Origin of the sequence: Qipengyuania algicida, assembly GCF_009828025.1 — a bacterium.
Lineage (GTDB): Bacteria > Pseudomonadota > Alphaproteobacteria > Sphingomonadales > Sphingomonadaceae > Qipengyuania > Qipengyuania algicida.
The window spans coordinates 1-115,343 of the sequence record NZ_WTYA01000007.1; the positions used below are offsets into that span (position 1 = coordinate 1).

A 115,343-nucleotide genomic window follows, 5' to 3' on the forward strand; every position below is an offset into this window, starting at 1 on the left:
CCGAGAGAGCTCAACAACAGCGAAATCGATCATGGCAAGAAGTCTTTCGAAACCGTTTGCGCGTGCGTCGCGCTTGATGGCGATGCTGGAAGGCTTTACCCCAAGCCGTAATCTGGATCAAATAAAATGATTACATAATTGCACGTAATGATAAGTGATAAACGTATTCACGGCTTTTGGATGCTCGACGCGGCCGGTGCGGCAGTATTCGCGCTTGGCGTAGCTTACGGGGTTAGCGCATTGGTTGCGGTACAGCGTCCGGAATGGCCCGCGATGGTGGCGCTGCTCCTGGGCCCCATTTTGCGTGGAGTCGGCATTTTGGGCGTCCACTGGACTGCGATCGACGAAGCTCAGCGTGTAGCTGGTGGCTGGAGAGAGCGATTGTTCCCCGGCCTGCTAGGACGGCGTACCAATAAGCCGCTTCTTGCCGGCGAAAGCGCAACGCTGGCGATCGATCATATCGCCTCCGTGGAAGCTTACATCGCTCGTTTTCGGCCCGCGCGAGTCAGCGCTATGATCGGTCCGCTGATAATCGCGGCAATCACTGCCATCGCTAGCTGGGTGTCTGCGCTCATCATGCTCGGCACGATGCTGCCCTTTGCAATCGGTATGATCCTAGCCGGCACGGCGGCGCGGCGTGCGTCGGAGCGTCAACTGAGTGCTCTCGAAAAATTGTCCGGTCTGTTCGTCGACCGCGTCCGCAATCTTCCGCTGATCCGGCATTATGGAGCGGAGGAACGGATCGGTCGACAGGTCTCCGGCGCCGCGCGCGAAGTCGCAGAGCGGACAATCGTCGTGCTGCGAGCAGCTTTCCTGTCGGGTGCGGTCCTCGAATTCTTTGCTGCCTTGGCTGTGGCGCTAATAGCGGTGTATTGCGGTTTCGCACTGCTCGGCATGTTGCCTTTCACACCGCCAGAACACTTGACGCTCGAGCGCGCGTTCTTCGCCTTGGCGATGGCACCGGAATTTTATCTCCCGATGCGCAGGCTGGCGGCAGCCTACCACGAAAAGCAGCTTGGCGAGGCAGCGTTGCAGACGCTGGAACAGGCGCTCCCCGAGGTTCCTTCTACGCTGTCGTCGGTTGCACGTTTCGACGGCTTGGTCGTGAAGGATCTCACCATTGACTGGCCGGGCGTCCGGATCAGACCGCTGACGTTTGATGTTGCACAGCATGACCTCGTGGCGCTCACCGGTCCGACCGGCAGCGGCAAGACCAGCACTCTTGCGGCGATTGCCGGGCAGGTTGGCGATATCGATGGCTGCGTCACGACGGCTGGAGGAGGCGCACTCGATGCTGCCGATATCGCATGGGCGGCGCAGCGTCCGCTGCTGCTGCCGGGCACTCTCGGCGAGAATATCGGGCTCGCCGTGCCAGACGCGAGCGAAACCGAAATCGTTATGGTCGCAGAGCGTGTGGGTTTGGGGGAAGTCATGGCGTCGCGTGGCGGCCTTGCTCTCGCCATCGATCATCGCGGATCTGGACTGTCGGGTGGCGAGCGGCGACGAATTGGGCTTGCGCGGGCGCTATTGTCGGGGCGACCGCTACTGCTCTGTGACGAACCAACGGCAGATCTGGATGCCGACAGTGCGGCCGGGATTATCGCCTTGCTGGTTGAGATTGCTCGCGAGCGGGCTGTGTTAATGGCGACACATGATCCCGCACTGGTCGCTGCGGCGCGGCTGGAGGTGGCGCTATGAGCCGCAGAAGCTTGTTCGGACAGGACATGACACCTCAGGTGCGCCGCTATATCGGTTTGGCGGCGCTCGCCGCGACTGTGGCGGCCGTTTCGTCGATCCTGCTGCTGGCGATTTCGGGCTGGTTTCTCACGGCAGCGGCGCTTGCCGGGGCTGCAGGCGCGGCCACCGCCTATGGGTTCAACTATCTAATTCCCAGTGCGATGATCCGCCTGCTCGCGATCCTGCGGACCGTCTCGCGCTATGGCGAGCGGTTGTGGTCGCACCAGGCGGCGTTGTTTGCGATGGCGGGCCTTCGCGGACGGTTGTTCGCGCGCCTCGTTGCGCAGGATAACCGTAACGCTCCAGACCTTTCGGGGGGCGATGCCAGCGCGCGGCTGATCGGCGATATTGCAGCGCTGGAGGATCTGATCGTCCGTCGTCCGACACTGCCTGCCAGCATGATCGGTGCAGCGACAGGAGTGATCATCGCCGCCTTTGCAGGATGGCAGGCGGCAGTGGTGCTGTTGGCGCTCTTGGTGATGTTGCCGACCATACTCCGCAAGCTGGGCACACGCCTTACGCGCACTCCTGCGCGAGACGCGGCTGAAGCGCTGGGCAAACTGCGCGATAGATACGTCGAATATGCGGCGGCGCGTGCCGAAATTATCGCCTATGGTCTCGCCGATCGGGTAACGCTGGAGCTGAACGGGATTGCTGCCGAACTCGATCGCGCCAATGCACAGCTGTTCCGGGGCGAGGGCGTGATTGCTGCTGTGCTTACGATCTATACCGGAGGCACGGCTGCGCTGGTGTTGATGAGCGCAACGGCCAGCGCGCCGCGTGTGGCATTGGCGCTGCTTGCTTCGGTTTCGGCGATCGAGGCGATGACTGCCTGGGCCCGCACAGCTTTGCGGCAGGCGCGTGTCGAAGAGGGGCTGCGGCGTTTGGCAAGTCTGGAAAGGCTTCCCGCTGCACCGTTCGCACCCTCAACGCGTGGCTCACAGGCGCTGGCTCTGACCATCGGAGATGAATCTGTCGCGCCCGGCACGCGAATTGCGATCACTGGCCAGTCCGGTTCGGGAAAGACGCTGTTGCTCGAGAGTCTGGCGGGCTGGAGGACTTCTGTATTTGAACTGTCGCTCGGTGACAGGCGGGTCACGGATATTCCTTCAGCCACGATCCGTGACCAGATTGCGCTATCACCACAGGATGCGCCGATGATCGCTGGGTCGATTGCCGATAATCTACGCGTTGCGCGCTCAGGTGTCGACGCGAATGCGATGTGGCAAGCGCTGCGTATCGCCTGTCTCGACCAGCGTATCCTCACTGCCCCTGAAGGCCTCGACACGATGCTGGGGGAGGGCGGCGGTATTCTGTCGGGAGGTGAGCTTAAGCGCTTGTCTCTGGCGCGCGCGTTGCTCGCCGAACGACCGTGGCTGCTGCTGGATGAGCCGACCGAGGGGCTCGATTCTAAGACAGAGGCCCTGTTGATCGAGCGACTCAGAGCATGGCTTGAGGAAAGCGGTACTGGCCTGGTATTGGTGTCGCACCGACAAGCGCCACTGACGCTTTCCGAGCGGATGCTTGCGATAGGCGTAGTGCCGCGGCGGCAATTAGTCTTCCCGGCCAACGCGATGCGTCCGCCAGCGCAGCAGGATGGCGAATCCGAGTAGTGCGGGCAAAACCATTGTCGCGGTGACGATATGGGCATCCCAGCTCAGCCATCTGGCAGCCTCGGCACCCGAGACGATCTTGTCCAGCAGTGCCACTGCGTAATAGGCTAGCGCCACCACCGATAACCCTTCGACCAAATGCTGTAGCTTGAGCTGTCGAGCGGCGCTGCGCTCCATTGATCGCAGGAGGGCGATATTCTGTGCTTCAAGCGACAGGTCTACACGCGTACGCAGCATACTCGTCGCCTGCTCGATCCCTTCGGCGGCTGCATCGATCCGCCGCTTGAACGCCGCGCAGGTTCGCCGCGCGGGTAGCAGGCGACGCTCGGTGAAATCCGCAAGCGTCTGGGCACCGCGAATAGGCCTGGGCGAGAGTGTCTTTAGCCGATCGTCGACGATCTCGCTATAGGCAGCTGTTGCAGCGAGGCGATATCCTGTCCGTGCCCTTAGGGCAGAAGTTTCGGCCGCGAGGGTGGTGAGCGCGTCGAGATTGCCGTGATCGTCATCGCCCGCGCGCATTGCATCAGTGACGGCAACAAGTCTTTCCTCGACCGCCTGGATTGCGGGGGCCTCGTCGCGTGCAAGTGCAAACCCCATCAGCGCAAGATTGCGGTAATTGCCTAGCTCTTGGAGCTGCTGAACCAAACGGCCGAGGTCATTCGGCTGCATATGGCCTGCTGATAGCACGATCCGGCCATAGCGACTGTCCTCATGCAGTTTGAAATCGGACCAGAACCGCGCCGTTCCAAGGATACCGGCGACCAGCTCGTCAACTGCAAATCCGGCCTTTTCGATCAGGTTTGTCGCTGCATCTTCGTCTTTCGCGACATCGATCTGAGTGGCACGCATGACGAGGCCGGGAAACCCTTCCAGCCACGCGATCATTCGCGATGCCTCCGCTGGTTCGACCGCATCTGGCAGGATGATCATTGCGGTGCTGGCTTCGCTATGCCGCTCCCATGCGAAAGCGATTCCGCTGTTTGTATTCCCTGAGACATGCCTCGCATTCCCATCCAGCTTGGTGGCAACCATGCTGGCGTGGACGATTTCGTCGTCCAGACTGTTGTGGTCGGTCAAACGTACGACCTGCAACATCCTGCACGGTGCAATGATCGGCGACATCGGTCGCAGGTGCATTTCGGCAATCGCACGAAGCCGGAGCGGATGGCTGGACATCGTCATGGCAGCAACCTCCTCGGGCGAGACAAGATTTGCCTCGAATATGGCGCGCCATGCGATGGCGAAGTCAGCGCGTGGCTTCGTCCATACCGGCAATGGCGCGCAATGAGTAAGCAGCGACCAGTAGGTTGCCCTGTGCAGAGATGCGGCTGCTTTCTGCATCGATCGCTTCACGCTCCGCGTCCAGCAGGGCGAGCTGCGGTTTCGCGCCGGATTGGACTTCTAGCCTAGTACTACGCAACGCGCTCTCACTTGCGGATGCTCGCGCCTCAGCGGCCTTGAACACTGCCCGTGCGGCCCGCACAGTCTCGAAACCCTGCGTCGCCTGTTGCTCGATCATATCTCGGGCTGCTTGGTAGTCGTGCTTGCTGGCTTCGAGGTTCGCTGCGGCACCACGTTCACGAGCACTGGTCTGGCCGCCGGAAAACAGCTTCCAGCGCAGCCGTACACCCGCACTGGTGCTGTCGGCCTTGTAGCCCGGAAAGAACTCGTCTCGAACCGTGGAGGCTTCGGCATAGGCCGATACACTCGGCAATCTTTCTGCGCGCGCGCCATCCAGTCCGGCCTTGGCCGATTTGATCATCGCTTCGGACTGGGCCAGCTGCGGGTTGTGAGCCATCGCTTGTGCAACCGCTTCATCGATGTTGGCGGGAACAGGCGGCGGCCCCGGCAACTCGGCGTCGGGGGTGATCGATTTGCCGGTCAACGTCTTGAGCCGGGTTAGCGCCGATTGCCTTTCACCTTCTGCGGCCGCGAGTCCGGCCTGGGCCTGTGCGAGGCGCGCTTCCGCCTGTGAAACATCGGTCGATGTGCCATTGCCGGCTGTGAACATCAGCTTTGCCTGACGTAGGGTTTCTTTCAGCGCGTCGACCATTCTTGAATAGCTAGCGATACGTTTCTGTGCACCGAGCTCATCGGCATAGGCCTTCACGGCCTGCACTCTCAGCGCAAGTCGTGCCGCTTCGACGGCGGAGTTTGCGGCAGCTTCACCGCCTTCCGCCTGACGCTTCGCAGCGCCCAAACGCCCTCCGGTAAACAATGGCAGCTCGACGTTGAGCGCAGCCGTACGCGGTGTTACATTGTCGGCGGGCAGGTTGAAAAATCCCTGCGGGTCGATCCGTCCGTAGCCAAGTTGGCCTTTTACATCGACCTGCGGCAATCGAGCCCCGCGCGCTTCGTCGACCTTGGCGGCGGCGGCGTCGGCACGGGCGCGCGCTGCGGCAAGCGTGGGCGAATGCGCCAGTGTCGCATCGATTACGCTATCGAGCGATTGTCCATGGGCCGGGGCAGCCAGAACCGAGCCCGACAGCAGGGCGACAAGAACGGAATTGCGCATCAGTCGTCTCAGCGGAAGGCGCAGCCCGAGCGGACGCCCAGCGCGCGAAACACCATTGCCGCCGGGCAAAAGCCGGTGATGCTCGCCTGAAGCATATTGAGTCCGGCAAACATGGTCAGCGCGATCCACCAAGGACTTACGGTTACTGAAAGGATGGCGCTGGCGAGGACCACTACACCGGCAAATGCCATAACCGCACGATCGAGGTTCATTGTCCATTCCTCCTAGTCGAAGCGAAGTTTCTTGATACCGAGCGCATGAAGAGCGAGCTTTTCATAGAAGGGCTCGCTCTCACCCTTGCGGATCTTGCGCAGGAAATATTTCTCAAAGCCGATCTTCGCGAGGTGCACCCATTTGCCTTCCGAGGCCCAATTGGTGTTGCGCGGCGGAATCTGCGGTTTGGCGACGAAAGCTACGCCACCATCGCCGAAATCGGCAAGGCAGATGGCGTTCCAGGTCGCTTCGTGGGTCGGTTCCCTGCCATCGAAGATTTCCTTCAGGTTTTGCGCAATCGCCGTGACCATGCTTTCGATCATGAAGCCGGTCTTGGGCACGCCGACCGGGACCGCTGTCGCGCCTGTCGGCGGAATCGCGATGCAAACGCCCAGGCCGAATACATTGGGATAGGTGGGATTGCGCTGGTGCTTGTCAGTGAGGATGAACCCGCGCGGGTTCGTGAGGCCTTCGACTCCCATGACTGCATCGACCCCACGGAAGGGCGGCATCAGCATGCCCCAGCCGAACGGCAGGTCATGGGTCTTTTTGGTCGATCCATCGTCGTTGACTTCCTCGACATGCATCATGCCTTCTTCGACCGAAGACACCTTGGCATTGGTGATCCATTTGATGTGGCGGTCGCGCATTTCGCTTTCGAGCAGGCTCTTCGTATCGCCCACACCGTCGAGCCCAAGGTGGCCAATGTACGGTTCCGGGGTGACAAAGGTCATCGGAATCTTGTCGCGGATCTTGCGCCGTTTGAGCTCGGTATCGAGCACCATCGCCATCTCGTATGCCGGGCCATAGCAAGATGCGCCCTGGCTCGCGCCGACTATCACAGGTTGTGGATTGGCGCAGAGCTTTTCGAACTTGTCATGCGCAGCGAGCGCGTGGTCGGTCTGGCAAATCGAGACTGTGTTGCGTTCGGGGCCAAACCCTTCGATTTCGTCGAAGGCCAGTTCGGGTCCGGTCGCGATCACCAGATAATCGTAGTCGATGACCGAATTATCGTTGAGTTCGAGTTGGTTCTTGTCGGGATGTACCTTGCGGGCACCGACACCGGTGAATTCTATGCCGCGTTTCTCCATGACCGGGGGAAGATGCACACGCAGCGCATCGCCATCGCGCCAGCCAACCGCAACCCAGGGGTTCGATGGTACGAACCAGTAATCGTCACCCTTGTTCACCACTGTGATGCGGGCCTTGTTTTTCAGGGCTTCGCGAATCTCATAGGCGGCGATCGTGCCCCCCAATCCCGCGCCGAGAACGACGACATGCGGTTTGTCCATGACAACTCTCCAACAATTTCACCTTGACGTATATTGTGAAATTCTAATATACGCAAGTAGCAATTCTGATGGATGAGGTGAATATGTTCGGATTCGGTCAAAAAGCGCCCATGAATGAGCTTTCCCCGGGCGAGCTGGAGCAATTGATGGCTGGCGACAAAGCGGTGGTTGTCGATGTGCGCGAGCCAGGTGAATTCGCATCGGGTCATATTACCGGGGCCATCAACCGACCCCTTTCAAGCTTCGATCCGTCGGCTCTGCCGAGGGCTCCCGGCAAGACGGTGGTGCTGGTATGTGCAGGCGGGAAACGTTCGGCCATGGCGCTCAATAAATGCGCTAAGGCCGAGGCGGCGATCGATACGCATCTTAACGGCGGCATGGCTGCCTGGGCGTGTGCCAACCTGCCCGTCCAGCGTTGAGGAGAATAAGGATGGGTGGGCCTCGTATCGGTCTGGCAGGGGCGGCGCTTGCCGTCACAATCCTGTTGGCAAGTTGTGGTAGCGAAACCATTGCGCCACAAACAAAGTCGGCCGCCAAGGGCCCGATCCTGACCGTCCAGCAGGCAAACGCGCCTACCTGGGCGTCGGTCAGTGCCGAGGTTTCGACAGTAGATCAGGCGCAGGCGCTCGCACGCATCCCGGGCATCCTTTCCAAAGTCACTGTCAAGGACGGGGACTATGTGAAAAAGGGACAATTGATTGCAAGGATTGTCGACAGTCAGCTTGGCTACCAGAGCGGTGCCTATGGTGCGCAGGCTGCCGCGGCTCAGGCCCAGGCTGCGCAGGCCAAGGCCGACCTGTCCCGCACGCAGTTCCTCTACAATAACGGCGTCTATTCCAAGGCCCGGCTTGAACAAGCGCAGGCGGCAGCTAGCGCTGCTGCAGCGCAGGTTCGCGCTGCGCAGCAGCAGCAATCGGCCGTCAAAGCAGTAGCAGGACAAGGCGCGGTGCTCGCGCCCTCGACGGGTCGGGTGCTCAACGCAGACGTTCCTGCTGGCTCTGCGGTGGCGCCGGGAATGTCGATCGCGACGATTACTTCGGGCCCGGTGATTCTGAGGCTCGATCTTCCCGAATCTCTGGTGGGGCAAGTGCGAGTTGGCTCGGCAGTGGTCACAGGCGACATTAACAGCAATGGCCAGGGTGAGCGTGGGGCGATCACGAAGATCTATCCCTCGGTCAACTCAGGCCAGGTCCGCGCCGATGCCACAATGCCCGGGCTCGATGGCAGCCTGATTGGCCGCCGGGTCGCCGCCAAGGTGGAGGCCGGTTCCCATACTGCCCTGCTGGTTCCAGCAAAATATGTCACGACGCGTTTCGGCATCGATTATGTCTCCGTACGCGGTCCCAAGGGCGAGCTTGCTACTGTTCCGGTGCAGACCTCGCCCTCGATGGAAAAGGGCATGGTTGAAATCCTTTCGGGCATTTCGGCTGGTGATCGTCTAGTACTCGGGACGAGCAAATGAACCTTGGCATCTCGGGGCGCCTGACCAAGGCGACCATCAATTCCCCGCTCACACCGCTGTTTCTGTTGGCCGCTATCCTGGTCGGAATCATCGCCACGATGACGATCCCGCGTGAGGAAGAGCCACAGATTAAGGTGCCGATGGTCGATATTCAGGTCGCCGCACCGGGGCTTTCTGCGCAGGATGCAATCGAGCTTGTCGGCAAGCCGCTTGAGACGATCGTGAAGTCGGTCAATGGTGTCGAGCACGTCTATACGCAGGCCGAAGACAATGGCGTGATTGTCACCGCGAGATTTGCGGTCGGGTCAGACGCGGACAATGCTGCCATCCGCATCAACGAAAAGATTGCCGCCAATGTCGATCGTATCCCGGTTGGCATACCGCCGCCCAAGGTGACGGTGCGCGGTATCAACGATGTGCCCATAGTTACGCTCGCCCTGGAACCGAAGCCGGGTGCGCCGGGCAACTGGACAGCGCAATCGCTGACCGAGCTTGCAGGAAGGCTGCGTACCGAACTCGCCAAGGTCGATAATGTCGGGCTGACCTTTATCACTGGCGGTCAGCAGCAGGTAATTCGCATCGCCCCAGATCCGGCGAAACTGGCACAGTATAGGGTGCCGCTCAGCAGCGTGATAGATGCCGCATCGCAGGCCAATCGCAGTTTTCCGGTCGGAATGGTGCGTGATAATGGCGAGGCCACCAATGTCATTGCCGGAAAGACTCTCAAGAGTGCCGAGCAAGTCGGTTCGCTGATCGTCCGGTCGGTTAGCGGGGCGCCGGTCTATCTGCGCGATGTGGCGACCGTGACGCAGGGGTCAAGTCAGGATCAGGCTCGTTCGTGGCGCTGGTCGCGCGAGGGCAAGACATGGGACATGGAACCCTCTGTCAGCATAGCTATTGCCAAGCGCGCCGGTGCAAATGCGGTCACCGTATCGGAAGATGTGCTGAAGCGGATCGACACCCTCAAAGGATCCCTGATCCCCGATACGGTCAAGGTGTCGGTGACGCGCAACTATGGCCATACGGCTGATGAAAAGGCCAATGAACTGTTGTTCCACCTCGCGCTGGCGACGGTTTCGATCGTGATACTGATCGGCTTCGCGATCGGCTGGCGGGAAGCAGGCGTGACCGCGATCGTCATCCCCACTACAATCCTGCTGACCATGTTCGCCTCACGGATCATGGGTTTCACCATCAACCGCGTCAGCCTGTTCGCGCTGATCTTTTCGATCGGTATCCTGGTCGACGATGCGATCGTGATGATCGAAAACATCGCGCGCCATTGGGCGATGAAGGATGATCGTACCCGGGTGCAGGGGGCCATCGATGCGGTGGCCGAGGTCGGCAATCCGACAATCGTTGCGACGATGACCGTTGTTGCCGCCTTGCTGCCGATGCTGTTCGTGTCCGGGATGATGGGGCCGTATATGGCACCGATCCCAATCAACGCTTCGGCGGCGATGGTGTTCTCCTTCTTTGTCGCGGTCATCATCGCGCCATGGCTGATGATTCGCTTTGCGCGCTCGACATTGCTGGAATCGCACGAGCATGAGGATACGCATGGAGGCAGGCTGGGGATGCTTTACGCGCGTGTTGCCTCGCGCGTCATTGCGACCAAACGCAGCGCTAAAGTGTTCCTTATAGCTGTCGGTGTCGCGACTGTCGTAGCCTGTTCGATGTTCTACTTCGAAGCGGTAACGGTGAAGCTGCTGCCATTCGACAATAAGTCGGAATTGCAACTGGTTGTCGATATGCCCGAAGGGACTAGTCTGGAGGCGACGTCGCGCGTGCTCGAGCAGGCAGCGGCAGTTGCCCGCCAGGTGCCGGAAGTCGAGGCGATGGAGGCCTATGCAGGCACGTCTGCACCGTTCAACTTCAACGGGCTTGTTCGCCACTACTTCCTGCGAGACAAGCCGTGGATGGGCGATTTGATGGTGACACTGGCGCCCAAGAGCGACCGCTCGCGCGAGAGCCACGATATCGCCGTCGATCTGCGCAAGCGGTTGGCTGCGATCAAGCTTCCGGCGGATGGCTCGATCAAAGTCGTCGAAACTCCGCCAGGGCCGCCAGTGCTGTCAACCTTGCTTGCCGAAATCTATGGTCCCAACGAGGCCGTACGCCGCGCGACCGCACTACAGGTTGAAAAGATCTTCAAATCTGTTCCCTATATTGTCGATGTCGACAACAGCTTCGGCGTACCGGAGCCCCAGCTCCGGCTGGTGCCCGACCGTGATAAGCTCGATCATTACGGGCTGTCCGAGAAGCAGATCTATGACAGCATCGGCGCGCTGCTCGGGAGCAATACGGTGGGTTATGCGCCGCAGGGGCAGGGGCGTAATCCATTGCCGATCCAGATCACGTTGGACCAAAACCAGCGCAGCTGGTCGCAGGCACTTGCTGCAACGCCAGTTGCGGTTGCACAAGGAGCGAACGGGCCGCAGTTGATCCAGCTCGGCCAGGTGGTCGATGCCACGCAGACGAAGGGGGGGCAGACAATTTTCCGCCGCGATGGCCGCGGTGCGACAATGGTGACTGCCGAGCTGGCCGGCCGTTACGAAGCACCAATCTATGGGATGCTAGCGGTGGACAAGGCAATCGACCATTTCGACTGGCAGGCGCACGGACTCGAAAAGCCGGATATCAGCCTGAATGGCCAGCCTGAGAATGAAAGCCACACCACGTTGCTTTGGGACGGCGAGTGGGAAATCACCTGGGTGACCTTCCGCGATATGGGTGCGGCCTTCATGGTGGCGCTATTGGGCATTTACGTACTGGTCGTCGGGCAGTTCAAGAACTTCAAGCTGCCGCTAGTCATCCTGACGCCAATCCCGCTAACGCTGGTCGGGATCGTGCTTGGCCATATGCTGTTCGGTGCGCCGTTTACGGCTACGTCGATGATCGGCTTCATCGCGCTTGCCGGGATTATAGTCCGGAACTCTATCCTGCTGGTAGATTTCATTCGTCATGCGAGGAGTGAGGAAAAGTCACTGCGCGACACGTTGCTGGAGGCGGGGATGATCCGCTTCAAGCCGATCGTGCTGACTGCGGCGGCTGCGATGATTGGGGCTGCGGTGATCCTGACCGACCCGATCTTCCAGGGGCTTGCGATCTCCCTGCTGTTCGGGTTGGCGTCCTCGACCTTGCTGACTGTGCTGGTCATTCCTGCGATCTACATAGTGCTCCGTGATGACAACCAGCCGTTGACGATGGAGATTGCATGACCTTGCCGGTTGCGATGGATGTCATGCGCGAATCTGCGGACGGTCTGGCCGTAAAGTTGAAAGCGCTTGCCCATCGCGACCGCTTGTTGCTGCTGTGCCACTTGACGGCGGGTGAGGCATCGGTCGGTGAGTTGGCCGATGCTTCCGGATTGCGTCAGGCGGCCGTATCGCAGCACTTGGCGGTGTTGCGGGATGCCGGTGCGGTAGAAGCCCGGACCGACCAGCAATCACGTATATATTCGATTTCCGATTCACAGGTACGAAGCATGTTCGATTCCTTGTGCGCGATTTGTATCGAAGGTGCCGCATGAGTGCGGCGATGGTCGTCTGCCCGTCTTGCGGCGCACTCAATCGAGTCCCGGAAGCGCGGCTAAGAGACGCGCCGAGCTGCGGACGCTGCCACAACGCATTGTTTACCGGGAAGCCGGTCGCCTGCGACAGTACGATGTTCGATCGCTTTGTGGGTAAGGGCAGCCTGCCGGTCCTGGTGGATTTCTGGGCCGCCTGGTGTGGGCCGTGCCGGGCGATGGCGCCTGCATTCGAAGCAGCGGCCAGTCGGCTCGAGCCACGAGTTCGCCTCGCCAAGATCGATATCGAGGCGGCAACCGATATTGCGGGACGCTACGCAATCCGCTCAATTCCGACGATTATCCTGTTCCGGGATGGTCGGGAAATCGCTCGCCAGTCAGGTGCGATGAATACGCAGGCGATTGTCTCCTGGGCGCAGGGCGTCCTCGGATAAGGCTTGTCTGGGCTTGGGCAGCGCTAGCGCGGCGTGTGATGATCTTTGGTCGATATAGTGGCTCTCCTCGCTTATGTACGGCAATACGACTGTCACACACTAGAGGACCCACCAAGATGAACGCACGCAAGCTCGACGACACTCTTTCCGTGAATGAACAGCTCACGACGGCTGAAATTCCGGCAGCGGCCGAACAGGGATTTGCCGCTATCATCAATAACCGTCCTGATGGAGAAGAGCCGGGACAGCCTTCGTCGGCTGAGGTCGAAGCGGCAGCGCGCGACGCGGGGTTGGAGTACCGCTATGTGCCTTTCGTGCCGGGGCAGCTCACCCCAGGGATTGTGGAAAATTTTCGAACGGCGGCGACGGAATTGCCGGGGCCGATACTGGCCTTCTGCCGTAGCGGTACCCGGAGCACGACGCTCTGGGCGGCGGCGAACGCAGATCGTCTGGGCGTCGACCGCGTGATCAAGGTGGCAGCCAATGCAGGGTATGACCTGTCCGGAGCCAGGCCATTTCTTGAAAATATGGCTCGATGAAGTCCGTAGCAGGGTGGCGACCGGGTAAAATCGTAATTGTATTTTCTGTAATCGATAAATTGAAATGGTGGAATCCATTAATGCGCACTATCTCCAAGGGGTAGCAGCAAAGGACAGACTATCATGACATTGCACCTTGGAGACATCGCCCCCGATTTCACCGTCGATACCCAACTTGGCGAAATCAGCCTGCATGACTGGGCCGGAGACAGCTGGGTGTTCTTCTTCAGCCATCCGGCGGATTTCACCCCGGTTTGTACCACGGAAATGGGCCGCACAGCGCAACTCGCGTCCGAGTTTGAGCGGCGTAATGTGAAGCCTCTGGGCCTGTCTACCGACACGGCGGAAGAACATGCCAAGTGGATCGAGGACGTTAACGAGACCCAGCACACCGAACTGAAATTTCCGATCGTTGCCGATGCGGATCTCAAGATCGCCAAGCTCTATGACATGATCCACCCCGATCAGAGCGAGACGGCTGCAGTTCGCTCTGTCTTCATCATCGATCCGGACAAGAAGATCCGCCTGACGATGACGTATCCGATGAGTGTGGGCCGCAATTTCGACGAGATCCTGCGTGCGATCGATGCGCTACAGTTCGGTGACAAGAACGGTGTCGCGACGCCTGCAGACTGGGTCTCCGGCAAGGAAGCGATCATTCCACCGTCCGTATCGGACGAAGACGCGAAGGCTCGCTTCCCTCAGGGTTTCACGACGATCAGACCCTATCTGCGCACGGTCAAAATCGCCTGAATGCAGAGACATCTTTGAATCGGAAAACGGGACTGGCGTAAACCGGTCCCGTTTTTCGTTTTGTCCTCCTTAGAGGAAAGCCTGGACGACCTTGAGGGACCAGGCGCGTATCAATTCTTCTGTTCGATCCATCCGCCTGCGGTAGCGACGTAGAGTTGTGCCACATTGGTGAATTGGCGTGCCTGCGCCTCGACCAGATTGTAGCGCGCTTTCTGATATTGCCGCTCGGCATCCAGCGTCTGGAGGATGCCGGTATTGCCGACCTGAAAGCTGCGCCGCGACAGGTTGAGCGATTTCTGCGCAACCGCTGTCGCCTCGTGCTGGTTGGCAACCGAGCGGGCGTCGCTATCGACAGCCTGCAACAGGTCCGCGACTTGCTGGAAGGCTTGTAACACGGTCTGGCGGTAGGTCGCCGCAGACGCTTTCGCACGATCCACTGCGGCGCGCTTTTCAGCCTTCAGCGTGCCACCATGGAAGATCGGCGCCAGCAAACCGCCGAACAGATCGAAGCCACGCGACGAATTGCCAAGCAGATGGGTGAAATCCGTAGAACCTTGCTCGAGCGAGGCACCGATGTTGATGTCTGGATAGAGATTGGCAGTCGCAACGCCAACCGCTGCGGTGGCCGCGTGAAAGTTGGCTTCAGCCTGCAGGATGTCCGGGCGCTTGTGAACCAGCTGGGAGGGCAGTGTCACCGGGATTTGCGATGGCAGAGTGAATTGGCTGAAGTCGAAATCCGTCGGTCCAAGCTCGGACGGGGTCACTCCGATCAGAGTTGCTAGCAGATGCCGCGCCTCGGCGAGTTGCTGTTTGAGCTGGGGAATGTCGCTGCGATCGTTCTCGAACTGGCTTTGCGCGTTTAGCACTTCGACCAGCGTACCTTCGCCGGCCTGCTTGCGCTTGTTGGTGAGATCGACGTTACGCCGGTCGTCTGCCAGCAGCGCATTGGCGGTGGCGATGCGGTCGCGGATCGCGGCGATGGTCAAAACTTGCGTGACCACCTTACCTGCGACTGCGAGATGGGCCGCCTCGGTCTGGCGCAATTGTGCTTCCGCCTTTGCAGCGGTCTCCTCGGTGCCCCGACGGAGCTTGCCGAATGGATCGAGATCGAACGACACTCCCGCGCCGACCGAATAGAGGTTGAATTCAGGATTGCCGTCGATGCCGAGCGCGGGATTCGCTTTGAAGCCGACCGACGCGAGATTGACCTGCTCGTGTTCGGCCCGCGCATTTGCGTCGATCTGGGGCAATTGCTTGCCGCGAACCGCCGCCACCTGCTCCCGCGCAGCGGCAAGGGTGGCGTTACTAGCCTCGAGGCTGGCGTTCTTGGCCAGCGCCTGATCGACCAGCTTGTCGAGGGCCGGGGAGTTGAAGGCCGTCCACCACCGCAACTCCGGTCCCTCGCCTCTTATGACGGCAGGGGCGCCCGGAACCGGCATTCCTGACGTGTCATATGCCGCGCGATAGCTTGTTGCAGAAGGCGCTTGCGGAGGTGCGAAATCAGGCCCGACCGTGCATCCGGCCAATGCCGATGCGGCGCTCGCGGCAAACAGGAGGGTTCTGATGGGAAGAATATCTCGCATGAGGTCAATCCATGTGGACCGCCGGTCCCTTGCTCCCGGCCTTCGGTGGCCGCATGAACAGGATCAGCGGGGCGACGAACAACGTCGTGATGAAAAGGAAATGGAAGGCGTCGATGTACGAGACCATCGCCGCCTGACGTGACACTTCGGCATTGAGGCGGGCGAGTGCGTCTGCGGAGTTGAAATCGAAGCCGGGCATCGTGCGCTGAACGGCGGGGTTGTCGGGGCGAATTCCCTCCATCAACCGTGCGTGGACCGTATCGCCATTGCGGATCGTCATTGCCTGCAACACCGAAATGCCGATGGCCGAACCGATGTTGCGAATGAGGGTGAACATCGCAGCGCCTTCATTGCGAAGCTTCGGGTTGAGCGTCGCGAAGGCGATGGTCGACAAGGGAACGAAGATCAGCCCCGTGCCGATTCCCTGGATGAACCCGGTCGAGACGACGAGACTTTCGTCCATACCCAGCGAGAAGCCGCTCATTCGATAGGTCGCGTAACCGGCAACCGCGAGCCCGGTGCCGATCAGCAGGCGCGCGTCGACGCGAGTGATGAGCTGGCCGACGATAATCATCGATACCATGGTTCCAAGCCCGCGCGGCGCAGTCACAAGCCCGGTAAGGACTACGGGATAACCCATCAGTCCTTCGAGCATCGGCGGCAGCAATGCGAGCACCGAAAAGATCAGCACGCCCAGAAAGAACCCGAGCAAAGATCCGGAAACGAAGTTGCGGTCCTTGAACAGGGCAAGATCGATGAACGGGCGTTCCGCGGTCATGGTGTGGACGATGAAGAGGTAGAAGAAGGTCGCTGCCGCCGCCGCCTCGCCGCATACCTCCCACGACGAGAACCAGTCGAGCAATTGCCCACGGTCGAGCATCATCTGGAAGGAGGCTATCGCGAGCGAAAGCATCGCGAAGCCCATCAGGTCGAGGCGCGGCTTTTCAAGCGATCTGGCTTCCGAGAGAAACAGTGAGAGTCCCAGGAAAGCGATAACCCCGACCGGCAGGTTGATATAGAACACCCAGCGCCAGTCGTAATTCTGCGTCAGGTAGCCTCCCAGTGCCGGTCCGATGATCGGGCCGAGGATGGCGCCCATGCCCCAGATCGACATTGCCGGGCCGTGGTTTTCAGGGGGATTGATGTCGAGCAGGATCGCCTGGCTCATCGGCACGAGTGCGGCACCGAACATGCCCTGCAAGAGGCGGAACCCGACCAGCTCGCCAAGGCTGGTTGCCAGCCCGCACAGACCAGAGGCCGTGGTGAAGCCGACGATCGACCACAGGATCAGGCGCTTGCGCCCGATCCTTCCCGCCAGCCATCCGGCCAGCGGGGTCATGATCGCGGCAGCGACGATATAGCTGGTCAGCACCCAGGTGATCTGATCGGCGGATGCGGCGAGGCTACCTTGCATGTGCGGCAGGGCGACATTGGCAATCGTGCTGTCGAGCGAATTCATCACCGTCGCCGCCATGACGGAAGCCGTGATGAACCGCCGCGTCGCCGGGGCGGGGTAGGCGTCGCTCATTTCGACTTATGCGCTTCCGGTTCGTTTGGTGGCACATCGGGGCCGAACAGGGTGCGCTTGTGTCCGGTATCCACCGTTACCTCGGTGCTGAGCCCTGCGTGAAGTGGGCGGTCCTTCGGCAGATTGTCGATTGTCAGCAGAACCGGGAGGCGTTGCACCACCTTGACCCAGTTGCCGGTGGCGTTTTCCGCCGGAAGAACCGAGAAAGCATTGCCGGTGCCCGGGCTGAAGCTGGACACATGCGCAGTCAGATCGAGGTCCGGGTAGGCGTCGATCTTGACCTTCGCGGTTTGTCCGAGCCGCATATACCGCAGCTGGTTTTCCTTGAAGTTGGCCTCGACCCAGATGCGGGTGCTGGCTTCACTGAACACCGGCTTTCCGGCAGTGACGTAGTCGCCCGCCTGCAATTGGTCGACCTTGGCGACAATGCCATCCTGTGCGGCTCGTACAGTGGTATAGCTCAGGTCGAGCTTGGCCTGGTCGAGCGCTGCCTGCGCTGCCCGAACGGCGGGCTGGTCGGTCGCAGGGGCGTTCACATTGCCCGACAATTGCGCCGCGAGAGACGCGTTTTGCTGCTGCGAGGACTGGATGCCCTGCCGCGCTGTCTTGGCGGCGAGGACGGCCTGATCGTACTGGTTCTGGCTTGATATGCCTTCCGCCAGAAGTTCCTTTTGCCGGGCTGCTTCGCGCTCTGCATAGCGCGCTTGTGCCTGCGCTGCTGCCAGCTCCGCCTGACCCTTGCGGTAGTCTGCCCGCTGGGAAGAAACCTGCGTCATCGCTTGTGCCAGATCGGCTTCGGCCTGATCGACCCGCGCCTGGAACGGGGCCGGATCGATACGGAACAGGACCTGTCCCTTCGTGACCCGCTGGTTGTCGCTGACTTCGACGGAAAGAACCCTGCCACTGATGTTCGGGCTCACTGAAACCAGCCCGGTTTGCAGGAAGGCATCGTCGGTGGCTTCATAACGACCCCCGGTGAGATAGACGTATGAGCCGACCGCTATCAGCACGATGGGGGCAAGCAGCAGCAGGGGCTTGCGCCAGCGCTTGATCCCTTTTGGTCGTTCGGTCTGGACATCGGGTGCGGCCTCGGCATTGGTATCTTCGGAAAAGGCGCGCTCATCCGTCCATTCGTCGCCCAGGGCATCATGCCCCTGCGCAGGACGAGATTCGTTCAATGGACCCACACTTTCCACCCTGATTTCCTCATGTCATACGGATTTCGGCACACAGGCACCGTGATTGCCTTGCCGATATAGTGCGCCGCAACAATTCGCCTAATGGCGATTTGGCGATTATGGTATGAACAGGATTCATGATTCCGATTGACCTAAACCTCCTTCAAACCTTCGACGCTCTTTACGAGCTTCGCAGCACCACGCGTGCGGCGGATCGTCTTGGGCTTACCCAGTCCGCGGTCAGCCATGCGCTGCGCCGCCTGCGCGATGCTTTCGATGATCTTCTTTTCGTAAGATCGGGTCGCTCACTCCAGCCGACCGCGCGAGCTATGGAAATGGCTCCCGAAGTTCACGCAGGCCTTCTCCGTCTGCGCGGAGCGCTGGCTTCGAGCACCTTCGATCCCGCGACCGCTCGACGGACTTTCACTCTTGCGGTGGGTTCGTATTTTTGCACGCTCCTAGCTCCTAAGCTGATTGCGTCTGTAAGGCGGATCGCGCCGGGTATCGTCATCCGGCTGGTTCCGCTCGACAAGGATTTACCGGCTATGGTGGAAGACGGTTCGGTCGACCTTTCGGTTGGCTTGTTCGATCATGTCCCGGACCGTTTCGTGACCCGTCCCCTGTTTTCCGATGAATTTGCGTGGATCGCAGCGACCGATCATCCACTGGTGGGCAGGCCGGTCAAGCAGGAGGAAGTCGATCGTCAACCCCGCTTGCAGATTGGCACGGTCCACCCGTTTGGTATGCCGAGCGCATTGATCGAGATACGCCAGGTCGCCGATGTCGCCGGGCTGCAGATGAGTTATGGTGCGGAACCGGCCGCCGTTGCTTATGAAGGCCTGACAGCTATCGCCACGGTTGGAGCAAGCAACCTCGTTGCGCAGGTCCCGCGCAGGCTTGCTGAAGCGATTGGACAATCCATGGGCGTTGTGTGCCTCGATGCACCAAGCCAGAGCGTCACGTTCAAACTGTCGGCCTTGTGGCATCGCAGGCTACAGAACGACGCTGGAATCCTATGGTTATTGGATCATTTCGATGCGCTTTGATAACGTTCTGGAACCCAGTTCCAGGCTGCTGGATAAACGTCCAGCAGCCTGACCGCGAAACTTCAATTTTATGCTGCAATGCGAGGTAAGCGGTTGACTGGACGCAAAGCATGACCTTAAGTTCTCTTTGAGAAAATTGAATTATTAAAGTGTTGGCGTCATTTGCTTGTTGCGGGTGCGCACCTTGTGCCAAGCTACATCACCGGGACCGTTTCATTCATGACTTTCAGCCGACCAGGGGCTCGACTGCTGCAACCGTCCGCAAGCACTGCCGAAGCGCGTGATGCCAGGCTGACGCTAAGTCTATCGGGAACCAATCTTGAACGAGCAGGCGACTACAATCAACGCATAGTCCTGCAGGCTATTCGCCTTGCGGACGAAACGACCAGAACGGAACTGGCGCGCCTGACAGGCCTCACCCCTCCCACCATCGCCAATATCACCAAGCGCCTGACCGATCTGAAACTCATCCGCTCGGCCGGGCGATTGCAGGGGCGGCGAGGGCAGCCGGCGATGAAGATCGTCATCAATCCAAACGGTGCCTTCTCACTCGGCCTCAATATCGACCGCGATCACATTACTTTGGTGACGCTCGATCTGGCAGGGACAGTCCGCAGCCGTATTACGCGCGAGATATCCTTCGCGCTGCCGACGACGGTCGCAGAATATATCCAGGAGATCCTTCCGCAACTGCTCGAACAGGGCGGTATCAAGCGGGAGCGTATCCTTGGCGTCGGCGTTGCCTTGCCCGATGACCTGGGCCGTATCTCTTTGCCGCACCGGCCAAAGGAATACGATGCCTGGGACGGGATCGATCTCGCGGAACTGCTGGAGGAGGTCCTGCCGTGGCCGCTCTATGCGGACAATGACGCAGCGTCCGCTGCGCTCGGTGAAGCGCATCTCGGCAACGGTATTGCCATTCCCAGCTTTTTTTACCTGCTTATCAGTGCCGGTCTTGGCGGAGGACTGGTGATCGATCGGACCTACGTGCGCGGTGCAGACGGGCGCTCCGGTGAAATCTGGGCGATGCCCGACTCCAACCGGCAGCGCGGGAGCAACATTCAGGATACGGTATCGCTCTCTGCACTCTATGCGCGGCTTGAAGAGGCCGGTTTTCCAGTCGATCGTCCGCAGGCCCTGCTGGATGGCCCGGAAGGCAAGGAAGCCGTTATTAAGCAATGGCTGGAGGATGCGGTGGACGTGTTGGTCCAGCCGCTGGTTGCAGTGGATTGCATCATCAACCCTTCCGCGATCCTGATAGGTGGACGACTGCCGGGTAGGTTGACCGACGCGCTGGTCGACCGGCTCAATATGCGAATGGCGGAATTGAACCTGCCAGCTGTGGCCCCGATCCGTCGGGCCGATGCGGCCGACGATGCCTCTGCAGTGGGTGCGGCCATCATCCCGTTTCTCGATCACGTCCTGCCGTCCGAATCGATCCTGATGCAGGCGGGCCGCTGACGGGCTTCAGCTTCGGCTCATTCGCTGCCGATTTGGGCTGCCATATCGTCCAGATCGATACAGCGCGTTTCGGGAAAGAAAATCGCGACCACCACCAATTGCACCACCATAGCGATTGCGAAGATCGCAAAGGGGAGGCCGGGTGACAGCGCAACCAGAACCGGGAAGATGCCTGCGATCAGTGCATTCATCAACCAGTGGGTGCTGGCGCCCACTGCGCTTCCCCTTGCTCTGACCGGGGTAGGAAACGCTTCGGAAATGTACACCCAGATCACTGCCCCCTGACTTGTCGCAAAGAACGCGATGAAGCCCACAAGCGCCGGCAGCATAAGCTGTGTACCGAATACGCCATACATCACGCCTGCCGCAATGCCGAGGCACAGGGCCGTTCCTGCAGCTCCGACCAACAACAGCGTCTTGCGACCGAGGCGGTCGATCAAGGCCATGCCGACCAATGTGAAGACGAGGTTGGCCAGCCCGATCAGAACCGCCTGGCGATCGGGCGACAGAGCCCCGGCGCGGGCGAATATGTCGTTGAGATAATACAGCACGGCGTTAATGCCAGCGAGCTGGTTGAACATCGCAACGAGGATAGCGAGCATGATCGGCTTGCGATGGCGCCGCCACGACAGGCGCTCGCCGGGTGGATCGCGTTGCAATGCCAGTTCGACACGCTGTATCTCCGCTTGTGTGGCTCCTTCGGGAATGCCGATCTTTTTCAGTGCATCACGCGCCTCGTCGCGCCTGTTCTTTGCCAGCAGCCAACGAGGGCTGTTCGGGATCGCAAATAGCAGGATGAAGAAGATCAACGCGGGCGCTGCTGTGACACCCAGCTTCCAGCGCCAGGCGGTGTCGCTCGAGACCAGCCCTGTGATTGTGGCATTGCTGAGGTAAGCTACGAGAATGCCGGTAACGATCATCAGCTGGAACAGCCCGACAAGCAATCCACGCCGACGAGGCGGAGCGATTTCGGCAATGTAAACCGGTGCCAACACCGAAGACCCGCCGATCGCGAGCCCACAGATAAATCGAAAACCGAGGAAAAGGGTCCAGTCGGAAACGAGTGCGCACCCAAGCCCGGCGATGAAGTAAAATGCTGCGAGCACGCGCAAGCTGTTGCGGCTGCCGAAGATGTCACCCGGCTTTCCGGCAAACAATGCCCCTGCCAAGGTTCCCCAAAGCGCTGCCGAAACAGTCAGGCCGAGCGTTTCCGGCGTGAGGAAAAACAGTCTTGTGAGATCGCCAGTGACGCCTGCGATGACGGCGGTGTCGAAGCCGAACAGCAACCCCGCCAGGGCTGCCGTTACAATCGCCGCGATCAAGGTGCCGCTTCGCGAAACGGCGGGTAAGGACTCAGCTCCAAAGCGGGATTCGTCGCTTGCCATGATCGTCGTTATCCCCAGCAGATCGCTTGCGTCTTTGCCGCAAGGTCCATCTTTCTTGTTGCCGGTGTATTCCACAAGGCGAACCGATCATCAAATAAAATAAATTGCGTTATTATCTTGACGAGGCCACCATGGCCGAGGCACGTTCAGGAAAATCAACCGGCGTGCCGTTTGCGCGGTCGGTAAAATAAGGTCCTAGCCCAAAGCAGGACATGGGATGCAAGGGGAGTGGTGATGAGCGAGGAACGCGATGGCGCAGGCTGGACTTTTGCCTATGTCACCATGCTGTTTTTCATCTGGGGTGCGGTCACAGCGGTCAACGACATCCTGATCCCGGCGGTGAAGGAAATCTTCGCGCTCAGCGACACGGAGAGTTTTCTCACCCAGTTCGCCTTTTTCATGGCTTACGGTATCGTTTCGCTACCCGCGGCAGCTGTTCTGGGGCGACTGGGGGCGGCGAATGCCATCGTGGCGGCCCTTGCGACAATGATCCTCGGTTGCCTTGTCATGCCATTGGCCACATTCGTGCAGTCGTATCCGGTGGTTCTGGTCGGCCTCTTCGTGATCGCATCGGGCATCACGCTTTTGCAAGTAGCGGCCAATCCGCTCTCGGCATCGCTGGGCCGGCCGGAGCGCTCCCATTTCCGGCTGGTGCTGAGCCAGGCTTTCAATTCGCTTGGCACGGTGGTCGCGCCTTATCTCGCCGCACGCACATTGCTGCAGGGCGGCTTGTTCGAACCGGGGCCGGTGACTGATGCAAAGATCGCGTACTCGCTTGGACGGATCGATGTCGCTTATGTCTTTATCGCAGTGGTGATCGGCGTATTGGCGGTATTTCTGTTCCGTGTCAGGAAGCAGATCACCGCCGCTGCGCCGCCACCTGAACCTGAGGTGCGAGTGGCGACAGCATTCGGCTCGCCATGGGCTCTGGCCGGAGCGCTTGCGATCTTCCTCTATGTGGGCGCCGAAGTGACCATCGGCAGCACCATGGTGAATTTTCTCGAACAGCCCGATGTCCTCGCGGTGACGGCGGTCAGGGCGGGAAGCCTTGTCAGCCTTTACTGGCTGGGCGCGATGGTCGGGCGGTTCGTGGGCTCTGGATTGCTGTATAACTTACCCGCCGGGCCGCTTCTGACAGCGGCGGCGAGTGTCGCTGCGCTGTTGTGCCTGACGGTCAGCCAGATCACCGGACCGTTTGCTGGAATGCTGGCGATTTCGGTGGGTCTTTTCAATTCGATCATGTTTCCGGTGATCTTCTCGCTGACGATCGAGCGTTCGAGTGCGCCTTCGTCAGCAACATCAGGCCTGTTGTGCATGGCGATCGTGGGCGGGGCACTGGTCCCGCTGGTCTTTGCGCAAGTCGCCGATGCCAGCGGCAGCCGCTTCACTGCATTTCTTGTTCCGGTCGCCTGCTATCTCGTCATCGCCTTGTTTGGCTGGCGGGCGAGCAAGACGTCGCCTTTGCCCAAAGCGGAGCTTGGCGCTTCACCACACTAGGCACGCTTCCGCTTGTATTCTTGCAAACTGAGGGGAGGATATCCTTGAATACCACCGCCACCAGTTCCGATCCATTTAGTTCTCCAGCGCCCTGCAAACATCGCGGTCGCCGGATGGCGTCACTCCTCGCAATCGTCGCTCTTGCGTGCCCAACCTCCGTGACTCTGGCGCAGGCAGCACGTGGTGATGGCAGTGAGCAATCGCCGGTCGATCTCGCCAATCCGCTGGTCGGCACCGCCCCGCTCGATGACCCTGCCGTCATTGGCAATGCACCACCTCCGGGCGAGCCGGTCTATACCGGCCAGACATCTCCGGGGGCAACCTTGCCGCATTCGTCGGTCTCGGCCGCACCGGTGAACAACAATATCGAGCTCAGCTATCCCAACGGGGTTGCGGTTCCGTACTATTACACCAACCCCACAATGATCGGATTCACCGGTGGGGGCGGGGCGACCTATGGCGGTAATGCCGAGCCGATTATTATGCCCGTGGTCGGCGACTGGTCCCCGGCGCCCGCCTACAAACAGTCGTGGTACGACAAGGCGCAAGAACACACATCGCCTGGCTATTATTCGGTCTACCTCAACAGCTTTCATACTAAGGCGGAACTGACGGCGACGCGCTGGGCCAGCCTGATGCGTTTCACCTTCCCAGCGAGCGAACGATCGCATGTTATCATCAACTTCCCTCGTCACGGTGGCTCGGTCGAGATCGTCGGGGATCGGGAAATACGCGGAGTGTCGGAACGCAGCAGGGCGACCGATGGCGCCTATTTCGTCGCCGAGTTTTCCAAGCCGTTCGAAAAGCTCGGCACGTTCCGCAAGGCGCCGGGCGATGCCGAGGGCTGGGGTATCGGCGACAGCGATGTCGAGCCGGGGAAACGGTCAATCTCGGGCAGCTACGCCGGTAGCTACGTTACCTTCCGCACAACGGCAGGTGAGCAGGTGCTGATGAAGATCGCGCATGGCACCAGTTATGCGCAGGCCGAGCAAAGGCTGCATCAGGCCATACCGGGTTGGGATTTCGATGGCATCCACAACGCAGCTCGCAAGAACTGGGCGGGGCTGCTCGATCGTGTCCGGGTCAAGGGTGGCACCGCCAAGCAGCGCGAGCTGTTCTATTCGACCCTCTATCATTCTTTCGGCAGCCCCCGGCTGATAGCCGCCAAGGGCGAGAAATTTACCGACAGCAATGGCAATATCCAGGTTGCGACGCACGATCGCTACAGCCCGGTGCCGTTCTGGGATACGGGGCGCAACCAGATCGTGCTGCTCGAAATGCTCGAGCCGAAGCTGATGCAGGACGTGATGGCATCCGAGCTCGACATGGCGCGCGAAAAGGGGTTCATGAACACCTCGTTCCATGGCGACAACGCCGTGTTCATGTATCTCGGTGCGTGGGAACGCGGTATCCCATTCGATTACAAGGCCGTGTATCCATACCTGCGCAAGAACGCGACCGATCCGGCCGGTCCCAGGCACTACCTGGCCGAGTATCAGAAGCAGGGTTGGATTTCCGACATCGTCCCCGATCACAATCCCAGCCCGCCCTATGCGGGGGGCAAGGCGGGCGCTGCTACGACACTGGAGTATGCCTGGGACGATCACGCTATGGCCGAATATGCCAAGCGGCTAGGGTATACGGACGACTACCGCATGTTCCTCAAGCGAGCGCACAATTACGAAAACGTGTTCGACAAATCGACCGGTTTCGTTCGCGGACGTACGGCGGATGGCAAGTGGATTGCCCCGTTCGATCCGCAGGAGCCCTATTACAACTTCATGATGAAGGAGGCATCGGGTTGGTCGACGCTGTGGCTCGTGCCGCAGGATGTGCAGGGCTTGATCAACCTGCTGGGCGGGCGTGACAAGTTCAACGCCAAGCTCGATCAGTTCTTCACCACACCTTATCATCCGAAGGGCATTTGCCGCGATTGTACCGGCCTGATCGGGCAATATGTGCAGGGTAACCAGCCCGACCAGCAGGCCGCGTATTACTACGACTGGAGCGGGCAGCCCTGGAAAACACAGGCGCTGGTCCGGGAAATTCTGGCCAAAACCTATGGCAGCGACGCTTCAGGCTATGCCTATCCGGGTATGGACGATCAGGGGGCGACTTCGTCTTGGTATGCGTTGAGCGCGATGGGCTTCTACCCGGTAGATCCATCCACCGCGGATTATATCATCGGCAGTCCGGTTTTCGACGATGTTCAGATCGACATGGGCAATGGCAGGACCCTGCGGATCGTGGCGAAGAACAACTCGCCCGACAACGCATACATCCAGTCGGCAATGCTCAACGGTAAGCCGTGGAACAAGCCGTGGTTCAGCCATCGGGATATCGCGAATGGCGGCACGTTCGTGTTCGTCATGGGACCGAAACCGAACAAGCATTGGGGCGCATCGCCCGAAGCGGCACCACCATCGATGACCGCTGCGTCCCGATAGATACGATCCGAACAGCCTCTGCATCAATTCCCGTTTGCGGAGGCAAGGAGCCCGGGATTTCACCCTCCCTGAGTCCCGGGCTCCAACTTGTGTGTGCGTGGGGGCGATTATGGAGAAAGTCATGCGAGCGCTGGTTGGAATTGCTGGGTTGGTCGCGCTGCTTTCAGCGCCGGCACAAGCAAAGTCGGACAATCCAAGGCCCGATGCTGTCTATACCAGCAACCTAATGACCAAGTGGGGGAAGGAGGTGACCCCGGAAAACGTCTGGCGCAGCTATCCTCGCCCGCAAATGGAGCGTGCTCGCTGGCAAAACCTCAACGGTTTGTGGGACTATGCGATCACCCCCAAGGCTGACGCACAACCCGCAAAAATGGAGGGGCAGATACTGGTCCCGTTCCCGGTTGAAGCGAAGCTGTCGCGTGTTGCTCGCAAACTCATGCCCGATGAGCGCCTCTGGTATCGGCGCAGCTTCACTATTCCCGCCGATTGGCGTGGGCAGCATATCCGGCTCAACTTCGGTGCGGTCGACTATCAAGCGACGATTTTGGTCAATGGCGCCGTCGTCGGTAGCCATCGGGGCGGATACGACACTTTCGGGTTCGACATCACCGATTATCTCAAACCCGGTCGTAACCGGTTGATCGTTGAGGTGACCGACCCGAACAGCAAGGGGAACCAACCGCGCGGCAAGCAGATGCTGGATCCGTCGGGCATCTGGTACACGGCTGTCAGCGGGATCTGGCAGACGGTCTGGCTTGAACCGGTACCGGCCCAGCATATCGCAGACATTCGCATGACGCCGGATATCGATCGCGGCGTGCTGGATGTCGATGTCGCGACCAATGGCGGGACGGACGGAACTCTGGCGGTGAGGCTCACTGCAAGCGACAAAGGCAAAGTGATTGCCAGGGCAGTGGTGCGTGCAAATCGTCATACCGCTCTAGCCATACCGCACGCCCATTTATGGTCGCCCGAAGACCCGCATCTTTATTCGCTCAAGGCGGAACTGGTCAGGGTGACGAGCCCGTTCGCGGATGCCAAGGATCCCCAGCGCGCCGCCTATGAAGTGCGCTTTTCCAAGACCGAAGCCGACGATTATGCCGATGCCCCCATCATCGGCCAGCCGATCGACACGGTGAACAGCTATTTCGCGATGCGCAAGATATCGATCGGCCCGGGCAAGCTTCACGCACAGCCGGTGATGCTGCTCAACAACAAGCCCTATTTCGAGAACGGTACGCTCGATCAGGGATGGTGGCCGGATGGCCTTTACACACCGCCATCGGAAGAGGCGATGAAGAGCGATATCGTCTTCCTTAAACAGGCTGGTTTCAACATGCTGAGGAAACACATCAAGATCGAGCCTGCGCGCTACTACTATGATGCCGATCGCCTCGGAATGCTGATCTGGCAGGATATACCATCCGCTGGCAGCGCAAGCGAAGATCAGTTCGTTACCGGGACCAGCAAATCCCAGGCGGTGTTCTCGTCCGATGATATGGATGAGATCCAGAACGAAACCGCCCACATGATCGGCGATCTGGGAAATTTCCCCTCTATCGTCTTGTGGGTCATCAACAACGAGGGTTGGGGCCAGTACAACTCCGCTATGCTTGCGCAGTACGTGAAGGGCATGGATCCAAGCCGTCTTATCGATGCCGATACCGGCTGGCTGGACGTCGCGCCGGGCGTCTCCGATGTTTATGACATCCACACGTATGAGGAAGTACCCAAGACGCCAGACTTCCATGGTCGTCGCGCAATCGTTCTTGGCGAGTATGGCGGCGTGGGCTTTCCGATCCCCGGCCACTTATGGCGCGAAAAGAGTACCTGGAGCTACCAGGTGGCAAAGACACCGCAGGATTATCTGACGCGTTATCGGCGCAAGATGGCTGAGGTCGTCCGGCAAGCCAAGGACGATGGTCTCAGCGCATCCGTCTACACTCAGACCACCGATGTGGAAGGGGAGGTCAATGGCCTCCTGACTTACGATCGGGCAGTCGCGAAGATACCGGCGGAGGAGTTCGCCAAGGTCGCAGCGCCATTGCATTAGAATCTTTGTTCTAGCGCTGAATGTGACCTGGAAGAAAACTCAGAATACAAAAATATACATATGATAATAAATGATAAAAAGGCATAAACGCCTGTCGAAAAGATTTATTTGACAAATTGTTTTTTATATTCTGGATTGTCTCTCAACGGTCGATAACTGGCCGGAGCCGATGGCTGAATGGTCTCGGAAAGCAGGTAGGGGCAAGGCCCCTTGAGATGGGATGAGGATTATGTGGGCAAGATTAAATCACAGGTCGAATAATGCCGGGCGCGAGCGACTGGTGCGTCATCTTATGCTGACAGCGAGTGCGATTGTGGGGCTCGCCGGAGCAGCACATGCGCAGGATACTGCGCAGCAGTCGACAAGCGGGCAGGATACGCAGCAGGGTTCCGCTGACGTAAATAGTTCGGGTCAGGCGGGTGCCTCGTCATCGCCTGCGAATGAGATCGTTGTTACCGGCTATCGCCAGTCGATCGAGGCCAGTCTCAACCAGAAGCGCAATGCCAATGCCTTTGTCGATGTGATCACCGCTGAGGACGTCGGCAAGTTCCCGGACAAGAATGTTGCCGACGCACTGCAACGGGTTCCGGGTGTGACCATCACGCGCAGCGGCGGTGAAGGGCAAAACGTCAGTATCCGTGGCTTGAGCTCGGACCTCACCCTGACAGAGTTGAATGGCAATTTCCTCGCTTCGGCAACGAATGGCGATCCGTCGCGTTCGTTCAACTACCTGATGTTGCCGGCCAATCTGATCGCCAGCGTCGAGGTGTTCAAATCTCCGGAGGCGCGTCTCGACGAGGGCGGTGTAGGCGGTGTCATTATCGCCCATACACGCAAGCCCTTCGATCTGGACCCCTGGTCCGGCAGTGTGCGTGTCGAAGGCACTTATGCTGACGTGACGAAGAAGGTCGAACCGGATGTGTCGGGGCTGCTTTCCTGGCATAATCAAGACAAGACGGTCGGCTTGCTGGTCGGCGCGACCTATCAAGTCCGCACCAATCGTTCGCTAAGTTCCAATACGGAGAGTTGGCACTGGTGGTCGGATAGCCAGACGGGCCAGCCCGCTACCGATATTAACGGCAACACTTATGCCAATGACAGTGCGATTTCCTATTGGGGGAGCGGGGAAACCACACAGGACGGCACACATTATAGCGGCTACTGGGCTCCGCAGTCGGTCGATGAATCCATCATCGAACAAAAGCGTAAGCGGCTTGGCATCCAGGCTACATTGCAACTGCGACCGACTGATAATCTGACGCTCACTGCTAATTATTTCCGCTTCCAAGTCAATAGCGACTACGTCAATCGAGCAATCAAGGTTCCTGAATGGGGGTATGGTTCGGGCGGCAAACTGTTCGAAGGCGCCCAATTCGATCCGAGCGGCACGATCATGACCGGCGCCACTTTCCAGGTGCCACCGGAAGGTACGGGCTGTCGGCAAGTCACCGATCCAACGACAGATTACCCCTGCACTATGGAAACGCCTGCGATCCAGGATACCTACACCCTGCAGAAAACCGTTTCCAACACCTATGATCTGCACCTCGATTGGACCCACGATCGTCTGGATGTGAAAGCTGTTGTCGGGAAAACCGAAGCGAAAGGCGGGCCTTCCTTTACCTTCTTCGTGCAGGCCAAACCGCGACTGGTGACCGGCCCCGGACCGGCGGGCAATGTGAACGGAAATTCGCTGAGCCAGTGGACCTTTACTAACCAGTCGGTCGCGATGCAGTTCTCACCCGATCTGCAAGACAATCTGATGAACGGCATTTCACAGGTCGATCTTGGTTCGACCGGATCGGGATACACCAACAGCACTGTCGGTCAGCGCTATGCCCAGATCGACATTACCCGCCATTTCGATGGTTTCATCGACTCAATCCAGGTTGGCGGCAAGTGGCGTGATTCCTACATCAATCGCGAAACCGGCGAGTTCGACTGGTACTCGGACGCGGCCAACACGTTGCGCTATCAGGATACGCCAGGTGCGGCGGTCACCAGCCCGGATTTCTTCCTGAGCCAGCCGGTCGGCAACATTGCCGGGGGTTTCACGACCAACATCTTCCCCGGGTTCAACATGGACAATTATCTGGCCTATCTGAACCAGACGTACAATGGGCCGGTACGGGTGCCGCACCCGCAGGATTTGTATAACATCGATGAGAAGATCTGGGCGGGCTATGCTCAGTTGAATTATCACTCGAGCACCGTGCGCGGCAATCTCGGGGTCCGCGTTGTGAACACCAAGGAAAGCGGTGTTTCGACCGATGTGATCTATTACGAGAACGATTACTGCACGAATGGTCCGGGTGGTCCGTTCGATCCCAACGTGCCAGTTGGCGCAGACGGCAACTGCCTCGTGCTGCCGCAATCGCAACTCGAAGTACGCGTTTATAGCCCGCATCAGGAATCGAAACAGTACACCAACATCCTGCCAAGCTTTAACATCGCCTGGAACATCAGCGACAGACTGCTCGCACGCGGTGAAGTTTCGAAAGTCATGTCGCGCCCCGGATTTGGCGATCTGGCGGGTAATCGTAACCTGACCTTCAATTCCGATGCCTTCGTGTTCGATCGCGGGCAGTTCGGTGCGCTCCCCGGCTGGTTCGGTGGCGGCGGCAATTTCGACCTCAAGCCGTTCCTCGCATGGCAATACGACATCGGTCTGGAATGGTATTTCCACCGGGGCTCGGTGCTCGGCGCGACCCTGTTCCGCAAGGATGTGAGCGATTTCATCGTTCCGATCGTGCAGGATCTGCCCACGGTGGTGGATGGTCAGACGGTTACCGTTCAGCAGTATTCGACCTCAGCGAATGGTTCTTCTGCGGTTTCTGAAGGCGTGGAGCTTTACGCCCAGCACACTCTGGACTTCGGTTTGGGTGCTCAGGTAAATTTCACCTACAACCACACGTCCGTCGCCGACGTGTCGCTCAACGGACAGAAGATCGGTTCTTCACCGCTGGTCGGCAGTGCCAAGACTCAGCTCAATGCTTCGGTGTTCTATGAACACGGCCCTGTCTTGCTCCGGGCTTCCTACAACCGCCGTGGATCGGTGGTTGAAGGACTGCAATCGGGCCTGAATATCTATCAGGATCCGTATTCGCAGGTCGATCTCAATGCGTCCTACGACATCTTCAAGAACATGCAGTTGACGGCCTCGGTCATCAATCTAACCAAGTCGGAGCAGCGCGAGCATCTTGGCAATGACACCGACCTGCGCTTCATCTCGAACAGCTATTCGGGACGCAGGTTCTATGTCGGACTGTCGTATAAGTTCTGATTGAGCGATCGGAAATAACCTCCAAACTGGGGCGGTATGCGCAGGCCGCTGCCGCCCCAATTTTTCCGGCTTTGCATTGGTCGGCTATGATTGAAGGGATCGAACAGGGGATGGCGAGGAAAACTGTACTCAGGCTCGCGCTTGCAAGCTTGGTTCTGGGGCAAGTGCTGGCCCCTGGGGCTTTGGCGGAAGCGCGCTCCACCAATGCCGAGACGCAGCCCGCACTGGTCGATCTGATAAATCCTCTGATGGGGACCGATTCCACCTATCGTCTTTCATACGGGAATACCTATCCGGCGGTCGCCGTGCCTTGGGGCATGAACAGCTGGACACCCGTAACAGGTAAGCCGGGCAGTGGTTGGGGCTACACCTATCACGACGAGAAGATCAACGGGATCAAGGAAACGCACCAACCCAGCCCATGGATGAATGATTACGGTGCATTCGCGCTGATGGCTGAAACCGGACCGCTGAAGATCAAGGCAGAGGATCGCGGCAGTTGGTACAGCCACAAGGCTGAGGACGCGCATCCCTATTCCTATAAGGTCTATCTCGCCGATTACGATGTCACTGCCGAAGTTGCGCCTACCGAGCGTGCAGCACAGTTCCGATTTACCTTTCCCAAGAGCGATGATGCCCACATCCTGATCGATGGATTGGCGGGTGGATCGATGGTCCAGATCGATCCCGCGCATCGCCGTATCATAGGGTATGTCAGCAACAATCACGGCGGGGTGCCGGACAACTTCCGCAACTACTTCGTTGCTCAGTTCGATCACGATTTCACGGTGACGCGGACCTGGGATGAGAACGACCAGCTTACTGCCGACAAGACCCGCAAAGGCGACCATGTCGGCGCCGTGGTCAGCTTCAAGACCGCCAAGGGCGAGGTCGTCCACGTCAAGGTTGCGTCCTCTTTCATCAGCCCGGCACAGGCGGAGCTCAACCTCCAGCGCGAAATCGGCAATGACAGCTTCGCCACCACCGAGGCCAAGGCAAAGGCCGCGTGGGAGAAGGAACTGTCCAAGGTCCGTGTGGAGGACCCCAATCTTGAAAACAGGCGGACGTTCTACTCCGCGCTCTACCGGATGTTGCAATTCCCGCGCGAGTTCTTCGAGCGCGACGCGAACGGCAAGATCGTCCACTACAGCCCTTACGACGGTAAGGTGCACGATGGCTACATGTACACCGACAACGGTTTCTGGGATACTTGGCGGGCAGTCTTCCCCTTCCTCGTCCTGATGTACCCGGAGCGGGACAGCCAGATGATGCAGGGGCTGGTCAACACCTACAAGGAGGGTGGCTGGCTGCCTGAGTGGGCAAGTCCGGGGTATCGCGACGTCATGATCGGCTCGAACTCGGCCAACATCATCGCCGATGCCTATATCAACGGGGTGCGCGGGTTTGACGTGGACACGCTGTACGAGGCGATGGTCAAGAACGCGACGACCGACAAGGGCCGCCCGACCAACAGGGAAGGCAATGTCATCAGCGCCGTGGGGCGCGAGGGCGTCGACTGGTACAACAAACTTGGCTATGTTCCTTATGATGTCGGCATACACGAGAACGCCGCTCGCACTCTTGAATACGCCACCGCCGACTTCTCGATTTCGCAGCTCGCGAAAGCGCTCGGGAAACCACAAGACGCGACCCTTTATGCAAGGCACGCGCAGAACTATCGCAAGCTTTACGATCCGACGACCGGATGGATGCGCGGCCGAAATCGCGATGGATCGTGGGAGACGCCGTTCAATCCATTCAAATGGGGCGATGCGTTCACCGAGGGCAATGCCTGGCATTACAGCTGGGCGGTGATGCAGGACGTCCAGGGCCTGGTCGACCTGATGGGTGGACGGCAGAAATTCGTGGACCGGCTGGATTCGGTGTTCACTACGCCGCCTATCTTCGACGACAGCTACTATGGCCAGGTCATCCACGAAATCAGGGAGATGCAGATCGTCGATATGGGGCAGTATGCCCATGGCAATCAGCCGATCCAGCACATGATCTATCTCTATGACTGGGCCGGGGCACCGTGGAAGGCGCAGTTCCATGCGCGCGACGTAATGCGTCGTCTCTATTCGCCTGCACCGGATGGCTATCCGGGAGACGAGGACAATGGCCAGACCTCAGCCTGGTATGTGTTTTCCGCCCTTGGCTTCTATCCAGTGACGCCGGCAAGCGGGCAATACGCCATCGGCAGCCCACTGTTCCGCAAGGTCACGCTTGCTATGCCGAGCGGCAAGACGCTGACGATCGATGCGAAGAATAACGGACCGGACAATCTCTACATCCAGTCTGTGGCGCTGAACGGACACACCCACTCCAAGACTTATTTCACGCATGATGCGCTGGAGCAGGGGGGGACGCTGGTCTTCACGATGGGGCCGAAGCCCAACAAGCAATGGGGCGCAGCGCCTGCGGACGCTCCGTTCTCGATGACGCCGCAGGGTCAATGAAGGGGAAAACCTCCATGTCAGCCAATCGGCGAGAGGTCATGGCAGGAGCAGGCGCACTCGCGCTCGCGTCTTCCCTACCGGGCACCGCGCGCGCGGCCGATTTCGTCAGCCATCGCCCAGCGAAGGCGGAGCGCAATTTCACCAGCCCGGCAATCGAGGTGGAAATTGCGCGGGTGAAAGCTATGATTGGCGATCCCGAAATCGCCTGGATGTTCGAGAATTGCTATCCCAACACCCTCGATACCACGGTGGAAACGGGCACTGTCGATGGCAAGCCGGATACTTTTGTCATAACGGGCGATATCAACGCGATGTGGCTGCGCGACAGTTCGGCACAAGTGCAGCCCTACATCCATCTCGTCGGCAGGGATCCACAACTCAAACGGCTGTTTCAGGGTCTGATCCAGCGGCAGGCGCGCTGCATACTGATCGACCCCTATGCCAATGCCTTCAACAAAGACCCGACGGCGCCTTCCAAGCTAGACTGGTCGCAGAAGGACAAGACCGACATGAAGCCCGGCGTTGCCGAGCGGAAATGGGAGATCGACTCCCTCTGCTATCCTATGCGGCTGGCGCATGGATACTGGACCCGGACACGGGACAAAGTGCCTTTTGACGAGGTGTGGAGCCGCGCCGCGAGGTTGTCGGTCGCAACCTTCAGGGTCCAGCAGCGGCTCAACGGTCCCGGACCCTATCACTTCCAGCGCGAGGCTTTCGTTCCAAGCGATTCCCTGATGCTCGACGGATATGGCCGGCCGACCCGCAAGATCGGGCTGATCCATTCGATGTTCCGGCCTTCGGACGATGCCTGTATCTATCCGTATCTCATTCCCTCGAACCTGTTTGCCGTATCGGCGTTGCGTAAGCTGGCGCAGGTCCACCGCGAGGCGCGCGGCGATGCTGCGGCAGCGTTCGAAGCAGATGCCCTGGCCGATGAGGTCGAGAAGCTGCTGCACGAGCACGCACTGATCGACGATGGTCGGGGCGGCAAAGTCTGGGCCTATGAGATCGATGGTTTCGGCAATTGGGTGTTCATGGACGACGCCAATGTGCCGAGCCTTTCGGGGCTTGCGATCATCGATGCGGCGAAGCGCGACGACCCTCTGTTCCGTAACACGGCGGCGCAGGCATGGAGCGAACGCAACCCGTATTTCTTCAAGGGCAGCGCCGCCGAGGGGATCGGCGGTCCGCATGTCGGGCTGGGGATGATCTGGCCGATGTCGATTATCACCCACGCCATGAATGCCGACGACGACGCCACCGTCCTCCAGTGCCTTCGATGGCTCAAGACAACTCACGCTGGCACCGGCTTCATGCACGAGAGCTTCAACAAGGACGATCCGTCCAACTTTACCCGCAAGTGGTTCGCTTGGGCGAATGCGCTGTTCGGGCAACTGATAGTCGAACTCGCCGCGCGCAAGCCCGCGCTTCTGGCAGGCCGACTGTAAGCGTTATGCGAGGACACATGCCCATGCTGACTGCAAACCGTCGACAACTTCTCGCCGGGACAGGGTTTGCAGCGCTATCCGGCGCAATCGGAGTCGGACTGTCATCAGAGGCAATGGCACAGGGTGCGGTAGCGGGAAAGCCGGATCTGTTCGTCGGCACGGGTGGTCATGGTCATACCTACCCCGGTGCCTCCCTGCCATTCGGCATGGCGCAGCTCAGTCCCGATACGAACAACCACGGATGGGATGCCTGCTCGGGGTATCATCAGGGCAATGGTTCGATGATGGGATTCAGCCATACCCATCTTTCGGGAACCGGGATTGGCGACATGCTCGACATTCTGGTCGTGCCCACGCGCCAGAAGCTCATGCTTGAGCCGGGACCGCTCGATAACCCGGATGCCGGCTATCGTCAGCGCTATTCGGACGAGCACGCAGAGCCAGGCTATTACCGGGTTCAGCTGGAATCGGGCGTTATGGCCGAATTGACCGTGACCGAGCGTTGCGGCCTGCATCGTTATCGCTTCATGCCCGGTGCAGGGCACATATTGATCGATTTTGCCCACGCCATGGATGATGATTGGGACAAGGGCCATACGGTGGTCGAGGATGCGTATCTTGCGCTCGACCAAGATGGTACTTTGACCGGCGGTCGACAGGTCAATCGCTGGGCCAAGGGCCGGCACATCTATTTTGCGATGCAGCTTTCGCGCAAGCCGGACCGGATCCAGTTTTTCGGTGATGGGGATACCCCCGCCGATGCGGGCGCTCGCTCGATCAAGGGTAACCAACTCAAAGTGGCCTTGTTTTTTGACGAAGCAGGCGGTGATCCAATCCAGATCAAAACCGGCCTCTCGGCGGTCGATTTGCAGGGCGCGCGTGATGCTCTGGCGCAAGAAGCTGTGGGCTGGGATTTCGATGGCGCTGCACAATCGGCGCGCTCGATCTGGGCCAAGGCGCTTGGAAACGTGCGCGTTTCCGGCGGTGCCGAGGCGCATCGGGCGATCATGGCAAGCGCGCTCTACCATGTGCAGCTCGCCCCGACATTGTTCACCGATTGCGACGGGCGCTACATCGGTCTGGATCGCGAGGTCCATACTGCGCCCGAAGGCGAGGAAGCCTTCAGCACCTATTCCTTATGGGACACCTACCGAGCGCTCCACCCGCTGCTGACACTGATCGATCGCGACCGCGCGACGCTGCTAACACGCGACCTGTGTCGCCAGACGATGGAGAGCCCCTACGGCCCGCCAGTATGGCCACTTCAAGGGGTGGAAACCGGCACGATGATCGGCTGGCACGCGGTTTCCGTCCTTGCAGAAGCGCATGTGAAGGGCATCGAAGCCGACTACGCAAGCGCCTGGCCCAAGATCCGGCAGCGCGCATTCAACCGTGATTTCAAGGATATCGATAGTACTCTTGGCAGAGGCTATTATTACGATCTCGGCTATATTCCCTGCGACAAGGTGTGGGAATCGGTCAGCCGCACGCAGGAATATGCCTATGACGACTGGGCCATGGCCCATATTGCCAATGCGGTCGGAGCTCACGAAGACGCGCAGGCCTTGCGCCGACGTTCGCGGAATTATCGCAACGTCATCGATCCATCGGTAGGCTTTGCTCGCCCACGCTTCGAGGACGGGCATTGGTGGAAGGATTACGACCCGATCCAGCTGGGTCACGACCCGGACAAGTGGCGCGATTACACCGAGGCCAATGGCTGGCAGGCGACCTTCCTCAACCAGCACGATGTCTATGGCCTGATCGATCATTTCGGCGGCGATGCCGTGTTCGAGAAGAAGCTCGATGCGCTGTTCAACGGGCCATCGACCCTGCCCAAGAATGCACCGCCAGACATATCCGGCCTGGTAGGCCAGTATGCTCATGGCAACGAACCGGACCAGCACGTTGCCTATCTTTATGCATTTTGCGGTGCGCCATGGAAGACGCAGGCGATGGTTCGTCGCCTGCTCACGGAGATGTACAAGGATGATCCCGACGGGGTGATCGGTAATGACGATTGTGGCCAAATGAGCGCCTGGTTCATCCTGTCGGCGATGGGTTTCTATCCGGTGGATCCCGTGAGCGCTGTCTATGTCTTCGGCTCACCCTTGTTCGATCTGGTGGAGGTCGACTTGGGCGCAGACAAGACCCTGACCATTCGGGCCGAAGGGAACGGTCCCGATAGGCCCTACATCCAGTCGGTGCGATGGAATGGTCGGGCGTTTGACAACAATTGGATTGCCCACGACGATCTGTCGAAGGGTGGCGAGCTTGTGTTCTCGATGGGGAGCCGTCCTTCGCGGTTCGGAAGCCGCAAGGAACATCGCCCGCCTTCATTCGGCTCGTTGCCGAAATGAGCAAGGGAATTGATCCGTTGAGAAATATCAAAATGTTGCAAGGGTAAATGCGTTGATCGGAGTGAATGTGACGAGATTGTTCAGCGGCTCCGGATTTGGATTGCGCGGTCAGGGCGGACTATGAACAATGAGTAATGACAAGATAACTGCCGATGCGCACAAGCCGCTGTATGCCGGTGTGGAACTGGGCGGGACGAAATGTATTTGCACCCTTTCAACCGGGCCCAATGATATTCGCGATCAGCGGACCATCCCTACCACCCATCCCTCCCAAACTCTGCCTGCGATCGAGGATGTGCTGCGTATCTGGCATCGCGAGCATGGATTCGCAGCCCTTGGAGTTGCGTCGTTCGGCCCATTGAACCTTGCGCACGACCGCCCCGGCTTCGGCTGTGTAGGCGCGACGAACAAGAAACATTGGGAAGGTGCGGACTTGCATGGGCCGTTGCGATCGGCGTTCGCGGTTCCGATCGGTTTCGATACCGATGTGAACGGTGCGGCTCTGGCGGAAATCTGCTGGGGTAGTGGGCAGGGCCTGCACGATTTTGCCTATGTCACGGTTGGGACCGGAGTGGGGGTAGGCCTGATCGTCAACGGGCAACCGACGCGTGGGCTCGGCCACAGCGAGATCGGTCATATCAGGGTCCCGCGCCTGGCAGGCGATACCATTCCGAGCGTGTGCCGTTTCCATGACGACTGCATCGAAGGACTGGCCTCGGGCACGGCGCTGAAGGCGCGCCTGAAAGGTCGTGCGCTGGAGGACGTCCGCAGCGACGATCCGGTATGGGACCCAATCGTCCACAGTCTCTCACTGATGATCCATGCGCTGGTCTGCACGGCAGGGCCCATGCGCGTTGCGATGGGTGGCGGTGTTGCGTCAGGTCAGCAACACCTGTTGCCGCGAATAAACGACGCACTCAGGCAAAGTCTTGGCGGATATTTCCAGCTCCCCGAAGACGGCGATTATGTGGTGGCTGCCAAGCTCGGCACGATGGCCGGACCTCTAGGCGCAATCGCACTGGCAATGGATGCCTATCGTGACGCAGTCCCACAAAGCGAGGGGCGCCGCGTGGTGAGCTCAAGCACCGGTTGAACATTATCCGTCGCCCTTACCTAATCGACAACTTCAGGTTCGAATAACGCATGACCATCAAACGGCTTGGTTTGGCTTTGATCTTCCTCGCAGCTCCCGGCATGGCCATGGGGCAGGACGCGGGGCCCGAACCCGCAAGCGAGGTCAATCCCTTCATCGGCACCACCAACGGCGGCAATCTCTATCCCGGTGCAACGATGCCGTTCGGAATGGTTGCCTTCAGCCCCGAGGACACGCCTCTTCCCGGACGGCGTGGACAGGTTGCGGCTGCTGGCGGGTACGAATGGCGTTCTAACGGGATCAGGGGCTTCGCGCTCACTCATCTGTCTGGCACTGGCTGTGCCGGTGCGAGCGGGGACGTGCCGATAATGCCAGTGACCACGGGCATCGATATTTCGCCGTCCTCGGCAGACGCCGGGTTGATGTATGCCAGCCTACTCGATCATTCGAAGGAGACCGCAAGCCCCGGTGCCTACTCCGTAACGCTCGGCAATGGGGTGGACGTACAACTTGCCGCCACGCAGCGCACCGGTGTCGCTAGCTTCACCTTCCCTGACGACAGGGCCGCGAACCTGCTGTTCAGGACTTCGGACAGTGAAGTCGGCAGCACCGATTCCACAATTCATATCGACCCCGAACATCGCACCGTCAGCGGCTCGGTGACGAGCGGAAACTTCTGCGGCTATCTCTCACCGGATCGCCAGCAAAGCTATTATACGTTGCATTTCGTAGCGGTGTTCGACCAGCCTTTCGTGGCAGGCGGAACCTGGCATGACGACACTGTCACCAAAGGCGCCTTGGATGGCGGCGGAGGCACGTCCTACGCCGATCATGGCAATCCGCCGCGCGGGAAGGGCGCCGGCGGATGGATCAGCTTCGATCCCAGTTCCACATCGACGGTGACGATGCGCGTCGGCATATCCTATGTCGATGATGCGGGCGCGCGCGCCAATCTCGCTGCGGAAAGTCCGCCGGGCACGACGGTCGCAACCGCACGCGAACTGGCGCGGACGGAATGGAATAAGGCCTTGCGGCAGATCGCGATCAAGGGTGGCAGCAAGGACAATCGTTCGGTGTTCTATACGGCGCTTTATCACGCGCTTCTGGAACCCAATCTCTATAACGACAGTGACGGTAGGTATCGCGGGTTTGACGGGGACGTGCATCATCTGTCGCGCGGTCAGACCGCCCAATACGCCAATTTTTCCGGATGGGACGTCTATCGCTCGCAGCTCCAGCTCGTGACCCTGCTCGATCCGCAACGCGGTTCCGACATCGCGCAATCCTTGCTCAATCAGGCGGAGCAAAACCACGGTGTGTGGGATCGGTGGACGCATTTGACTGGCGCGACGAGTGTTATGAATGGAGATCCCTCACCACAGTCACTGGCGGCGATCTATGCCTTTGGTGGACGCTCTTTCGACCTCAAGCGCGCCTATAAATCCCTTCGCAAGGCAGCGACAAAGCCGACTTCGGGCGATCTCTCGAGGACGGGTTGCCCGATCCTTTGCATCGGCCAGCGTCCCGGCCTCGATCAGTGGTTGGCGCTGCACTACATGCCGGTTGGCGCTCCGGGATGGGGCAGCGCCGCCGATACGCTCGAACTGGCGGCGGCCGATTTCGGAATGGCACAGCTTGCCAACGACGTTGGTGATCGTCGCCGCGAGCGGATGTTCCTTGATCGCTCGGGCTATTGGCGCAATCTGTTCAATCCTCAGGCGACGCCGCAGGGCGGCTACATCCAGCCGCGCAATGCCGATGGGAGCTGGCCGGCGTTCGACCCGGCTTCCGACGATGAATTCGTGGAAGGGAGCGGCGCGCAATATCTCTGGATGGTTCCCTTCGACCCTGCCGGACTCATCGACGCGCTGGGCGGCAAGCAGTTTGCTGCTGCGCGGCTCGACGCTTTCTTCAAGGATGCCAGGGGCGATTGGGCGGTGACCAAGTCGGGGCCGCTCCACGCCGAACTGGACAACGAGCCTTCGGTGGCTTCGCCGTGGCTCTACAATTTCGTCGGCCAGCCATGGAAGACGCAGGAAACCGTGCGCGCAGCGATGCGACAGATATGGACGAACACCCCGGATGGTATTTCCGGCAATGACGATCTGGGTGAAATGTCGTCATGGTATGTGTGGTCTTCGCTTGGGCTCTATCCCCTTTATCCCGGACGCGCCGAACTGGTAGTCGGCAGCCCGTTGTTCCCTTCGGCCATTATCAGCCGGGCGGGCGGCAATATCGAAATCAGCGCGGCTGGCGCTGCGCCCGATGCGCCCTATGTTCAGTCGCTCAGGGTCAATGGAGCATCGAGTGACAAGGCATGGTTGCCCGCATCGTTCATCGAACATGGCGGATCGCTCGATTTCATATTGGGAAAGAAGCCGGACACGGCATGGGCAAGTTTGAATGAGCCGCCATCGTTCGGTCCGGCCCAGTAGTTCCTGAGGCGCGAAAGCCGATCGCCTCTCACAAATCAGGATTAGACGAATGTCGCACAAGTCGTTCCTTGCCAGTCTCCTCGTCGCAACCTCGGCGCTGGTTTCGAATTCGCCGGCATCGGCCGATCAGGCGCCGTCGCCTTCACCCTATGACACGGTCGATCCGATGATCGGTACTGGTGGCGAGGGGCATACGTTTCCCGGCGCAGTGGCCCCTTTCGGAATGGTCCAGCTTTCGCCCGATACCGATACGACCTGCACCGTGCGGAGCTGTTACGGTCACGCAGCAGGTTATCGCTACGACGATCCGACCATCCAGGGTTTCAGTCACACGCATTTTTCCGGGGCAGGCCATTCCGACCTCGGCGATTTTCTGATCATGCCGGTGAGTGGCGACAAGGTGCTGCTCGATCCGGGATCGGGGGATGATCCGTCTTCGGGCTATCGCTCGCGCTACAGTCACGCGAGCGAAGTGGCGCAACCGGGCTATTACGCGGTGACCCTGAGCGACTATGATGTGCGCGCCGAGCTGACGGCGGGCACACGGGTCGGCGTGCATCGCTACACTTTCCCGGCGGGCAAAGCGGCGCATCTGGTACTCGACCTGCGCACCTCGCTATACAACTATCCGGGCAAGGTCCTGTGGTCGACGATCCGACTGCGTGACGATCGCACCATCACCGGCTGCCGCCAGACACGCGGCTGGGCGCCCGACCGAATCCTGTGCTTCGCCATGCGCTTTTCGCAGCCGCTTGCCGGTCACTTGTTCGAGAACACCGAGGAGAACATAACCTACAAAGGCTTTCAGGGGCCGGGGCGGGGCAGCGATGCGGTAGCGTATCGCCAGGGACGACAGATCGTCGCTCGGCTCGATTTCGGACAGCTCGCAAAGCCGCTCGAAGTGAAAGTGGCGTTGTCTTCGGTCGATGAGGCCGGTGCGCTCGGCAATCTTGCGAGCGAGCCTGGTGATTTCGACACGATCCGCGCCGCCACCCGCGCTTGCTGGCAGAAGGCGCTTGGCGTGATCGAGATCGACGCCCCGCGCGATACGCGGGTAAATCTTTACACCGCACTGTATCACACGCTGCTCGCGCCATCGGTCGCCGGTGATGCCGATGGGCGTTATCGCGGACCGGACAATCAGGTCCACAAGGCGGACGGCTTCGCCTTTCGCTCGACCTTTTCGCTATGGGACACGTTTCGCGCCGAACAGCCGCTGCTGACGCTGATCCAGCCCGCCAGCGTTAACGCCGAGATCATCAATTCGTTGCTCGCCAGCCAGCAGGATAGCCCCTTCGGCATCCTCCCCGTCTGGCAGTTTCAGGGTCGCGAGACCTGGACTATGATCGGCTACCACGCGGTGCCGGTGATCGCTGACGCCTATCTCAAGGGGATCGGCGGGTTCGACGCGAACAAGGCGCTCGATGCTATGGTCGCGAGCGCCACCTACGCGCCATACGGCGATCTCGGCGATTACATGAAGCTTGGCTATGTGCCGATCGACAAGGAGCCCGAAGCGGCTTCGAAAACGGTCGAATACGCGTTCGACGACTGGACCATCGCCCGCATGGCTCAGAAGATGGGCCGCAAGGACGTCGCCGCCCGCTTCTTCAAGCGCGCCGGATATTGGCGCAACACTTTCGACCCCAAGACCGGTTTCGTGCGAGCGAAGAAGTCCGACGGTCAGTTCCGCACACCGTTCGATCCGACAGCGATCAACTATGGCTCGGACTATACCGAAGGCAATGCCTGGCAATACAGCTGGTTCGTCCCGCAGGACCAGGCCGCGCTGTTCAAGGCGATGGGCGGCGACAAGGCCGCGGTCGCCAAGCTCGATGCTATGTTCGACTACGACAATTCCAAGCTCGATTACAGCCACGCAGAGGACATCTCCGGGCTGATCGGGCAATACATTCACGGCAACGAACCCAGCCATCACGTCGCCTATCTCTATGATTACGTAGGTGCCCCGTGGAAGACGCAGAAGCGGCTCACGCAGATTGTCGACAGCCAGTATAAACCCACGCCGGATGGGTTGTCAGGCAATGACGATCTCGGACAGATGTCGGCCTGGCTGGTGTTCACCGGCCTTGGCTTCTACCCGGTGACGCCCGGTAGCCTGCAATATGTCATCGGGCGTCCTTTCGTGGATCACGCGGTGCTGCATCTTCCCAATGGCAAGCAATTTATCGTCATCGCAGACGGTCTGGACAAGGCGCACCCTTATGTCGGCTCGGTGACGCTCGACGGCAGACCGCTCCAGCGCAGCTATATCACCCACGGCGAGATCATGGCGGGCGGTACGCTGCATTTCACCATGCAAGCCAAGCCGGACAAGCACTGGGCGACGAACGCCGCCTCGCGGCCCTATTCGATGAGCACAGCGGCGAGCCAATAGGGGAGATTTGGAGGATATGGTGGGCGGTGACGGGCTCGAACCGCCGACCCTCTCGGTGTAAACGAGATGCTCTACCAACTGAGCTAACCGCCCTTGCGACTTGCGCCACATAGCGTGTGTTTCGGCGAAATCAATTGGCGGGTGGTATGCAGGTGCGAACAATTCTATCGCGCCAAGCCATGAGCGATACGCATATCACGGTTCTGGCGACGGGCGGGACGATTGCAGGCATGGCGGGTTCGGCGCTGCGCCACGATTATCGGCCCGGACAAATCGGGATTGATGAGTTCCTGGAACAGGTGGCAAAGCTCGAACTGGGGCTCGCCTTCACGGGCAAGCAGATCGCCAATATCGGGTCGGAGGATATCTCGCCGCCGGTCTGGACGCGGCTCCACGCCGAATGCGAATCGGCGATGGCGGACCCCGATTGCGCCGGGATCATCATTACCCACGGCACCGACACGGTGGAGGAGACCGCATTCCTGCTCGACCTCACGCTGGCGAGCACCAAGCCGGTGGTGCTGGTAGGCGCTATGCGGCCAGCCGATGCGGTCGGCTATGACGGCCTGCGCAACTTCGCCAATGCGGCGCGGGCGGCGAGCGATCCGGGAGCTGCCGGTCGCGGGGTGCTGGTGGTCATGGGCGACCGCGTGTTTGCCGCGCGCGACGTGCGCAAGGCGCGCACCCGTGGTACGGATGCGTTTCGCGGCTTTCCCCGCGGCTCGATCGCGCTGGTGACGCCCGCCGCGCTCGACTGGTTCGGCGCGCCCTGGAGGTTGGGCGAGGGCGCGACGTTCACCTATCGCGAGGATTTGCCCGAGGTGGTGATCCTGCCGGTCTTTGCCGGGATCACGCCCGATTATGTCGACCGGCTGTGCGGCGAGGCGACGCGCGGGATCGTGGTCGCCGGCGTGGGCGAGGGCAATATGCCCCAGGCCGTGCGCCAGCGGCTGGCCACGCTCGCCAGCGCCGGTATCGCGGTGGTCCGGGCCAGCCGCACCGACGAAGGTCTGGTCGACCGTGAACCGGAAGATAGCGCCAATGGCTTCGTCACCGCCCGCGCGCTCAATCCGCAAAAGGCCCGCATCCTCCTCCAGCTGCTGGTCGCGGACGGGGTTTCCCAACCGTCCGCGATGCAGGAGGCGTTCGACCGGCGCTAGGCGTCTCTGCACCGGCCGGCGGTCTGCCGTAGGATTAACCGTGCGGCGTGACGAGGTACTTCTCGCCCGTCTGCATCCGGCGGTAGTCGAGAGCGGCGTCCTTCGTCAGCATCTCTTCCAGATCGACCTTGCGCTTGTAGCTGCTGGCAAAGGTGGTGGTGAGATTGTCGAGCACGCGTTTGCGCATCCGGCCGATCACTTCCATTCCGGCATTGGCCATGAACGGCGTCAGCAACCATCCGCTCAGCGTCCAGCCGAAGCCATAGCTCGGCGTCAGGATTGTCGGGCCGAGGTCTAGACGTCCGTAGATGTACATCTTCTTCGGCTGGTTCGAACCGTAACGGCTGTATTCGCTCATCTTGGTGACCGCGACCTGCTCCATCGCTTTCAGGCAGGTGTCGGACATCTGCCCGCCGCCAATCGGATCGAACCCGAAATAGGCGTCGGTCGCCGCGATCGCATCGCGCAATTGCTTCATGAAATCATCGGACGAAGAGTTGACGACATGCTTCGCGCCAAGGCCCTTGAGCAGGTCGACCTGCTCCTGCTTGCGCACCACATTGACCAGCTCGATTCCGTCCTCCTGACAGATCTTGACGAGCATCTGGCCAAGGTTGGACGCGGCGGCGAGATGGATCATCGCCTTGTGCCCTTCCATCCGCGCGGTCTCGGCAAACCCGAGCGCCGTCATGGGATTGACGAAGGAACTTGCGCCTTGCTCCGCGGTGTGATCGCCCAGCGGCAGGCACATCGCCGCATCGGCCAGCGCATATTCGCTGAAGGCATTGCCAGGCACGCAGGCGACACACTGGCCCATCAGCGCCTTGGCTGCATCGCCATCGCCAGTCGCGATCACCGTGCCTGCGCCTTCATTGCCAACCGGCAGGCGCTGGCCATGACGGCCCTTGGCGCCCGAATTGAACGGTTCGGGCATAGTGGCGACGATCTTGCCGGGAGAATATTCGGCGTTCTCCAGATCGGCCGGGCCGAACAGCAGCGCGAGATCGGACGGGTTGATCGGCGCGGCTTCCATCTTGACCAGCACCTGGTTGCCGGTGGGATCGCGGAACTCCTTGGTGCCCACTTCTACCGTCAGCGTGCCGTCGCTTTCGAGCGTGGTGAATATCTGTTTGCCGGTGGTGGTCATGGCGTCTCTCTCCTCAAGTTGCGTTTCGAAACCCGTGCTAGGCGGGTCGTGGTGCGAAAGCTAGGGGGCTTGCGGGCGAGGGATGGTGAGGGTCTGGGGAGTACGGCGTGGCGCATGGAACGCATCTGCAGGTTTTGAAACCTGTGACTTTTGCCAGAAAATCTATTGGTGTGAGGGGGGTGAGCGCCCTCGCGGCAAGGCGCGGTGTGGCTCTCGGTTGCGGCAAGTTCACATTGGATGTGGCCTTTCTTCACAAGCAGGCGAACCCGAGCGAGGTGAGCGGTCATGCCGCGCAATCTGGCAACTTCGCCCAATGTAGGACAGCGAGCATTTGCGTCCTCGCAATGTCAGCTTTGGCCTCGTTTGGAGTGAAAACGGAATTTCCGCTAGCGACCCATTTGCGGTCGTTGAGATAATCGCTCACACTGGCTCATCGAGACCGGTAAGCAACTGTCGTTACCGCGCCCCCGGATGGAGACGCGGTCCAAAGGCCAGCATCACCGCTACGAGCGATCGAACCGATGCGATTTTGTGGCCGGGACAAGTCTGTTGGTTGCCGACAGACATGGGGGACTTTGGAATGCGGTTATTGCTCGCGCTATTCGCGCTTTTTTCGACATCCGGCTTGCAGGCTACCGCGCCAGGATCTTCAATCGATGCGTTCATCAAGCAGGAATTGCCTGCGTCCGGGGCTCCGGGAGTCGCCTATGCGATCGTAGATAATGGCGAAATCCGCTCCGGCGCTCGTGGCCAAACCATTGCAGGAGGTGATCAGGCGGTCACGCCCGACACGCCCTTCCTGATCGGCTCGATTTCAAAGAGCTTCACTGCCCTTTCGATTATGCAACTGGCCGAAGCAGGCAAGGTCGACCTCGATGCCGGTGTGGCGACCTATCTCGATGTCTTTCGGGGGCGTCCTTCGGGAGCGATTACTGTTCGCCAATTGCTCAGCCACACAAGCGGTTATTCCACTGTGCAGGGCAACAGCATGCACGATGATGAAACGTCGAGCGAGCGAGAGCTTGCCGAGCATGTCGCACGCGTTGCCGAGTGGGAACCGGCTTACCTTCCGGGCGAACGGTGGGAATATTCCAATGCGAATTATCAGGTCCTGGGTGCAGTGATCGAAGCGATGAGCGGTCAGGATTACGCCAGTTACGTGCAGGACAACATCCTCACCCCGCTCGGCATGAGCAACAGTTTCGTCTCCGATGGCCGGGAGCCAGGAAAAATCGCCGTCGGTCATCGCCCGTGGTTCGGTGGCAATCGCGCTTATGAAACGGGCCGGACAGAGCGCGCGAATGCGCCCGCCGGCGGCATATTTGCGAGCGCCAACGACCTCGCGCTCTACCTCGCCATGATGGTGAATGGGAAAGACGACATTATTAGCGCGGCCAGCAAATCTGCGATGCTGCGTCCAGCGAGCGAGGCTTCGCCTTTCTATGGCCTTGGCTGGTTCATCGATGACGAAGCTCGAACCGCCTATCACAGCGGTCTTGTGCCCGGAACAGAAACGCTCGCCACCCTTGCTCCTGCACAGCACAAAGGCGTGGTTGTGCTGGTGAACTCAAACAGCGGAATTGGCTTCGGTGAAAATCTGCAATTGCGCAACGGCGTCACCGCAAGGGCTCTCGGCCTGGAATACTCAGGCGAAGGCTCGCGGTTCTGGCAAAAAGTGACCTACCTGATGGTGGTGCTGCTGCCTGGATTCTATCTCGCCAGCATGATTTGGGCTTGGTTGAGTCGCAAAAAGTTAAGAACCAAGTCGGGTGCGGCTGGAATGTTCAGCCTCTGGTTCCCGCTTCTCGCGATGATCGTGATGGCGGGAGTTCTGATGATCCTTATACCGCGGATATTTGGCGGATCTATCGGCTTACTTTTGCTTTTCCAGCCCGACTTCGCATGGGCAATGGTTGTAGCGGCTGTCATAGGGCCCCTTTGGGCCATTTTCAGGTTATCGGTCGCCTATTGGGGCAGGTTCAATTCGGCTTGACGTGAAGGGCAGGCAAGTCCGTTTTCCACCCCAATTGCTGACATTGGGCTGGCCGGGCCTATTGCCTGAAAGCCGACATTCCGCGAACGACAACATTGTGGACGATGCGTGCTCGACAGCAGCCTTTGCTCGAGTGTCCCGCAAAATATAGGCTATTGCACCTCTGATGAGCTTCTACCCGACACGATTCCTAATATTCACGGTGATCGGTCTACCGATTGGGTTTGTCCTAACCGCACTCGCTTTTGCGGTCTCAGAGCAACCAATTGTGGCTGATCACATCTTTCCATGGGCGCTTGGCATTGCCTTAATAGTTGGCATTTTTGGGGCGCTTTGGAAGCGAGCGAGCTAGGGGCCGCTTCCCCCGACATTCCGGTCATTCGCGGCAGCGACGAATAGGCTCAAAACCTGACACTGCCGTGAAAGGAAAGCTGGACCCCGGATCAGGTCCGGGGTGACGGCGGGCGGCGAGCGCGCGTGTCGTTGTTCCTCCCGAACTCTCTCCGCTAGCCGGAGTTGAGAGGGGGCGGTGATGGCGCAAGCCGGAGCTGGCGCTCCGATCCCCTCTCCCAACACTCTCCCGCAAGGGGGAGAGGGCTTTCTGCCGCTTAGGTCGCGTCCTCGGGATAAACTGCCGCGACGAAATACAGCCCGTCGGGCGGGGCGTTGAGGCCCAGCGCCTGGCGATCCCTTGCTTCCAGCGCCTGTGCCACCTGTTCCTCGCACCAGCGGCCCATACCGACCAGCGCGAGGCAGCCGACCATCGAGCGCACCTGATGGTGGAGAAAGCTGCGCGCGGCTGCGTGGATATGGATCTCTTCGCCCACACGCTCGACATCGAGCAGGTCGAGCGTCTTTTCCGGACTTGCCGCCTGACACTGGACCGAGCGGAAGGTGGTGAAATCGTGCTGCCCGACCAGCGCCTGCGCCGCGCGGTGCATCGCTGCGTGGTCAAGCTCCTGCGGCACTTGCCATGCGCGGTTGCGCTCCAGCGTCAGCGGAGCGCGGCGGTTGGCGATGCGGTATAGATAGCGCCGCCCGATGCAGGAAAAACGCGCGTGCCACTCGTCCGAAACCACCTCGCACGCGGTCACCGCAATCGGATCGGGGCGCAGATGGGCGTTGAGCGCCTCCATCAGCCGGAAGGCGTCGATATCCTTGGCCACGTCCATATGGCTGCGCATGGCCAGCGCGTGGACGCCGGTGTCGGTACGGCCCGCGCTGTAGAGCGTGATCTCCTCGCCCGTGACGCGCTTCGCCGCGTCTTCCACCGCCTGCTGCACGCTCGGCCCATGCGGCTGGCGTTGCAGCCCCATGAAGGGCGTGCCGTCGAATTCCACGGTGAGCGCGAAGCGGGTCAAGCCAGCCCACTCATGACAATATGGTTCCGGCAGGGATCGGCTTGCCGCGCAGCAGGGCGGCGGTCTCCATCGCTGGTTTGCCCGCGCGCTGGATGGTGATGGGGCGGATCGCGTCGCTGTCGCAAGCGATGGTGAGCTGGTCGTCCAGCACTGTTCCGGGCGCGCCGCCGCCCTCGGCGCATTCCGCGCTCAAAATGCGATAGCGTTCGCCCTCGAACTCGAACCACGCGCCGGGCGCGGGAGCGAAGGCGCGCACTTGCCGCTCGACCTGCTCGGCTTCCTGCGACCAGTCGATGCGGCTTTCGGCCTTGTCGATCTTGCTGGCATAGGTCGCCTCATCATCGTCCTGCGCGACGGCGTGGAGCGTTTGCAGCTCGGTCAGCGTGCCGACCATCAATTGCGCGCCGACATCGGCCAGCTCGGCGGTTAGCTCGCCAGCGTTCTTGCGCTCTATCTGTACGCGCGCGGTCGCCAGCATCGGCCCTGTGTCCAGCCCGCTCTCCATCTGCATCAGAGTGATCCCGGTGAGTGTATCGCCCGCCAGTATCGCCCGCTGGACCGGCGCCGCCCCGCGCCAGCGCGGCAGCAGGCTCGCATGGACGTTGAGGCAGCCGAACCTCGGTGCGTCGAGGATCGGCTGCGGCAGGATCAACCCGTAAGCCGCGACGACCGCCAGATCCGCCTCGAGCGCGGCGAAGCGCGCCTGTTCCTCCGGCGATTTGAGGCTGGTGGGGCTGCGCACCTCCAGATGGCGGACTTCCGCCTCCCGCTGAACGGGGGAGGGTTGCAGCTTCTTGCCGCGGCCCGCCGGGCGCGGCGGCTGAGTGTAGACGCAGAGGATCTCATGCGCGGCATCATGCAGCGCGGCCAGCGTCGGCACCGCGAAATCGGGCGTACCCATGAAGATGATGCGCATGATTGTGCTCTTGGACTTTCTCTTGTTGGTCAGCGGCCCTATCTGTCGGCACATGGCATCGCAAGAGATCGAGACATTGGCATCGGCCCTCGCGCGCCTGCCCGGCCTGGGACCGCGGTCTGCACGGCGGGCAGTGTTGTGGCTGGTCAAGCGCCGCGAGCAGGCGCTGCCGCAACTGCTGGATGCGCTGGAGGCGGTACGAGACACGCTGGTCGAATGCGAGATTTGCGGCAATGTCGATACGCGCAACCCTTGCGCCATCTGCGCCGATCCGCGCCGCGATGCCAAGGCGATCTGTGTGGTCGAGGAGGTCGCCGATTTGTGGGCGCTCGATCGCTCGCGCCTGTTTACCGGCACCTATCACGTACTGGGCGGGCGGCTGTCGGCACTGGACGGCGTGCGGCCCGAGGATCTCAACATCGCCGCCCTGCTGGCGCGGGTGGAGCAGGGCGGGGTGGACGAGGTGGTCCTTGCCATGAACGCCACCCTCGAAGGGCAAACCACGGCGCATTATATTGCCGAGCGACTGGAGGATTTTCCCTTGCGAATCACGCAATTGGCGCATGGACTTCCCGTGGGTGGTGAGCTCGACTATCTTGACGAGGGCACGCTGGCACAGGCGTTAAGAGCGCGGCGCCCGCTAGGCTAGGCAAGCGCCATCTTGCCGTTTTGCGCGGCAAGCACTAAATCGCCTCCATGGCTATTCGTGAAATCCTGGAAGTGCCGGACCCCCGGCTCAAAGTCGTGTCCGAACCCGTGACTGCGTTCGATGACGAACTGAAGACGCTCGTCTCCGACATGTTCGAGACGATGTACGACGCACCCGGCATCGGCCTCGCCGCGATCCAGGTCGGCGTGCCCAAGCGCGTGCTGGTGATCGACCTCCAGCCCGAAGATACCGAAGCCGAGGGTGAGGTCTGCAACCACAACGGCCACGAACACATGCATTATCCGGTGAAGAAGGAACCGCGGCTGTTCATCAACCCGGTCATCCTCGACCCGGCAGAGGAGCTGGCGACCTATCAGGAAGGCTGCCTCTCGGTGCCCGATATCTACGCCGATGTGGATCGCCCGGCGACGTGCCGCGTGCGCTATCAGGACCTGGAAGGCGAAACCCATGAAGAGGATATGGAGGGGCTGATGGCCACCTGTATCCAGCACGAGATGGACCATCTCGAAGGGATCTTGTTCATCGACCACCTCAGCCGTTTGAAGCGCAACATGGCGCTCAAGAAGCTGAAGAAACTGCGCGAAGCGGCCTGATCCGTCGATAAGCTGTCTATCGGCTTCGGTTGCCTCTGGCGTTCCCTCTCCGTTCCGGCTAGCGTCTGGTGATGGACCCGACGCTGCTTACCCTTATCGCCCTTGTTCTTGGCCTCGCATTCGGTGCGCTTGCGGGGTGGTTTGTAGGCTCGCGTCCCGTGGCTGCATGGAAAGCCCGCTTAGAAGAGCGTGAAAGCGAGGCGAAGGGGGCGAGCGAGAAGCTTGCCCGGATGGTGCCGGAACTCGCCACCATGAGCGAGCGCGCCGCGCGGGCCGATGGGCTGGCGGCCCAGCTTGACGCCTTGCGCGAGGAGAACTCCGCGTTCCGTGCCGAGCGCGCCGGGTTTGCCGAACAGAAGCGCCTGCTCGAAGAAAGCCGCGCCAATCTGCTCAAAGAATTCGAGAACACTGGGTCCAAGGTTCTTGGAATGGCACAGGAAAAATTCCTCGAACGCGCCGCCGAAAGGCTCGGCGTCTCCGAAAAGGCGAGCGAGGAGAAATTGAAGGCGCTGCTAGAACCGGTCGGGGCGCGGCTCAAGGCTTACGAACAGCAGGTCGAAACGCTGGAGGCCAAGCGCGTGGACGCGTTCGGCCAGTTAACCGGGCTGATCGAGGCGATGAAGGCAGGTCAGGACGAGGTCCGGCGCGAGGCGCAGCGGCTCGGCAATTCGCTGACCAACGCACCCAAGGCACGCGGGCGCTGGGGCGAGCGGGGGTTGCAGAACGTGCTCGAACAATGCGGCCTGTCCGAACACACCGATTTCGAGCTCGAACATTCGCTCCAGACCGAGGATGGACGGCTCAGACCCGATGCCATCGTCAAGGTTCCGGGCCAGAAGAAGCTGGTGATCGACGCCAAGGTTTCGCTCAACGCCTACCAAGCCGCGTTCGAGGCGGATAATGACGAGGAACGCATCCGTCACCTCGACCAGCACGCGCGTTCGATGCGCGGTCACGTCCAGACGCTTGGCTCCAAAAGTTATCAGAGCCAGTTCGATGACGCGCCCGATTACGTTGTGATGTTCGTGCCGGGCGAACATTTCGTCGCCGCGGCGCTCGAACACGATCCCGAATTATGGGATTATGCATTCCAGAACAAGGTCTTGCTGGCCACACCGACCAATCTGGTGGCGATCGCGCGGACCGTGGCGCAGGTGTGGCGGCAGGACACCATCGCACGCGAGGCGATCGAGATCGGCAAGGCGGGGTCAGAGCTCTACGATCGCCTGCGTGTGGCATCCGAACATTTAAAGCGGGTAGGCGGCGGGCTTGAAACGGCGGTGAATAACTACAATAAGTTCGTCGGCAGTTTCGAACGCAATGTCCTGTCCTCCGGGCGACGGCTGGCGGAAAAGGGTATCGAGATCGGCAAACGCGAGATAGAGGACGTTCCACTGGTCGAATCCTCGCCTCGCTATACCGCCGAGCCGGAACCTGCGAAGTTGCCTGAGGTTGAGGGCGAGAATGGATGACCAAGGGGGAATTTTGATGCGTGCCACTGTCCGATCTCTGGTTGCCCTTAGCGCGGTTCTGGCGCTGGCAGCTTGCGGATCGTCCCCGAAAGGCAAAGGCCCGGACGGCGCAGCGGCCACCGCCACCGGCCTGTTCCCCGAACAGCCCACGCCAAAGCCGCTGGGCCGATTCTCGCCGCGCAACGAATGTATTTCACTGCCCAACGCCAAAGCGTTTTTCCTTGCTTTCGAAAAGGCCGTGCAGAAGCGCGATGCGGATGCCTTGATTAACCTGACAGACCCGAATGTGAAACTCGATTTCGGCGGCGGCAAAGGCATCGGCACTTTCCGCGAGCGGCTGGCTGACAAAAATGGCGCGCTGTGGAACGCGTTCGACAAGCTGACGATTCTTGGCTGCGCCCACGCCCAAAACGGTGACATGGTGATGCCATGGTTCGCGGCGCAACCGATGGACGACATCGATACCAATACCGCGATGATCGTGGTTGACGCCGATGTCCCGCTGCTTCAGGCGCCGTCACCGACCGCGCCCAAACTGGCGAGCGTAAGCTGGGATGCGGTGACGCTGCTCGATGGCTTCGATCCGGACGCCGAATATCTCAAGGTCAAGACCGCATCGGGCAAGGAAGGCTATATCACAGCGGACAAGCTGCGCTCGCCTTTTGCCTACCGTTTGCGGATTGCCCCTTTCGGCGACAGCTGGCGGATCGTCAGCTTCGTAAAGGGCGACTGACGCCCGGCCGCGTCAGATTTCGAGGCTGGCGAGCACTTCGTAACCCAGCACTGCCGCGGCAACGGCGGCGTTGAGGCTGTCGGCGCGCCCGCGCATTGGCATGGTCACCCGCAGATCGCAGGCGTTCTCATATTCCTCGGGCAGGCCGCGCGATTCATTGCCGACCATCACGAAGCATGGCGCCTGATAGGGCGCGCCGCGATAGGGCTGGGCATCGCGCAGGCTCGCGGCGACGAGCTGGCCATCGCCCTTGCGCAGCCAGTTATGAAATTCCTCCCAGCGCGCCTGCACCAGCCGCTGGGTGAAGATCGCCCCCATGCTGGCGCGCACCGTTTCCACGCTGAAGGGATCGGCGCAGTCGTCGATCAGGATCAGCCCGCCCGCGCCAAGCGCATCGCCGGTGCGCAGCATCGTGCCGATATTGCCCGGATCGCGCAGTGCCTGAGCCACCAGCCAGATAGGCGCCGCATCGCGCTCGATGGTCTCCAGTGAGGTGTCGATTTCCGAGAAAACGCCAGCCACCGCCTGCGGATTGGACTTGCCGGTGATCTTGGCGAGGATGTCGGGCGTCGTTTCGACGATGGTGCCGCCTGCGTGATCGACCGCCTGCTCCAGCGCTTCCAGCAAAGGATGCGGATCGCGCGCGTCGGACAGCACCAAGGTTTCGGGAATATGTCCGGCGTCGAGCGCATCGGTCAGCAGCCGCAATCCTTCGGCGAGGAAACGGCGCTCGCGGCGGCGGTGCTTCTTGTCGCGCAAGGCCCGAATGGCCTTGACGGTGGGATTGGAAAAGCCGGTGATTTGGCGGCGGGAGGTCATGGATCTGTGCGGGCGTGGCGGCAGCGATCAGGTCTCGCCGAAACCGTCCGCGACCATGGCGCACAGGTTTTCGAACACTTCGCATCCGTCTTCGCCCTGAACGATGACCTCGATCGAATCGCCCTTGGCCGCGCCAAGCATCATCAGGCCAAGGATCGATCCGCCGGCGGCTTCGACCCCATCCTTGGCGACCTTGACGGTGATCGAATCCGGCAATTCGCTCACCGCGTTGACGAACTTCGCGCTGGCCCGGGCATGCAGGCCGCGCTGGTTGACGACGGTGATCGTGCGGCGCTGCTCGCTCAAGAGCCGGTTTTCCGTGAAGCGGTGCCGTCCTGGCCGAGGAACTCCGAAGCGACGGTGATGTAATTGCGCCCGGCTTGCTGGGCGGCCTGAACGGCATCCACCACGTTCATCGCCTTGCGCGCACCGGCGAGGCGGATCAGCATCGGAAGGTTGATTCCCGCGATCACTTCGACGCGCCCGGTGTCGAGCAGCGAAATGGCGAGGTTGGACGGTGTGCCACCGAACAGGTCGGTCAGGATGATCGCGCCATCGCCGCTATCGACCTCGCGAATCGATTCGGCGATCTCGCGGCGACGCTGTTCCATGTCGTCGTTCGGGCCGATGCAGATGGTGGCGATTGCCTCCTGCTTGCCGACAACATGCTCCATCGCATCGATGAAATGCTCCGCCAGCTTCCCATGGGTAACAAGGATCATGCCAATCATGCAGGGTGCAGTCCGGTAATTGTGCGGGTCATTGCGTGGAGGGGTGCGGGGACTAGGCGCTGGTCCATGGTCAAGTCAACTGCGCTTCGCCGAAACACCCTCGGTCGCGTCGGTGACGGGCGCATCGAGGTTGCGATGGATAAGGCTTGGCTCATAACCTGCGTCGTGCAAGGCGGCGGCCATGCGTTCGGCGGTAAAGACCGAGCGGTGGCGTCCGCCGGTGCAGCCGAAAGCGATGGTGAGATAGGCGCGTCCCTGATCGGCGTAGCGCGGTACCAGATCCAGCACGAGCTCGCGAATGCGGTTGAAACTGGACGAAAACCCGGGATCCTGCTCGATGAAGTCCCCCACTGGCGCGTCGCGACCCGTCTGTTCGCGGAGGTCAGCTTGCCAATGCGGATTGGCAAGGAAGCGCATGTCGAACACGAGGTCGGCCAGCGGCGGCATACCGCGCGCGAAACCGAAACTGGTCACGGTTATGGCGAGGTCTTCCGGCGCGTCCTTGCCGAACATCTCGCGCATTGCGTGCTGGAGCTGGTTGGTCGAATATTCGGTCGTGTCGATGATCGTGGGCGCCCTGGCGCGCAGGGGCTTGAGCAATTCGCGTTCGGCCTTGATCCCTTCGCGCACCGGGCGGCCCGCGGCGAGCGGATGGCGACGGCGCGTCTCGTTATAGCGACGTTCGATCTCGCGGCTCGACGCGTCGAGGAACAGCAGGTCGATCCTGAGGCCACTGGAAGGAAGCGCGCGTTCGACCAGCTCGATAATTCGAGCCGGATCGAAGCCGCGGGTGCGCGCGTCGATGCCGATCGCCAGCCGCGTGTCGGGCGAGGCTTCCGTGCTGATCAGTGGACGAAGCAGGCGCAGCGGGAAATTGTCGATCGTTTCCCAGCCGAGATCCTCCAGCACTTCGAGCGCCGTGCTCTTGCCCGCACCGGACATCCCCGAAACGATCAGGATAACGGGGCCGCTAGCCGATTCGCTCGCCTGTTTCATAGCATTCCTCTGTGGCAGCACTGCCACGCGAGGGGAATGGGCGTCCGCAGCCCGATCACACCATTGTCCCGGCAAGGGGCAGTCCGTACTTCGCCAGCGCGGATTCGGCACGCAGCGGCAGGTAGGGATCATCCCCACGCAGCGACAGTTGCGGCAGCACAATCCCTTCAAGCATCCGGTTGCGCGGGACCGGGAGAACGGTGTAGTTCATTTTTTGCTCCAGCCACAGTGACAGGCTCAGCTGGGCTGCAGCGCAGGGCATGTCGAAAATCCCGACGCCGCGCACATGCAGGCTGCCGGTGATGTTCGGCGGGGGCAAGGCCCACAGTGCATCGCCGCGCCGCTCCAGCGCGATCCCGTCGTCGCCGACCAGCACCGCACCGCGGTCGATCAGGGCAAGGGCCAGTGACGATTTCCCACTGCCGACTTCCCCCTCGATCAGCAGTCCGTAGCCGCCGATCGCAACGCAGCTGGCGTTGGGGACCATTTCAAGATCGGTCATGTGCTTTTTCTCAACGTCGGCAATTCGAGTATCATGCAGGCTCCGGGATGGCCATCAGGTCGCGAGGTGGCGACCAGCGTGCCATCATGTGCTTCGGCAATCGAGCGCGCGATGGCGAGGCCGAGACCCGAATGGTTGCCGAAATCCTCGCCTTCAGGGCGCAGCGAGTGGAAGCGCTTGAACACGTCCTCGCGCAACTCTTCCGCAATGCCCGGCCCTTCGTCGAGCACGCTCAACGCGACCCTGCCGCCGCTGCGCGACAGGTCGAGTGTGATCGTGCCCCCCGGCGGCGAAAAGGAGACTGCGTTGTCGAGCAGATTTTCGATGACCCGTTCGAGACGCGCCGGCTCGCCGTTGACGAACATCGTTTCGTTGGCGGATTCGAATGCGAAGCGATGGCTTTCGGGCTCGGCGCGATGTTCGCGCGAGCCGACGATGTTGCGGGTCAGCGCGACCAGGTCGACCGGCTCGAAGGTCGCGCGCGAAAGTTCCGCGTCGATCCGGCTGGCGTCGGAAATCTCGGTTACCAGCCGATCGATCCGGCGCACGTCGTGGCGCGCGATATCAAGCAGTTGTGCGCGCAGCTCGGGATCGTCGACCGTGCCCAGCGATTCGGTGGCGCTGCGCAGCGAGGCGAGGGGGTTCTTGATCTCATGCGCGACATCGGCGGCAAAACTTTCCACCGCATCGATCCGGTGGCGCAGGGCGATGGTCATGTCGGACACCGCACGGGCGAGCAGGCCGATCTCGTCGCGGCGCTGGGGAAGGCGGGGAACCTGCACCTGACGGTCGCGCCCCTGTCGCACCCTCACTGCAGCCTGCACCAGTTCGCGCAGCGGCTGGACGATGGTGCGGGCAAGGAACAGCGAAAGCATGGTCGAGACGAGCAGCGAGACGAGCACCACTAGCGCGACGAGGCTGCGCGCGCGGCGCACGGCTTCGACGATGTCGATCGGGTTGCGGGTCAGCAGCAGGGTTTCGCCGTTGAGGCCAACCGGCGCGGCGGCGGTGATGATGTGGCTGCGGTCGGGCGCGTGCCGCAGCACGATCTGCGTCAGGCCTTCTTCGCGTGCGCGCACCAGTTCGGGCCATGCGGACACCTGATCGACTGCGGGTTCGTGATAGTCAGGCAGTTTGGGCGCGCCCACCAGCCAGTCGAACCAGCGGTCGAGCTCGCGGGCGAATTTCTGGGATTCGGGTTCGGTCTCGGGATCGATCAGGCTGAAGCTGGGCGGGGCGAGCTTGAAGCTGTCACCCATCAGCTTGCCGTTCGCATTATAGACCCTCAGCCGCAGCTTTTGCTCTTTGCCGAGCTGGATCAGCAGCGCATCCTGTCGGGCCGGGCTGGCGCCTGCGAGCGATTCGGCGATGATCTGCGCTTCAACCAGCGCCAGTTTGAACCGTTCGTCGAGCAACTGCTTGCGATAGAAATCGAGATAGATGACCCCGAAGCCGAGCAAGGCGATTGGCAGGATATTGACGAACAGGATCCGCCGGGTGAGCGAAAAGCGACGGGACCAGGTGGTTTTCCCCTGCTTCGGGTCGCCACGCAGGGCATTGGCCATCTCAGCCATCGTCGAAACTGTACCCTGCGCCATAGAGCGTGTTGATGGCCGAGAATTCCGGATCGGACGCGCGGAATTTTCGGCGCATCCGCTTGATGTGGCTGTCGACCGTGCGGTCATCGACAAAGACATCGTCAGGGTAGGCGGCGTCCATCAACTGGTTACGGCTCTTGATGACGCCGGGACGGCTGGCCAGCGCTTCCAGCAACAGGAATTCCGTCACTGTCAGGGAAACCGGCAGCCCGTCCCATGTCACCGCATGGCGCGCCGGGTCCATCACCAATCGTCCGCGGTCGAGCATCGCGCCGTCGCCGGATTGCGCCATCGGCTCGGCATGGCCGCCAGGCTGCGCCTCTCCGCGACGCAGGATCGCACGGATGCGTGCCAGCAGCAGGCGCAGCGAAAACGGCTTGGCGATGTAATCGTCGGCACCCATCTCTAGTCCCGCTTCCTCGTCCGATTCATCGTCCTTGCTGGTGAGGAAAATCACCGGCAGGGCCGAGGTCTGGCGCAAGCGCCGCAGCAATTCCATCCCGTCCATGCGCGGCATCTTGATGTCGAACACTGCAAGGTCCGGCGGATTCTCGGCCAGCGCCTTCAGAGCCGCTTCGCCATCGGTATACACACGCGTGGCAAAGCCTTCCGACTGCAACGCGATCGATACGGTGGTAAGGATGTTGCGATCGTCGTCTACCAACGCGATGACAGTGCTGTTGGCGGTGTCTGGTATTGCGTCGCCCGAGGCAGCGGATTGCGGATTGTTGCTCGTCATTATGCCAATGTTCCTAGCCCTTTGCCGATCGGCTTACAACGCGAAGGGTATATCCTCGGACGGATGTATCGTGTCGTAACGCACGAAGCACATTATGGCTCATCTCAGGACATTCTTCGCAGGCGCAAATTGACCTGTCGGGTTCGTGGGACTATGGGCGCGACAGGAACTCTGCATACGAATGCAGAGCCCTCTGGCTTCGTTTTTGCGCCCGCCATTCAGGAGAATTCGCTTGTCGCCCTCGCTTTCCTTTTCTCTTGCCGATCAAGGTATTGCCACCAAGGCCGAGATTCGTGCCAATCTTTCGGCCGAAGTTTTGAGTGAAGAAGCGCTGGCCAATGGCGAAGGACGCCGCGCCAAGGACGGTCCACTGGTGGTGGAGACAGGCAAGCACACCGGTCGCAGCGCGAAGGACAAGTTCATCGTCCGCGACGCCGAAACCGAAAACACCGTCTGGTGGGATAACAACGCTTCGATGAGCCCGCAGCATTTTGCTGCACTCAAGGAAGATTTCATGGCCGCGGTGGCGGACAAGAACCTGCTCTATGTAGCGGACCTGTTCGGAGGCTCGCAGCCCGAATATCGGGTGAAAGTCCGGGTCATCAACGAATTCGCCTGGCACAACCAGTTCATTCGCACCCTGCTGGTGCGTCCGACCGACGCCGAACTTGACGGTTTTGTGCCGGAATACACGATCATCGACCTGCCGACATTCCAGGCCGATCCGGAACGCCACGGCACCCGCAGCGAGACGGTGATCGCGGTCAATCTGTCGGAAAAGCTGATCCTGATCGGCGGCACGCGTTATGCCGGCGAAATGAAGAAGAGCGTTTTCGGCATCCTCAATTACCTGCTGCCGCCGCAAGGCGTTATGCCGATGCACTGTTCGGCGAACATCAGCCCGGATGGTAAGACGGCTGTGTTTTTCGGTCTGTCGGGCACCGGTAAGACGACGCTCAGCGCCGATGCCAGCCGGACACTGATCGGCGACGACGAGCATGGCTGGTCGGATACCGCCGTGTTCAATTTCGAAGGCGGCTGCTACGCCAAGATGATCCGCCTCTCGCCCGAGGCCGAGCCGGAGATCTACGCGACCACGAAAATGCGCAACACCGTGCTGGAAAACGTGGTGATGGATGCGGACGGCAATATCGACCTCGACGACGCGACACTCGCCGAGAATACGCGCGGCGCCTATCCGCTGTCGTCGATTCCCAATACCTCGGACGAGAACATGGGGCCGGTCCCCTCCAATGTCGTCATGCTAACCGCCGATGCCTTCGGCGTGTTGCCCCCGATCGCGCGGCTGACGCCCGACCAGGCAATGTATCATTTCCTCTCGGGCTATACCGCCAAGGTCGCGGGAACCGAGATCGGCGTGACCGAACCGCAGGCGACTTTCAGCACCTGCTTCGGCGCACCGTTCATGCCGCGCCACCCCAGCGTTTACGGCAATCTCCTCAAGGAGCGGATCGCCAAGGGCGGGGTGCAGTGCTGGCTGCTCAACACCGGCTGGACCGGCGGCAAATATGGCGTTGGCTCGCGGATGCCGATTAAGGCGACCCGCGCGCTGCTCAATGCCGCTCTCGAGGGCAAGCTGGATGACGTCGCCTTCCGCAAGGATCCCAATTTTGGGTTCGAGGTTCCCGTCAGCGTTCCCGCGCTGGCCGAAGCCGGGATCGACCAGACGATTCTCGACCCGCGCAGCACCTGGAGCGATCAGGACGAGTACGATGCGACCGCGCAAAAGCTGGTGCAATTGTTCGTCGACAATTTCGAACCCTTTGCTGCCCATGTCGATCAGGGCGTGCGCGACGCGGCTCCGCAGGCCGCCTGACGCAACGCGACCAATTATCGGTTGGAGAGGAGAGCCCTCGCCCGGAAAACCGGAGCGAGGGCTTTTACTTTCCGCTGCGCACAGGCATATCTGTGCCGGACAGGACCAAGGAGACCTCAATATGAGCTTGTTCGATAGGCTGCTGAACGCTGCGCACGACCATCCGACCCTGACCAATATGGCCGACAAGCTCGGCATCGATCCGAAGCAGGCCGAGCAGGCGATTGCCGCGCTGGGTGCTGCGCATCATGAGGATGGCGATACGGTCCAGCTCGCCGCCTCAAAGACCGGTCTTGACGCCGGGGTGCTTCAACAAGTCGTGGAGCAGATCGGCGGCGAGGGCTCGCTGACGAAGTTCATCCAGATCCTCGATTCCGATCATGACGGCAATCCGTTTGACGATATTGCAGGGTTCGCCAGCGGATTATTCGGCAAGAAGTGAACCGGCGCCACGCCGATTCATCTTCGGCTCAGCCAGTGTCGATGAAAGGGCGCAATATGCTCCGCACGTTTGCGCCCTTCGTCTTGTCGTTCGCGCTCGTCATGCCACTTTCGGGCGCGACCATGGCTGCCGGCACGGTGCCAGCGCCTCAGCCCGCCGCCGTACCGCAGCAACCGCCCGTGAAAGCGGAAGTGGCAAAGCCGCAGGTCATACGGGCGGAGATCGTTGCCACCTACCCCCATGATACGCGCGCATTCACTGAAGGGCTGCTGTGGCATGATGGTGCGCTTTACGAAAGCACCGGGCAAGTCGGCCAATCCAACATCCGCAAGGTCGATCTGACCACCGGCAAGGTGCTGGCCGAAAAGGCGATCCCGTCGGACGAATTCGGCGAAGGGCTGGCGCTGGTCGGCAGGGATCTGGTCAGCCTGACGTGGAAGGCGGGCATCATTCATCGCTGGAAGCTGAAGGACTTTTCGCCGATCCGCGATTACTCCGGTTACAAGCATGAGGGCTGGGGGCTGACGACACTGGAGGGCGATCTTGTCGCCTCCGACGGAACGGCAAACCTGCATGTGCTCGATCCGCAGACCTATGCCGTCAAAGGCAACATTGCGGTCACGTTGAATGGCCGGCCGCTGCCGATGCTCAATGAGCTGGAAGCGGTGGACGGGATGATCCTCGCGAATGTCTGGATGACGCCCTACATCGTCGCAATCGACCCGGCGGACGGTCATGTGCGTCAGGTTTACGACTTGCGCGACATCGTCAATCAGGTTCCCGTTGCCAATCCGGACGCGGTCCTCAACGGCATCGCCTGGGACGCGAAAGGCAAAAGATTGTTCGTGACAGGAAAATACTGGCCCTCGCTGTTCGAGATACGGCTCGTCCCGAGCGATGCCGTAGCGGGCTAAGGTGATTTTGCGGTTAGCGCGAGACCATTGATCGCGCTGGGCATATTGCTTGCATGAATGCTCGCGAAGGGCAATTTTAGACGCTTACCATGCTGTCGGGGAGAGGGCCGTGACGAAGAACATGCTGACGAGATTGCCGATCATTTGTGCCGTTCTGGCGTTGGCTTCGTGCTCCGGGCATGGTCCTCTTGCTGAAAATCCCTTGGCGCAAACGCCCTCTTCCACCGCCGTTGCGGCGCCCGACGGAATGCGGCTGGTGTTCGATGAGGAGTTCAATTCCGGATCACTCGACCGGTCACGCTGGAATGTCGAAGGGCCGACTTTCTGGGTCAATAACGAACAGCAAGCCTATATCGATTCATCCAAGACCATAGCGTTCGGGACGCCCGATGGAGCCGATGGCGGGGCTCTTATCTTGCGTCCGCAATATGAGCCGGGATACACCACTCCATTGGGGCGCAAGGCCGATTTCGTGTCCGGGCGGATCAATACGAGCGGCAAGTTTGCCCTGACCTATGGCAAGATCACCGCGCGCATCCGGATGCCTGCCGACGCCGGTGTGTGGCCGGCGTTTTGGATGCTCGGATATGGCCAATGGCCCGATTGCGGCGAACTCGACATAATGGAATACGTCGGCGAACCTAAATGGACTTCCGCCGCAATGCATGGACCCGGCTATTTCGGGGATACCCCGCTGGTGAAGCGCCAGACTTTCCCACAAGGCGTCGATGTCACGCAGTGGCACGAATATTCGCTCGAACGTACGCCCGATACTGTGATTTTCAGCGTCGATGGGCGAGAATTCTATCGCGTGACAAAGGCGATGGTCGAGAAATACGGGCCTTGGAGGTTCGACCGCCCGGAATATGTGATCCTCAACTTCGCCGTCGGCGGCGTCTATCCGCATAAGGTCAACGGTATCGAGAAGCCCTATTTCGGCCTGCCGCAGTCTACGGTGGACCGGATCAAGGCGGGCAAAATCGCGATGGAAGTCGACTGGGTGCGCGCGTGGGAGCGCAATTGATCGGTCAGTTCGCGCGCGTTATGGCGCGATGATGGGAGACTGGGTGCTTTCGCTGATGATGTTGACCGCTGTTGCGCTTCTGGGCGGCGCGGCGGTGAGCTGGCGTGCGCGCAAGGACCGCAAGCGTGCTCTGCTGATGGTGGTGCTGGCGGCGGTGATCGTCGCCAATGTGGTGATCTGGACGCTGCCCGGCCCGGATGGGGCGCAGAGCCCGCTGCAGCAGGCCGGACAGGACCAGTAAGCTTATCCGCCCTCAGTCGGGAATTTGCCAGACGATCGTTCCGGCATAGCTTCCGCCAACCGGCTCGCCATCCTTGCCCCTTGCAGGGTCGAAGTGGGCACGCTTGGCCACCAGCGCGCAGGTCGCCGTATCTAGCGCATCATGCCCGGTGGACGAGGTGATCGTGCAGCCGGTCACGCGGCCTTCTGCGCTGATCGCAAGCTTGAAGCTTGCGCGACCTGTCCAGTCACGCCGCGCCCAGTCCGAACGATAGTCGCTGTTGCTGACCCAGCCTGCCGGGTCGTTGCGCGGCGCTGCTGCAACGGGCTTGAACGCGCTTGCCGTCGTGCTGGGACGGGGCGAGGGAGTAAAGCTGGGGATCGCATCCGGGATCGTCGGCGTGATGACGGTCGTTGTGTCGACTGGTGGAGCGATCGTTCCCAGATCGAGGTCCGGCTTGGGCACGAACAGCTTTGTTGGCTGTTGCTGAGGTTGCGCTTTGGCGCTTTGCTCAGGAACAGGGCTGGGCGGTGGTGGCGGTTCGATCGGAAAATCGATGATCGGGCCGCTGGGCTTTGGCTTGATGATCGTGCCTGTAACGGTCAGTCCGGCGATCAAAGCCACGCCCAGTCCGGCGTGGATTGCAATCACCGCTGCCATGCTGGCGGGCGATGCCCGGCGGCTGCTGTCGAGATAGGCCATACGTCCTCTCCTCCAATGCGGCCGCCGCTTTTTCGGCGGCTCGAAGGTAAGGATGTTACAACGTCACGCGACTGGCAAGAACTTTCGCGTTTCTCGAAGCAACTGAAAAGACATTATTTTGCCGCAATTGCAGCGCGCTCGTTCACTTGATCGGGCAGGCCGGGTCGAGGCGGAAGTTCAGGTAATTGTCGACCGAGCCCATCAGTTGTTCCATCTCGTTCTCGAAGAAATGGTTCGCACGCGGGATTTCTTCGTGATGGATGGTGATGTGCTTTTGCGTGCGCAGCTTGTCGACGAGCTTCTGCACCGATGGAGGCTGAACCACCGTATCGGCCGCGCCCTGGATGAAGATGCCGCTTGCGGGGCAGGGGGCGAGAAAGCTGAAATCGTACATGTTGGCCGGGGCGGAGATCGAGATGAATCCGCGAATCTCGGGCCGTCGCATCAGCAACTGCATCCCGATCAGCGCGCCGAAGCTGACGCCGGCGACCCAGGTGGTCTGCGCTTCGGGGTGGATCTGCTGGACCCAGTCGAGCGCGGAGGCAGCATCGGACAATTCGCCGATTCCGTTGTCGAAGCTGCCCTGGCTGCGCCCGACTCCGCGAAAATTGAAGCGCAGTGTCGCAAAGCCGCGATCGGAAAAAGTCTTGTAGAGCGCCTGCGTGATGCGATCGTTCATCGTGCCGCCGCCCTGCGGATGCGGGTGGAGGATCATTGCTACGGGCGCGCGGGGGCGCTTGGCGGGAGAGAAACGACCTTCTAAACGACCTTCTGGGCCGGGAAAAATGACTGAGGGCATCTTGAACCTGTCTGAAATGGCGGTCGCGCTCTGGCCGGGTGGCATGCGCGGAGAGGCGCGCTATATAGGGATTTCCTGCCAATTCGCAATTGTTTCGAGCGTCATCCCATTTCGCAACGCATCAATCTCGATCACGCCGCCACCACTCCGTTGCGCCCGGAAGCGCGCGCGGGCGTGGAGGAGGGCTTTCGGATATGGGCCAATCCGTCCAGCCCACATGCCGACGGGCGCAAGGCACGCAGCCTGCTGGAAGATGCCCGCGCGCGGATCAAGGAGGCGATGGGCTGGGACGGTGAGTTGATCTTCACCAGCGGGGCGAGCGAGGCGGCGGCGCTGGCGCTGGGACAGGCAAAGGGCGGCGCGCGGTTTGTCGGCGCGGTCGAGCACGATGCGGTAATTCAGGCCGCGACTGACGCCGAACGTCTCGCCATCGAAGGCAATGGCATGGTCTCGCTCGAAACGCTGGAAGGGGCGGACAAGCCGGTGGTGGCTGTCCAGCACGTCAATTCGGAGACCGGGGCAAGGCAGGAAATCCGAACGTTAGCCGCAAGAGTTCAGGCAATCGGCGGCTTGCTGGTCTGCGACTGTGCCCAATCGGCGGGCAAGTTTGCGTTACCAGAGTGTGACATGGAGATCGTCTCGGCGCACAAATTCGGCGGCCCGATCGGAATCGGTGCTCTGCTGGTCAGGGACTACGCCATGCTTCACCCGACCGGCGGGCATGAGCGTGGCTATCGCCGAGGGACCGAGAACCTGCCCGGCGCGTTGGGCATGGCGGCGGCGCTGGAGGCTTGCGGCGATCCCTATGTCGATCCGCAGGTTCTCGAGCCGCTTGACGCGCTGGCCGAGGAATGCCGCGCACTCGGCGGCACTTGGCTGTCAGATCAGCTTGCCGATCCCACACCCTATATCCGCGCCATCGCCATGCCGCGCATATCGGGCAGCGCGCAGGTGATGCGCTTCGACATGGCGGGGATCGCCGTCAGCCAGGGCAGCGCATGTTCGAGCGGTACGATGAAGACCAGCCGCGTGCTTGAAGCGATGGGCGTCGATCCCGACATCGCCACGCGCACGATTCGGTTCAGCGTGGGTTGGAATACCAAGCGCGAGGAAGTGGAGCGCTTCTGCGACGTGTGGCTCGATATGGCGAAGGGATGACCTGTCGATCGGTTCACCCTGAGCTTGTCGAAAGGCCTCATTTCCCTTTACTGGGTCTCCTGAACAAAGCGGCGCTTCGACAGGCTCAGCATGAGCAGTTGTAAGGTTACGGACGCAGACCAAGTAGATACATGATCTATCTCGACTACCAGGCCAGTACCCCGCTCGCGCCCGAGGCGCGCGATGCGATGTTGCGTTGGCTCGACGGGCCGGAGGGCACTGGCTTCGGCAATCCGCACAGCCCGCACCGCATGGGGCGGATGGCTGCCGCCGCGATCGAAGTCGCGCGCGACCAAGTGGCTGCAATGATGCCGCCGGGTGGGCGGGTAATTTTCACCGGCGGTGCAACCGAGGCGATCAACCTCGCCATCCGCGGCGTGAATGCCACGGGCAGCATTTCGGTTTCCGCGATCGAACATGCCGCGGTGCTCGATACCGCCCGTGCGCTCGATCGGTGTCATATTCTGAATGTTTCGGCCGAGGGGAAATGCAATACGCGGCAGGATTTGCCCGGCGACACGCGGTTGGTCTGCGTCATGCAAGTCAATAACGAGATCGGGACGATCCAGCCGACCGTCGATTGGCAACGTAAGGCCAGGAGCGCAGGCGCGCTCTATCTGTGCGACGCTGTGCAGGCCTATGGCAAGCAGCAGGTGACCGGGGCGGACATGATCGCGGTTTCCGCGCACAAGCTGCACGGACCCAAGGGAGTGGGTGCGCTGTGGCTGCGCGACGGCGTCGAACTCATCGAAGTCCAGACCGGCGGCGGGCAGGAAGACCGCCTGCGTTCCGGGACGCTCAGCCCGGCGCTGATTGCCGGGTTCGGCGCGGCGGCGGCACTTGCAAAAGAGCGGATTGAACAGGACGCCGCCCATGTCGAAGCGCTGTGGATGCGCGCGCGCGAGCTTTTCGCCGACTGGACGCTCAACGGCAGCGAGGACGCGCGCTGGCACGGCAATCTCAATCTACGGCGCAATGGCCTCGATGTGGCGCGGCTTATGAGCGATTGCCGGGAGGTGATGTTTTCCGCCGGGAGCGCCTGCGCCAGCGGCTCGGGTCGACCCAGCCATGTGCTCAAGGCTATCGGTCTGACTGACAGCGAAGCGAAAAGTTCGATCCGGCTGGGCTTCGGGCGCTACACCAAAATGGCTGAAATCGAGGAAGCCGCGCGCCTTATCAACATGGCGGCCGAGGCGCAGGATTTATGAAAGTCCATTTCACGACCGCGGGGGGCGCAAGTGTCACGGCGGAGGGTAACCCGGGCGACAACCTTCTGCGCATGGGGCAGGCGGCGGGAATGCCGCTGGAAGGCACCTGCGAGGGTCAGATGGCGTGTTCCACCTGCCATGTGATCGTGGCCGCAGACTGGTTCGACCGACTTGCGCCTGCGAGTGACGAGGAAGAGGACATGCTCGACCTTGCTGCGGGCGCGCGTCGCACGAGCCGACTGGCTTGCCAGATCGATCTGTCAGAGGACCTCGATGGGCTGGAAGTGACGATTCCTACCGAAAGCCACGACATGCGGCGCGGGTGAAGCGGTCCCAGATATCATATCCGGCCCGGTGATGATCCATGCACCAGTGGATCGCGAGTCACTGGTGCAACTCTGGAATTCAGAAATAGTCACACCTCTATGCATCCATAGCGGCCGGACCACCGTATCAACTATGTTAACTAATTCGGTTAATGTTGCTTTACGGATGGGGAATTTGATTATGTCTTTGACGTCAAAAACTATTTTACGCGCCGGTGCGATGGCTTCGGCGCTCATCGTGACGGTTCCTGCGCATGCAGCGTTGCTGGATTTCAACTTCGCTGGCCCGTCGGGCACCGCAGTGTTCCAACTCGATTCCAATGCTACGCCGGACTTCGCCAAGACGGTGATCGCCGGCTCTGACCAGTTTGGATTTTACAATGTTGCCGGAACATTCGGCGGGATCAATGGAACTGCATCGACGATCAGCTTCGGGACTGGCATTATCGCGACGTTGAACATTGTCGCTCCGAACCTGGGCTTTACGCAGTTTTCCGGTTCGTCTTCACCGCTCTTTTCCGGCACAGCCAACAATCCGACCTTCAACACCGGCACCTTCACGCTGAAGAATCCCTTCTTTGGCAATGGTACTTTAACGGTGTCGAAGGCTGCACCTCCCGTGCCCGAGCCGGCGACATGGGCATTGTTGATTCTCGGCTTCGGCGCCATTGGCGCGACGATGCGCTCGCGCCGCGACCGCAAGAGCACGACGGTAAGCTACGCGTAAGAAGCACAGTTCGGGCAAGGCGTTTGGCGCCGCCGACTTTCGGGTCCTCCCGCTGCGGGTCGTATTGTCGTCAGGTTTCAGCCTGGCCGGTTTCCCGTGCACAGCAAAACGCCCCGCCGCATCGCTGCGACGGGGCTTTTTGATCGGTGAAAAGCGCGATCAGGCTGATTCGAGCTCGCCTTCCTTCACGCTCACTCCCAGTTTGCTGATCAGTGCGCGGCTGAAGGCGGGTATGTCGTCCGGGTTTCGGCTGGTGATGAGGTTGCCATCCTCTGCCACTTTCTGATCCACCACGTTTGCGCCCGCATTCTTGAGGTCGGTGCGGATCGATGGCCAGCTGGTGACCGTCTTGCCGCGAACCAGATCTGCTTCTGCAAGCAGCCATGGCGCGTGGCAGATGGCAGCGATGGGCTTGCCCGCATCGGCGAATTTGCGCACGATCCCGACCGCTTTTTCGTTCATCCGCAAGATGTCCGGGTTCATCTGCCCGCCGGGAAGCTGGAGAGCATCATATTCGGAAATGTCATCGATTTCGTCGACGGTCTTGTCGACCTTGACGCTCTTGCCCCAGTCTTTTTGGTCCCAGCCTTTGATTTCTCCGCTTTCCAGACTGACGACCGTCGTTTCGATACCGGCCTTTTCCATATTCTCTTTCGGCTTCATCAGCTCCGACTGCTCGAAACCGTCAGTGGCGAGGATCATAACGCGTTTTGACATAAGACAACTCCTTGATTGGTGCTTGTCTTGTCAACGCGTCAGGTCGCTCAAGCGATCCCCGCTTCTAGGTGAGCCGGGGCGCAGACAGGTCGAAAGACCGATGTTCTACGACATGGCCGGGCATTCGGTCAGATCTGAGGCTGCAGAGAGGGCGGTTTGGACGGGCTGGGAAAAGCGAAGCCTTTGGTCAGGGGAATTTTCGCACCCGCCAGATATCCCGCAAAGCGCCATATCGGGATGATCACAATGATCGACATGATCGTGTCGGACGCATAGTGCCAGCCCAGGTGGATCGATGAAATGAAGACGAGCGCTTCGAACAGTGTCGCAGCGGCAAGCCGCCAGCCCATCCCGTATTTGTGATAGATGAAGGTCACCAGCATGAGGTAAGTTGCGTTGTGCATTGACGGCGATGCACTGATGCCCGTCCCGGGCGATGGTCGTCCCAGATGGTCCAGGAGATATTGTTGCACGTGGACGGCTGTCAGATCGGGTGACAATGCCTGATGCAAGGGCACGAACCGGGCGATGCCGTAGAAATGTTCGACATAAACAGGTCCAGCGGAAGATAGCACAAGCGCGACCCAATCGCCGCCGAGAAACCACACGAGGGCGATTGTAAGCGCTGCGCGCCTGCGGAAAACCGCATCCTTCGAAAAGCACACCCAGAATGTCATCACGGTGGAAACAATCAGGCAAGGAATAAGGTAGAACCTGTCGACCCAGACCGTCATTGCAGGGGAGATCAGCGCATGGGTGATCCGCCAGGGATCCGTCCCGAAAATCGCATGGTCGATATTCGCGAAATAGAGATCGGCATAATAGGGCACCAAAGAGGGAATCGCCACTTTGATCAGCATGTAGGCCTGCATAGTGATGGCCAGTAAGGTGAAGAATATCGCCCCTTCAAACAGACGCTGACGCTCCATGTTCAATGTGCGCACAAGCACGATGTGGGGGCGGGAATATTTCCTGATTGCGATGCGTATCGCCATCAGTACCACCAGACCCACAAAGAACCACGACAGCAAGATCGCTTGTATATTCAATACGATCAGGATTCCGCCTAAATCGAACCCGGACAATGCCATGCCGATGAGCAGGTGAACTCCTACCAGCAGGAACAGCGTGGTTTTCGGCATGAATTGTCTTCGATGACTGTGCACTCCTGCCGCATATCGAAAGGTGGTTAATTTTCAGTCAGCGGTCTGCATCGTATGGGAAAAGGCATGCGACCCGCGTTGCTAGGTACGGTGGGGCACTGGTAGGGCTGCGCGCATGGCCACCAGTGATACCGAGGATCGTGAGCCCGATCCGTTCGACGCCATCGTCGATGCCCCGTTCGATTCCGCCCTGTCGGAGCGCTATCTCGTCTATGCGCTTTCGACGATTACCGCGCGTTCGCTGCCCGATCTGCGCGACGGGTTGAAGCCCGTCCATCGCCGCCTGCTGTGGGGGATGCGGCAACTGCGGCTGTCGCCCGATTCTGCGTACAAGAAATGCGCGCGCATCACCGGCGACGTGATGGGCAAGTACCACCCGCATGGAAACATGGCGATCTACGATGCGCTGGTGCGCCTCGCGCAGCCGTTCACCCTGCGCTATCCGTTGATCGAGGGACAGGGCAACTTCGGCAATATCGACGGCGATGGCGCAGCGGCTGAACGCTATACCGAAGCGCGTCTGACCAAGACCGCGATGCAGTTAATGGACGGGCTGGACGAGGGCACCGTCGATTTCGTCCCGACCTACAACAACGAGGAGCAGGAGCCGACGCTGTTTCCGGGCCTGTTCCCGAACCTGCTGGCCAATGGGTCGAGCGGGATCGCGGTCGGCATGGCGACCAATATCCCGAGCCACAACGTCGCAGAGGTACTCGATGCGACGCTCGAACTGATCGACAATCCCCATGCCGAACACGCAAGGCTGATGGAGATGTTCCAGGGGCCGGACTTTGCCACCGGCGGACTGATCGTCGACAGCAAGGAATCGATTTCCCAGGCGTATGAAACCGGACGCGGCAGCTTCCGCGTGCGCGGGCGCTTTTACGCCGCCGAGTCCGAGAATGTCGCCGATCGCGATGCCGGGATCGAGCGACTGGGCGGCGGGCAGTACCAACTGGTGATCTCGGAAATTCCCTATCAGGTGCCGAAAGGCAAGCTGATCGAACAGATCGCGCAGGTCATAGCCGACAAGAAAGTGCCGATCCTTGAGGATGTGCGCGACGAGAGCGATGAAAACATCCGCATCGTGCTGGTCCCCAAGAGCCGCAATGTCGACCCCGACCTGCTCAAGGAATCGCTCTACAAGCTGACCGATCTGGAAACCCGCTTCGGGCTCAACCTCAACGTGCTCGACGCGACGCGCACGCCGATGGTGATGGGGCTCAAGGAGCTGCTGACCCACTGGATCGCCAGCCAGATCGACATTCTCCAGCGCCGCAGCCAGCACCGGCTGGGCAAGATCGCCGACCGGCTGGAGCTGGTCGAAGGCTATATCATCGCCTTCCTCAACCTCGACCGGGTGATCGAGATCATCCGTACCGAGGACGAGCCCAAGCCGGTGATGATGGCCGAATTTGGCCTGACCGACCGCCAGACCGAGGCCATCCTCAACATGCGGCTGCGATCTTTACGCAAGCTGGAGGAGATGCAGCTGCGCAAGGAGAAGGACGAGCTGCTGGCCGAGCAGGCCGAACTCGAAAAGCTGCTTGCCAGCCCGGCGCGCCAGCGCACGCGGCTGAAGCGCGAGCTCAACGCGCTGCGCAAGGATTACGCCGAGGATACCGCACTTGGCGCGCGCCGCACGCGGATCGAAGAAGCCGCACCGGCTGTCGAATTCAGCATGGACGCGATGATCGAGAAGGAGCCGGTGACGGTGATCCTGTCCGCCAAGGGCTGGATTCGCGGGGCCAAGGGCCATGTCCCGCTCGATCAGGAATGGAAGTTCAAGGAGGGCGACGGCCCGGCCTTCGCGCTCCACGCGCAGACGACCGACAAGCTGTTGATCGCCGCAGACGATGGGCGGTTTTTCACGCTGGGCGCGGACAAGCTGCCGGGTGCGCGCGGCTTTGGCGAGCCATTGCGCAACACGCTCGATATCGATGCGGGCGCGCAGATCGTGGCGGTGATCGTCAACAAGCCGGGGCAGCGGCTTTTGCTGGCCGCCGATACCGGCAAGGGTTTCGGTGCGCAGGCCAGCGACCTCCTCGCCGAAACCCGCAAGGGCCGGCAGGTGGTGAACCTCAAGGGCAAGTCGAAGCTGGTGGTGGTCCGCCCGATCGGTGAGGGCCACGATCACGTTGCGGTGGTCGGCGACAACCGCAAGCTGGTGGTGTTCAACCTCGACGAGCTGCCCGATCTGACACGCGGGCAGGGCGTTACCCTGCAACGCTATCGCGATGGCGGGCTGAGCGATGCCACCACCTTCACGCTCGACGAAGGACTGAGCTGGACGATGGGCGGCGACAGCGGTCGCACCCGGACCGAAAACGAGATGTGGCAATGGAAGGTCGCACGCGGCGGGGCCGGGCGTTTGCCGCCAACTGGATTTCCTCGCGATAATCGTTTCGACTAGGCAGCGCAGACGTACAAAAAGGGCCGGAAGCAGCTGCTCTTCCGGCCCTTTTTCGTAGGATTTTGGCGAGGTTTACTTGTTCGCCGCGCTGTCGCCGGTCGAGGAACCCGCGCTGCCCGACGCATCGGTCTTGGCCATCGCCTGGTTGATCTGCGCCATGGTCAGGCGCGCCTGCGGGCCGTTTGCGGTGGCATCGAAATAGCTGCGCAGCAGCGTGACCTTCTTGGTCTTGTCGCCATTGATGTCGATCACGATGTTGTCGCCGTTGATCTCGTCGATCGTGCCGAGCGTCTGGTTGTCGGCAGTGGTGACGGTCGCGCCCTGAACCAGCGCGGCATCGCGCTTCGCAGCAGCGGCGGCGAGTTGCTGGTCGATCATGCCGTTCAGCTGGTCCTTGGTCACCGTGATGGTCGGGCCCTTGTCACCCTTGCCATACATCGAAACCGCGAGCGGCACCTTGTGCTTGCCCGTGTCGAGCACAGCTTGGCCGTTTTCAACCGAGACGATCTGACCGACCGCATTGCCCTGCGGACCATAAACAGTCGCGCCGACTGCCGGACCGTCGGCCGCCATCGCCGGAGCGGCGGCAAGGGCGAGTGCGAGGATGGCGGATTTGGCATATTTCATCGTAAAACTCCCGGGTTACGCAATAAACTATCCCAAGGCGCCAGAGGGCGTCCACGGGACAAAACTGATTCTGAAAGGAAGCGGATCAACGAGAAGCTGGGTCCGTTTCCGAAGGCTCCCGACGGGGAACACGGCCGGTTTTGTTTCACCGTTCGTCGCAAAACGCAACCTTCCCGCTATTCTTATGGCGTTCGGGCTTAAGCGTAGCTGAAGCTAATCGATGCGCTTCAGTTCATCTTCCAGCAGCGCGTCCACCCGCTGGCGTGGCGGGAAACCTTCCTCTACCCAGCGTTTTTCGATCCTCTGCATGATCCGGGCAACTTGCGGTCCGGCGGCCACGCCACGTGCGACGATCTCGCCGCCCTTCAGGGGGAATTGGGGAACGGTCCATTCGTCCAGATCGCGGACAGGACTGTTGGCGAGCAGCAACCGGTCCCGAGCACAGGCGAGCCCTTCTCGATAGGCGAGAGCGCGGGGATTGTTCGCATCGCTCCCGTTGCGCTCCGCCGCGCAGACGAGCCGCGCGCGCTGCGCTCTGGACAGCCGAAGCCGGGCGGAAACCGCTTCGGCCAAAGTCGGAATGGGCGGGACGAGGGCGGCCACTCGCCGGATTGGATCGGCGTTTGTATTCTCGACGATTTCAGCCGGGATCAGGCGGTCGAGCACTGCCAGTTCGCGTTCGCGCGCCTCGGGTAGCACTTCACGCAGCACGCCTGCATCGGCCATCAGCCGGACCGTCGTGCGAGGATCGGGCAGGGCGAGGATCGCGGTCAGCTCGCCGCCGATACGCTCGCGGCTAAGCCCCTTGAGCGTCGGGGCGAGCGCAGTGCAGGCAGCCAGCGCTTCGGCGTCCGGCTGCTGCCCAAAGCGCGCCTGAAAGCGGAAGAAGCGCAGGATCCGCAGATAATCCTCACGGATGCGCATTTCGGCATCGCCGATAAACCGCACCCGGCGCGCCTCAAGATCGGCCATGCCGTCGAAATAGTCCGATATTTCGAGCGTTTCGGGATGGACATAAAGCGCATTGATGGTGAAGTCGCGCCTTGCGGCATCGTCCCGCCACTCGCTTGCAAAAGAGACCGTGGCGCGGCGTCCATCGGTCGCGACATCGCGCCGCAGCGTGGTCACTTCTACCGGACCGTCGGCAAGGATCGCCGTCACGGTGCCGTGGTCGATCCCGGTGGGGACCGTGCGAATGCCCGCCTCGCGGCAGCGGTCGATCACCGTTTCGGGGCGATGGATTGTCGCGCAATCGATGTCGGCGACCGAGACTCCCAGCAGCGTGTCGCGCACCGCGCCGCCAACCCACCGCATGTTCTCCGCACCCAGTGCACGCGTCAGCAGCGCCAGCCCTTCGCGGCGGGTCCAGTCGGCGGGGGGCAGCGTGACGATCATCGCAAAGCCCGATAATGGCTTAGCCGGTCCATGCAAGTCGGCGTGAGAGATTGGCGCAGATCGCAGCGGTGACGCCCCAGACGCGATAGCCTTGGTAATGCAGCTCGTAATAACGCCGCTCGGCACCCTTCCACCACACGGTGTTCTCGCTCCAGCTTGCCGGGTCCATCAGCAGGTCCAGCGGCGCTTCGAACCAGCTTTCGACTTCGCGCTGCTCGGGTTCGAGCGGAAGATCGGGCGGGATCACGCCCAGCACCGGGGTGATATCGAAGCCCGTCCCGGTCTGATAGCGATCCGTCGCGCCGATCACCGCGACATGATCTGGCGGCATCGCCAGCTCCTCGTGGGCCTCGCGCAGCGCCGCGGCGATGGCATCCTCGCCCGGCTCACGCTTGCCGCCGGGAAAGGCGACTTGCCCTGGATGATCGCGCATCGTGCGCGGCCGCTGGGTGAGGATCACGCCGGGTCCGCCTGCGCTCGACGGTCGGTCGGTCACGGCGATCAGCACTGCGGCATCGGCAGTGCGGCTGGCATCGGCAAAGCGGGCATCGCTCAGCAGTCCGTCGATTTCGCGCGCGTGCCCGTCCTCGAACAGGCGGCTCAGCCGGTCCAGCAGAGTGCTCATGCCGGCACCAAAGAGAAGGTTTCGCCGCCGCTGATGACCGTCCAGTTGTCTCCTTGTGCGAGGGCGATCTCGGCCAGTTGCAGCCAGGTCGAACGGTCGAGCCGTGCTTCGCAACCGTGGCGGACGGTGACATAAACCGCCGGTGCATCGTCTGTGCCGTCAACGCGGATCGGATGGTCCGGTCCGGCGAAAACCAACTCGTCGGTATTGGTACGAAAGGCGATATCGCCGTCAACAGCGCGGCAATCGGTCGCGATGAAAGCGGCGTCCTCGACTTCGATTGTGAGCTTTTCCACCGGCGTTACCAGCCAGTGCTGGCCGTCGACGTCGCGGGTCAGCAGGCCGGAAAAGGCGCGCACCATTGCGGGGCGCGTGATGCGGCTGCCCTCATGGTACCAGCTGCCATCGGCGGCGATCCGCATACCGCTGTCGCCGGTGCGCCCGGGCGCCCACTGGTCGAGCGGCGGAAGCTTGCGGGCGGCGACTTCGGTAGCAATCTGCTCCAGCGTCATACCGGCAAGATCGGGGGGTGGCTCGTAAGGCATCGCCACGCCAATGCCAGAGCCGAACTACTTCGCCAAGCTTCCCTGAGAGCTACCCCAGGGGCCAAGCATTCCTTCATGCGGTAGCACCGCCGGATTGGCGCAGCGGATCAGCAGGCGGGCCGGGTCCCACGGGCCGGGGCAGCGCCAGCCGGCGGTGTGCGCGGCGGAGAAGTTCCACTGTCCGTAATAGTCGTGATCGCCGATCAGCACTTGCGGCAGGGCGGCGGCAGATGGTGCAGGCGCATCCGCGGCGGAAAGCGCGGTCGCCATCAGCGCCTTGCCGAAACCTTCGCCCTGGCGCCCAGGCATTACCGCCACCGGCCCGACCATCAGCAGGGGATGCGCACGGCCCTGTGGATCGGTCAGCGCAACCGGCCACAGCTGGATCGTGCCGACCAGCCAGTCCTCGTTATCCATCGCCGCAAAGCTGAGCGCGGGCAGCCAGTCCATCCCCGTGCGGATGCGATAGGCGGTTCGCGCGTGGCGATCCGGCCCGAACGCTGCGTCGAGCAATTGTTCGACCAGCGGCGGGTCGATCGCGGTCAGGGGGACGATGGTCGCCATTGAGCCGCGCGCGTTAAGCTCGCTTGCCCGGTGAGTCGATAGCAATTGTCAGCCCGGCGTCAGTCGCAGCAATCCGGCATTGCCACCGTCTTCCAGTATCCAGATCGCTCCGTCGGGACCTTCCGCGATTTCGCGTAGGCGGCTGCCCAGCGGATAGCGGGCGACTTCGCGAGCGGTATCGCCGCGGATTGCGACGCGGATCAGCGCCTTGCTCTTCAATCCCGCGATCAGCGCCTCGCCGTCGAGCGCAGGGAACATGGTGCCCGAATAGAAGATGAAGTCGCCCGGTGCGATGACCGGGGTCCAGCTGATCGCAGGCTTGTTGAATTGGGGCTGCGTTGCGTGGCGCGCGATCGGTTGGCCGCTATAGTGATCGCCTTCCGAAACATAGGGCCAGCCGTAATTGCTGCCATTGGTCACCAGATTGAGCTCGTCGCCTCCCGCCGGACCATGTTCGAGATCCCACAGGCGCCCACGGCTATCGACCCGCAGGCCGAGGATATTGCGGTGGCCGAGCGAATAGATGCCGGGCCGCGCAACATTCTCGTCCGCCAGCACATTGCCGGCAGCGGGCGTTCCGTCGAGATTGAGGCGCAGGATCTTGCCGAGATCGCTTCGCGGGTCCTGCGCGGGCTGGCCCTTCTGTCGCTCGCCGCTCGCGATAAACAGATGCTTGCGGTCGGGGCTGAAAGCGATGCGGTGGGAATAATGGCCTCGACCCGAAACCTTCGGGGTCTGGCGCCAGATCACCTTGAGATCCGAGATCGAACAGTTGATCGACTGGTCGCATACAAGCTTTCCGCGGCCGAGCACGGCGCCGCGCGTGTCGTGCGGACCTTCTTCCGCCCAGCTGAGATAGATCGTGCGCGTTCCCAGCGATGGCATCGATTCCCAGGGCAGGAACGCGATATCACCCAGGCCGCCCTGTCCGCCATAGTCGACTTTGGGCGCGCCGCCCACGGTCACGACCTGGTGGTTTTCGGTATCGACTGCCTTGATCGTACCGTTCTTCTCGGTGACGAACAGCCACGGCGTGCCCGGCGCGAAGCTCGCGGCCCATGGCTCGTTCAAGGTCGCCACGCGCTGGACGATGAAGCCCACACCAGCCTGCGCCGGGACACGCTCTATTTCGACGGATTTCTGCGCTGCCTTGTCTCCGGCGGGCGCACTGTCCCCCGATCTGGCTGCTCCGCAGCTTGCCGCGAGGGCGAGCGGCGATAGGATCAGGGCAAATTTCAGGACGTGTCTCATGCTCTATGCAACCCCCAACGAAGGACTTGGTGCCGCGCCTTTGATCGCAGGCGTGGACGAGGCCGGGCGCGGCCCGCTCGCTGGCCCCGTTGTTGCCGCCGCGGTTGTGTTGTGCAATCCGCAAATCCCCGGCCTGGACGATTCAAAGCGCCTTTCGCCCAAAAAGCGCGCCATGCTGGAGCCGGAAATCCTGCGGCGATGCGCTTATGGTATCGGTGTGGTCGAGGTCGAAGAGATCGACCGGATCAATATCTTCCAGGCGACCATGGCGGCAATGACACTGGCGGTTGCGCGGCTGGCGACGGCGCTCGGTCGTGATCCCGACCAGACCCTGATCGACGGCAATCTGACCCCGCAAGGCCACAGTGCCGAATGGCGCTGGCCCGCGCGCGCAATCGTTGGCGGGGACGGCCTGGAGCCGTGCATTTCCGCTGCCTCGATCCTCGCGAAGGAATACCGCGACCGGCTGATGCGCGAGGCGGCGTTGGAGCATCCCCAATACGGGTGGGAACGCAATATGGGCTATGGCACAGCCGAGCACATGGAGGCGCTGCGCATGCATGGCGCGAGCCAGCACCACCGAAAGAGCTTCGCACCTGTCGCGCAGCTGGCACTGCTGTAAGGCATCGAAGTTTGCGCAGCGTTTGAGTCTTCCCGGCCACACCGCTGCATGTCGAGTCTCGCGCTGGCGAGCGGACTCAACATCTTGTGCCGGTCCTATTTCGTTCCAACGTGTTTGACCGCTCGTTAACCATGTTCGGGCAAAATCCCTGCTTGACGCGGAGTCCGCTTGGACTCACCCTGTGGATAAGTTGTAGGATAAGGACGGACGAATATGGGGGTTTTGGAAGCCGCGAAGACGCGCGCGGCAGCGTTGGAGACTGCAGTCGAGCTTCCGCTCGGGCAGATCCTCTCCGGCGATTGCGTGGAGGCGATGCGTCGCCTGCCCGATGCCTGCGTCGATCTCGTGTTCGCCGATCCGCCCTACAATCTCCAGCTTGGCGGCGATCTCAACCGTCCCGACGGAAGCCATGTCGATGCCGTTACCGACGAGTGGGATCGGTTCGACAGCTTTGCCGCTTATGACCAGTTTACAAGGGATTGGCTAACAGAGGTGAGACGTGTTCTCAAGTCTGATGGCGCGCTGTGGGTCATCGGCAGCTACCACAACATCTTCCGCGTCGGCGCGATCCTGCAGGATCTGGGCTTCTGGATCCTGAACGATGTCGTGTGGCGCAAGAGCAATCCCATGCCCAATTTCCGCGGCACTCGCTTCACCAATGCGCATGAGACGCTGATCTGGGCGAGCCAAGGCGAGAAATCCAAATACCAGTTCAACTACCGCGCGATGAAGACGTTGAACGATGAACTCCAGATGCGTTCCGACTGGCTGTTCCCGATCTGCGGCGGCGGTGAGAGACTGAAAGAGGGCGGGCACAAGGTTCACCCGACCCAAAAGCCCGAGGCGCTGCTCTACCGCGTGCTGCTCTCCACCAGCGAGCGAGGCGATGTGGTGCTCGACCCGTTCTTCGGCACCGGCACCACCGGCGCGGTGGCGAAACGTCTGGGGCGTGAGTGGATCGGCTGCGAGCGCGAGAGCGGCTATCGCAAGGCCGCACTGGCGCGGATCGAAAAAGAGCTGCCGCTCGATGAAAGCGCGCTCTCGACCATGCAGGCGGGCCGCAGCGCGCCCAAGGTGGCGTTCGGCGCGCTGGTAGAAGGCGGCCTGATCGCACCGGGCACGCAAGTGTTCGACAAGAAACGCCGCTGGACGGCCACCGTGCGCGCCGATGGCTCTCTGATCTGCGACAAACAACACGGCAGCATCCACGGCCTCGGCAAGGAACTGCAAGGCGCGCCTAGCTGCAACGGCTGGGCCTTCTGGCACTATGAGGTCGAGGGCGAGATCAAACCGATCGATGCTGCGCGGCAGCTGTATCTTCTGGCGGCGGAGGATTGAGGGGGAGCGCAACTGGCGTGATCGTCATCCGGTCCCCGAACTGGGGCGCTTCTTTGCGGTCGAACTGCCTTGAAGAAAAGCGGGCCCCTGGATCAGGTCCGGGGTGACGTTCGGCGTATCAACACCACCTCACTTGTTGCCTGCACCAATAGTATGATACCTCCGCCCGGAAGGAAGAGCTCATGGCCACCATCCGCAAAACCATTACGCTCAGCGATACGCAGGATGCTTGGATCAAGCGGCAGATTGCGCGCGGGGCGTTTACCAATGACAGCGAGTATATCCGCGATCTTGTGCGCCGGGATCAGGAGGGGGAGGCCGGGCTCGCCGGGTTGAAGCAGGCCATTGCGAAGGGGCTCGAGAGCGGCGTTGCCGACACATCGCTCGATGCGATCTGGGCGGAGGCAGAGGAGCGGGCAAGCGCATCGGATGCGTGAGCTGGGCATCAGTCGGCTTGCGGCTGGCGATCTTGCCGATATCGCCGATTTCACGATTGCCGCGTTCGGCATCGCCCAGGCGCGCAAATACCGCGACCAGTTGCAGGCGTGCTTCGATTCATTGATCGACAACCCTCTGCTCGGGCGCAGCGCCGAAGTGGTCGCGCCGGGGCTGCGCAGAATGCGGCAGCAGGCGCATGTTGTTTTCTTTCGTGCGAGCGAAGACGAAATCCTGATCGTTCGGGTCCTGCATCATCGGATGGATTTCGAACGGCATCTTTAAGATGGGGCATGGCTGTCCTACTTCGGCCTACCCGGCTATCTCGACCTGTATGACCCTATATTCGCTCTTCCAGCAGATGGTCGCGAGAGCCCCAATCGACCCGGCCATTGCTTTTCTTCCTCAGGACCGTGTTCCATGTGTTCCATATCGTTGGAACTGCGCTAGGGCTGTCCAATTATGATCCAACAGGTCTATATCCGTCCCATCGGCTTCGCACCGTCCCCGCAAAGCGAACATGGCGGCGCGATCCGTCTAGCTGGGGGCATGGTCTATGCCAGCCGCTTTGCCGTAGTGCTGCGTCAGGACGGGCGCGTTGCCGAGCGTTGGCTGACGGGGGTTGACGATATCGACGGCGTGCTGGGGCAATTGCCCGATGCTGTGGGGGCGGAAGCAGAGGCGCAGTGGTCCAATCTGCGCTTGGCGCATGGCCCGCTCGAAATGGGCAACCGCACAGTGCGACTCGACCAGCCGCAGGTGGTGGGCATTCTCAACGTGACGCCCGACAGCTTCTCCGACGGCGGGCGTTATCTCGAAAATCGCGAGCAGGGCCGTGCCCATGCCGCCGCGATGATAGAGGCCGGGGCGGCGATCATCGACATCGGCGGGGAAAGCACGCGTCCCGGCTCCAAGGCGGTATGGGAAGGCGACGAGATTGCGCGGGTCACTCCGGCGATCGAGGATTGCGCCGCCATGGGGGCGGCGGTCAGCGTCGATACGCGCAAGGCGGACGTGATCGAAGCGGCGCTCAGCGCGGGAGCGCAGATGGTCAACGACGTGTCCGGCTTTCTCCACGATGCCCGCAGCGCGGAGGTTGTCGCGAAAGCAGGCGTGCCGGTGGTGTTGATGCATTCGCCCGGCGCGTGGCGCGAGGACCTGCACAGCGGCGGCGAGTATGACAATGTCGTGTTCGACGTGTTCGACGCCCTGCGCGCACGCCGCGATGCGGCGCTGGAGGCGGGGATCGCGCGCGAGAAGATCGTGCTCGATCCGGGTATCGGTTTTGGCAAGGAGCTTGCCCATTCGACCGCGCTGATCAATGCGCTGCCGCTGTTCCACGCGCTCGGCCAGCCGCTGATGCTGGGCGCGAGCCGCAAGCGGATCGTCGGCGCGTTATCGACTGAGGCGCCGGTGGACCAGAGGCTCGGCGGAAGCGTGGCCCTGGGGCTGGTCGGCATGGACGCGGGCGTGCAATTGCTGCGCGTCCACGATGCGTTCGACACCGTGCAGGCGCGCAATGTGTGGCGCGGCCTGCGCGATGCGGCGCTGACCGATTTCAGCGATTTGCCTGAGGATTAGACCAGTTGAGAGCAGCGCGCTCAGGCGTGCTCGTTCTCCTTTATATAGGTGTCAGGTTCTTTCTCCTCGCGCTCGTAATCGGCCGAATGCTTGGCTTCGAAACCGAGGTACTGGATGCCAAGCTGGATGCGTTCTTCCAGCGGCACACGGCGACGAAAATCGGTCAGGCCCTGCCGCTCTTCCTCCGACATGTGCTTAGAATTTTGCAGATTGGCCTCGTCGACACATTTCCACCAATCGCCCGAACCAACATCGTGTTTGCTCGCCGATTCAGCGGCTTCGGCGATCTTGTTATGATCGTCTATCGCATCGTCGGTGGTTTCTTCGGCGCTGTCGGAATCCAGCGCGCCTTTTCCAAGCTGAAGCAGGCGAGGATAGAAATAGAGTTCTTCCGCCTCCGCATGGGCTTCGAGGAAATGCTTGAGCCGGTTGAAGATACGACCGAGCGCCTTGGTGTCATCGCGCGCCATGTCGAGCGCGGCGAACATGCGGCGCTGCTGCGCGTGGTCGGCGAGAATGCAGTCGACGATATCCATGGAATTCCCCTTGCTGAAGTTTGCAACAGTAACGGGGGGAAGGGCAATGCGGTTCCAAATTGTGGTACACCGTCAGATGGAAAACCCTCCGTCACTCACCAGTACGGCGCCGGTGATGGTGGAGGCCATGTCGGACAGCAGGAAGCCGATCTGCCCCGCGATCTCGTCAGCAGTGGCGAAGCGTCCGAGCGGTGTGCCGATTTTGCCGAACTCCTCGATCGCTCGGGCGCGATCGCCCTCCATCTTGCTTTCCACAAACGAGCGGAAGCCCTCGGTCGTGTCCCAGATCGGTGTGTCGACACCACCCGGAGCGATGGCGTTGACGCGGATACCATCAGGACCTCCCTCACGTGCCGCGATCCTTGCCATGTGAGCCACTGCCGCCTTGGTTGCGCCATAGTCGACCGAGGCAATGCCGCGTACTGCGGCGACCGAGGCGGTGACAACGGCACTGCCGCCGCTGCTCTGGCGCATGGCATCCATCGCGTGTTTGAGGCCGAGGAATACGCCATCGAGATTGGTCGAACAGGTTCGTTTCCACCGTGCCCAGTCGAGCTCGGCTATCGGTTTGCCGGCGCCAGCGATCCCGGCGTTGAGCACTGCGTGATCCAGCCCTTCGAGGTGCTCGGCCACTGTGGACCAATGATCCGGATCGCCGACATCGCCGACGATTGTGTTGAAGGGGCAGGCAAGCTCCAGCCCGTCGAACCCCCTCGCGTCCCAATCGGTCAGGATCAGCCGCGCCGCACCGCGATCGGCAAGGAAGCGCGCACAGGCCGCGCCAATTCCTGATGCAGCGCCAGTAACGAGCGCGGTGCGTCCGGCGAAATCGATATCCGTCATGTCCGAAGGGCTAGACCGCATTACGCGGCATTGTCGATCCCCAGATCGGAGAGCTTGCGATAGAGGGTAGAGCGTCCGATCCCGAGCCGCCGCGCGACTTCGGTCATGCGGCCGCGATAATGGCCGATGGCAAGGCGAATGATGTCGGCTTCGATCTCTTCCAGCGGGCGCAAGTTCCCGTCGTCAGTATAGAGCATCACGCCGAGGCCACGCTGGCGCTTTGCCCCACGGTTCTCCTGACTGCCGAGCAGTTCGCTCAATTGTGGGAAGCTCTCTGCCGTCAGCGCCTCACCATCGCAAAACACCGCCGCACGGAACAGCACCGCCTGAAGCTGGCGGACGTTGCCTGGCCAGTCATAGGCTTCCAGCAGGCTCAGCGCGCTGTCGGCGATCGAGTGTTGGCGCAGGCCGGGCTGTTCGCCAATCTTGCTGAGGAAGTAGCGGGTGAGGGCTGGAATGTCACCGGCGCGGTCTCGCAAAGGTGGCAGATGGATGCGGGTATTGCTCAGTTGCTTGCAGAGATTGGCATCGAACTGGCCGTCCGCCACCAGCTCCGCCAGCGAATGATCGCAAGCGGCCATCAGCCGCACGTCGATCTTGAAGCCATGTGTTGCGCCGACCGGACGGACGATGCCGGTTTCGAGCATGTCTGCAAGGCGTGCCTGCATACCGAGCGGCAGTCGATCGATCTCGTCGAGCACGACAGTGCCTGTATCGCACATCTGCAACACACCGATCTGCCGGTCGAAAGCACCCGCAAAAGCACCTTTTTCATGCCCGAACAGCAGCGATTCGAGCGAGGCGGCCGGGGTCACCGCGACATTGATCATCCGCACCGGCGCTTTCGCGCGCGGACTGGAATTGTGCATCGCGCGCAGCAGCATTTCCTTGCCGGTGCCGCTTTCGCCCTCGACCAGCACATGGGCATGGCCACGCGCTGCGGTAGCCGCCTTGGCGAGCGCGGTACGGAAGGGCGGTGCGGTCCCGACCATCGCATCGAAATCGAGCGGCGTCGCCATTTTCTCGGCCAACGGCTGGAGTTCGGCACGGGGAGGTTCGCGGGTCGTCGCGCTGCGCAACGCCTGGAGCAGCCGTTCAGGTGCGACCGGTTTGATAAGGTAATCGGTGGCGCCCGCGCGCATTGCCTCCACCGCCAACAGTGGCGAGGTGCTCGCGGTTAGCATCAGGACCGGGACGGCGGGGCGCATAATCTTGATCTCGCGGATCAGCGCGCAGGCGTCTTCCCCCGGCACCCACTGGTCGAGCAGGATGACAGCAACTTGCAGGCCTTCGGGCGTGCGCAGGCGGTCGAGCGCGCTTTCGGCAGTACTTTCGACGATTGCACGAAAACCCTCTCGCGCGGCGAGAGCGCTGACCAGCCGGCTCTGGGCAGGTTCATCGTCAATCAGCAGGAGCAAGCGTGATTCATCTGTCGCCATGGAGCTGGAAGCCATCTGTTATTGAGCCGTCCCGTCATGCGGGCCGGTCACAGGCTTACCGGAAAGGGGTAAAGAGGCGCTTAAGGCTGTCCCGATTTGGGAACCGTCGGTAAACCAACTGAAAGGCTTGAGCGATGCCCTGCTGCAAGTTACAGCTTCTCCGGGTGCAGCCATTTTGGCCTTTTGGGGAGTGACGATGAGTTCGGCAAATAACATGAAGGCGGCAGAAGAGACCTATTCGTGGTTCACATGGCTGGTGAAGACCTCGATCCCTGTTCTCGTTGTCATCGTGCTTCTGGTCCTCATCCTGATAAGCAGTTGAGCTGAACGCCTTGCGGATCGCTGTCCTGAAGGAACGTGCGCCCGGTGAAGGCCGGGTTGCCATCACGCCCGAAACTATCAAGAAATTCGCGGCGCTTGGTGCCGAAGTTGCGGTGGAAACCGGTGCTGGCGTCACAGCCTCGATACCCGATGAGGCTTATCGAGAAGCTGGCGCGGAGCTGGGTTCGGCTGAACAGACCGTCAAAGAGGCGGATATCCTGCTCGGCGTGGTTGCACCCGACGTTGCGCTGATCGCGGGCGCGAAAGCGGGGGCGATGGTCGCCGCCATGTTCGATCCGTTTCGCGAAAATACGCGTGTCGAAGCTTATGCCAAAGCTGGGCTCGAAGCGCTGGCGATGGAATTCATGCCGCGCATCACCCGCGCGCAATCGATGGACGTGCTCTCAAGTCAGGCGAACCTTGCCGGATACAAGGCGGTGATCGCGGCAGCCGACACCTATGACCGCGCCTTTCCGATGATGATGACTGCCGCGGGCACCGTCCAGGCCGCCAAGGCTTTCGTGATGGGCGTGGGTGTTGCGGGCTTGCAGGCGATCGCCACCGCACGGCGGCTCGGCGCGCAGGTTTCGGCGACCGACGTGCGCAGCGCAACGAAAGAGCAGATCCAGTCGCTTGGGGCCAAGCCGATCTTCGTCGAAAGCGTGGAAGGGATCGAAGGCGAAGGATCGGGCGGCTATGCCACCGAGATGAGCGAGGAATACCAGAAGGCGCAGGCCGAGCTGGTGTCGAGCCATATCGCCAAGCAGGATATCGTCATTACCACCGCACTGATCCCCGGCCGCGCCGCGCCCCGCCTGATCTCTGACGCGCAGATTGCCACGATGAAGCCGGGTAGTGTCATTTTCGATCTCGCCGTGGCGCAGGGCGGCAATGTCGAAGGCAGCGTCGCCGACCAGACGATCGAGAAGCATGGTGTGAAAATCATCGGTTTCTCGAACACCGCCGGCCATCTCGCCGCAGACGCCAGCGCACTCTACGCCCGCAACCTCTACAACTTCCTCTCCGCATTCTGGGACAACGAAGCGGGCAAACCCGTGCTCGACGAGGAAATCGGCGATGCGGTGCGGCTGACGCAGGGCCGCAAGATCGTCAACGAGAGGCTGACCGCACAGTAACCACCATCCCGAGGAGGGGCGATTTGGACTTCATTTCGATTCTGTCGATTTTCGTATTGGCCTGTTTCGTAGGCTATTACGTGGTCTGGTCGGTAACGCCCGCGCTGCATACGCCGCTGATGGCGGTGACCAATGCGATTTCCTCGGTGATCATTGTCGGCGCGCTGATCGCCAGCGCAGCGGCAGGGAGCGCGGGATCGAAGTGGCTGGGGCTGCTTGGCGTGGTGCTGGCGAGCGTCAATATCTTTGGTGGCTTTGCCGTCACCGCACGGATGCTGGCGATGTACAAGAAGAAGGACAAGCCTGCGGCAAAGGAGAGTGGCAAGTGATCGCCCACGCCGCGCCGCCCGCCTGGGCATTGCTCGCCTATCTTGCCTCCGGCGTCCTGTTCATTCTCGCGCTGCGCGGGCTGTCGAGCCCGGCGACCAGCCGCGCGGGCAATCGCTTCGGCATTATCGGCATGGCGCTGGCCATCGTCACGACGTTGGTGACGCATATTCCCGCCGCGCTTTATTCCGGTGTCGGGGTTGAGGTCGACAACGGCCTGATCACCCCTTTTGAATCCTTCGCTTTCGTCCCCGATTACGTAGCAATTTTTGAAGTCCTCGCCGCGATCGCCATTGGCGGAACCATCGGCTGGGTGATTGCCCGCCGCATCAAGATGACCGACATGCCGCAACTGGTGGCGGCGTTTCACAGCCTCGTCGGCATGGCGGCGGTGCTGGTCGGTTGGGCGGCCTATCTCAACCCGGAAGCTTTTGGGATTACGGGCGCTGCCGGGCTGATCGAGCCGCAGAGCAGGGTTGAAATGGGGCTTGGTATCGCCATCGGCGCGATTACCTTCTCCGGCTCGGTGATCGCCTTCCTCAAGCTGGCGGGCAAGATGAGCGGCGCCCCCATCCTGCTGCCTGCGCGCCATGTCATCAATCTCGGCACTTTGGCGGGGATCCTGATACTGGTCGGCTATTTCACGCAGGACCAGTCGATTGCGGTAATCGCGCTGATCACCGCGCTGGCGTTCGCCATCGGCTTCCTGCTCATCATCCCGATCGGCGGCGCCGACATGCCGGTCGTCGTCTCGATGCTCAACTCGTATTCGGGCTGGGCCGCGGCGGCGATGGGGTTCACTCTGCACAACACCGCGATGATCATAACCGGCGCGCTGGTCGGAAGTTCGGGCGCGATCCTTTCCTACATCATGTGCAAGGCGATGAACCGCAGCTTCATTTCCGTGATCGCGGGCGGCTTCGGGGCGGACGCCAGCGTAGGGAGCGGCGAGGCGCGCGAGCAGCGCCCCTACAAGCAGGGCAGCGCGGACGATGCCGCCTTCATGCTCGAACAGGCGGAAAAGGTCATCATTATCCCCGGTTACGGCATGGCGGTTGCGCAGGCGCAGCACGCGCTGCGCGAAATGGCCGACAAGCTGAAAGAGAAGGGGGTCGAGGTTAAATACGCCATTCACCCGGTCGCGGGCCGGATGCCGGGCCACATGAACGTGCTGCTGGCCGAAGCCAATGTGCCCTATGATGAAGTGTTCGAACTGGAAGACATCAACAGCGAGTTCAGCCAGGCCGATGTCGCCTTCATCATCGGGGCAAACGACGTCGTGAACCCGGCGGCCAAGACCGACAAGACCAGCCCCATCTATGGGATGCCGGTGTTCGATGTCGGCGCGGCCAAGCAGATATTCTTCATCAAGCGCAGCATGGGCGGGGTCGGCTATGCGGGCGTGGACAATGACGTCTTCTATCTCGACCAAACGATGATGCTGCTTTCCGACGCCAAGAAGATGGTCGAGGAAATCGTGAAAGCACTCGACTAGGGCGCTCGATTAGCGAGGCGCTTGCATTCGCCTGTCCTTGCGGCATCATATGTGGCGAGGGGAGAATGCCATGATCAGAACGCTGCTATTCGCCGGACTGCTTGCCAGCGCCGCGCCGGTGTTTGCCGAAACCCATCGGGTGGGGCCGGGGCCGGATGCTCAGCAGAAATTGCAGGAAGCGTTGATCCTGGCCAAGTCCGGCGATGTCGTCGAACTTGCCGCCGGGCGCTACGTGCTTGACGATGGGCTCAGTTTGGATGTCGACGGCGTCGTCCTGCGTGGCGCGGGCGCGGACAAATCCGTGCTGGACTTCACCCATCAGAAAAGTGCGGGCGAGGGGCTGCTGGTGACCAGTGACAACGTCACCCTGCGGGATTTCGCAGTCGAGAACCCCAAAGGCGATGGGATCAAGTCCAAGGATGCCGACAATATCGTCTATCACGCCATCCGCGTCGAATGGACAGGCGGGCCAAAGGAAACCAATGGCGCCTATGGCATCTATCCGGTTGAAAGCGACGGCGTCCTGATCGATGGGTGCATCGTTTCGGGCGCATCGGATGCCGGGATCTACGTCGGTCAATCGAACCACATCACCGTGCGCCGTTCGATCGCGAAGACCAATGTCGCCGGGATTGAGATCGAGAACAGCCGCAACGCTTTGGTCAGCGAGAATATCGCCACCCACAACACCGGCGGGATCCTCGTGTTCGACTTGCCCAGTCTGCCTGTGATGGGCGGCGGCAATGTGATCGTCGAGAAGAACGTCGTCAAAGATAACGATACGGCGAATTTCGCGCCCAAAGGCAATATTGTCGCCAGTGTGCGGCGCGGCACCGGTATCCTTATCATGGCCAATGACCAGGTGCTGATCGAAAACAACGCTATTACCGGGAATGCTACCGCCGGGGTGATGGTGGTGTCCTACGTCAACAGTTTCGACGATAAGCGCTACAATCCTTATCCGCGCCATGTGACGGTCGGCGGCAATGCCTTTGAAGATAACGGCACCGATCCTCAGATCGATGGTGCGCCCATGTTGCTTAAGGCTTTTGGAGGCAAGCTTCCGCCGGTCCTGTGGGACGGGCTTGGTGACAAGGCCAGTGCACTTTACGTCGCTGCGGGCATACAAGGCTGGAGCCTGAACCTGCCTGCGCAAGGCAAGGGGCTGGCCGATGCGAAGCCCGCTCCATTGGATGTAGCGACGCCACCCGCGCCATTCGATCGTGATGGGATTGGTGCACCGGCGGCACTGGAACAGCGCATCGGATGAGATGGCACGCGGCCCTGCTGATGGTTGCTGGCGCGAGTGCCGCCGGAACGATGGTCGCGAGCGCGACGCCGCCCGGCAGTGTCGATCAGGCAGTCATACTCGCCGACGCGATGCCGCCGACGCTCTCCGCCTTCGGCTTTTTTGCCAACGCGCCGGAGCAGGTGCCGGGCAAGGGGGTGACTGCCTACCGGCTCAATTCACCGCTCTGGTCCGATGGCGCGGAAAAGTTGCGCTTCGTCTACATCCCGCCGGGCAAACAGGCACACGCCGATGGCGGCGGTTTGCTCGATCTGCCGGTTGGCAGTGCTCTCATTAAGACGTTTGCCTTCCGGAAGGATGGCAAGCGCAAGCTGATCGAAACCCGCGTGCTGCTGCATCGGGCCAGCGGCTGGGCGGCGTTCCCATATATCTGGAATGCCGGGCAGACCGAGGCGAAGCTGGCGATTGCAGGCGGCCATGCAGACGTCACCACCCCCGCCGGGGTCGATATAGATTACCGCATCCCGAACAAGAACCAGTGTAAGGAATGCCACGGACTATCCGGCAAGGTCACGCCGATCGGGCCGAAGGCACGCAATCTGCCCCGCGGCTGGCTGGAACAGATGGTCGCCGCTGGGCATCTCGACCGCGTACCGCAGGGTGCCGATATCCTGCCGATGTGGGAAAACAGGGCCGAGGTTCCGGCTCGTCTGGCTGCGCGCGCCTATCTCGATGCCAATTGCGCGCATTGCCACCAGCCCAATGCCACCGCTTCGAACAGCGGGCTCGACTTGCGCTGGGAGCAGGACGATCCAGAGAAATACGGGGTTATGAAGCATCCTGTTGCAGCAGGGCGCGGCTCGGGTGACCTGCTATACGACATTGTTCCGGGCGATCCCGACCATTCGATCATTGTCCACCGCATGGCGAGCTCCGAACCGGGCGTTGCGATGCCAGAACTCGGCAAGGCGAGCGTGGACGGGGACGGGGTCGCGGAGGTTCGCAAATGGATCGCCGAAATGCCCAAGTAGTGCGCGGCAATATAGGCTCGGATCGTGCTGGCCCGGCGAACGATCCGCCGGGCCTCAAGGCAGTTTCCGGGGCTAGTAGCCTGCTGCCAACCCTGCGGGACGGCGCTTGTCGTTGGCACCCTGCAGCTCACCGGTCTTGGGATCGACGAGGATCGCTTCGTCCGCGCCCCACGCACTTTCCTCGTGGAATGTGTAACCCATCGCTTCGAGCGCTTGCTGGTTCTCCGCGGTGAGATAGCCAGGTTCGATCATTACCACATCGGGCAGCCATTGGTGGTGGATGCGCGGGGCATCGACCGATTGCTGCATGTTCATACCGAAATCGACGACATTCAGGATGCTTTCCAACGTGGTCGAGATGATCGTCGAGCCACCGGGGCTGCCGGTGACCATGAACAGTTTGCCGCCCTTGAGAACGATGGTCGGCGTCATGGAACTGAGCGGACGCTTGCCCGGCGCGATGGCGTTCGCCTTGCCTTGCACCAGGCCGAAGGCGTTCGGTACACCCGGCTTGGAAGTGAAATCGTCCATCTCGTCGTTGAGGAAGAATCCGGTGTCTCCAGCGATCTGGCCGACCCCGAACAGGAAATTGAGCGTATAGGTCACGCTGACTGCGTTGCGCTGAGCATCGACGACTGAGAAGTGGGTGGTGTCGCTGCCTTCCTGCGCCGAAACGCCGCCCTTTACTTCGGTCGACGGGGTCGCGCGGTCGGGCTTGATTTGTGCACGGATCTTCGCCGCGTGCTCGGGTGAAATCAGTTGCGCGACCGGATTGTTGACGAAAGCCGGATCGCCCAGATCGGTGTTGCGATCGGCGAAGGCATGGCGCTCAGCCTCAATCAGGTAATGCGTCGCCTTGATCGAACCATAACCCCACTTGCCGAGGGGATAGGGTTTCAGGATCTGGAGGATTTCGCATAGCGTCGTCCCGCCTGAGCTTGGCGGCGGCGCCGAGACCACGGTCAGCCCGCGATAGTCGCACTCGACCGGCTTTTCCCAAGAAACATTGTAGTCGGCGAAATCCTGCGCTGTCAGAAGCCCGCCATTTGCCTTGCTGGCGGCTGCGACCTTTTGTGCGATCTCGCCCTTGTAGAAGGCGTCAGTTCCGTCCTTCTGGATTTCCTTCAGAGTGGCGGCCAGTTGCGGTTGCACCAGTCGCTCGCCCACCTGCCAGGGCTTGCCATTGTTCAGGAAGATGGCTGCGACATTGTCGTGCTTGGCGAAATCGTCGTTGCGGCGCTTGAGAATATTGACGTCGCCCTGAGTCAGGACGAACCCCTTTTCTGCCAGATCGATCGCTGGCTGGATCACCTTGGCGAGCGGCATCGTGCCATATTTAGCCAGCGCGGTGTCGAGCCCCATGACCGTGCCCGGCGTGCCGACACCAAGATAAGTGTCGATGCTGCGTCCCTTGACGACATTACCCTCGGCGTCCTGGAACATCGTTGCGGTGGCCGCCAGGGGCGCACGTTCGCGAAAGTTGAGGAAAAGGTTCTGCCCGTTGGCAAGGTGGATGGTCATGAACCCGCCACCGCCGATATTGCCGCAGCACGGATGCACGACCGCGAGCGCATAACCTACCGCAACCGCAGCATCGACCGCGTTGCCGCCCTGCTTCAGGATGTCGACGCCGACTTGCGTGGCGAGGTGTTGCGCGGAAACAACCATCGCATGAGGTTCGCGTACTGGCTGGGCGTTGCGCCAGTTTTCAGCAGACTGTGCGATCGGTGTGGTGTCGAGCGCTCGACCAGAGATACCTTGCGCAGCCCCAGCCTGCTTCGGCTCCGATAGCGCTTGCGTCGATGCAGTTGGCGCGGTCGACATCGTGGCGCAGCCAGCCAGCAATGCGGCCATGCTTGCGGCAGTGAGTATCCTGTGTGTCATGGATGAGGTTCCTTCGGCCCGGGGGGAAGTCCCTCTAAACCCCGACATCGCAATTTTTCAAATCTCGATCAGCAATCAGGCAGCTTTTGTTATGGCCTCATAACCGTTCTTCTCGGTCAATCTGCAATTTTGTTGCAAATATGTCATAGTCTTCAGGGGAATTGTTGCATTAGCGGCCTCCTCCCATTGCGAAAGCTGTCGAGGAGCATATCTGCTGCACCACATCAAGCGATGGATGGGGGACAAACTGGCGGAATTTTCCGCGCGGGGTCCTGCATCTGTCCGGACCCCTTGACCGAAGGGGAATTGATAATGCGAACGTCCTTCTTGCTCACAAGCGCGGCGATCGGTGCACTGGCCATTGTGCCAGCGGCGGCACATGCTCAGGCTGACTCCGCACAGACCGATCAGCAGTCGACCAATCAATCATCGGATGCCCAGCCCGCTCCGGAAATTATCGTAACGGGCACGCGTGCTTCCGGTCGGACGCGGCTCGACAGTATATCGCCTGTTGACGTGCTGTCCGCACAGGACCTCAGGAACCAGGGGACTACCGAGACGGCGGCGGCGCTCGCCAATGTCGCACCGTCGATCGATTTTCCGCGCCCTGCGGTGACGGACGGGACGGATGCGATCCGCCCGGCGACCTTGCGCGGTCTCTCGCCCGACCAGACGCTGGTGCTGATCAACGGTATCCGCGCGCATCCTTCTGCGCTGCTCAACATCAATGGTTCGATCGGTCGCGGGGCGGCTGCGGTCGACCTCAATACCATCCCGACAGCGGCGCTCGAAAGCATTGAGGTGCTGCGTGACGGTGCATCGGCGCTGTATGGTTCCGATGCGATCGCCGGTGTGGTCAACCTGCGCCTGCGTCAACAAACCACCGGCGGTGGGGCCAGCGTGACGTTTGGTGGTTACGACACCTATGTCCCGGCCAATCGAGCGCCGCGCCACACAGTGGATGGTGGCACGGTCACCGCATCGTTGTGGCAGAACTTGCCGCTGGGCAACAATGGCGGCTATCTCGACGTGACGGGTGAATTCGTCAATCGCGAGCCGACAAACAGAGGCGACACCGACACCCGCAACGATCCGCAGGTGATCCGCTCGCGCTATGGCGATCCTTTCGTGCGCCAATACACCGGCTACGCGAACCTCGGCCTGCCGATCGGGGACAGCGGTTGGCAGCTCGTCGGCTGGGGCGGCTATCAGTATCGTCGCTCGGAATCTGCAGCATTCCCGCGCAATCCGGGCAACACGAACAATGTGCCCGCGATCTATCCGAATGGCTTCCTGCCGATCATCCAGACGTTCTCCCGCGACCTTACTGCGACAGGCGGTTTCAAGGGGCAGGTCGGTGACTGGGACGCCAGCTTGCTCGCGTCTTACGGCAAGAATACGATCGATTATCATACGATCGAGACGGTCAACGCGTCCTATGGCTCGGCGTCCAAGACGTCCTTCTATGACGGACAGGCAGCCTATGATCAGTTCGTCACCAACCTCGATCTCTCGCATGATTATTCATTGGGGGCGGGCGATTTGACCGTAGCGGTCGGCGCTGAATATCGTCGCGAAGGTTATTCTATTTCGCCCGGCGAACCGCAATCCTACGATCGAGGTCCGGTCGCTGTCAGTCCAACGAATGGTGGAACTACATCCGCCGGGGCCCAAGGCTTTGGTGGATTTAGTCCTGAGAATGCCGTGAATGTACACCGCGACAATGTTAGCGGTTATCTCGACCTCGAAGGTAAGTTTGCCACTGTGAGCGTCGGGCTTGCCGGACGTGTCGAACATTATTCCGACTTCGGCACGACAGCCAATGGAAAGCTATCGGCGCGCTGGGATATAACCCCTAGCTTTGCATTGCGTGGCGGCATCCAGACAGGGTTCCGCGCGCCATCGCTGCAGCAGCAATACTTTACCTCGGTCGCATCCATTATTCAGAATGATCCTGTCACGGGTGCACCGCAGGTGATCCTGACCGGCACTTTCCCTTCGGTCAGCGCATCAGCAAGAGCATTGGGCGGTCTCCCGCTCGAGCCTGAAAAATCGACCAATTATTCGGCTGGTTTCGTGTTCCGCAGCGGCGGTTTTAACCTAACTGTTGACGCGTATCAGATTGAAATTCGCAATGGTCTGACGCTGTCCCAGAATATCGGTACGGGCTTCAGCTCTGCGGTGGATCAAATCTTGGCAGACAATGATGTCGGTTCGGCGCGCTTTTTTATCAATGGTGTAAAAACGCGCACTCGGGGCATCGATGCCGTGGCGAATTATCGCCTCGTCACCGACAATTCCGGCACACTCAACTTCACGCTGGCAGGCAATTACAACGACCTGAAGGTTCTGGAAGTACCGACAACGACTTCGACGCTGGATCCTGCGCCAACGCTGGTTTCGCGTCAGACGATTGTAACTCTGGAAGATGGTACGCCGGAAACGAAGGTCACTGGAACCGTCGACTGGTCGCTTGGCGGCATGGGATTGACCTTGCGAGGGACCTACTATGGCGACGTCAACGAACCGGGCTCGACCGCAATTTCTGATCTACATACCGGTGAAAAGCTGATCACCGACATCGAAGCGCGATTCACGGTCGATAACCGCTTCCACTTCGGGTTCGGTGCAGACAATCTGTTCGACGTCTACCCCGATGCCACTCCGTCGAACCTGCAAAGTTCGACCGGCGTCGTCAATTTCCCGTTCTTCTCGCCCTTCGGCTTCAATGGTCGCCGGGTCTATGTGAAGGCCGGGATCGACTGGTAAAGAGGGGAGGGTGGCTGGCCGCATGGCCGGCCACCCGATTGCCTGCTCTCAACGATTGAGCGCAGCCATTTGCGGAGCTGCGTAGCGGGTGCCTTCGGCAGCGCCGGCGGGCAAAGCGCGGTCGATCTGTTGCAAATCATCCTCGTCCAGAGAAACCTCCAGCGCCGCGATATTCTGTTCGAGATAGCTGATTCGTTTCGTTCCGGGGATCGGCACGATATCCTTGCCCTGCGCCAACACCCAGGTGAGCGCCAGCTGGGCGGGGGTGCAGCCCTTCCGCTCCGCCATCGCCTTGATCGCATCGACGAGTTCGAGGTTCTTGTAAAATGCCTCCCCCTGAAACCGCGGATGGCGGCGGCGGGTATCCTCTTCCTCCAAATCATTGGGATGCTGGTATTTGCCGGTCAGGAAGCCGCGGCCTAGCGGGCTGTAAGGCACGAAACCGATGCCCAGTTCGCGCACCGTCGGCAGGATCTCGGCCTCAGGGTCGCGGCTCCACAGCGAATACTCGGTCTGCAGCGCGGTGATGGGGTGGACCTTGTGCGCGCGGCGAATGGTCTCCGGCGCGGCTTCGGACAGGCCGAGGTAACGCACCTTTCCAGCCTTCACGAGCTCGGCCATCGCGCCGACCGTTTCTTCGATCGGCGTGTTCGGGTCGACACGGTGCTGGTAATATAGATCGATGGTGTCGACGCCGAGCCGTTTGAGGCTCGCATCGCAAGCCTCACGGACATATTCCGGAGTCCCGTCGATGCGGACGAAACTGCCGTCGGGCGCGCGGACATTGGCGAATTTGGTCGCCAGCACCACTTCATTGCGCCGCTCGCGGATCGCTTTGCCAACCAGCTCCTCGTTGCGGCCGACACCATACATGTCGGCGGTGTCAAGGAAGGTTACGCCTTCGTCGAGCGCCCGGTGTATGGTCTTGATTGATTCAGCATCGTCACGCGCGCCATAAAAGTCGCTCATCCCCATGCACCCAAGCCCGAGGGCCGAAACCGTCAGTCCCTGATTTCCTAATTTGCGCGTTTCCATGGGAATGTTCCTTTCGATAGCCGGAAATTTATATGCCTGCGGCGAGAGCGACATGGGGTCGCCCGATCAGTTTTTGAATGAGCGCGACCTCGGCAAAGCGCACAGCTGCACAGGAATATTGCCCGCTCGACCAGCAGCCCCTTGCAATCCGGTCCGGCTTTGGTGCATGGGGCCGCCCTCTAGACGCAAGCCTGTTGGGGTGTAGCCAAGCGGTAAGGCACCGGTTTTTGGTACCGGCATGCGCAGGTTCGAATCCTGCCACCCCAGCCAGCTTTGTTTTCATGACACATTTTCAGCCGGTGTTGCGGCGAGCTTTCCGCCGATGCAGACGCCGCTGGGCGGGCATGCCGGCTTACGGTCGCAAAGCGGCCGGCGTCGCGTTTCATCCACCTGCGGACTGGTTTTTTCCGACCCGTCGATTCACTCGACGGATGGAGGCTGACGAGCGCGAAGCCCGCCAGCCTCGTCCACCGCAAAGTCTGGGACAGATTTAGCTGGTGAACAGTTATGAAACTGTCTCAAAGAGGGACAGTTCCGCGAGTGTGGGCGCGCGTCTCCAATTTCCCAGGCTGGACATCATCAGACGTTCTTACCTTCGAAATCGCTGGCCGTATGGCGCTCGGGCAGTTGCTCGTTTTCTTCGCCCCAGAGTTTGTTGACAATCCGCCCGCGCTGCACCCCTGGCCGGTCGGCAATTTGCTTCACCCAGCGCTCGACATGGGTGTATTCGTGGATCGAAAGGAACTGGCGCGCCTCGCCATAGATGCCACCCGTCACGAACGGTGCAAACCAAGGGAACGTCGCGATGTCGGCAATCGTGTAGTCCTTGCCGCCAAGGTATTCGCTCCGCGCAAGCTGCTGGTCCGCAACGTCGAACAGGCGCTTGGTTTCCATCGCGTAGCGGTTGATGGGATATTCGAACTTCTCAGGCGCATAGGCATAGAAATGCCCGAAGCCGCCGCCGATGAAAGGCGCGCTGCCGACTTGCCAGAACAGCCAGCTCAGCACTTCGGCACGCGTCGCATCGGTGGGCAGGAAGGCGCCGAACTTTTCTGCCAGATGCATCAGGATGGCGCCGCTTTCGAACACGCGAACGGGCTCCGGACCGCTGCGGTCGAGCAATGCGGGGATTTTCGAATTGGGATTGATGTCGACAAAGCCGCTGGCGAATTGATCGCTGTCGGAGATCTTGATCGGCCATGCGTCGTATTCCGCGTCGAAACCCGCTTCGAGCAATTCTTCCAACATCACGGTCGCTTTCACGCCATTTGGTGTGGCGAGCGAATACAGTTGGAAGGCATGGTCGCCCACGGGCAGATCACGATCCTCGCGCGCGCCGGCGGTGGGGCGGTTGATACCGGCGAACTGTCCGCCGTTTTCGCTGTAGGTCCAGACATCGGGGGGCGTGTAAGTGGCGTCGCTCATGGGGGCGTTCTCCGTTTTCTATGCGGTCTAGCTGGTATCACCTCTTGCTCGAGACAAGCGGAACCCATTGGCAGGGACGCGAGTTTCGCCTTCGCCATGGAAAAGTTGATCTTCGTAGATGATAACCTGCCGGGGATCACGCGGCGGCGAGCAGGAACTGGTTGGGCATATTACGATCCGCATGGCGAACTGATTTCCGACAAGGCCGAAAAACGGCGGCTCAATGCGATTGCCCTGCCGCCCGCCTATCGCGACGCGTGGTTCTGTCCGGCAGAGAACGGGCATATCCTCGCCACCGGTTTCGATGACAAGGGACGCAAGCAGTACCGTTACCATCCCGAATTCCGCGCACGTCGCGAATGCGAGAAATTCGATGGTTGTGCGGCATTCGGCAAGCTGTTGCCGTTGGTCCGTCAGCGCGTGGCTCAGGACCTTTCGGCACGCGACCTTCATCACGACAGGATCGTCGCCGGTGTGGTGCGGTTGCTGGACCTTGGGATATTGCGCATCGGGAACGAACGCTATGCCAAAACCAACAAGAGCTTCGGCGCGACCACCTTGCGGCGTCGCCATGCCGAAGTGACCGGCAAGACATTGCGCCTTCGCTATAAGGCCAAATCCGGGAAATCGCGGGAGATTGAACTTTCGGACCGGCATCTGGCGATGGTGGTTGGCAAGCTTCAGGATCTGCCCGGTCAGCGGCTGTTCCAGTATATCGACGACGATCAGGGCTATCATCCGGTCACATCTGGCGACGTCAACGAATATCTCTGCGAAACCATGGGTGAACATTTCACCGCCAAATCGTTCCGAACCTGGCATGCGAGCGTGCTGGCCTTCGATTTGCTCGCCCATGCGACCGAAAGAGTAACGATCAAGACGCTGACAGAGGAGGTCGCCAACAAGCTCGGCAACACCTCTGCGGTGACCCGGAAGAGCTATATTCACCCGGCGATTTTCGAACTCATCGAACGGCAAGACGACTGGCGGGAAGCATTGCGGCTACCCCGCCAGACGAAGTGGCTGACCAGAGAAGAGCGAGGATTTATTGCTTTTGTTGAGGATCAACCTCCCGCAGAAGCCTTGTTGGCCGCATGACAATAAGGTTCGAAACGAGCCTGACTTAATTCATTTCGTGAAAGCGCAACAAGGTGTTACTGCACCGCGTTCGTCGGTGGGTATGATGGCAGACTTTTGAAGGTGGGAGAGGGTCATGCATCGCCTCGCACGGTATGACGTTTCGCAACGATTCCAGTCGCAAATGGCCAAACTCGCTGCAGAAGGGGGTTTTGGGATAATCTGCGCTGCGGTGATGATCGCTCTGCGCAGCGGGGTCGATACGTTGGCTCCGACGTCAGGGCCGTTTGCCCTGGTCTACCCGACCGTGCTGGTTGCAACGCTGTTCGGGCACTTGTTCGCAGGATTGATCGCCTGGGCACTGAGTTTCGGTTGGGCATGGTATTTCGTGCTCCCCTATGCGGAATCTTTCTCTTTCAAGATTCCCACCGATCCACCGCGCGTGGCGATCAACCTTCTGGCAAGCCTGATCGTCATTCTGTTTGCCGAAAGTTTCCGCCGGGCGGTGCGCTATTACGCGGACGTCATTGAAGCATCGGCCGACAGGCGGCTCACACTTCTGGCCGAGCTCGAGCATCGCACAAAGAACAATTTCGCTCTTGTTGCGAGCTTGCTCGAAATTCAGAAGAGGCGGCATTCCGACGAGAGAGTTACGCGTGCGCTGGAAGACGCGAGCGGACGTGTGATGACCTTTGCCGATGCCTACACAAATCTTGCCGCCGAACAGGAGGAGGGTGCCGACGTTGCAATGAAGCCCTATCTCGAACGGCTTATCGAACGGCTGACGAAAGCGTCCTTCGCCACCAATGTCAGCGTGCGTTATTCCATCGCCGATCTGACCTTGCCGCGGGAGCAGGCCGTCGGCCTTGGCCTTTATCTTAACGAGTCAATCGCCAACAGCGCGAAATATGCATTTCCTGATGATCGCGATGGAGCCCTGGAGATCGATTTATATTGGCCGAAGGCGGCTGGTCCCTATGCATATCCGATAATGGCGTGGGCGAAGAGGCCGTTTCGCTTGATAATGCGGGAGGTTTAGGGCGAAACCTGATGGAAATTTTTGCGCATCAAGCGAGCGGATCGCATTACTTTAGCCGAAACGAACAGGGATGCACCGTGTCTCTCACGGAGGTCCGCAGTCGTTAATTTGCCTGGTTGGTTTATTTATCCTTTTAGGATAAGCGATGCATCATGCACAAGGCAGGCAATCTCCTGAAAGCGTGGCGCACACGGCAATCTCCGCCACTTTCCGTAGAGCAGTTCGCGGCTCAAAACGGGTTCAAGACCCAGACCGTGTTTGGTTGGGAAAGCAAAGGGCGCATCGCACGTCCGCAGGCACAGCGTAAACTGGCTGAGCTTGGGATTTGCCAACCGGCCGACTGGATCGCGGCTGCCACGGAGCATGACTTGGAAACGGCACCGACCTCGACCCGAGCTCATCGATTCTATGACATGCACAGCCATGGCTTCGTCCGCGTAGCGACGAGTACGCCGCAGGTGCGGACTGCTGACGTGGGTTACAATGCGCAAGGCATCCTCGAAGAAGCGCGTCGTGCACATGCGCAAATTATCGATCTGCTGCTGTTTCCCGAATTGTGCCTGTCGTCCTACGCTCTCGACGATCTGCTCATTCAGGCGGCCTTGCTCGATGCAGTTGAGCGCGAGCTTGCGCAGATTGTCGAAGCCTCGCATGACTTAACCCCGGTGCTGGTGATCGGCGCTCCATTGCGGCGCGGGGGCAGGATCTACAACTGCGCCGTCGTGATCGCGCGAGGCGCAGTGCTCGGCGTGGTTCCCAAAAGCTACCTGCCCAATTACCGGGAGTTCTACGAGAAACGCTGGTTTGCGCGAGGCAACAATTGCACCGGCCTGACCATCTCCGTCGCAAGTGGGGAGGTGCCTTTCGGGACAGATCTGATCTTTGCGGCAGACAACCTCCCCGGCTTCATTTTCGGAATTGAGATCTGCGAGGATTTCTGGGCGCCCAACCCGCCCGGAGTGGCGGCTGCGCTCGCCGGGGCGACGATCCTGCTCAATCTCTCGGCCTCGAACATCACCATCGGTAAGAGCGATGAGCGGCACATGCTCACCAGCGCCAGTTCCGCGCGTTGCGTTTGCGCCTATGCCTATTCCGCAAGCGGCTATGGCGAGAGCACCACCGACCTTGCTTGGGACGGGCAGGGCATGATCTACGAGCTGGGCGACCTGATGGCGGAAAGCGTCCGCTTCGATCACCGTCCCGAGCTTTGCGTCGTCGATATCGATACCCGCCGTATCCTCAACGAAAGGATGCGAATGGGGACGTTCAATGATGCTGCGGAAGACGCAGGGCGTCCCGAGGATCATTACCGGCGGATTGGTTTCGAACATCGCTATTCGGCTGGTGATGTCGGACTTCAGCGTCCCATCCGCCGCTTCCCCTTCGTGCCCAATCGCGCCGACAAGCTCGACGCGGATTGTTACGAGGCATTCAATATCCAGGTCGACGGACTGATGCGGCGGATCGAGGCGACGTCTGCAAAGAGCCTCGTCATCGGAATTTCGGGCGGGCTCGACTCCACCCATGCGTTGATCGTGGCAGCCAAGGCGATGGATCGGCTTGGCCGACCGCGCAGCGATATTCGCGGCTATACGATGCCCGGCTTTGCGACGTCCGACGCGACGAAAACCAATGCCTGGCGGCTGATGGAAGCTTTCGGCATCACCGCCGAGGAAATCGATATTCGTCCGGCGGCGGAACGGATGCTCGAGGATATCGGGCATCCTTTCGCCTCGGGCAAGAAGCTCTACGATACGACGTTCGAAAATGTGCAGGCGGGTCTGAGGACGGATTATCTGTTCCGTCTTGCCGGCCAGCATTCGGGCTTCGTCATTGGTACGGGCGACCTCAGCGAATTGGCGCTGGGCTGGTGCACCTATGGCGTGGGCGACCAGATGAGCCACTATGCAGTCAACGCGGGCGTGCCAAAGACATTGATCCAGTATCTCATTCGCTGGACGGTGCGCACAGACCAGTTCGACGCGGCGAGCCATGCGGTTCTGGAAGACATTGTCGACACCGAAATCAGCCCGGAGCTGGTCCCGGCCGATGCCGACGGAGCGATTCAATCGACCCAGGCGATCATCGGGCCTTACGAGCTTAACGATTTCTTCCTCAACCACGTGATCCGCTGGGGCCAGTCGCCGGGCCATGTCGCGTTCCTCGCCTGGCACGCGTGGCGTGATGCGAAGTCTGGCATGTGGCCGATCGACTTTCCCGACGATGCGAAGCACGAATATGATCTGGCGACGATCGCGCATTGGCTGGAGAATTTTCTCAGGCGCTTCTTCGGCTTCAGCCAGTTCAAGCGCAGCGCTTTGCCGAACGGGCCGAAGGTCAGCGCGGGCGGGGCGCTCAGCCCGCGCGGCGACTGGCGTGCACCATCAGACGCGGTGGCCGATGTGTGGTTGGCCGATCTTGCCGCTGCCCTGCCGGAATTGGGAAAGTAGCCGCGATGTCGCTGGCCACTATCGGGCTGCTGCTGTTGGTCGACCTGTTGTGGGCGCTCAATGTCATCGTCAGCAAGCTGGCGGTCGGGACGCTGGGTATGCCGCCGCTTTACTACGCGCTCTTGCGCTCGGCGCTCGTGCTGGTCGCACTTTTCCCTCTGCTGCGTCCACTGCCGCAGCAGGTCTGGAAGGTCATGCTTGTCGGTCTGGCGATCGGCGGCGGATCCTTCGCCCTGCTGTTTATCGGGCTTGCCACGGCCAGCCCATCGGCCGCTGGCGTTGTCGGTCTGTCCGGCGCACCTTTGACGGTCCTGTTCGCGATCCTGTTTCTGGGCGAAAAAGTACACTGGCGTCGTGCCTCGGGTATCGCGCTGACCTTCACCGGCGTGCTGCTGGCGGTTTCTGCCGAAGGAGACATGCGAGCCAGCCTCGGCCTCGCTTTCGTGTTTGCTTCGGCTCTGCTCGGCGCTCTCGGCTCGGTGTTTTACAAGACGATCGAGATCAGTTCTATCCGCTTGCAGGCTTGGGCTGCGGTATCGTCGATCATTGTTCTGACGCCGTTATCCTTAGTGCTGGAACCGTCTCCGATGACCGCACTGTCGCGTGCTCCGCTGGAACTGGCAGGATGCCTGTTTTTCGCTTCGATCATAGTTTCGGTGGGCGCGCACAGCACCTATTACCGCATCCTGCAGAACAATGACGCCAATCTCGTCGTGCCGCTCACACTGCTGAGTCCGCTGTTCACCATCGGGCTGGGAGCTTGGCTCACGGGCGACCACGTCGGCCCGCGCCTGCTGGCCGGCGGCGCGATTGCCATTGCTGGCGTTGCGATTATCGTCCTGCGTCCGAGCGCCACCTTTACCAAGCGTTTCCTGGTGCGTTCGCGCCTGTAGGCTTCAGATTTTCTGGACCCAGCTATGCGGGTCGTCTCGCTCGCCGCGCTGGATTCCGACAAGTGCTTCGCGCATCTTGTGGGTCAGCTGGCCGGTGCCGCCCGAGCCGATGGTGAATTCGCCATCCGGGCCGACCACTGTGCCGACGGGGGTAACGACCGCCGCAGTCCCGCACGCCATCGTCTCGACCAGTTTGCCGGTGGTGGCATCGGCCCGCCACTGATCGATCGAATAGGGCTCTTCGCGAAGCTGCAACCCCTCGCTGCGGAGCAACTGGATCAGGCTGTCGCGGGTGATGCCGGGCAGGATCGTGCCGGTCAGCGGAGGCGTGACTACCGTGCCATCGTCGAACACGAAGAACAGGTTCATTCCGCCCAGTTCCTCGATCCACTTCTTTTCGACCGCATCGAGGAATACGACCTGGTCACAGCCATTCGCGATACCCTCGGCCTGCGGCACGAGGCTGGCCGCATAATTGCCGCCGGTTTTGGCAGCACCGGTTCCTCCGGGCGCTGCGCGCGTGTAATTGCGGCTGACCCAGATTTTTACCGGCTTGGCGCCGCCCTTGAAATAGGAACCGGCGGGCGAGGCGATGACGATAAACTTGTATTGTTTCGCCGGACGGACGCCCAGGAAGGCTTCGCTCGCGAACATGAAGGGGCGCAGGTAAATCGAACCGCCTTCGACTGTGGGCATCCATTCACCGTCGACCGCCAGCAATTGCCTCAAGCTTTCCAGAAACAGCTCTTCGGGCAATTCCGGCATCGCCATGCGTTTTGCCGATTCGTTGAACCGGCGGGCGTTAGCTTCAGGCCGGAACAGTGCGAGCGATCCGTCGGGATGGCGATAGGCTTTCATCCCTTCGAAGATTTCCTGAGCGTAGTGGAGCACCGAGGCGGCCGGATCCAGCGGGATCGGCTGGCGCGGGCCAAGCTGGGCCGAGTGCCAGCCACCCTTGGCCTCGTCATAGCCTATCGTCACCATATGATCGGAAAAGACGGTGCCGAAACCGGGATTGGCGATGGCCTCCTCGCGCGCAGCGGGAGATGTCGGGGCGGGGTGGGTAATGCGCTCGAAATTCATGAGCTGCGGGTATAACGCGGCGGCGCTCAGGGCAAGTGTGCGACAATTGCGCGGGCAGCAGAAAATCTGAACCTGGCACAAGCCGGGAGCTGTATCGAACAGCGCATCAACACTGTTGACGCACAAAATGAGAAGGGCAGCTTCACGCCCGTTGGTGAAACTGCCCTTCGCATGGTCAGCGGCGGGAAGTGCCGCTCACGAAGCCTCTATCGGACGCGATCCTTACCGATAGTGCTCCGCGCGGAAACTTGCCGACCTCTCTGCTGAACCATGAGACATCGGATCACCTCCTTTCGCGCTTGTGAGCTAAGAGCGCCGTTTCACCGGAGCCCGAGACCCGCGTTCGCCGCTGATCTTGAGGGTAATTTGATTCTTCTCGCGCGCGAAAACAAGGCTTGAAAAAAAGTTTTCCCACGTCAGGATTGGCGGCTTCCGGCCCGCGAAATTTCGCGGGTCTTCCTGTATCAGCGGCAATCCTCAATCACTCTCGTGACCTCTGCCCAGGACGGTAGATAAAGCGGTTTCAGGCCGGGGACTTCCACTGCAAACCGACCCTTGCTGAGCGCCATGGCATCGAGCAGCTGGTCATTGGCGGACAGGCGTGATTCGACCGCGGGTGCGATGCCCGGACTGGGTTGCGCGGCAATTGTCCGCGTCTGCGTTTCGGTGCGGATGGTCATGCTGGCCGGGCCGGACAGCGCACCAGCTCTCAGCAATACAACAGCGTTTGCCGGGCGGTCGCAGCGCATGGTGAACAAGCTTGCGCTGTTGTTATCTCCGTATACCGCGATTCCGCCGGTCGGAAGGCTGCGATAGTGCCAGTCTCCGGGCGTGCGCGGCGCGTCCATCCAATTGCTGTAGCTGGGCTGTGCGACCGGGGCGGGAGGTGGCGGAGCGGGCGTGGGTGCCGGAGTTCGCTTCGGCTGGGGCATCGGCTGAGGCGCGGGGACACAGGCGGCCAATGCTGCGCTGAGCACCAGTGCGACCGAAAGATTGCGTTGGATCGGTTTCATGTCGGCACAATGCCCGCTAGAGCGCATGTTTCCAATGGCCAAGAAGCGACGCCTCGATCAAATGCTTGTCGACCGTGGGCTGGTCGAGAGCCGGACGCGGGCGCAGGCGCTCGTCATGGCGGGTGTGGTTTTCTCAGGCGAAACCAAGCTTTCCAAGTCCGGGCAGCAGCTGCCCGAAGATTCGCCGCTAGAAGTGCGTGGGCGCGACCACCCGTGGGTTTCGCGCGGCGGAATCAAGCTGGCCCACGCGATCACGCACTTCGATCTCGATCCCACCGGTATCACCGCGATGGATATCGGCAGCTCGACCGGCGGCTTCACCGACGTCCTGCTGCACAAGGGAGCAGCGCATGTGTTCGCAGTCGATTCGGGCACGAATCAGCTCGCATGGAAGCTGCGTCAGGACCCGCGCGTGAGCGTGCTGGAGCAGACCAGCGCACGAATCATAACGCGCGCCATGATCGATCGACCGTGCAGCTGGGTCGTATGCGATGCCTCGTTTATCTCGCTTGCCAAGGTGCTCGAAACCCCGCTCGAACTGGCGACGCGCGAATGCCGCATGGTAGCGCTCATCAAGCCGCAATTCGAAGTTGGACGCGAGGAAGTGGGCAAGGGTGGTGTGGTGCGCGATCCCGCGTTGCACCAGCGCGTTTGCGATGAGGTCGTGACCTGGGCCGAGGGGAAGGAATTTACCGTGCAGGGCGTGGTCGAAAGTCCGATCACCGGCCCTGAAGGCAATGTCGAATTCCTGATCTCCGCCTTGAGGCAATGACCACGAGACAATTGACCTTTGCGCCCCGGGCGCTCTAACCGCCTCGCAAAGCTTGCTACGGAGAGTGCATGTCGACAAATATCGCCGAAATGGAACGTCGCCGCGCCGGTGCCCGAATGGGTGGAGGCCAGAAGCGCATTGATGCGCAGCACGCCAAAGGCAAGCTGACCGCGCGCGAAAGGCTCGACATCCTGCTCGACGAAGGCAGCTTTGAAGAACTCGACACTTACGTCGAGCACGATTGCGTCGATTTCGGGATGCAGGACCAGAAGATCCCCGGTGACGGCGTGGTCACCGGGTCGGGCACGATCAACGGGCGGCTGGTGTTCGTGTTCAGCCAGGACTTCACCGTGTTCGGTGGCTCGCTGTCGAAGCGCCATGCGGAGAAGATCTGCAAGGTCATGGATATGGCGATGAAGGTCGGCGCGCCGGTGATCGGGCTTAACGATTCGGGTGGTGCGCGGATTCAGGAAGGCGTCGCATCTCTTGGCGGATATGCCGAGGTGTTCCAGCGCAATGTGCTGGCGAGCGGCGTAATCCCGCAGATCAGTCTGATCATGGGGCCATGCGCGGGCGGGGCGGTCTATTCGCCTGCGATGACCGACTTCATCTTCATGGTGAAGGACAGCTCCTATATGTTCGTGACTGGTCCCGAGGTGGTGAAAACGGTCACCAACGAGGTCGTGACGCAGGAAGAGCTGGGCGGTGCGGTCACGCATACGACCAAGACCTCGGTTGCCGATCTCGCATTCGAGAACGATATCGAGGCGCTGATGGCGACGCGCAACTTCGTCGACCTGCTGCCCCTGTCGAACCGCGAGGACGTGCCCGAGCGCCCGACCAGCGATCCGTTCGACCGCGTGGAGGAAAGCCTCGACACGGTGATCCCCAACAACGCCAACCAGCCCTATGACATGCACGAAGTCATCACCAAGGTGCTGGACGAACGCGATTTCTTCGAGGTTCAGCCGGCGCATGCGGGGAATATCCTCTGCGGTTTCGGGCGCGTCGAGGGGCGCACGGTCGGCGTGGTCGCCAACCAGCCGCTGGTGCTGGCGGGCGTGCTCGACATCAATTCATCGAAGAAAGCTGCGCGCTTTGTGCGCTTTTGCGATGCCTTCGAGATTCCGATCATCACTTTCGTCGACGTGCCCGGCTTCCTCCCCGGTACCAGCCAAGAGCACAATGGCATCATCAAGCACGGCGCCAAGCTGCTGTTCGCCTATGCCGAAGCGACCGTACCCAAGATCACCGTCATCACGCGCAAGGCTTACGGCGGGGCTTACGACGTCATGGCGTCGAAGCATTTGCGCGGCGATTTGAACTACGCCTGGCCCACCGCGGAAATCGCGGTGATGGGCGCGAAAGGCGCGGTGGAGATCATCTTCCGCCAGGACCGCGACAATCCCGACAAGATCGCCGAGAAGACCAAGGAATACGAGGACCGCTTCGCCAACCCATTCGTGGCGGCGAGCCGCGGCTATATCGACGAGGTGATTTATCCCCGGAACACGCGGCGCCGGATCGCGCTGGGCCTGCGCAAGCTGCGCGGCAAGCAGCTCGAGAACCCGTGGAAGAAGCATGACAATATTCCGCTTTAGGAGCGAGAAATGAAACTAGGACGTCTCAACCATATCGGCATTGCCACCCATTCGATCGCCGATTCCATCAAGCATTACCGCAAGGTGATGGGTGCGGCCGACATCTCCGAGCCCTTCGACATGGAGGAGCAGGGTGTGAAGGTCTGCTTCGTCAACACGCCCACCGAATCGGGCATGAACGGCACGCAGATCGAGCTGATCGAGCCGCTCGACGGTTCTTCGCCGATCAACAATTTTCTGGAGGATCATCCGCTTGGCGGGCAGCATCACGTCTGTTTCGAGGTCGAGGACATCGTCGAGGCGCGGGTGTGGTTCGAGGAACAGGGCAAGCGCATTCTCGGTCCGACGCGGATCGGGGCGCATGGCACGCCGATCTTCTTCGTCCATCCCAAGGACATGATGGGCAACCTGACCGAGATCATGGAAACACCCAAGGAAGGCAGCGACTGGTCCAATTGATGACTTGATCGCATGTCGCCGGATCATCAGACACGTTGCGAAACGCAACGCTTGGGAGAGCAATTCAATGGCCGATTATGAAACCATCCTCACCGAGCGTGCGGGTAATGTTCTCAAGATTACCCTCAACCGGCCCGACCGGCTGAATGCTGCGTCGATCCAACTCGCCGAGGAACTGAGCGCGGCGCTCTACAATCTCGATGGTGCGCGCTGCGTACTGATCACCGGGGCGGGTAAAGGCTTCTGTTCCGGCGCGGATTTGCAATCGCGCGGCGGCGACAGCGCGGTTTCGGGTGGCGATGCTAGCCACAGGGCGCTACAAAACCATTACAACCCGTTGATCAGTCAGATCCTGCGCCTGCCGGTGCCGGTGGTGACGGCCGTCAACGGCCCGGCTGCGGGTGTGGGTTGCTCGATGGCGCTTGCTGGCGACTTCGTTCTGGCGGGTTCAAGCGCCTATTTCCTCCAGGCTTTCGTCAATATCGGCCTTGTCCCCGATGGCGGTTCGACCTGGCTGCTGACTCGCGCAATTGGCCGGGCGCGTGCCACGCGGATGATGATGCTGGGCGAAAAGATTGGTGCGACGCAGGCCGAAGAATGGGGCTTGATCTACAGAGCAGTCGCGGATGAGGCGTTGATGGGCGAGGCTGCCGCACTTGCCGACAAGCTCGCCAATGGTCCGACGATTTCCTATTCCACCATGAAGAGCAATATCATGGCTGCGCTCGATGGGACGATTTCGCAAGTTTTGCTGGCTGAAGCTGAAGGCCAACGGATCGCCGGGTCGAGTGCGGATGCAATGGAGGGCAGCATGGCCTTCCTGCAAAAGCGCAAGGCTGAATTTAAAGGCGCATAGCGTGGACAGCCATCCTCGCTTTTGCCGGGATGGCTTTCAGGCGATCAAGAATTCCCATGCGATCCTAGCTTTCGCTCAAACGGCGAATATGGTTATGGGACGCACATGACCGACAAACGTAGCTATACCGACTGGCAGGCCGCCGCCGACAAGGAAGTCAAAGGACGCGATCTGACCTGGGCAACGCCAGAGGGGATCGACGTCAAGCCGCTCTACACCAGCGAGGACACCGCCGATCTCGATCCGGGCGTCCCCGGCTTCGCGCCGTTCACGCGCGGCCCCTATGCCAGCATGTATACCGGGCGCCCTTGGACGATCCGCCAATATGCGGGATTTTCCACCGCCGAGGAATCGAACGCGTTCTATCGCCGCAACCTCGCCGCCGGGCAGAAGGGGCTGTCGGTCGCTTTCGACCTCGCCACGCACCGCGGCTATGACAGCGATCACCCGCGCGTGGTTGGCGATGTCGGCAAGGCCGGCGTCGCGATCGACACCGTGCGCGATATGGAGATCCTGTTCGACCAGATCCCGCTAGACACCATGAGCGTGTCGATGACGATGAACGGCGCGGTGATCCCCGTGCTGGCGTTCTACATCGTCGCGGCCGAGCGGCAGGGGGTGAGCCAGGCCAAGCTCGCCGGGACCATCCAAAACGATATCCTCAAAGAATTCATGGTCCGCAACACCTATATCTATCCGCCCGAGCCGAGCATGCGGATCGTTTCGGACATCATCGCATATACGTCGGCCAACATGCCGAAATTCAACAGCATTTCGATTTCGGGCTATCACATGCATGAAGCCGGGGCGACGGCGGTGCAGGAACTGGCCTTCACCATCGCCGACGGCAAGGAATACGCCAAGCGCGCGATGGAAGCGGGGCTGGACATCGATGCCTTCGCGCCGCGCCTGTCGTTCTTCTGGGGCATCGGCATGAACTTCTTCATGGAGATCGCCAAGATGCGCGCCGCGCGGCATCTGTGGCACGATGTCATGACCGATCTCGGCGCGCAGAACCCCAAGTCGAAGATGCTGCGCACCCACTGCCAGACCAGCGGTGTCTCGTTGCAGGAGCAGGACCCCTACAATAACGTCATCCGCACCACGATGGAAGCAATGGCCGCGGTGTTGGGCGGTACGCAGTCGCTCCACACCAACGCGCTGGACGAAGCGATCGCGCTGCCGACAGATTTTTCCGCCCGGATCGCGCGCAACACCCAGTTGGTGATCCAGGAAGAAAGCGGCATCACAAATGTCGCCGATCCGCTGGGCGGCAGCTATTATATCGAGAGCCTGACCGCCGCACTGGTCGAGCAGGCCCGCGCGATGCTCGAGGAAGTCGACGCCGCTGGCGGCATGACGGCCTACGTCGCCACCGGCAAGCCGAAGGCGCAGATCGAGGAAGCCGCCGCCGCCAAGCAGGCGCATATCGATCGCGGCGAAACGGTGATCGTGGGCGTCAACAAATACCGCAAGGCCGAGGAAGACCCGATCGAGACACTCGATATCGACAACCACGCCGTGCGCCAGAGTCAGATCGCGCGGCTCGAACAGGTTCGCGACGGGCGGGACAAAGCTGCCTGCGATGCCGCGCTGAAGGCGCTGACCGAAGGCAGCAAATCTGGCGGAAATGTGCTGGCGCTGGCATTCGAAGCAGCGCGTCACGATGCGACGCTGGGTGAAATATCCTCTGCGATGGAGGAGGTGTTCGGGCGCTACGACACCATGCCCAAGCCCGTGCGCGGCATCTATTCTACCGCCTACAAGGGTGACATGCGTTATGCGCAGGTGGTCGAGGGCGTGCAGGCCGTCGAGCGCCGCCTGGGCCGCGCGCCGAAATTGATGGTCGCGAAGATGGGCCAGGACGGTCACGATCGCGGCGCCAATGTCATCGCTTCAGCATTTGCCGATATGGGTTTCGAGGTCGTGTCGGGGCCACTGTTCCAGACTCCGCGCGAAACGCTGGAGATGGCGCTCGACCAAGGCGTCGATGCGATCGGCGCATCGAGCCTTGCGGCAGGCCACAAGACGCTGATCCCCGAACTGATTGGACTGCTCAAGGAAGCAGGCCGCAGCGACATCAAGGTGATCGCCGGCGGCGTGATCCCGCAGAAGGACTATGACTTCCTGCGTGAAGCCGGGGTGCAGGGTATCTTCGGACCGGGCACCAATGTCGTGGAAGCTGCTGCAGAAGTGCTGCGCCTCCTCGGCCACAATATGCCGTCCGCAGACGACGAATTGGAAGCCGCCGAGTGAGCGGACAGCACTCGGCGTTTGTGCCGCTGGCCGCGATGATGTTTGCAGCGGGGCTGGGCATTCCGATGTTCGCTTCGCTCAACGCCGGGCTGGGGCAGCAATTGCACGGGGCGATTTCGGCGACCGCGGTCAGCTTCACTGTTGGATTGCTGGTCGCGCTCGCGGTGTTGAGCTTTACCGGATTTCCCGCCGCCGCCAGTTTCACGATGGACAAGCCCTATCTCTATTTCGGGGCGGTGTTCATGCTGTTCTATGCTTCGGCGGTGGCCTTCTCCGCGCCGAAGATCGGCCTTGGCAACGCGATCTTCTTCGTGCTGATGGGCCAGCTTATCTCTGCCGCGCTGATCGACCATTTCGGCCTGCTCGGCGTGATCCAGTCCTCATTGACGCTCAAACGCGTTATTGGCCTCTTCGTGATGGCCATCGGCCTTTATCTTGCCAGGAAACCTGTATGACCGACATTCGCACCGATTGGACCCGCGCTGAAATCGCAGGCCTCTTCGACCTGCCGTTCACCGAGCTGTTGTTCCAGGCAGCAAGCGTCCATCGCGAGTTCCATCCGCCCGAACAAATCCAGCTTTGCACGCTGCTGTCGATCAAGACCGGCGGGTGCCCTGAGGATTGTGGCTATTGCTCGCAGTCTGTGAAGGCCGACAGCGGGGTCGAGGCGACCAAGCTGATGGACGTGCGCGCCGTGCTGCAGACGGCGGCGCAGGCCAAGGAGGCGGGCTCGCAGCGGTTCTGCATGGGCGCCGCGTGGCGAAACCCCAAGGACCGCGACATGCCCGCGATTGTCGAGATCGTGAAGGGCGTGCGCGCAATGGGCCTTGAGACCTGCATGACGCTGGGCATGCTGACGCCGAAACAGGCGGACATGCTCAAGGATGCTGGCCTCGATTACTACAACCACAATGTCGACACCGGGCCGGAATATTACGAGCGCGTGATCTCGACGCGCAATTATCAGGACCGGCTCGATACGCTGCAGAACGTGCGCGATGCGGGCATCAACGTGTGCAGCGGCGGGATCGTCGGCATGGGCGAAACGCGCGAGGACCGAGTGGGCTTCGTCCACACGCTCGCCACACTCGAACGCCATCCCGAAAGCGTGCCGGTCAACGCACTGGTGCCGGTCAAGGGCACGGTCCTTGGCGACATGCTGGCCGACACGCCACTCGCGAAGATCGACGATATCGAGTTCGTTCGCACGGTGGCCGTGGCGCGCATCTGTATGCCCATGAGCATGGTGCGCCTGTCCGCCGGACGCGAGTCGATGAGCGAGGCGACGCAGGCGCTGTGCTTCATGGCAGGCGCGAATTCCATCTTCACCGGCGACAAACTGCTGACCGCGCCGAACGCGGGCGACGACAGCGACGCCGCGCTCATGGCGAAGCTGGGGCTGACGGCGCTCAAGGGCGAGGAGCCCATGCGGGCTTGCAAGGTGGTGGAGCCGGCGGAGTGAAGTCGCTAACGAAGATGCTGTTTGCGATCGTCCTTTTCGTAGTTTGGGCGAGCGGCTTTTTGGTTTTCAGCTATTTCATCCTGGGCGGGTTGCTTTTCGGCAAGCTGGGTTTGTCGACCGATTACGAGTTTCCATTTATGGGCGTGATGCTGTTGATATGCCTCCTGTCCTTTTCGTTCTTAGTCGATTTCATGCTTCGGAAAGTAGCCCGCTGATCTAATCCAAAATCCTCATCGCCAACCATGACGAACTCGATTGTCGTGCTTATGTGTGCGATCCTGTCGGCAATATAGAGATTTATACAATTGCAAGGTACAGAAGTTCGACTCTTGTGCTGAATTGACTCAATCTCGAGAGCAACCTAGCCTTTTCCTCGCTCATCCGAGCCAACAAGCTAGGACGGTTCTTGCGGGTCGCTGTTTTTAACACGAAACAGGGGCTTCAACATGAAAAAATTGCTTGCTTTCGCGGCGGCGCTTTCGCTCGCCGTGCCTTCCATCTCCGTTGCTCAGGACAAGGTCGAGAAGCGCGAGACCGGTGGCTATTACGTCGTGGTTCATTACGATCTCAAACCCGGTTCGATGGACAAGTTCACCGAGATGACCAAAAATCTCATGGCGATCGACGCCAAGGCTGGCAACAAGTCACCAATGGTTTTCAATGCCATGACCGGCGAATGGGATGTGATCGCCATCTTCCCGGTCGAGGATGGGCTGGGGTCGATGGAATACAAATACACCCCGCGCGATGTCGCCTTCAACAAGGCGCTGCTTGAATCCATGGGCGGCGACAAGGAGAAGGTCCAAGCGATGTGGAAGGAATTCGGCGACCTCATTGAAAAGTCGGAGAGCGAATTGGTCTATATGCGCAAATAGATCATCTCGCGCATCAGCATATTGAATGGCTCTCCGGGAGAGGGCATTGACGCAAGCGATCAATCCCTTACCCGGAGCAGCCATGTTCAAAAAAATCCTCATCGCCAATCGCGGCGAAATCGCTTGCCGGGTCATCAAGACCGCGCGCCGGATGGGTATTCAGACCGTTGCGGTCTATTCCGATGCCGATGCGCGCGCACCGTTCGTGCAGATGGCGGACGAGGCGGTGCATATCGGGCCTTCGCCCGCTGCAGAATCCTATCTGATCGCCGACAAGATCATCGCCGCGTGCAAGCAGACGGGGGCCGAAGCGGTGCATCCGGGCTACGGATTTCTATCCGAACGGGCGAGCTTTGCCGAGGCGCTGGCCAAGGAGGGAATCGAGTTCATCGGCCCGCCGGTGGGTGCGATCACCGCGATGGGCGACAAGATCGAATCCAAGAAGCTGGCGAAGGAAGCAGGCGTCAACACCGTTCCGGGCTCCGAAGGGGAGGTGAAAACCACCGCAGACGCGCTGAAATGGGCCAATAAGATCGGCTATCCGGTGATGATGAAGGCCAGTGCGGGCGGCGGCGGCAAGGGTATGCGGCTGGCGCATAATGATAAAGACGTCGAGGAAGGGTTCGAGGCGACTCAGCGCGAGGGACTGAACAGCTTTGGCGACAAACGCGTGTTTCTGGAAAAATTCATCCTCAACCCGCGCCATATCGAGATCCAGATCCTGGGCGATAAGCACGGCAACATCGTCTATCTCAACGAACGTGAGTGCTCCATCCAGCGCCGCCACCAGAAGGTGGTCGAGGAAGCGCCGTCGCCTTTCGTCACGCCGAAAATGCGCAAGGCGATGGGCGAGCAGTGTGTCGCACTGGCGCGCGCGGTCGGCTATTACAGCGCGGGCACGGTCGAACTGATCGTCAGCGGCGCGGACCCGAGCGGGGAGAGCTTCTACTTTCTCGAAATGAACACAAGGCTTCAGGTCGAACATCCGGTGACCGAGGCGATCACCGGCGTCGATCTGGTCGAGCAGATGATCCGCGTTGCTTATGGCGAGAAACTGCCTTTCACGCAGGATGACATCGGCATCGACGGCTGGGCGATCGAGAATCGCGTCTATGCCGAAGACCCCTATCGCGGCTTCCTGCCCAGCATCGGGCGGCTGGTCCGCTATCAGAAGCCGGTGGATGGCTGGACCGACGACGGCGCGGAGAACGGGCGTCGCGGCGTCGATGGCGTACGGGTCGACGATGGCGTGTTCGAGGGTGGCGAAGTCTCCATGTTCTATGACCCGATGATCGCCAAACTGGTGACATGGGGTGCGACGCGCGACGAAGCGGCGGACAAGCAGGTCCAGGCACTCGATGCTTTCCGCCTCGAAGGACTAGGGCACAATGTCGATTTCCTCAGCGCGATCATGCAGCATCCGCGCTTCCGCTCGGGCGAACTCACCACCGGTTTCATCGCCGAGGAATATCCCGAAGGCTTCCATGGCGCGCCCGCCGATGTTCGGCTGACCGGCGTGCTATGCGCGGTGGGCGGGGTGATCGCCACTGCCGATGCCGATCGCGCCAGGCGGATCGAAGGGCAGATCGACCGCGCGATGGCGCCCCCCGGCGATTGGGTCGTGACCGTCGCGGGCGAGGATCATACCGTCAGCCTCGAAGAAGATGCGATAACGGTTGATGGCCATGCCGTAACGCTGGAGATGGCTTATACACCGGGCGACCGCTTCGTAGAGGTCGCATTGTTCGAAAACGATGCCGACGAAGATTCCGAGCCGCACGAAACCTATGGGCTTCAGCTTGAGCCGACGCGAACCGGCTATCGGATCACGACGCGCGGCGCGAAACATGAACTGCGTATCCTGCCGGAACGCATTGCCCATCTCACCCAGCATATGATCGAAAAGATTCCGCCCGACCTTTCCAAGCTGCTGATCTGCCCGATGCCGGGGTTGCTGGTAAAGCTGCATGTTGGCGAGGGCGACACCGTTCAGCCGGGTCAACCGCTCGCCACGGTCGAAGCGATGAAGATGGAAAACATCCTGCGCGCCGAAAAGGAAGCGGTGGTCAGCAAGCTCAATGCCACCGAGGGCGACAGTCTGGCCGTGGACGAGGTGATCCTCGAACTGGAGTAGGTAATTTTTCGTAGCTATGGGTTAATTACTCGGAAACCATTTATTGGAAGCGGATTAAACAACAATTCCCCACCGCCAA

Annotated in this window: 99 protein-coding genes and 2 tRNA genes; 64 read left to right on the plus strand and 37 right to left on the minus strand. The window is 60.9% G+C overall.

All coding sequences use genetic code 11. The annotated features are described in order from the left end of the window. Window positions 1–180: 180 nt before the first annotated feature. Both GRI58_RS09790 and GRI58_RS09795 read left to right on the plus strand, forming a co-directional pair. Entirely contained in the window at window positions 181–1,698 is a 1,518-nt protein-coding gene (locus GRI58_RS09790) for an ATP-binding cassette domain-containing protein (protein ID WP_237452224.1), read from the plus strand. Continuing rightward, complete coding sequence (locus GRI58_RS09795) at window positions 1,695–3,350, plus strand: ATP-binding cassette domain-containing protein (protein ID WP_237452225.1); 1,656 nt, start codon at window positions 1,695–1,697, stop codon at window positions 3,348–3,350. Before GRI58_RS09790 ends, GRI58_RS09795 begins: the two co-directional genes overlap by 4 nt. On the opposite strand, the gene GRI58_RS09800 is transcribed toward GRI58_RS09795, so the two are convergent. The 4 genes from GRI58_RS09800 to GRI58_RS09815 all read right to left on the minus strand — a co-directional run bounded on the left by GRI58_RS09800 (window position 3,291) and on the right by GRI58_RS09815 (window position 7,370). Continuing rightward, entirely contained in the window at window positions 3,291–4,532 is a 1,242-nt protein-coding gene (locus GRI58_RS09800; protein ID WP_160753425.1) for a DUF3422 domain-containing protein, read from the minus strand. The genes GRI58_RS09795 and GRI58_RS09800 overlap by 60 nt on opposite strands. Window positions 4,533–4,596: 64 nt before the next feature. Then, window positions 4,597–5,865 (minus strand): TolC family protein, encoded by a 1,269-nt coding sequence (locus tag GRI58_RS09805; protein ID WP_160753426.1) that lies wholly within the window; start codon window positions 5,863–5,865, stop codon window positions 4,597–4,599. Window positions 5,866–5,873: 8 nt separating this feature from the next. Beyond that, on the minus strand, window positions 5,874–6,077 hold the full coding sequence (locus tag GRI58_RS09810; protein ID WP_160753427.1) for a YgaP family membrane protein: 204 nt from the start codon (window positions 6,075–6,077) through the stop codon (window positions 5,874–5,876). A gap of 12 nt (window positions 6,078–6,089) precedes the next feature. Beyond that, entirely contained in the window at window positions 6,090–7,370 is a 1,281-nt protein-coding gene (locus GRI58_RS09815) for an NAD(P)/FAD-dependent oxidoreductase (RefSeq protein ID WP_160753428.1), read from the minus strand. Window positions 7,371–7,438: 68 nt separating this feature from the next. Here GRI58_RS09815 and GRI58_RS09820 point away from each other — a divergent pair, with 68 nt between their 5' ends. The 7 genes from GRI58_RS09820 (at window position 7,439) to GRI58_RS09850 (ending at window position 14,087) form a co-directional block, all read left to right on the plus strand. Then, window positions 7,439–7,789, plus strand: coding sequence for a rhodanese-like domain-containing protein (locus GRI58_RS09820; RefSeq protein ID WP_237452226.1), 351 nt, complete (start codon window positions 7,439–7,441; stop codon window positions 7,787–7,789). A gap of 11 nt (window positions 7,790–7,800) precedes the next feature. After that, window positions 7,801–8,832 (plus strand): efflux RND transporter periplasmic adaptor subunit, encoded by a 1,032-nt coding sequence (locus GRI58_RS09825; protein WP_202386918.1) that lies wholly within the window; start codon window positions 7,801–7,803, stop codon window positions 8,830–8,832. Then, entirely contained in the window at window positions 8,829–12,053 is a 3,225-nt protein-coding gene (locus GRI58_RS09830) for an efflux RND transporter permease subunit (RefSeq protein ID WP_160753429.1), read from the plus strand. The genes GRI58_RS09825 and GRI58_RS09830 overlap by 4 nt, the downstream gene beginning before the upstream one ends. Beyond that, on the plus strand, window positions 12,050–12,364 hold the full coding sequence (locus GRI58_RS09835) for an ArsR/SmtB family transcription factor (RefSeq protein ID WP_202386919.1): 315 nt from the start codon (window positions 12,050–12,052) through the stop codon (window positions 12,362–12,364). The genes GRI58_RS09830 and GRI58_RS09835 overlap by 4 nt, the downstream gene beginning before the upstream one ends. An 8-nt stretch (window positions 12,365–12,372) precedes the next feature. Then, on the plus strand, window positions 12,373–12,795 hold the full coding sequence (gene trxC, locus GRI58_RS09840; RefSeq protein WP_337190955.1) for a thioredoxin TrxC: 423 nt from the start codon (window positions 12,373–12,375) through the stop codon (window positions 12,793–12,795). Between the two features lie 116 nt (window positions 12,796–12,911). Further along, window positions 12,912–13,334, plus strand: a complete 423-nt coding sequence (locus GRI58_RS09845; protein ID WP_160753431.1) for a protein tyrosine phosphatase family protein — start codon at window positions 12,912–12,914, stop codon at window positions 13,332–13,334. A 123-nt stretch (window positions 13,335–13,457) separates the two neighbouring features. Next, window positions 13,458–14,087: a peroxiredoxin gene (locus GRI58_RS09850; protein WP_160753432.1), complete on the plus strand. Its 630-nt coding sequence runs from the start codon at window positions 13,458–13,460 to the stop codon at window positions 14,085–14,087. Between the two features lie 110 nt (window positions 14,088–14,197). On the opposite strand, the gene GRI58_RS09855 is transcribed toward GRI58_RS09850, so the two are convergent. Genes GRI58_RS09855 through GRI58_RS09865 form a run of 3 tightly spaced genes read right to left on the minus strand, consistent with a single transcriptional unit; the run spans window position 14,198 to window position 18,376 of the window. Next, window positions 14,198–15,670 carry an efflux transporter outer membrane subunit gene (locus GRI58_RS09855; RefSeq protein WP_160753433.1) on the minus strand — a complete coding sequence of 491 codons (1,473 nt, stop codon included), beginning with the start codon at window positions 15,668–15,670 and terminating at the stop codon, window positions 14,198–14,200. Between the two features lie 4 nt (window positions 15,671–15,674). Further along, on the minus strand, window positions 15,675–17,198 hold the full coding sequence (locus tag GRI58_RS09860) for a DHA2 family efflux MFS transporter permease subunit (protein WP_160753434.1): 1,524 nt from the start codon (window positions 17,196–17,198) through the stop codon (window positions 15,675–15,677). Then, complete coding sequence (locus GRI58_RS09865) at window positions 17,195–18,376, minus strand: HlyD family secretion protein (RefSeq protein ID WP_237452227.1); 1,182 nt, start codon at window positions 18,374–18,376, stop codon at window positions 17,195–17,197. The genes GRI58_RS09860 and GRI58_RS09865 overlap by 4 nt, the downstream gene beginning before the upstream one ends. Before the next feature lie 137 nt (window positions 18,377–18,513). Between GRI58_RS09865 and GRI58_RS09870 the strand changes: the two genes are divergently transcribed. Together GRI58_RS09870 and GRI58_RS09875 are read left to right on the plus strand one after the other, a co-directional pair. After that, entirely contained in the window at window positions 18,514–19,422 is a 909-nt protein-coding gene (locus tag GRI58_RS09870; RefSeq protein ID WP_160753435.1) for a LysR family transcriptional regulator, read from the plus strand. A 219-nt stretch (window positions 19,423–19,641) separates the two neighbouring features. Further along, window positions 19,642–20,883 carry an ROK family transcriptional regulator gene (locus GRI58_RS09875; RefSeq protein ID WP_160753436.1) on the plus strand — a complete coding sequence of 414 codons (1,242 nt, stop codon included), beginning with the start codon at window positions 19,642–19,644 and terminating at the stop codon, window positions 20,881–20,883. A gap of 17 nt (window positions 20,884–20,900) precedes the next feature. On the opposite strand, the gene GRI58_RS09880 is transcribed toward GRI58_RS09875, so the two are convergent. Continuing rightward, complete coding sequence (locus tag GRI58_RS09880; RefSeq protein ID WP_160753437.1) at window positions 20,901–22,268, minus strand: sugar porter family MFS transporter; 1,368 nt, start codon at window positions 22,266–22,268, stop codon at window positions 20,901–20,903. A 234-nt stretch (window positions 22,269–22,502) separates the two neighbouring features. Here GRI58_RS09880 and GRI58_RS09885 point away from each other — a divergent pair, with 234 nt between their 5' ends. The 10 genes from GRI58_RS09885 to GRI58_RS09930 all read left to right on the plus strand — a co-directional run bounded on the left by GRI58_RS09885 (window position 22,503) and on the right by GRI58_RS09930 (window position 43,741). Continuing rightward, window positions 22,503–23,765 (plus strand): sugar MFS transporter, encoded by a 1,263-nt coding sequence (locus tag GRI58_RS09885; RefSeq protein ID WP_160753438.1) that lies wholly within the window; start codon window positions 22,503–22,505, stop codon window positions 23,763–23,765. 113 nt (window positions 23,766–23,878) lie between these two features. Next, complete coding sequence (locus tag GRI58_RS09890) at window positions 23,879–26,212, plus strand: GH92 family glycosyl hydrolase (protein WP_160753439.1); 2,334 nt, start codon at window positions 23,879–23,881, stop codon at window positions 26,210–26,212. Between the two features lie 121 nt (window positions 26,213–26,333). After that, the gene (locus tag GRI58_RS09895; protein ID WP_237452228.1) at window positions 26,334–28,265 is read left to right on the plus strand and encodes a glycoside hydrolase family 2 protein; all 1,932 of its coding nucleotides are present in this window, start codon (window positions 26,334–26,336) and stop codon (window positions 28,263–28,265) included. A gap of 280 nt (window positions 28,266–28,545) precedes the next feature. After that, on the plus strand, window positions 28,546–31,548 hold the full coding sequence (locus GRI58_RS09900) for a TonB-dependent receptor (RefSeq protein ID WP_337190946.1): 3,003 nt from the start codon (window positions 28,546–28,548) through the stop codon (window positions 31,546–31,548). A gap of 110 nt (window positions 31,549–31,658) precedes the next feature. Then, window positions 31,659–34,007 (plus strand): GH92 family glycosyl hydrolase, encoded by a 2,349-nt coding sequence (locus GRI58_RS09905; protein WP_160753440.1) that lies wholly within the window; start codon window positions 31,659–31,661, stop codon window positions 34,005–34,007. A 14-nt stretch (window positions 34,008–34,021) separates the two neighbouring features. Next, window positions 34,022–35,455: a glycoside hydrolase family 125 protein gene (locus tag GRI58_RS09910; RefSeq protein ID WP_202386921.1), complete on the plus strand. Its 1,434-nt coding sequence runs from the start codon at window positions 34,022–34,024 to the stop codon at window positions 35,453–35,455. A gap of 23 nt (window positions 35,456–35,478) precedes the next feature. Further along, entirely contained in the window at window positions 35,479–37,815 is a 2,337-nt protein-coding gene (locus GRI58_RS09915; RefSeq protein ID WP_160753442.1) for a GH92 family glycosyl hydrolase, read from the plus strand. Between the two features lie 127 nt (window positions 37,816–37,942). Next, window positions 37,943–38,908 (plus strand): ROK family protein, encoded by a 966-nt coding sequence (locus GRI58_RS09920; protein ID WP_160753443.1) that lies wholly within the window; start codon window positions 37,943–37,945, stop codon window positions 38,906–38,908. A 50-nt stretch (window positions 38,909–38,958) separates the two neighbouring features. Beyond that, window positions 38,959–41,343 (plus strand): GH92 family glycosyl hydrolase, encoded by a 2,385-nt coding sequence (locus tag GRI58_RS09925; protein ID WP_160753444.1) that lies wholly within the window; start codon window positions 38,959–38,961, stop codon window positions 41,341–41,343. Window positions 41,344–41,392: 49 nt separating this feature from the next. Further along, window positions 41,393–43,741 (plus strand): GH92 family glycosyl hydrolase, encoded by a 2,349-nt coding sequence (locus GRI58_RS09930; RefSeq protein ID WP_160753445.1) that lies wholly within the window; start codon window positions 41,393–41,395, stop codon window positions 43,739–43,741. A gap of 17 nt (window positions 43,742–43,758) precedes the next feature. On the opposite strand, the gene GRI58_RS09935 is transcribed toward GRI58_RS09930, so the two are convergent. Then, window positions 43,759–43,834, minus strand: a tRNA-Val gene (locus GRI58_RS09935). An 86-nt stretch (window positions 43,835–43,920) separates the two neighbouring features. Here GRI58_RS09935 and GRI58_RS09940 point away from each other — a divergent pair. After that, on the plus strand, window positions 43,921–44,901 hold the full coding sequence (locus GRI58_RS09940; RefSeq protein WP_160753446.1) for an asparaginase: 981 nt from the start codon (window positions 43,921–43,923) through the stop codon (window positions 44,899–44,901). 34 nt (window positions 44,902–44,935) lie between these two features. Here the strand turns inward: GRI58_RS09940 and GRI58_RS09945 are convergent, their stop codons facing one another. Continuing rightward, window positions 44,936–46,048: a zinc-binding dehydrogenase gene (locus GRI58_RS09945; protein WP_160753447.1), complete on the minus strand. Its 1,113-nt coding sequence runs from the start codon at window positions 46,046–46,048 to the stop codon at window positions 44,936–44,938. 625 nt (window positions 46,049–46,673) lie between these two features. Here GRI58_RS09945 and GRI58_RS09950 point away from each other — a divergent pair. Continuing rightward, entirely contained in the window at window positions 46,674–48,041 is a 1,368-nt protein-coding gene (locus GRI58_RS09950) for a serine hydrolase domain-containing protein (protein ID WP_202386922.1), read from the plus strand. A 608-nt stretch (window positions 48,042–48,649) separates the two neighbouring features. Here GRI58_RS09950 and truA read toward each other — a convergent pair. Both truA and fmt read right to left on the minus strand, forming a co-directional pair. Then, window positions 48,650–49,402, minus strand: a complete 753-nt coding sequence (truA, locus tag GRI58_RS09955; RefSeq protein ID WP_160753449.1) for a tRNA pseudouridine(38-40) synthase TruA — start codon at window positions 49,400–49,402, stop codon at window positions 48,650–48,652. Window positions 49,403–49,412: 10 nt separating this feature from the next. After that, a complete protein-coding gene (gene fmt, locus GRI58_RS09960) occupies window positions 49,413–50,318 on the minus strand; it encodes a methionyl-tRNA formyltransferase (RefSeq protein ID WP_160753450.1) in 906 nt (301 codons plus the stop codon). A 52-nt stretch (window positions 50,319–50,370) separates the two neighbouring features. Between fmt and recR the strand changes: the two genes are divergently transcribed. From recR to GRI58_RS09980, 4 genes are all read left to right on the plus strand, one after another. Next, window positions 50,371–50,967: a recombination mediator RecR gene (gene recR / locus GRI58_RS09965; protein WP_160753451.1), complete on the plus strand. Its 597-nt coding sequence runs from the start codon at window positions 50,371–50,373 to the stop codon at window positions 50,965–50,967. A 47-nt stretch (window positions 50,968–51,014) separates the two neighbouring features. Next, complete coding sequence (gene def / locus GRI58_RS09970; RefSeq protein WP_160753452.1) at window positions 51,015–51,581, plus strand: peptide deformylase; 567 nt, start codon at window positions 51,015–51,017, stop codon at window positions 51,579–51,581. 71 nt (window positions 51,582–51,652) lie between these two features. Continuing rightward, window positions 51,653–53,053 (plus strand): DNA recombination protein RmuC, encoded by a 1,401-nt coding sequence (locus GRI58_RS09975; RefSeq protein WP_160753583.1) that lies wholly within the window; start codon window positions 51,653–51,655, stop codon window positions 53,051–53,053. Window positions 53,054–53,069: 16 nt separating this feature from the next. Beyond that, window positions 53,070–53,786, plus strand: a complete 717-nt coding sequence (locus GRI58_RS09980) for an SH3 domain-containing protein (protein WP_160753453.1) — start codon at window positions 53,070–53,072, stop codon at window positions 53,784–53,786. A gap of 12 nt (window positions 53,787–53,798) precedes the next feature. Here the strand turns inward: GRI58_RS09980 and GRI58_RS09985 are convergent, their stop codons facing one another. The 7 genes from GRI58_RS09985 to GRI58_RS10015 form a co-directional block, all read right to left on the minus strand. Next, complete coding sequence (locus tag GRI58_RS09985; protein WP_160753454.1) at window positions 53,799–54,605, minus strand: TrmH family RNA methyltransferase; 807 nt, start codon at window positions 54,603–54,605, stop codon at window positions 53,799–53,801. Window positions 54,606–54,632: 27 nt separating this feature from the next. Further along, on the minus strand, window positions 54,633–54,911 hold the full coding sequence (locus GRI58_RS09990) for an HPr family phosphocarrier protein (RefSeq protein WP_160753455.1): 279 nt from the start codon (window positions 54,909–54,911) through the stop codon (window positions 54,633–54,635). After that, entirely contained in the window at window positions 54,908–55,336 is a 429-nt protein-coding gene (locus GRI58_RS09995) for a PTS sugar transporter subunit IIA (RefSeq protein ID WP_160753456.1), read from the minus strand. The genes GRI58_RS09990 and GRI58_RS09995 overlap by 4 nt, the downstream gene beginning before the upstream one ends. A gap of 75 nt (window positions 55,337–55,411) precedes the next feature. Beyond that, entirely contained in the window at window positions 55,412–56,332 is a 921-nt protein-coding gene (rapZ, locus tag GRI58_RS10000) for an RNase adapter RapZ (protein ID WP_160753457.1), read from the minus strand. A 55-nt stretch (window positions 56,333–56,387) separates the two neighbouring features. Then, window positions 56,388–56,834: an HPr kinase/phosphorylase gene (locus tag GRI58_RS10005; protein WP_160753458.1), complete on the minus strand. Its 447-nt coding sequence runs from the start codon at window positions 56,832–56,834 to the stop codon at window positions 56,388–56,390. Then, on the minus strand, window positions 56,831–58,408 hold the full coding sequence (locus tag GRI58_RS10010) for a stimulus-sensing domain-containing protein (protein WP_202386923.1): 1,578 nt from the start codon (window positions 58,406–58,408) through the stop codon (window positions 56,831–56,833). Before GRI58_RS10010 ends, GRI58_RS10005 begins: the two co-directional genes overlap by 4 nt. Beyond that, window positions 58,401–59,171 (minus strand): response regulator transcription factor, encoded by a 771-nt coding sequence (locus GRI58_RS10015; RefSeq protein WP_160753460.1) that lies wholly within the window; start codon window positions 59,169–59,171, stop codon window positions 58,401–58,403. Before GRI58_RS10015 ends, GRI58_RS10010 begins: the two co-directional genes overlap by 8 nt. Window positions 59,172–59,403: 232 nt before the next feature. On the opposite strand from GRI58_RS10015, the gene GRI58_RS10020 reads away from it, so the two are divergent. The 5 genes from GRI58_RS10020 to GRI58_RS10040 all read left to right on the plus strand — a co-directional run bounded on the left by GRI58_RS10020 (window position 59,404) and on the right by GRI58_RS10040 (window position 63,629). After that, complete coding sequence (locus GRI58_RS10020; protein ID WP_160753461.1) at window positions 59,404–61,008, plus strand: phosphoenolpyruvate carboxykinase; 1,605 nt, start codon at window positions 59,404–59,406, stop codon at window positions 61,006–61,008. Between the two features lie 121 nt (window positions 61,009–61,129). Beyond that, a complete protein-coding gene (locus GRI58_RS10025; protein ID WP_160753462.1) occupies window positions 61,130–61,450 on the plus strand; it encodes a hypothetical protein in 321 nt (106 codons plus the stop codon). Window positions 61,451–61,506: 56 nt separating this feature from the next. Continuing rightward, window positions 61,507–62,364: a glutaminyl-peptide cyclotransferase gene (locus tag GRI58_RS10030; protein ID WP_237452229.1), complete on the plus strand. Its 858-nt coding sequence runs from the start codon at window positions 61,507–61,509 to the stop codon at window positions 62,362–62,364. Window positions 62,365–62,473: 109 nt separating this feature from the next. Beyond that, window positions 62,474–63,388 carry a glycoside hydrolase family 16 protein gene (locus GRI58_RS10035; protein WP_337190947.1) on the plus strand — a complete coding sequence of 305 codons (915 nt, stop codon included), beginning with the start codon at window positions 62,474–62,476 and terminating at the stop codon, window positions 63,386–63,388. Window positions 63,389–63,416: 28 nt separating this feature from the next. Then, on the plus strand, window positions 63,417–63,629 hold the full coding sequence (locus GRI58_RS10040) for a hypothetical protein (protein ID WP_337190948.1): 213 nt from the start codon (window positions 63,417–63,419) through the stop codon (window positions 63,627–63,629). A gap of 12 nt (window positions 63,630–63,641) precedes the next feature. Here the strand turns inward: GRI58_RS10040 and GRI58_RS10045 are convergent, their stop codons facing one another. Both GRI58_RS10045 and GRI58_RS10050 read right to left on the minus strand, forming a co-directional pair. Beyond that, window positions 63,642–64,310, minus strand: a complete 669-nt coding sequence (locus GRI58_RS10045) for a TonB family protein (RefSeq protein WP_160753463.1) — start codon at window positions 64,308–64,310, stop codon at window positions 63,642–63,644. Between the two features lie 142 nt (window positions 64,311–64,452). Beyond that, window positions 64,453–65,109: an alpha/beta hydrolase gene (locus GRI58_RS10050; protein ID WP_160753464.1), complete on the minus strand. Its 657-nt coding sequence runs from the start codon at window positions 65,107–65,109 to the stop codon at window positions 64,453–64,455. A 120-nt stretch (window positions 65,110–65,229) separates the two neighbouring features. Between GRI58_RS10050 and GRI58_RS10055 the strand changes: the two genes are divergently transcribed. The 4 genes from GRI58_RS10055 to GRI58_RS10070 all read left to right on the plus strand — a co-directional run bounded on the left by GRI58_RS10055 (window position 65,230) and on the right by GRI58_RS10070 (window position 68,528). Then, entirely contained in the window at window positions 65,230–66,267 is a 1,038-nt protein-coding gene (locus GRI58_RS10055; protein ID WP_337190957.1) for a cysteine desulfurase family protein, read from the plus strand. A gap of 131 nt (window positions 66,268–66,398) precedes the next feature. Next, window positions 66,399–67,475 (plus strand): cysteine desulfurase family protein, encoded by a 1,077-nt coding sequence (locus GRI58_RS10060; protein ID WP_160753465.1) that lies wholly within the window; start codon window positions 66,399–66,401, stop codon window positions 67,473–67,475. Beyond that, window positions 67,472–67,801, plus strand: coding sequence for a 2Fe-2S iron-sulfur cluster-binding protein (locus GRI58_RS10065; RefSeq protein WP_160753466.1), 330 nt, complete (start codon window positions 67,472–67,474; stop codon window positions 67,799–67,801). Before GRI58_RS10060 ends, GRI58_RS10065 begins: the two co-directional genes overlap by 4 nt. Window positions 67,802–67,967: 166 nt before the next feature. After that, window positions 67,968–68,528 carry a PEPxxWA-CTERM sorting domain-containing protein gene (locus GRI58_RS10070; protein ID WP_160753467.1) on the plus strand — a complete coding sequence of 187 codons (561 nt, stop codon included), beginning with the start codon at window positions 67,968–67,970 and terminating at the stop codon, window positions 68,526–68,528. Between the two features lie 159 nt (window positions 68,529–68,687). Here the strand turns inward: GRI58_RS10070 and GRI58_RS10075 are convergent, their stop codons facing one another. Together GRI58_RS10075 and GRI58_RS10080 are read right to left on the minus strand one after the other, a co-directional pair. Continuing rightward, window positions 68,688–69,245, minus strand: a complete 558-nt coding sequence (locus tag GRI58_RS10075) for a type 1 glutamine amidotransferase domain-containing protein (RefSeq protein WP_160753468.1) — start codon at window positions 69,243–69,245, stop codon at window positions 68,688–68,690. 128 nt (window positions 69,246–69,373) lie between these two features. Continuing rightward, window positions 69,374–70,387, minus strand: coding sequence for a phosphatase PAP2 family protein (locus GRI58_RS10080; RefSeq protein ID WP_160753469.1), 1,014 nt, complete (start codon window positions 70,385–70,387; stop codon window positions 69,374–69,376). A gap of 136 nt (window positions 70,388–70,523) precedes the next feature. On the opposite strand from GRI58_RS10080, the gene parC reads away from it, so the two are divergent. Next, window positions 70,524–72,821 carry a DNA topoisomerase IV subunit A gene (gene parC, locus GRI58_RS10085; RefSeq protein ID WP_160753470.1) on the plus strand — a complete coding sequence of 766 codons (2,298 nt, stop codon included), beginning with the start codon at window positions 70,524–70,526 and terminating at the stop codon, window positions 72,819–72,821. A gap of 72 nt (window positions 72,822–72,893) precedes the next feature. Here parC and GRI58_RS10090 read toward each other — a convergent pair whose 3' ends face one another. The 6 genes from GRI58_RS10090 to GRI58_RS10115 all read right to left on the minus strand — a co-directional run bounded on the left by GRI58_RS10090 (window position 72,894) and on the right by GRI58_RS10115 (window position 77,828). Next, window positions 72,894–73,448: a hypothetical protein gene (locus GRI58_RS10090; RefSeq protein WP_160753471.1), complete on the minus strand. Its 555-nt coding sequence runs from the start codon at window positions 73,446–73,448 to the stop codon at window positions 72,894–72,896. A 213-nt stretch (window positions 73,449–73,661) separates the two neighbouring features. Then, a complete protein-coding gene (locus GRI58_RS10095; protein WP_160753472.1) occupies window positions 73,662–74,843 on the minus strand; it encodes a CCA tRNA nucleotidyltransferase in 1,182 nt (393 codons plus the stop codon). Window positions 74,844–74,862: 19 nt separating this feature from the next. Beyond that, a complete protein-coding gene (locus GRI58_RS10100; protein ID WP_160753473.1) occupies window positions 74,863–75,468 on the minus strand; it encodes a CoA pyrophosphatase in 606 nt (201 codons plus the stop codon). Further along, window positions 75,465–76,013, minus strand: a complete 549-nt coding sequence (locus GRI58_RS10105) for a DUF1285 domain-containing protein (RefSeq protein WP_160753474.1) — start codon at window positions 76,011–76,013, stop codon at window positions 75,465–75,467. Before GRI58_RS10105 ends, GRI58_RS10100 begins: the two co-directional genes overlap by 4 nt. Window positions 76,014–76,037: 24 nt before the next feature. After that, window positions 76,038–76,577 carry a GNAT family N-acetyltransferase gene (locus GRI58_RS10110; RefSeq protein ID WP_160753475.1) on the minus strand — a complete coding sequence of 180 codons (540 nt, stop codon included), beginning with the start codon at window positions 76,575–76,577 and terminating at the stop codon, window positions 76,038–76,040. A 48-nt stretch (window positions 76,578–76,625) separates the two neighbouring features. Next, window positions 76,626–77,828 (minus strand): PQQ-dependent sugar dehydrogenase, encoded by a 1,203-nt coding sequence (locus GRI58_RS10115; RefSeq protein ID WP_160753476.1) that lies wholly within the window; start codon window positions 77,826–77,828, stop codon window positions 76,626–76,628. On the opposite strand from GRI58_RS10115, the gene GRI58_RS10120 reads away from it, so the two are divergent. The 5 genes from GRI58_RS10120 to folP all read left to right on the plus strand — a co-directional run bounded on the left by GRI58_RS10120 (window position 77,827) and on the right by folP (window position 81,804). Continuing rightward, window positions 77,827–78,450, plus strand: coding sequence for a ribonuclease HII (locus tag GRI58_RS10120; protein ID WP_160753477.1), 624 nt, complete (start codon window positions 77,827–77,829; stop codon window positions 78,448–78,450). The genes GRI58_RS10115 and GRI58_RS10120 overlap by 2 nt on opposite strands. Before the next feature lie 213 nt (window positions 78,451–78,663). Continuing rightward, window positions 78,664–79,788 (plus strand): site-specific DNA-methyltransferase, encoded by a 1,125-nt coding sequence (locus GRI58_RS10125; protein ID WP_160753478.1) that lies wholly within the window; start codon window positions 78,664–78,666, stop codon window positions 79,786–79,788. Window positions 79,789–79,970: 182 nt separating this feature from the next. Continuing rightward, window positions 79,971–80,225, plus strand: a complete 255-nt coding sequence (locus tag GRI58_RS10130) for a type II toxin-antitoxin system ParD family antitoxin (protein WP_160753479.1) — start codon at window positions 79,971–79,973, stop codon at window positions 80,223–80,225. Further along, complete coding sequence (locus GRI58_RS10135) at window positions 80,218–80,508, plus strand: type II toxin-antitoxin system RelE/ParE family toxin (protein ID WP_160753480.1); 291 nt, start codon at window positions 80,218–80,220, stop codon at window positions 80,506–80,508. The genes GRI58_RS10130 and GRI58_RS10135 overlap by 8 nt, the downstream gene beginning before the upstream one ends. A gap of 177 nt (window positions 80,509–80,685) precedes the next feature. Further along, entirely contained in the window at window positions 80,686–81,804 is a 1,119-nt protein-coding gene (folP, locus tag GRI58_RS10140; protein WP_160753481.1) for a dihydropteroate synthase, read from the plus strand. Window positions 81,805–81,824: 20 nt separating this feature from the next. On the opposite strand, the gene GRI58_RS10145 is transcribed toward folP, so the two are convergent. The 3 genes from GRI58_RS10145 to GRI58_RS10155 form a co-directional block, all read right to left on the minus strand. After that, window positions 81,825–82,340: a hemerythrin domain-containing protein gene (locus tag GRI58_RS10145; RefSeq protein ID WP_160753482.1), complete on the minus strand. Its 516-nt coding sequence runs from the start codon at window positions 82,338–82,340 to the stop codon at window positions 81,825–81,827. A 72-nt stretch (window positions 82,341–82,412) separates the two neighbouring features. Further along, complete coding sequence (locus GRI58_RS10150; protein ID WP_160753483.1) at window positions 82,413–83,183, minus strand: SDR family NAD(P)-dependent oxidoreductase; 771 nt, start codon at window positions 83,181–83,183, stop codon at window positions 82,413–82,415. Window positions 83,184–83,203: 20 nt separating this feature from the next. Next, window positions 83,204–84,622, minus strand: a complete 1,419-nt coding sequence (locus tag GRI58_RS10155; protein WP_160753484.1) for a sigma-54-dependent transcriptional regulator — start codon at window positions 84,620–84,622, stop codon at window positions 83,204–83,206. A 196-nt stretch (window positions 84,623–84,818) separates the two neighbouring features. Between GRI58_RS10155 and GRI58_RS15780 the strand changes: the two genes are divergently transcribed. The 6 genes from GRI58_RS15780 to GRI58_RS10180 all read left to right on the plus strand — a co-directional run bounded on the left by GRI58_RS15780 (window position 84,819) and on the right by GRI58_RS10180 (window position 90,181). Beyond that, on the plus strand, window positions 84,819–84,944 hold the full coding sequence (locus tag GRI58_RS15780) for a hypothetical protein (protein ID WP_272916340.1): 126 nt from the start codon (window positions 84,819–84,821) through the stop codon (window positions 84,942–84,944). Between the two features lie 10 nt (window positions 84,945–84,954). Then, window positions 84,955–86,079: an NAD(P) transhydrogenase subunit alpha gene (locus GRI58_RS10160; RefSeq protein WP_160753485.1), complete on the plus strand. Its 1,125-nt coding sequence runs from the start codon at window positions 84,955–84,957 to the stop codon at window positions 86,077–86,079. Window positions 86,080–86,102: 23 nt separating this feature from the next. Further along, complete coding sequence (locus tag GRI58_RS10165; RefSeq protein WP_160753486.1) at window positions 86,103–86,408, plus strand: NAD(P) transhydrogenase subunit alpha part 2; 306 nt, start codon at window positions 86,103–86,105, stop codon at window positions 86,406–86,408. Then, on the plus strand, window positions 86,405–87,901 hold the full coding sequence (locus GRI58_RS10170) for an NAD(P)(+) transhydrogenase (Re/Si-specific) subunit beta (protein WP_337190949.1): 1,497 nt from the start codon (window positions 86,405–86,407) through the stop codon (window positions 87,899–87,901). The genes GRI58_RS10165 and GRI58_RS10170 overlap by 4 nt, the downstream gene beginning before the upstream one ends. A 70-nt stretch (window positions 87,902–87,971) precedes the next feature. Next, window positions 87,972–89,171 (plus strand): parallel beta-helix domain-containing protein, encoded by a 1,200-nt coding sequence (locus GRI58_RS10175; protein WP_160753487.1) that lies wholly within the window; start codon window positions 87,972–87,974, stop codon window positions 89,169–89,171. Further along, window positions 89,168–90,181, plus strand: coding sequence for an SO2930 family diheme c-type cytochrome (locus tag GRI58_RS10180; protein WP_160753488.1), 1,014 nt, complete (start codon window positions 89,168–89,170; stop codon window positions 90,179–90,181). The genes GRI58_RS10175 and GRI58_RS10180 overlap by 4 nt, the downstream gene beginning before the upstream one ends. Before the next feature lie 72 nt (window positions 90,182–90,253). Here the strand turns inward: GRI58_RS10180 and ggt are convergent, their stop codons facing one another. Further along, window positions 90,254–92,065: a gamma-glutamyltransferase gene (gene ggt / locus GRI58_RS10185; RefSeq protein WP_202386925.1), complete on the minus strand. Its 1,812-nt coding sequence runs from the start codon at window positions 92,063–92,065 to the stop codon at window positions 90,254–90,256. 312 nt (window positions 92,066–92,377) lie between these two features. Here ggt and GRI58_RS10190 point away from each other — a divergent pair, with 312 nt between their 5' ends. Then, the gene (locus tag GRI58_RS10190; protein ID WP_160753489.1) at window positions 92,378–94,834 is read left to right on the plus strand and encodes a TonB-dependent receptor plug domain-containing protein; all 2,457 of its coding nucleotides are present in this window, start codon (window positions 92,378–92,380) and stop codon (window positions 94,832–94,834) included. Between the two features lie 48 nt (window positions 94,835–94,882). On the opposite strand, the gene GRI58_RS10195 is transcribed toward GRI58_RS10190, so the two are convergent. Then, on the minus strand, window positions 94,883–95,869 hold the full coding sequence (locus GRI58_RS10195) for an aldo/keto reductase (RefSeq protein ID WP_160753490.1): 987 nt from the start codon (window positions 95,867–95,869) through the stop codon (window positions 94,883–94,885). Window positions 95,870–96,064: 195 nt separating this feature from the next. Here GRI58_RS10195 and GRI58_RS10200 point away from each other — a divergent pair. After that, window positions 96,065–96,139: transfer RNA gene (locus GRI58_RS10200), tRNA-Gln, on the plus strand. Window positions 96,140–96,448: 309 nt separating this feature from the next. On the opposite strand, the gene yghU is transcribed toward GRI58_RS10200, so the two are convergent. After that, window positions 96,449–97,294, minus strand: a complete 846-nt coding sequence (gene yghU, locus GRI58_RS10205) for a glutathione-dependent disulfide-bond oxidoreductase (protein ID WP_160753491.1) — start codon at window positions 97,292–97,294, stop codon at window positions 96,449–96,451. A gap of 96 nt (window positions 97,295–97,390) precedes the next feature. Between yghU and GRI58_RS10210 the strand changes: the two genes are divergently transcribed. From GRI58_RS10210 to GRI58_RS10225, 4 genes are all read left to right on the plus strand, one after another. Then, the gene (locus GRI58_RS10210) at window positions 97,391–98,392 is read left to right on the plus strand and encodes a DNA topoisomerase IB (RefSeq protein WP_160753492.1); all 1,002 of its coding nucleotides are present in this window, start codon (window positions 97,391–97,393) and stop codon (window positions 98,390–98,392) included. Between the two features lie 163 nt (window positions 98,393–98,555). Then, entirely contained in the window at window positions 98,556–99,410 is an 855-nt protein-coding gene (locus GRI58_RS10215) for a sensor histidine kinase (protein ID WP_160753493.1), read from the plus strand. 413 nt (window positions 99,411–99,823) lie between these two features. Further along, window positions 99,824–101,860 (plus strand): NAD(+) synthase, encoded by a 2,037-nt coding sequence (locus GRI58_RS10220; RefSeq protein ID WP_237452231.1) that lies wholly within the window; start codon window positions 99,824–99,826, stop codon window positions 101,858–101,860. Between the two features lie 5 nt (window positions 101,861–101,865). Next, entirely contained in the window at window positions 101,866–102,753 is an 888-nt protein-coding gene (locus tag GRI58_RS10225) for a DMT family transporter (protein ID WP_160753495.1), read from the plus strand. Between the two features lie 3 nt (window positions 102,754–102,756). Here GRI58_RS10225 and GRI58_RS10230 read toward each other — a convergent pair whose 3' ends face one another. Both GRI58_RS10230 and GRI58_RS10235 read right to left on the minus strand, forming a co-directional pair. Then, window positions 102,757–103,836, minus strand: a complete 1,080-nt coding sequence (locus GRI58_RS10230; RefSeq protein ID WP_160753496.1) for a branched-chain amino acid aminotransferase — start codon at window positions 103,834–103,836, stop codon at window positions 102,757–102,759. Between the two features lie 464 nt (window positions 103,837–104,300). After that, window positions 104,301–104,849 carry a hypothetical protein gene (locus GRI58_RS10235; RefSeq protein ID WP_160753497.1) on the minus strand — a complete coding sequence of 183 codons (549 nt, stop codon included), beginning with the start codon at window positions 104,847–104,849 and terminating at the stop codon, window positions 104,301–104,303. A gap of 34 nt (window positions 104,850–104,883) precedes the next feature. Here GRI58_RS10235 and GRI58_RS10240 point away from each other — a divergent pair, with 34 nt between their 5' ends. The 10 genes from GRI58_RS10240 to GRI58_RS10285 all read left to right on the plus strand — a co-directional run bounded on the left by GRI58_RS10240 (window position 104,884) and on the right by GRI58_RS10285 (window position 115,264). Next, window positions 104,884–105,621 carry a TlyA family RNA methyltransferase gene (locus GRI58_RS10240; protein WP_160753498.1) on the plus strand — a complete coding sequence of 246 codons (738 nt, stop codon included), beginning with the start codon at window positions 104,884–104,886 and terminating at the stop codon, window positions 105,619–105,621. A 68-nt stretch (window positions 105,622–105,689) separates the two neighbouring features. Beyond that, on the plus strand, window positions 105,690–107,222 hold the full coding sequence (locus GRI58_RS10245; RefSeq protein ID WP_160753499.1) for an acyl-CoA carboxylase subunit beta: 1,533 nt from the start codon (window positions 105,690–105,692) through the stop codon (window positions 107,220–107,222). Between the two features lie 9 nt (window positions 107,223–107,231). Next, window positions 107,232–107,681: a methylmalonyl-CoA epimerase gene (mce, locus tag GRI58_RS10250; protein ID WP_160753500.1), complete on the plus strand. Its 450-nt coding sequence runs from the start codon at window positions 107,232–107,234 to the stop codon at window positions 107,679–107,681. Between the two features lie 67 nt (window positions 107,682–107,748). Continuing rightward, window positions 107,749–108,537, plus strand: coding sequence for an enoyl-CoA hydratase-related protein (locus tag GRI58_RS10255; protein WP_160753501.1), 789 nt, complete (start codon window positions 107,749–107,751; stop codon window positions 108,535–108,537). Window positions 108,538–108,642: 105 nt separating this feature from the next. After that, window positions 108,643–110,793: a methylmalonyl-CoA mutase gene (scpA, locus tag GRI58_RS10260; protein WP_160753502.1), complete on the plus strand. Its 2,151-nt coding sequence runs from the start codon at window positions 108,643–108,645 to the stop codon at window positions 110,791–110,793. After that, entirely contained in the window at window positions 110,790–111,248 is a 459-nt protein-coding gene (locus GRI58_RS10265) for a DMT family transporter (RefSeq protein WP_337190950.1), read from the plus strand. Before scpA ends, GRI58_RS10265 begins: the two co-directional genes overlap by 4 nt. After that, on the plus strand, window positions 111,245–112,255 hold the full coding sequence (gene bioB, locus GRI58_RS10270; RefSeq protein WP_160753503.1) for a biotin synthase BioB: 1,011 nt from the start codon (window positions 111,245–111,247) through the stop codon (window positions 112,253–112,255). The genes GRI58_RS10265 and bioB overlap by 4 nt, the downstream gene beginning before the upstream one ends. Continuing rightward, entirely contained in the window at window positions 112,252–112,470 is a 219-nt protein-coding gene (locus GRI58_RS10275) for a hypothetical protein (RefSeq protein ID WP_160753504.1), read from the plus strand. The genes bioB and GRI58_RS10275 overlap by 4 nt, the downstream gene beginning before the upstream one ends. 231 nt (window positions 112,471–112,701) lie before the next feature. Next, window positions 112,702–113,130 (plus strand): hypothetical protein, encoded by a 429-nt coding sequence (locus GRI58_RS10280; protein ID WP_160753505.1) that lies wholly within the window; start codon window positions 112,702–112,704, stop codon window positions 113,128–113,130. Window positions 113,131–113,212: 82 nt separating this feature from the next. Next, window positions 113,213–115,264, plus strand: a complete 2,052-nt coding sequence (locus GRI58_RS10285; RefSeq protein WP_160753506.1) for an acetyl-CoA carboxylase biotin carboxylase subunit — start codon at window positions 113,213–113,215, stop codon at window positions 115,262–115,264. Window positions 115,265–115,343: the final 79 nt, after the last annotated feature.

What these genes read in the sequence shown, in the direction of transcription:
- GRI58_RS10005 (WP_160753458.1), bottom strand. Translation starts at nt 56,834, where the DNA reads ATGACCGATCTTGAAATGGTCCCCAACGCCAGCTGCGTTGCGATCGGC.
- GRI58_RS09925 (WP_160753444.1), top strand. Translation starts at nt 38,959, where the DNA reads ATGACCATCAAACGGCTTGGTTTGGCTTTGATCTTCCTCGCAGCTCCC.
- trxC (WP_337190955.1), top strand. Translation starts at nt 12,373, where the DNA reads ATGGTCGTCTGCCCGTCTTGCGGCGCACTCAATCGAGTCCCGGAAGCG.
- GRI58_RS10190 (WP_160753489.1), top strand. Translation starts at nt 92,378, where the DNA reads ATGCGAACGTCCTTCTTGCTCACAAGCGCGGCGATCGGTGCACTGGCC.
- GRI58_RS10225 (WP_160753495.1), top strand. Translation starts at nt 101,866, where the DNA reads ATGTCGCTGGCCACTATCGGGCTGCTGCTGTTGGTCGACCTGTTGTGG.
- GRI58_RS09810 (WP_160753427.1), bottom strand. Translation starts at nt 6,077, where the DNA reads ATGAACCTCGATCGTGCGGTTATGGCATTTGCCGGTGTAGTGGTCCTC.
- GRI58_RS09805 (WP_160753426.1), bottom strand. Translation starts at nt 5,865, where the DNA reads ATGCGCAATTCCGTTCTTGTCGCCCTGCTGTCGGGCTCGGTTCTGGCT.
- GRI58_RS10010 (WP_202386923.1), bottom strand. Translation starts at nt 58,408, where the DNA reads ATGGCTGAGATGGCCAATGCCCTGCGTGGCGACCCGAAGCAGGGGAAA.
- GRI58_RS10095 (WP_160753472.1), bottom strand. Translation starts at nt 74,843, where the DNA reads ATGATCGTCACGCTGCCCCCCGCCGACTGGACCCGCCGCGAAGGGCTG.
- GRI58_RS10195 (WP_160753490.1), bottom strand. Translation starts at nt 95,869, where the DNA reads ATGGAAACGCGCAAATTAGGAAATCAGGGACTGACGGTTTCGGCCCTC.
- GRI58_RS10025 (WP_160753462.1), top strand. Translation starts at nt 61,130, where the DNA reads ATGAGCTTGTTCGATAGGCTGCTGAACGCTGCGCACGACCATCCGACC.
- GRI58_RS10235 (WP_160753497.1), bottom strand. Translation starts at nt 104,849, where the DNA reads ATGAAACCGATCCAACGCAATCTTTCGGTCGCACTGGTGCTCAGCGCA.
- yghU (WP_160753491.1), bottom strand. Translation starts at nt 97,294, where the DNA reads ATGAGCGACGCCACTTACACGCCCCCCGATGTCTGGACCTACAGCGAA.
- GRI58_RS10230 (WP_160753496.1), bottom strand. Translation starts at nt 103,836, where the DNA reads ATGAATTTCGAGCGCATTACCCACCCCGCCCCGACATCTCCCGCTGCG.
- GRI58_RS10180 (WP_160753488.1), top strand. Translation starts at nt 89,168, where the DNA reads ATGAGATGGCACGCGGCCCTGCTGATGGTTGCTGGCGCGAGTGCCGCC.
- GRI58_RS10240 (WP_160753498.1), top strand. Translation starts at nt 104,884, where the DNA reads ATGGCCAAGAAGCGACGCCTCGATCAAATGCTTGTCGACCGTGGGCTG.
- GRI58_RS10040 (WP_337190948.1), top strand. Translation starts at nt 63,417, where the DNA reads ATGATGGGAGACTGGGTGCTTTCGCTGATGATGTTGACCGCTGTTGCG.
- scpA (WP_160753502.1), top strand. Translation starts at nt 108,643, where the DNA reads ATGACCGACAAACGTAGCTATACCGACTGGCAGGCCGCCGCCGACAAG.
- GRI58_RS10120 (WP_160753477.1), top strand. Translation starts at nt 77,827, where the DNA reads ATGCTCTATGCAACCCCCAACGAAGGACTTGGTGCCGCGCCTTTGATC.
- GRI58_RS10280 (WP_160753505.1), top strand. Translation starts at nt 112,702, where the DNA reads ATGAAAAAATTGCTTGCTTTCGCGGCGGCGCTTTCGCTCGCCGTGCCT.
- GRI58_RS09975 (WP_160753583.1), top strand. Translation starts at nt 51,653, where the DNA reads ATGGACCCGACGCTGCTTACCCTTATCGCCCTTGTTCTTGGCCTCGCA.
- GRI58_RS10175 (WP_160753487.1), top strand. Translation starts at nt 87,972, where the DNA reads ATGATCAGAACGCTGCTATTCGCCGGACTGCTTGCCAGCGCCGCGCCG.
- GRI58_RS09905 (WP_160753440.1), top strand. Translation starts at nt 31,659, where the DNA reads ATGGCGAGGAAAACTGTACTCAGGCTCGCGCTTGCAAGCTTGGTTCTG.
- GRI58_RS09890 (WP_160753439.1), top strand. Translation starts at nt 23,879, where the DNA reads ATGGCGTCACTCCTCGCAATCGTCGCTCTTGCGTGCCCAACCTCCGTG.
- GRI58_RS09855 (WP_160753433.1), bottom strand. Translation starts at nt 15,670, where the DNA reads ATGCGAGATATTCTTCCCATCAGAACCCTCCTGTTTGCCGCGAGCGCC.
- GRI58_RS10245 (WP_160753499.1), top strand. Translation starts at nt 105,690, where the DNA reads ATGTCGACAAATATCGCCGAAATGGAACGTCGCCGCGCCGGTGCCCGA.
- GRI58_RS10050 (WP_160753464.1), bottom strand. Translation starts at nt 65,109, where the DNA reads ATGCCCTCAGTCATTTTTCCCGGCCCAGAAGGTCGTTTAGAAGGTCGT.
- GRI58_RS09895 (WP_237452228.1), top strand. Translation starts at nt 26,334, where the DNA reads ATGCGAGCGCTGGTTGGAATTGCTGGGTTGGTCGCGCTGCTTTCAGCG.
- GRI58_RS10125 (WP_160753478.1), top strand. Translation starts at nt 78,664, where the DNA reads ATGGGGGTTTTGGAAGCCGCGAAGACGCGCGCGGCAGCGTTGGAGACT.
- GRI58_RS09790 (WP_237452224.1), top strand. Translation starts at nt 181, where the DNA reads ATGCTCGACGCGGCCGGTGCGGCAGTATTCGCGCTTGGCGTAGCTTAC.
- GRI58_RS09870 (WP_160753435.1), top strand. Translation starts at nt 18,514, where the DNA reads ATGATTCCGATTGACCTAAACCTCCTTCAAACCTTCGACGCTCTTTAC.
- GRI58_RS10100 (WP_160753473.1), bottom strand. Translation starts at nt 75,468, where the DNA reads ATGAGCACTCTGCTGGACCGGCTGAGCCGCCTGTTCGAGGACGGGCAC.
- GRI58_RS09885 (WP_160753438.1), top strand. Translation starts at nt 22,503, where the DNA reads ATGAGCGAGGAACGCGATGGCGCAGGCTGGACTTTTGCCTATGTCACC.
- def (WP_160753452.1), top strand. Translation starts at nt 51,015, where the DNA reads ATGGCTATTCGTGAAATCCTGGAAGTGCCGGACCCCCGGCTCAAAGTC.
- GRI58_RS10105 (WP_160753474.1), bottom strand. Translation starts at nt 76,013, where the DNA reads ATGCCTTACGAGCCACCCCCCGATCTTGCCGGTATGACGCTGGAGCAG.
- fmt (WP_160753450.1), bottom strand. Translation starts at nt 50,318, where the DNA reads ATGCGCATCATCTTCATGGGTACGCCCGATTTCGCGGTGCCGACGCTG.
- GRI58_RS10285 (WP_160753506.1), top strand. Translation starts at nt 113,213, where the DNA reads ATGTTCAAAAAAATCCTCATCGCCAATCGCGGCGAAATCGCTTGCCGG.
- GRI58_RS09915 (WP_160753442.1), top strand. Translation starts at nt 35,479, where the DNA reads ATGCTGACTGCAAACCGTCGACAACTTCTCGCCGGGACAGGGTTTGCA.
- recR (WP_160753451.1), top strand. Translation starts at nt 50,371, where the DNA reads ATGGCATCGCAAGAGATCGAGACATTGGCATCGGCCCTCGCGCGCCTG.
- GRI58_RS10135 (WP_160753480.1), top strand. Translation starts at nt 80,218, where the DNA reads ATGCGTGAGCTGGGCATCAGTCGGCTTGCGGCTGGCGATCTTGCCGAT.
- GRI58_RS09825 (WP_202386918.1), top strand. Translation starts at nt 7,801, where the DNA reads ATGGGTGGGCCTCGTATCGGTCTGGCAGGGGCGGCGCTTGCCGTCACA.
- GRI58_RS10255 (WP_160753501.1), top strand. Translation starts at nt 107,749, where the DNA reads ATGGCCGATTATGAAACCATCCTCACCGAGCGTGCGGGTAATGTTCTC.
- rapZ (WP_160753457.1), bottom strand. Translation starts at nt 56,332, where the DNA reads ATGAAACAGGCGAGCGAATCGGCTAGCGGCCCCGTTATCCTGATCGTT.
- GRI58_RS10030 (WP_237452229.1), top strand. Translation starts at nt 61,507, where the DNA reads ATGCTCCGCACGTTTGCGCCCTTCGTCTTGTCGTTCGCGCTCGTCATG.
- GRI58_RS09815 (WP_160753428.1), bottom strand. Translation starts at nt 7,370, where the DNA reads ATGGACAAACCGCATGTCGTCGTTCTCGGCGCGGGATTGGGGGGCACG.
- GRI58_RS10060 (WP_160753465.1), top strand. Translation starts at nt 66,399, where the DNA reads ATGATCTATCTCGACTACCAGGCCAGTACCCCGCTCGCGCCCGAGGCG.
- GRI58_RS10075 (WP_160753468.1), bottom strand. Translation starts at nt 69,245, where the DNA reads ATGTCAAAACGCGTTATGATCCTCGCCACTGACGGTTTCGAGCAGTCG.
- GRI58_RS09845 (WP_160753431.1), top strand. Translation starts at nt 12,912, where the DNA reads ATGAACGCACGCAAGCTCGACGACACTCTTTCCGTGAATGAACAGCTC.
- GRI58_RS10065 (WP_160753466.1), top strand. Translation starts at nt 67,472, where the DNA reads ATGAAAGTCCATTTCACGACCGCGGGGGGCGCAAGTGTCACGGCGGAG.
- GRI58_RS09850 (WP_160753432.1), top strand. Translation starts at nt 13,458, where the DNA reads ATGACATTGCACCTTGGAGACATCGCCCCCGATTTCACCGTCGATACC.
- GRI58_RS10070 (WP_160753467.1), top strand. Translation starts at nt 67,968, where the DNA reads ATGGGGAATTTGATTATGTCTTTGACGTCAAAAACTATTTTACGCGCC.
- GRI58_RS09930 (WP_160753445.1), top strand. Translation starts at nt 41,393, where the DNA reads ATGTCGCACAAGTCGTTCCTTGCCAGTCTCCTCGTCGCAACCTCGGCG.
- GRI58_RS10150 (WP_160753483.1), bottom strand. Translation starts at nt 83,183, where the DNA reads ATGACGGATATCGATTTCGCCGGACGCACCGCGCTCGTTACTGGCGCT.
- GRI58_RS09985 (WP_160753454.1), bottom strand. Translation starts at nt 54,605, where the DNA reads ATGACCTCCCGCCGCCAAATCACCGGCTTTTCCAATCCCACCGTCAAG.
- GRI58_RS10090 (WP_160753471.1), bottom strand. Translation starts at nt 73,448, where the DNA reads ATGAAATATGCCAAATCCGCCATCCTCGCACTCGCCCTTGCCGCCGCT.
- GRI58_RS09830 (WP_160753429.1), top strand. Translation starts at nt 8,829, where the DNA reads ATGAACCTTGGCATCTCGGGGCGCCTGACCAAGGCGACCATCAATTCC.
- GRI58_RS09940 (WP_160753446.1), top strand. Translation starts at nt 43,921, where the DNA reads ATGAGCGATACGCATATCACGGTTCTGGCGACGGGCGGGACGATTGCA.
- bioB (WP_160753503.1), top strand. Translation starts at nt 111,245, where the DNA reads ATGACCGACATTCGCACCGATTGGACCCGCGCTGAAATCGCAGGCCTC.
- ggt (WP_202386925.1), bottom strand. Translation starts at nt 92,065, where the DNA reads ATGACACACAGGATACTCACTGCCGCAAGCATGGCCGCATTGCTGGCT.
- GRI58_RS10110 (WP_160753475.1), bottom strand. Translation starts at nt 76,577, where the DNA reads ATGGCGACCATCGTCCCCCTGACCGCGATCGACCCGCCGCTGGTCGAA.
- GRI58_RS09835 (WP_202386919.1), top strand. Translation starts at nt 12,050, where the DNA reads ATGACCTTGCCGGTTGCGATGGATGTCATGCGCGAATCTGCGGACGGT.
- GRI58_RS10215 (WP_160753493.1), top strand. Translation starts at nt 98,556, where the DNA reads ATGGCCAAACTCGCTGCAGAAGGGGGTTTTGGGATAATCTGCGCTGCG.
- GRI58_RS09800 (WP_160753425.1), bottom strand. Translation starts at nt 4,532, where the DNA reads ATGACGATGTCCAGCCATCCGCTCCGGCTTCGTGCGATTGCCGAAATG.
- GRI58_RS09880 (WP_160753437.1), bottom strand. Translation starts at nt 22,268, where the DNA reads ATGGCAAGCGACGAATCCCGCTTTGGAGCTGAGTCCTTACCCGCCGTT.
- mce (WP_160753500.1), top strand. Translation starts at nt 107,232, where the DNA reads ATGAAACTAGGACGTCTCAACCATATCGGCATTGCCACCCATTCGATC.
- GRI58_RS09995 (WP_160753456.1), bottom strand. Translation starts at nt 55,336, where the DNA reads ATGATTGGCATGATCCTTGTTACCCATGGGAAGCTGGCGGAGCATTTC.
- GRI58_RS10210 (WP_160753492.1), top strand. Translation starts at nt 97,391, where the DNA reads ATGGAAAAGTTGATCTTCGTAGATGATAACCTGCCGGGGATCACGCGG.
- GRI58_RS10130 (WP_160753479.1), top strand. Translation starts at nt 79,971, where the DNA reads ATGGCCACCATCCGCAAAACCATTACGCTCAGCGATACGCAGGATGCT.
- GRI58_RS09820 (WP_237452226.1), top strand. Translation starts at nt 7,439, where the DNA reads ATGGATGAGGTGAATATGTTCGGATTCGGTCAAAAAGCGCCCATGAAT.
- GRI58_RS10155 (WP_160753484.1), bottom strand. Translation starts at nt 84,622, where the DNA reads ATGGCGACAGATGAATCACGCTTGCTCCTGCTGATTGACGATGAACCT.
- folP (WP_160753481.1), top strand. Translation starts at nt 80,686, where the DNA reads ATGATCCAACAGGTCTATATCCGTCCCATCGGCTTCGCACCGTCCCCG.
- GRI58_RS09795 (WP_237452225.1), top strand. Translation starts at nt 1,695, where the DNA reads ATGAGCCGCAGAAGCTTGTTCGGACAGGACATGACACCTCAGGTGCGC.
- GRI58_RS09945 (WP_160753447.1), bottom strand. Translation starts at nt 46,048, where the DNA reads ATGACCACCACCGGCAAACAGATATTCACCACGCTCGAAAGCGACGGC.
- GRI58_RS09910 (WP_202386921.1), top strand. Translation starts at nt 34,022, where the DNA reads ATGTCAGCCAATCGGCGAGAGGTCATGGCAGGAGCAGGCGCACTCGCG.
- GRI58_RS09920 (WP_160753443.1), top strand. Translation starts at nt 37,943, where the DNA reads ATGAGTAATGACAAGATAACTGCCGATGCGCACAAGCCGCTGTATGCC.
- GRI58_RS10145 (WP_160753482.1), bottom strand. Translation starts at nt 82,340, where the DNA reads ATGGATATCGTCGACTGCATTCTCGCCGACCACGCGCAGCAGCGCCGC.
- GRI58_RS09875 (WP_160753436.1), top strand. Translation starts at nt 19,642, where the DNA reads ATGACTTTCAGCCGACCAGGGGCTCGACTGCTGCAACCGTCCGCAAGC.
- GRI58_RS10015 (WP_160753460.1), bottom strand. Translation starts at nt 59,171, where the DNA reads ATGACGAGCAACAATCCGCAATCCGCTGCCTCGGGCGACGCAATACCA.
- parC (WP_160753470.1), top strand. Translation starts at nt 70,524, where the DNA reads ATGGCCACCAGTGATACCGAGGATCGTGAGCCCGATCCGTTCGACGCC.
- GRI58_RS10115 (WP_160753476.1), bottom strand. Translation starts at nt 77,828, where the DNA reads ATGAGACACGTCCTGAAATTTGCCCTGATCCTATCGCCGCTCGCCCTC.
- GRI58_RS15780 (WP_272916340.1), top strand. Translation starts at nt 84,819, where the DNA reads ATGAGTTCGGCAAATAACATGAAGGCGGCAGAAGAGACCTATTCGTGG.
- GRI58_RS10220 (WP_237452231.1), top strand. Translation starts at nt 99,824, where the DNA reads ATGCACAGCCATGGCTTCGTCCGCGTAGCGACGAGTACGCCGCAGGTG.
- GRI58_RS10080 (WP_160753469.1), bottom strand. Translation starts at nt 70,387, where the DNA reads ATGCCGAAAACCACGCTGTTCCTGCTGGTAGGAGTTCACCTGCTCATC.
- GRI58_RS10045 (WP_160753463.1), bottom strand. Translation starts at nt 64,310, where the DNA reads ATGGCCTATCTCGACAGCAGCCGCCGGGCATCGCCCGCCAGCATGGCA.
- GRI58_RS09860 (WP_160753434.1), bottom strand. Translation starts at nt 17,198, where the DNA reads ATGAGCGACGCCTACCCCGCCCCGGCGACGCGGCGGTTCATCACGGCT.
- GRI58_RS09980 (WP_160753453.1), top strand. Translation starts at nt 53,070, where the DNA reads ATGCGTGCCACTGTCCGATCTCTGGTTGCCCTTAGCGCGGTTCTGGCG.